General features: G+C 68.6%; 87 protein-coding genes, 1 tRNA gene and 1 pseudogene. 49 read left to right on the forward strand and 40 right to left on the reverse strand.

What is annotated here, in order from left to right:
- Positions 1 to 732 precede the first annotated feature (732 nt).
- The 3 genes from FBZ87_RS26265 to msrP form a co-directional block, all read right to left on the reverse strand.
- Positions 733 to 1,287, reverse strand: a complete 555-nt coding sequence (locus FBZ87_RS26265) for a hypothetical protein (protein WP_145613545.1) — start codon at positions 1,285 to 1,287, stop codon at positions 733 to 735.
- Complete coding sequence (locus FBZ87_RS26270) at positions 1,284 to 1,811, reverse strand: hypothetical protein (RefSeq protein ID WP_246134614.1); 528 nt, start codon at positions 1,809 to 1,811, stop codon at positions 1,284 to 1,286. The genes FBZ87_RS26265 and FBZ87_RS26270 overlap by 4 nt, the downstream gene beginning before the upstream one ends.
- Positions 1,812 to 1,989: 178 nt before the next feature.
- A complete protein-coding gene (gene msrP / locus FBZ87_RS26275; RefSeq protein ID WP_145613547.1) occupies positions 1,990 to 2,937 on the reverse strand; it encodes a protein-methionine-sulfoxide reductase catalytic subunit MsrP in 948 nt (315 codons plus the stop codon).
- 377 nt (positions 2,938 to 3,314) lie between these two features.
- Here msrP and FBZ87_RS26280 point away from each other — a divergent pair, with 377 nt between their 5' ends.
- Both FBZ87_RS26280 and FBZ87_RS26285 read left to right on the forward strand, forming a co-directional pair.
- Complete coding sequence (locus FBZ87_RS26280; protein WP_145613548.1) at positions 3,315 to 5,351, forward strand: elongation factor G; 2,037 nt, start codon at positions 3,315 to 3,317, stop codon at positions 5,349 to 5,351.
- 55 nt (positions 5,352 to 5,406) lie between these two features.
- Entirely contained in the window at positions 5,407 to 5,925 is a 519-nt protein-coding gene (locus tag FBZ87_RS26285; RefSeq protein WP_145613549.1) for an Mpo1 family 2-hydroxy fatty acid dioxygenase, read from the forward strand.
- A gap of 63 nt (positions 5,926 to 5,988) precedes the next feature.
- Here the strand turns inward: FBZ87_RS26285 and FBZ87_RS26290 are convergent, their stop codons facing one another.
- Positions 5,989 to 6,459, reverse strand: a complete 471-nt coding sequence (locus FBZ87_RS26290) for a Dps family protein (RefSeq protein WP_145613550.1) — start codon at positions 6,457 to 6,459, stop codon at positions 5,989 to 5,991.
- A gap of 263 nt (positions 6,460 to 6,722) precedes the next feature.
- Between FBZ87_RS26290 and FBZ87_RS26295 the strand changes: the two genes are divergently transcribed.
- From FBZ87_RS26295 to FBZ87_RS26305, 3 genes are read left to right on the forward strand one after another with little or no spacing between them, the layout of a single operon-like run.
- The gene (locus FBZ87_RS26295) at positions 6,723 to 7,430 is read left to right on the forward strand and encodes a cupredoxin domain-containing protein (protein WP_145613551.1); all 708 of its coding nucleotides are present in this window, start codon (positions 6,723 to 6,725) and stop codon (positions 7,428 to 7,430) included.
- 48 nt (positions 7,431 to 7,478) lie between these two features.
- Positions 7,479 to 9,878 (forward strand): putative bifunctional diguanylate cyclase/phosphodiesterase, encoded by a 2,400-nt coding sequence (locus FBZ87_RS26300; protein WP_145613552.1) that lies wholly within the window; start codon positions 7,479 to 7,481, stop codon positions 9,876 to 9,878.
- Complete coding sequence (locus FBZ87_RS26305; protein WP_145613553.1) at positions 9,875 to 11,134, forward strand: hypothetical protein; 1,260 nt, start codon at positions 9,875 to 9,877, stop codon at positions 11,132 to 11,134. The genes FBZ87_RS26300 and FBZ87_RS26305 overlap by 4 nt, the downstream gene beginning before the upstream one ends.
- A gap of 13 nt (positions 11,135 to 11,147) precedes the next feature.
- Here FBZ87_RS26305 and FBZ87_RS26310 read toward each other — a convergent pair whose 3' ends face one another.
- The 3 genes from FBZ87_RS26310 to FBZ87_RS26320 all read right to left on the reverse strand — a co-directional run bounded on the left by FBZ87_RS26310 (position 11,148) and on the right by FBZ87_RS26320 (position 14,784).
- Positions 11,148 to 11,732, reverse strand: a complete 585-nt coding sequence (locus FBZ87_RS26310; protein WP_145613554.1) for a DUF2239 family protein — start codon at positions 11,730 to 11,732, stop codon at positions 11,148 to 11,150.
- 78 nt (positions 11,733 to 11,810) lie between these two features.
- Positions 11,811 to 13,991: an excinuclease ABC subunit UvrB gene (gene uvrB, locus FBZ87_RS26315; RefSeq protein ID WP_425465745.1), complete on the reverse strand. Its 2,181-nt coding sequence runs from the start codon at positions 13,989 to 13,991 to the stop codon at positions 11,811 to 11,813.
- A gap of 49 nt (positions 13,992 to 14,040) precedes the next feature.
- A complete protein-coding gene (locus tag FBZ87_RS26320; RefSeq protein ID WP_145613556.1) occupies positions 14,041 to 14,784 on the reverse strand; it encodes an NERD domain-containing protein in 744 nt (247 codons plus the stop codon).
- A gap of 180 nt (positions 14,785 to 14,964) precedes the next feature.
- Here FBZ87_RS26320 and FBZ87_RS26325 point away from each other — a divergent pair, with 180 nt between their 5' ends.
- Entirely contained in the window at positions 14,965 to 16,167 is a 1,203-nt protein-coding gene (locus FBZ87_RS26325) for a pyridoxal phosphate-dependent aminotransferase (protein ID WP_145613557.1), read from the forward strand.
- Between the two features lie 95 nt (positions 16,168 to 16,262).
- Here FBZ87_RS26325 and FBZ87_RS26330 read toward each other — a convergent pair whose 3' ends face one another.
- A complete protein-coding gene (locus FBZ87_RS26330; RefSeq protein WP_145613558.1) occupies positions 16,263 to 16,817 on the reverse strand; it encodes a hypothetical protein in 555 nt (184 codons plus the stop codon).
- 618 nt (positions 16,818 to 17,435) lie between these two features.
- Between FBZ87_RS26330 and uvrC the strand changes: the two genes are divergently transcribed.
- The 5 genes from uvrC to FBZ87_RS26355 all read left to right on the forward strand — a co-directional run bounded on the left by uvrC (position 17,436) and on the right by FBZ87_RS26355 (position 22,400).
- Positions 17,436 to 19,436, forward strand: coding sequence for an excinuclease ABC subunit UvrC (uvrC, locus tag FBZ87_RS26335; RefSeq protein WP_425465742.1), 2,001 nt, complete (start codon positions 17,436 to 17,438; stop codon positions 19,434 to 19,436).
- Between the two features lie 58 nt (positions 19,437 to 19,494).
- Entirely contained in the window at positions 19,495 to 20,124 is a 630-nt protein-coding gene (gene pgsA, locus FBZ87_RS26340; protein WP_145613559.1) for a CDP-diacylglycerol--glycerol-3-phosphate 3-phosphatidyltransferase, read from the forward strand.
- 5 nt (positions 20,125 to 20,129) lie between these two features.
- A complete protein-coding gene (moaD, locus tag FBZ87_RS26345) occupies positions 20,130 to 20,381 on the forward strand; it encodes a molybdopterin converting factor subunit 1 (protein ID WP_145613560.1) in 252 nt (83 codons plus the stop codon).
- A gap of 1 nt (position 20,382) precedes the next feature.
- Complete coding sequence (locus FBZ87_RS26350) at positions 20,383 to 20,856, forward strand: molybdenum cofactor biosynthesis protein MoaE (protein ID WP_145613561.1); 474 nt, start codon at positions 20,383 to 20,385, stop codon at positions 20,854 to 20,856.
- 239 nt (positions 20,857 to 21,095) lie between these two features.
- Entirely contained in the window at positions 21,096 to 22,400 is a 1,305-nt protein-coding gene (locus FBZ87_RS26355) for an ATP-binding protein (RefSeq protein WP_145613562.1), read from the forward strand.
- 237 nt (positions 22,401 to 22,637) lie between these two features.
- On the opposite strand, the gene FBZ87_RS26360 is transcribed toward FBZ87_RS26355, so the two are convergent.
- From FBZ87_RS26360 to FBZ87_RS26395, 8 genes are all read right to left on the reverse strand, one after another.
- The gene (locus FBZ87_RS26360; protein ID WP_145613563.1) at positions 22,638 to 23,981 is read right to left on the reverse strand and encodes a DUF1329 domain-containing protein; all 1,344 of its coding nucleotides are present in this window, start codon (positions 23,979 to 23,981) and stop codon (positions 22,638 to 22,640) included.
- 233 nt (positions 23,982 to 24,214) lie between these two features.
- Positions 24,215 to 26,008: an acyl-CoA dehydrogenase C-terminal domain-containing protein gene (locus tag FBZ87_RS26365; protein WP_145613564.1), complete on the reverse strand. Its 1,794-nt coding sequence runs from the start codon at positions 26,006 to 26,008 to the stop codon at positions 24,215 to 24,217.
- Between the two features lie 67 nt (positions 26,009 to 26,075).
- The gene (locus tag FBZ87_RS26370) at positions 26,076 to 28,418 is read right to left on the reverse strand and encodes a 3-hydroxyacyl-CoA dehydrogenase/enoyl-CoA hydratase family protein (RefSeq protein ID WP_145613565.1); all 2,343 of its coding nucleotides are present in this window, start codon (positions 28,416 to 28,418) and stop codon (positions 26,076 to 26,078) included.
- 26 nt (positions 28,419 to 28,444) lie between these two features.
- Positions 28,445 to 29,581, reverse strand: coding sequence for a thiolase family protein (locus FBZ87_RS26375; protein ID WP_145613566.1), 1,137 nt, complete (start codon positions 29,579 to 29,581; stop codon positions 28,445 to 28,447).
- A 131-nt stretch (positions 29,582 to 29,712) separates the two neighbouring features.
- The gene (locus tag FBZ87_RS26380; protein WP_246134615.1) at positions 29,713 to 30,129 is read right to left on the reverse strand and encodes a MerR family transcriptional regulator; all 417 of its coding nucleotides are present in this window, start codon (positions 30,127 to 30,129) and stop codon (positions 29,713 to 29,715) included.
- A gap of 400 nt (positions 30,130 to 30,529) precedes the next feature.
- A complete protein-coding gene (locus FBZ87_RS30175) occupies positions 30,530 to 32,152 on the reverse strand; it encodes a tetratricopeptide repeat protein (protein WP_145613567.1) in 1,623 nt (540 codons plus the stop codon).
- Positions 32,153 to 32,316: 164 nt separating this feature from the next.
- Complete coding sequence (locus tag FBZ87_RS26390; protein ID WP_145613568.1) at positions 32,317 to 33,231, reverse strand: ribokinase; 915 nt, start codon at positions 33,229 to 33,231, stop codon at positions 32,317 to 32,319.
- Between the two features lie 226 nt (positions 33,232 to 33,457).
- Entirely contained in the window at positions 33,458 to 35,170 is a 1,713-nt protein-coding gene (locus FBZ87_RS26395) for a long-chain-fatty-acid--CoA ligase (RefSeq protein ID WP_145613569.1), read from the reverse strand.
- A 545-nt stretch (positions 35,171 to 35,715) separates the two neighbouring features.
- Here FBZ87_RS26395 and FBZ87_RS30150 point away from each other — a divergent pair.
- A complete protein-coding gene (locus tag FBZ87_RS30150) occupies positions 35,716 to 36,249 on the forward strand; it encodes a cold-shock protein (protein ID WP_050898646.1) in 534 nt (177 codons plus the stop codon).
- A 94-nt stretch (positions 36,250 to 36,343) separates the two neighbouring features.
- Here the strand turns inward: FBZ87_RS30150 and FBZ87_RS26405 are convergent, their stop codons facing one another.
- On the reverse strand, positions 36,344 to 41,335 hold the full coding sequence (locus FBZ87_RS26405) for an alpha-2-macroglobulin family protein (protein WP_186454998.1): 4,992 nt from the start codon (positions 41,333 to 41,335) through the stop codon (positions 36,344 to 36,346).
- Between the two features lie 355 nt (positions 41,336 to 41,690).
- Here FBZ87_RS26405 and FBZ87_RS26415 point away from each other — a divergent pair, with 355 nt between their 5' ends.
- On the forward strand, positions 41,691 to 42,335 hold the full coding sequence (locus FBZ87_RS26415; RefSeq protein ID WP_145613572.1) for a DUF1345 domain-containing protein: 645 nt from the start codon (positions 41,691 to 41,693) through the stop codon (positions 42,333 to 42,335).
- 62 nt (positions 42,336 to 42,397) lie between these two features.
- Here FBZ87_RS26415 and FBZ87_RS26420 read toward each other — a convergent pair whose 3' ends face one another.
- Both FBZ87_RS26420 and FBZ87_RS26425 read right to left on the reverse strand, forming a co-directional pair.
- Positions 42,398 to 45,523, reverse strand: a complete 3,126-nt coding sequence (locus FBZ87_RS26420; RefSeq protein WP_246134616.1) for an efflux RND transporter permease subunit — start codon at positions 45,521 to 45,523, stop codon at positions 42,398 to 42,400.
- Positions 45,524 to 45,545: 22 nt separating this feature from the next.
- Entirely contained in the window at positions 45,546 to 46,793 is a 1,248-nt protein-coding gene (locus tag FBZ87_RS26425) for an efflux RND transporter periplasmic adaptor subunit (RefSeq protein WP_145613573.1), read from the reverse strand.
- A gap of 625 nt (positions 46,794 to 47,418) precedes the next feature.
- On the opposite strand from FBZ87_RS26425, the gene FBZ87_RS26430 reads away from it, so the two are divergent.
- Positions 47,419 to 51,351 (forward strand): Pls/PosA family non-ribosomal peptide synthetase, encoded by a 3,933-nt coding sequence (locus FBZ87_RS26430; RefSeq protein WP_145613574.1) that lies wholly within the window; start codon positions 47,419 to 47,421, stop codon positions 51,349 to 51,351.
- Positions 51,352 to 51,453: 102 nt separating this feature from the next.
- On the opposite strand, the gene FBZ87_RS26435 is transcribed toward FBZ87_RS26430, so the two are convergent.
- The gene (locus tag FBZ87_RS26435; protein ID WP_145613575.1) at positions 51,454 to 52,068 is read right to left on the reverse strand and encodes a carbonic anhydrase; all 615 of its coding nucleotides are present in this window, start codon (positions 52,066 to 52,068) and stop codon (positions 51,454 to 51,456) included.
- Between the two features lie 265 nt (positions 52,069 to 52,333).
- On the opposite strand from FBZ87_RS26435, the gene FBZ87_RS26440 reads away from it, so the two are divergent.
- The 6 genes from FBZ87_RS26440 to FBZ87_RS26465 all read left to right on the forward strand — a co-directional run bounded on the left by FBZ87_RS26440 (position 52,334) and on the right by FBZ87_RS26465 (position 61,266).
- On the forward strand, positions 52,334 to 52,792 hold the full coding sequence (locus tag FBZ87_RS26440; protein ID WP_145613576.1) for a hypothetical protein: 459 nt from the start codon (positions 52,334 to 52,336) through the stop codon (positions 52,790 to 52,792).
- Between the two features lie 163 nt (positions 52,793 to 52,955).
- Complete coding sequence (locus FBZ87_RS26445) at positions 52,956 to 54,251, forward strand: DUF445 domain-containing protein (protein ID WP_186454999.1); 1,296 nt, start codon at positions 52,956 to 52,958, stop codon at positions 54,249 to 54,251.
- A 250-nt stretch (positions 54,252 to 54,501) separates the two neighbouring features.
- Positions 54,502 to 55,749 carry a tetratricopeptide repeat protein gene (locus FBZ87_RS26450; RefSeq protein WP_145613578.1) on the forward strand — a complete coding sequence of 416 codons (1,248 nt, stop codon included), beginning with the start codon at positions 54,502 to 54,504 and terminating at the stop codon, positions 55,747 to 55,749.
- 383 nt (positions 55,750 to 56,132) lie between these two features.
- The gene (locus FBZ87_RS26455; RefSeq protein ID WP_145613579.1) at positions 56,133 to 58,160 is read left to right on the forward strand and encodes an OPT family oligopeptide transporter; all 2,028 of its coding nucleotides are present in this window, start codon (positions 56,133 to 56,135) and stop codon (positions 58,158 to 58,160) included.
- A 174-nt stretch (positions 58,161 to 58,334) separates the two neighbouring features.
- Positions 58,335 to 59,936 carry a DUF1800 domain-containing protein gene (locus FBZ87_RS26460; RefSeq protein WP_145613580.1) on the forward strand — a complete coding sequence of 534 codons (1,602 nt, stop codon included), beginning with the start codon at positions 58,335 to 58,337 and terminating at the stop codon, positions 59,934 to 59,936.
- Positions 59,937 to 59,955: 19 nt separating this feature from the next.
- The gene (locus FBZ87_RS26465) at positions 59,956 to 61,266 is read left to right on the forward strand and encodes a DUF1501 domain-containing protein (RefSeq protein WP_145613581.1); all 1,311 of its coding nucleotides are present in this window, start codon (positions 59,956 to 59,958) and stop codon (positions 61,264 to 61,266) included.
- Positions 61,267 to 61,321: 55 nt separating this feature from the next.
- On the opposite strand, the gene FBZ87_RS26470 is transcribed toward FBZ87_RS26465, so the two are convergent.
- From FBZ87_RS26470 to FBZ87_RS26480, 4 genes are all read right to left on the reverse strand, one after another.
- On the reverse strand, positions 61,322 to 62,806 hold the full coding sequence (locus FBZ87_RS26470; RefSeq protein WP_211107223.1) for a methyl-accepting chemotaxis protein: 1,485 nt from the start codon (positions 62,804 to 62,806) through the stop codon (positions 61,322 to 61,324).
- Positions 62,807 to 63,006: 200 nt separating this feature from the next.
- Positions 63,007 to 63,636 (reverse strand): DUF1826 domain-containing protein, encoded by a 630-nt coding sequence (locus FBZ87_RS26475; RefSeq protein ID WP_186455000.1) that lies wholly within the window; start codon positions 63,634 to 63,636, stop codon positions 63,007 to 63,009.
- A complete protein-coding gene (locus FBZ87_RS29385; protein ID WP_186455001.1) occupies positions 63,633 to 63,908 on the reverse strand; it encodes a hypothetical protein in 276 nt (91 codons plus the stop codon). Before FBZ87_RS29385 ends, FBZ87_RS26475 begins: the two co-directional genes overlap by 4 nt.
- A gap of 53 nt (positions 63,909 to 63,961) precedes the next feature.
- The gene (locus tag FBZ87_RS26480) at positions 63,962 to 65,422 is read right to left on the reverse strand and encodes an MFS transporter (RefSeq protein WP_246134617.1); all 1,461 of its coding nucleotides are present in this window, start codon (positions 65,420 to 65,422) and stop codon (positions 63,962 to 63,964) included.
- A 65-nt stretch (positions 65,423 to 65,487) separates the two neighbouring features.
- Here FBZ87_RS26480 and FBZ87_RS26485 point away from each other — a divergent pair, with 65 nt between their 5' ends.
- Positions 65,488 to 66,480 (forward strand): LysR family transcriptional regulator, encoded by a 993-nt coding sequence (locus tag FBZ87_RS26485; RefSeq protein ID WP_425465743.1) that lies wholly within the window; start codon positions 65,488 to 65,490, stop codon positions 66,478 to 66,480.
- On the opposite strand, the gene FBZ87_RS26490 is transcribed toward FBZ87_RS26485, so the two are convergent.
- Positions 66,464 to 68,416: a potassium transporter Kup gene (locus FBZ87_RS26490; RefSeq protein ID WP_211107225.1), complete on the reverse strand. Its 1,953-nt coding sequence runs from the start codon at positions 68,414 to 68,416 to the stop codon at positions 66,464 to 66,466. The genes FBZ87_RS26485 and FBZ87_RS26490 overlap by 17 nt on opposite strands.
- Before the next feature lie 149 nt (positions 68,417 to 68,565).
- Complete coding sequence (locus tag FBZ87_RS26495) at positions 68,566 to 69,810, reverse strand: ABC transporter substrate-binding protein (RefSeq protein ID WP_425465744.1); 1,245 nt, start codon at positions 69,808 to 69,810, stop codon at positions 68,566 to 68,568.
- Positions 69,811 to 70,005: 195 nt separating this feature from the next.
- Here FBZ87_RS26495 and FBZ87_RS26500 point away from each other — a divergent pair, with 195 nt between their 5' ends.
- From FBZ87_RS26500 to FBZ87_RS26515, 4 genes are read left to right on the forward strand one after another with little or no spacing between them, the layout of a single operon-like run.
- On the forward strand, positions 70,006 to 70,812 hold the full coding sequence (locus tag FBZ87_RS26500) for an ABC transporter ATP-binding protein (protein WP_246134618.1): 807 nt from the start codon (positions 70,006 to 70,008) through the stop codon (positions 70,810 to 70,812).
- A complete protein-coding gene (locus FBZ87_RS26505; RefSeq protein WP_145613584.1) occupies positions 70,805 to 71,509 on the forward strand; it encodes an ABC transporter ATP-binding protein in 705 nt (234 codons plus the stop codon). Before FBZ87_RS26500 ends, FBZ87_RS26505 begins: the two co-directional genes overlap by 8 nt.
- A 1-nt stretch (position 71,510) precedes the next feature.
- Positions 71,511 to 72,380: a branched-chain amino acid ABC transporter permease gene (locus tag FBZ87_RS26510; RefSeq protein WP_145613585.1), complete on the forward strand. Its 870-nt coding sequence runs from the start codon at positions 71,511 to 71,513 to the stop codon at positions 72,378 to 72,380.
- Entirely contained in the window at positions 72,380 to 73,306 is a 927-nt protein-coding gene (locus FBZ87_RS26515; protein WP_145613586.1) for a branched-chain amino acid ABC transporter permease, read from the forward strand. Before FBZ87_RS26510 ends, FBZ87_RS26515 begins: the two co-directional genes overlap by 1 nt.
- Here FBZ87_RS26515 and FBZ87_RS26520 read toward each other — a convergent pair.
- Complete coding sequence (locus FBZ87_RS26520; protein ID WP_145613587.1) at positions 73,296 to 74,087, reverse strand: NAD(P)H-dependent oxidoreductase; 792 nt, start codon at positions 74,085 to 74,087, stop codon at positions 73,296 to 73,298. The two genes, FBZ87_RS26515 and FBZ87_RS26520, sit on opposite strands and share 11 nt — an antisense overlap.
- 96 nt (positions 74,088 to 74,183) lie before the next feature.
- On the opposite strand from FBZ87_RS26520, the gene FBZ87_RS26525 reads away from it, so the two are divergent.
- Entirely contained in the window at positions 74,184 to 75,101 is a 918-nt protein-coding gene (locus FBZ87_RS26525; RefSeq protein ID WP_145613588.1) for a LysR family transcriptional regulator, read from the forward strand.
- Here FBZ87_RS26525 and FBZ87_RS26530 read toward each other — a convergent pair.
- From FBZ87_RS26530 to FBZ87_RS26550, 5 genes are all read right to left on the reverse strand, one after another.
- Positions 75,098 to 77,119, reverse strand: coding sequence for a beta-N-acetylhexosaminidase (locus FBZ87_RS26530; RefSeq protein WP_145613589.1), 2,022 nt, complete (start codon positions 77,117 to 77,119; stop codon positions 75,098 to 75,100). The genes FBZ87_RS26525 and FBZ87_RS26530 overlap by 4 nt on opposite strands.
- Positions 77,120 to 77,166: 47 nt before the next feature.
- The gene (gene nagE, locus FBZ87_RS26535; RefSeq protein ID WP_145613590.1) at positions 77,167 to 78,924 is read right to left on the reverse strand and encodes an N-acetylglucosamine-specific PTS transporter subunit IIBC; all 1,758 of its coding nucleotides are present in this window, start codon (positions 78,922 to 78,924) and stop codon (positions 77,167 to 77,169) included.
- The gene (gene ptsP / locus FBZ87_RS26540; RefSeq protein ID WP_186455002.1) at positions 78,924 to 81,515 is read right to left on the reverse strand and encodes a phosphoenolpyruvate--protein phosphotransferase; all 2,592 of its coding nucleotides are present in this window, start codon (positions 81,513 to 81,515) and stop codon (positions 78,924 to 78,926) included. The genes nagE and ptsP overlap by 1 nt, the downstream gene beginning before the upstream one ends.
- Before the next feature lie 364 nt (positions 81,516 to 81,879).
- Positions 81,880 to 84,558, reverse strand: coding sequence for a TonB-dependent receptor (locus FBZ87_RS26545; RefSeq protein WP_145613591.1), 2,679 nt, complete (start codon positions 84,556 to 84,558; stop codon positions 81,880 to 81,882).
- Between the two features lie 305 nt (positions 84,559 to 84,863).
- Positions 84,864 to 86,366, reverse strand: a complete 1,503-nt coding sequence (locus FBZ87_RS26550) for a hypothetical protein (protein WP_145613592.1) — start codon at positions 86,364 to 86,366, stop codon at positions 84,864 to 84,866.
- A 291-nt stretch (positions 86,367 to 86,657) separates the two neighbouring features.
- Here FBZ87_RS26550 and FBZ87_RS26555 point away from each other — a divergent pair, with 291 nt between their 5' ends.
- The 12 genes from FBZ87_RS26555 (at position 86,658) to eat (ending at position 99,308) form a co-directional block, all read left to right on the forward strand.
- Complete coding sequence (locus FBZ87_RS26555; protein ID WP_145613593.1) at positions 86,658 to 87,710, forward strand: glycoside hydrolase family 3 N-terminal domain-containing protein; 1,053 nt, start codon at positions 86,658 to 86,660, stop codon at positions 87,708 to 87,710.
- A gap of 145 nt (positions 87,711 to 87,855) precedes the next feature.
- On the forward strand, positions 87,856 to 89,601 hold the full coding sequence (locus FBZ87_RS26560; RefSeq protein ID WP_246134619.1) for an ABC transporter substrate-binding protein: 1,746 nt from the start codon (positions 87,856 to 87,858) through the stop codon (positions 89,599 to 89,601).
- A gap of 76 nt (positions 89,602 to 89,677) precedes the next feature.
- Positions 89,678 to 90,655 (forward strand): ABC transporter permease, encoded by a 978-nt coding sequence (locus tag FBZ87_RS26565; RefSeq protein ID WP_145613594.1) that lies wholly within the window; start codon positions 89,678 to 89,680, stop codon positions 90,653 to 90,655.
- A gap of 5 nt (positions 90,656 to 90,660) precedes the next feature.
- Positions 90,661 to 91,524 carry an ABC transporter permease gene (locus tag FBZ87_RS26570; RefSeq protein WP_145613595.1) on the forward strand — a complete coding sequence of 288 codons (864 nt, stop codon included), beginning with the start codon at positions 90,661 to 90,663 and terminating at the stop codon, positions 91,522 to 91,524.
- Positions 91,521 to 92,363 (forward strand): ABC transporter ATP-binding protein, encoded by an 843-nt coding sequence (locus tag FBZ87_RS26575; protein WP_145613596.1) that lies wholly within the window; start codon positions 91,521 to 91,523, stop codon positions 92,361 to 92,363. Before FBZ87_RS26570 ends, FBZ87_RS26575 begins: the two co-directional genes overlap by 4 nt.
- Before the next feature lie 32 nt (positions 92,364 to 92,395).
- Positions 92,396 to 93,262: an ABC transporter ATP-binding protein gene (locus FBZ87_RS26580; protein WP_211107227.1), complete on the forward strand. Its 867-nt coding sequence runs from the start codon at positions 92,396 to 92,398 to the stop codon at positions 93,260 to 93,262.
- The gene (locus FBZ87_RS26585) at positions 93,259 to 94,149 is read left to right on the forward strand and encodes an N-acetylmuramic acid 6-phosphate etherase (RefSeq protein ID WP_145613598.1); all 891 of its coding nucleotides are present in this window, start codon (positions 93,259 to 93,261) and stop codon (positions 94,147 to 94,149) included. The genes FBZ87_RS26580 and FBZ87_RS26585 overlap by 4 nt, the downstream gene beginning before the upstream one ends.
- A gap of 228 nt (positions 94,150 to 94,377) precedes the next feature.
- Complete coding sequence (locus FBZ87_RS26590) at positions 94,378 to 95,271, forward strand: glucosamine kinase nucleotide-binding domain-containing protein (RefSeq protein ID WP_145613599.1); 894 nt, start codon at positions 94,378 to 94,380, stop codon at positions 95,269 to 95,271.
- A gap of 79 nt (positions 95,272 to 95,350) precedes the next feature.
- The gene (locus FBZ87_RS26595) at positions 95,351 to 96,361 is read left to right on the forward strand and encodes an SIS domain-containing protein (protein WP_246134620.1); all 1,011 of its coding nucleotides are present in this window, start codon (positions 95,351 to 95,353) and stop codon (positions 96,359 to 96,361) included.
- A complete protein-coding gene (gene nagA / locus FBZ87_RS26600; protein ID WP_246134621.1) occupies positions 96,361 to 97,503 on the forward strand; it encodes an N-acetylglucosamine-6-phosphate deacetylase in 1,143 nt (380 codons plus the stop codon). Before FBZ87_RS26595 ends, nagA begins: the two co-directional genes overlap by 1 nt.
- Before the next feature lie 41 nt (positions 97,504 to 97,544).
- Entirely contained in the window at positions 97,545 to 97,829 is a 285-nt protein-coding gene (locus FBZ87_RS26605) for a transposase (RefSeq protein ID WP_145613602.1), read from the forward strand.
- A 78-nt stretch (positions 97,830 to 97,907) separates the two neighbouring features.
- On the forward strand, positions 97,908 to 99,308 hold the full coding sequence (gene eat, locus FBZ87_RS26610; protein WP_145613603.1) for an ethanolamine permease: 1,401 nt from the start codon (positions 97,908 to 97,910) through the stop codon (positions 99,306 to 99,308).
- A gap of 67 nt (positions 99,309 to 99,375) precedes the next feature.
- Here eat and FBZ87_RS26615 read toward each other — a convergent pair whose 3' ends face one another.
- Positions 99,376 to 99,615 carry a hypothetical protein gene (locus FBZ87_RS26615; protein WP_040846647.1) on the reverse strand — a complete coding sequence of 80 codons (240 nt, stop codon included), beginning with the start codon at positions 99,613 to 99,615 and terminating at the stop codon, positions 99,376 to 99,378.
- Positions 99,616 to 99,920: 305 nt separating this feature from the next.
- On the opposite strand from FBZ87_RS26615, the gene FBZ87_RS26620 reads away from it, so the two are divergent.
- Positions 99,921 to 100,550, forward strand: coding sequence for a YitT family protein (locus tag FBZ87_RS26620; protein ID WP_145613604.1), 630 nt, complete (start codon positions 99,921 to 99,923; stop codon positions 100,548 to 100,550).
- 87 nt (positions 100,551 to 100,637) lie between these two features.
- Here FBZ87_RS26620 and FBZ87_RS26625 read toward each other — a convergent pair whose 3' ends face one another.
- From FBZ87_RS26625 to FBZ87_RS26640, 4 genes are all read right to left on the reverse strand, one after another.
- Positions 100,638 to 100,874, reverse strand: a complete 237-nt coding sequence (locus FBZ87_RS26625) for a hypothetical protein (protein ID WP_145613605.1) — start codon at positions 100,872 to 100,874, stop codon at positions 100,638 to 100,640.
- Between the two features lie 147 nt (positions 100,875 to 101,021).
- On the reverse strand, positions 101,022 to 102,668 hold the full coding sequence (locus tag FBZ87_RS26630) for an EAL domain-containing protein (RefSeq protein WP_145613606.1): 1,647 nt from the start codon (positions 102,666 to 102,668) through the stop codon (positions 101,022 to 101,024).
- Positions 102,669 to 102,845: 177 nt separating this feature from the next.
- Complete coding sequence (locus tag FBZ87_RS26635) at positions 102,846 to 103,784, reverse strand: S1/P1 nuclease (protein WP_145613607.1); 939 nt, start codon at positions 103,782 to 103,784, stop codon at positions 102,846 to 102,848.
- A 148-nt stretch (positions 103,785 to 103,932) separates the two neighbouring features.
- A tRNA-Leu gene (locus tag FBZ87_RS26640) sits at positions 103,933 to 104,018 on the reverse strand.
- Positions 104,019 to 104,239: 221 nt separating this feature from the next.
- Between FBZ87_RS26640 and FBZ87_RS26645 the strand changes: the two genes are divergently transcribed.
- Genes FBZ87_RS26645 through FBZ87_RS26655 form a run of 3 tightly spaced genes read left to right on the forward strand, consistent with a single transcriptional unit; the run spans position 104,240 to position 105,974 of the window.
- Positions 104,240 to 104,824: a YqaA family protein gene (locus tag FBZ87_RS26645; RefSeq protein WP_145613608.1), complete on the forward strand. Its 585-nt coding sequence runs from the start codon at positions 104,240 to 104,242 to the stop codon at positions 104,822 to 104,824.
- Between the two features lie 30 nt (positions 104,825 to 104,854).
- A complete protein-coding gene (locus tag FBZ87_RS26650; protein ID WP_145613609.1) occupies positions 104,855 to 105,376 on the forward strand; it encodes a disulfide bond formation protein B in 522 nt (173 codons plus the stop codon).
- A 10-nt stretch (positions 105,377 to 105,386) separates the two neighbouring features.
- Complete coding sequence (locus tag FBZ87_RS26655; protein ID WP_145613610.1) at positions 105,387 to 105,974, forward strand: demethoxyubiquinone hydroxylase family protein; 588 nt, start codon at positions 105,387 to 105,389, stop codon at positions 105,972 to 105,974.
- Here the strand turns inward: FBZ87_RS26655 and FBZ87_RS26660 are convergent, their stop codons facing one another.
- The gene (locus tag FBZ87_RS26660; RefSeq protein WP_145613611.1) at positions 105,975 to 108,089 is read right to left on the reverse strand and encodes a TonB-dependent receptor; all 2,115 of its coding nucleotides are present in this window, start codon (positions 108,087 to 108,089) and stop codon (positions 105,975 to 105,977) included. It lies immediately after the preceding gene.
- Between the two features lie 255 nt (positions 108,090 to 108,344).
- Here FBZ87_RS26660 and FBZ87_RS26665 point away from each other — a divergent pair, with 255 nt between their 5' ends.
- A complete protein-coding gene (locus FBZ87_RS26665) occupies positions 108,345 to 109,220 on the forward strand; it encodes a LysR family transcriptional regulator (RefSeq protein ID WP_145613612.1) in 876 nt (291 codons plus the stop codon).
- Positions 109,221 to 109,225: 5 nt separating this feature from the next.
- Here FBZ87_RS26665 and FBZ87_RS26670 read toward each other — a convergent pair whose 3' ends face one another.
- Entirely contained in the window at positions 109,226 to 109,795 is a 570-nt protein-coding gene (locus FBZ87_RS26670) for an HNH endonuclease (protein WP_411861176.1), read from the reverse strand.
- 277 nt (positions 109,796 to 110,072) lie between these two features.
- Between FBZ87_RS26670 and gluQRS the strand changes: the two genes are divergently transcribed.
- Both gluQRS and FBZ87_RS26680 read left to right on the forward strand, forming a co-directional pair.
- The gene (gluQRS, locus tag FBZ87_RS26675; protein ID WP_145613613.1) at positions 110,073 to 110,921 is read left to right on the forward strand and encodes a tRNA glutamyl-Q(34) synthetase GluQRS; all 849 of its coding nucleotides are present in this window, start codon (positions 110,073 to 110,075) and stop codon (positions 110,919 to 110,921) included.
- Between the two features lie 114 nt (positions 110,922 to 111,035).
- Positions 111,036 to 111,515: a hypothetical protein gene (locus tag FBZ87_RS26680; protein WP_145613614.1), complete on the forward strand. Its 480-nt coding sequence runs from the start codon at positions 111,036 to 111,038 to the stop codon at positions 111,513 to 111,515.
- A 111-nt stretch (positions 111,516 to 111,626) separates the two neighbouring features.
- Here the strand turns inward: FBZ87_RS26680 and FBZ87_RS26685 are convergent, their stop codons facing one another.
- A complete protein-coding gene (locus FBZ87_RS26685) occupies positions 111,627 to 112,487 on the reverse strand; it encodes a DUF4743 domain-containing protein (RefSeq protein WP_145613615.1) in 861 nt (286 codons plus the stop codon).
- A gap of 207 nt (positions 112,488 to 112,694) precedes the next feature.
- Between FBZ87_RS26685 and FBZ87_RS26690 the strand changes: the two genes are divergently transcribed.
- From FBZ87_RS26690 to FBZ87_RS29975, 4 genes and pseudogenes are all read left to right on the forward strand, one after another.
- Positions 112,695 to 114,065 (forward strand): globin-coupled sensor protein, encoded by a 1,371-nt coding sequence (locus tag FBZ87_RS26690; RefSeq protein WP_186455004.1) that lies wholly within the window; start codon positions 112,695 to 112,697, stop codon positions 114,063 to 114,065.
- A gap of 67 nt (positions 114,066 to 114,132) precedes the next feature.
- Positions 114,133 to 114,336, forward strand: a complete 204-nt coding sequence (locus tag FBZ87_RS26695) for a twin transmembrane helix small protein (protein ID WP_050898461.1) — start codon at positions 114,133 to 114,135, stop codon at positions 114,334 to 114,336.
- Positions 114,337 to 114,352: 16 nt separating this feature from the next.
- Entirely contained in the window at positions 114,353 to 114,928 is a 576-nt protein-coding gene (locus tag FBZ87_RS26700; protein ID WP_145613617.1) for a cob(I)yrinic acid a,c-diamide adenosyltransferase, read from the forward strand.
- Positions 114,929 to 115,122: 194 nt separating this feature from the next.
- Positions 115,123 to 115,227, forward strand: a pseudogene (locus tag FBZ87_RS29975) (electron transfer flavoprotein subunit beta/FixA family protein); the annotation flags it as partial.

Consider the following 115,227-nt stretch of genomic DNA (forward strand, 5'->3'; position numbering starts at 1 on the left):
TCGACGGAAACCAACCTCAGTCGGCACCTCAAACCCAAGTCCGTTCCTGTTCCCCTCATCGCTGAAGGGACATTTTCAGAGCATGTTCTTAAGATACGTGGACGAAGCTGATTGCCTTTGTTGCGATCCAGATCGCAATGTCGGCACCGCCGCCCGCGTATCCCTTCTCGAATTCCGTTCACTTGTTCAAGAGCCTGGCGCCGCTCACGGCGCCGGACGACCAATCCGGCGTCAACCGGCGCTTCGTCGTCGCTTCATCGTGCGGCGTTCACCGCGTCGATGACCAAACATCTAGTCGCTCATCGCATCGCCGTCAAGTATCTTTTTTCATCGTCGTTCATTTTTTCAAATCAACGTCGACGCCACAGATACCAACCAAGCCATCATGTGGCTATTCGAGGAAACTCAACAAACTAAATGCGACCCATTTTGGCCATCTTCAGATCATTGTGTTCGCGACGAAGCCATCGTTACTGGCCGATGCAGCGTTAGATGTTTTCACTTTTCAGAGAACCATGTCGCCTTTACTGGCGACACCCAACCCGCCGTTCGATTGCTGGGCAACCGTCCTGGGGTCAGGGCGGCGGGTTATAGGGGAAGGTCCGGGGGCTGTAAAGCGCTTTCTTCACCCTTTTCGCTCCTCGGCCACTGAAGGCTGCCTTGAGCGAATTCGGCATGTCGCCGGCTTGAATTAGCTGGGCGGCCGCCAGGGGCATAAACTGGTGGCCCGCCTCACGCGCTCTGCTTCTTGGCGCCGAAGGTCGGGTTTTCCGACAGGTCGCCCTCATGCGGCACCACATCCAGGATTTCATAGCCCTGGGCGGCGGGGAAACGCAGCTGCGCCTTACGCCGAGCCCGCGTGAGGTCGCTGGCGAAGAAGAAGAAGTAGCGCCCCTCCTCCCACAGCTTCACCACCCGGGTGGGCTCCATGGGCAGGCCCTCGGTGCGGCGGATCAGGACGATCCAGCCGGTTTCCTGCAGGCCGCGCCGCTCATCCGTCACCAGAATGCGGCGGTCCACCGATTCCAGGCTGTTGACCTGGTCGGTCAGCCCTTTCACATGGCTGGTCAGTTCGGCCGACTCCACGTCATCGGCAGCGCTGGTCAGGCGCTGGGACAGGCTCTCCCGTGCCAGGGTCCGCACCTGCTGGCTCAGCACGAAGCGCCGGCGCTGCAGATCCTTGATGTTGCGGCGGGTGCGCTTGATCTGGCGCTGCGCCTTCTGGAAGGCGGGCTTCACGCCGATCAGGACGATCATCACGCCCAGGACGATGCCGAACCAGTTCACGGCGCCGCCTCCAGCGCCATGGTGGCCGGGTCGGTCAGCGCCACATCGGTGGGCAGGGACTGCGCATGGGTGATCTTGAAACCCAAGGTCCGGGGAAAGGCGCGCTCAAACTCCGCGCGCGCCTCTTCCATATTGGTGGCCCAGACATGGACCGGCACCGGCCGCGCCCAGCTGCTGTCGAAAAAGGCGTGCCGCTCCCCCCGTTTGACCTGGTGGGAGACGGAGCTGTTCATGACCAGGAATTCGAAGGGGCGGTTGGGCAGCAACTCATGCCCCAGGATGCGCACGAAACGGTGGGGCGACGCCTCCAGCTCCCGCACCTTTTTCTTGAGCTGGGCTTCCTGGCGCTGGGTGGAAAACAGGACGGTGGCGGCCCCGGCCGCCGTGGACTTGCGCGCCTCCACCCGGTCCGACAGCCCGCTGGCGATCCGCGCGTAGCGGGCAAGGCGTTGGCGCAGGCCGCTGACGTCGGCGGTATGCTCCAGCACCATGCTATAGACATGGGCGACCAGGGACACGACCACGCTTATTCCGGCGGTGGCCAGAAAAACGAAAAGCCCGAACTCCAATATGGCGATAACGCCCTCGCCCACCCCAACGCCCCCTGGCGATGTTCTCAACCCCCAATACTGTAAATTATCCGGCGGCGGCAGCAAGCGATTATTTGAACCGGCCACTATAGTTAATGGCCGGTTCACGCGACTACATGAACAACGCTTCCTTTTCCAATCCCTTGTATAGTCCGGCCACCTGGGCACCATAGCCGTTGAATATCTGCGTAGGCACCGACTCATTGCTGCCCAGCAAACGCTCATGCGCCTGGGACCAGCGGGGATGGGGCACGGCCGGATTGACGTTGGCCCAGAAGCCGTATTCATCGGCATTCAACAGGGCCCAGAAGGTCTTGGGCTTCTTGTCGGTGAAGGTGATCCGCACGATGGACTTCACCGACTTGAAGCCATACTTCCACGGCAGGGTGAGGCGCAGCGGCGCGCCGTTCTGACCCTGCAAGGGCTTGCCGTAGAGGCCGGTGGAAATGAAGGCCAGGTCGTTCGTCGCCTCCGCCATCGTCAGGCCCTCGACATAGGGCCACGGATAGAAGGGTTGGCGCAGGCCGGGTGCGGCGTAGGTGTCGCGGCCAAAGGTCTGCAGCTCCACATAGGTCGCCGAGGACAGCGGCTTGGCGAAAGCCACCAGCTTGGCCAGCGGGAAGCCCATCCACGGCACCGCCATGGCCCAGGCCTCGACGCAACGGTGCCGGTAAAGGCGCTCCTCCACCGGCATGGCCTTCAGCAGATCATCGACGCCCAGGGTCAGGGGCTTTTCCACCATGCCGTCGATGCGCAGGGTCCAGGGACGTAGCGGCATCTTCTGCGCCGCCGTCACCACGTCCTTCGACGTGCCGAACTCATAGAAGTTGTTGTAGCTGGTGGCGGCGGCCTCCGGCGTCACCGGCCGATCCAGCGTATAGGCGGGGTTGCGCACCGGGGCGGCCACCGGGACATCCGCCGCCCGGGCGGTGCCCCCTAGGGCCAAGCCGCCGGCGATAGCGCCGGCGCCGGCCATGAGCGCGCGGCGGTTGATGTAGACCGATTCCGGCGTCGCCGCCGACTCCGGCAATTCCCAGTCACGCTTGGTCCTGATCAGCATGATGCCGTTCCCTTGTTTCCGTCGCACTGGCCGATGTCAGCCCATTCCCGGCGCCCCTTATAAAGAGGGAACGGCCGCGTCCATATCAAGGACCCAGCCGGCTATGGAATCGATAGACGGGTCCGCCGTGCCGCCGAATAGGCCCCGGACGCGCTTTTCACTCGACAGCCGGGCGGGGCGGGTGTGTCATCATGCCTCGGGAGGAAGCGGGTGCCCGGACTGGTTCCGGCCGCCGTTCCCCGGGCGCCAACAACGTTCCTGTCAGCAGCGTTTCCACCGCCAGCATCTCGTCAGTGCCCCTTTGCGTACCACGGCGCCCCCGGCCCGGCATGACCGCCCAGCACCAGGCCCCGGACAACGAGATCCGGAGGCTAAGGATGAGCAACGGCACAAGAACGGCGCCGCGGTGCGCGGCCCTGGTGGGGCCCTACCTCAGCGGCAAGACCACCCTGTTGGAAAGCCTGTTGATGGCCACGGGCCAGATCGCCCGCAAGGGCAGCGTGCAGGACGGCACCAGCGCCGGCGACGCCAGCGCCGAGGCCCGGGCGCGCCACATGAGCACGGAAGTGAGCGTCCACACCTGCGCGTACCTGGGCGACCCCTGGCACATCCTGGACTGTCCGGGTTCCATTGAGCTGGCGGGCGACGCCGCCCGCGCCCTGATGGTGGCCGACGTGGCCGTGGTGGTGTGCGAGCCGGTGCCGGACAAGGCCGCCATGCTGGCCCCCCTGCTGCGCTTCCTCGATGAGAACGCCATCCCCCACCTGCTGTTCGTGAACAAGGTGGACCAGATGGGCGGCGGCGACGTGCGCGTGGCCGATCTGATGACGGCGCTGGAAGGCGTGTCGCAGCGGCCCCTGGTGCTGCGCCAGGTGCCCATTCGCCAGGGACGGGCCGTCACCGGCTATGTCGACCTGGTGAGCGAGCGCGCCTACCGCTATTGCGCCGGCGCCAAGTCCGAGACGGTGCCCATGCCCGACGCCGTACTGTCGCGGGAGCGGGCCGCCCGCCAGGATTTGCTGGAGGCCCTGGCCGATTTCGACGACGCCCTGCTGGAGCAGTTGCTGGACGACGTGTCGCCGCCGCCAGCCGACGTGTACCGCCAGTTGAGCCGCGACTTGGCCGACGATCTGATCGTCCCTGTTTTCCTGGGCTCCGCCCAGAACGACCATGGCGTGCGCCGCCTGCTGAAGGCTCTGCGGCATGAGGCGCCGCCGGTGGGCATGACCGCCCGGCGGCTGGGGCTGGAGGGAAACGGGGTCCTGGTGCAACCGTTCCGCATCCACCACGCCCCGCACAGCGGCCGCCTGGCCTATTGCCGCGTCTGGCAGGGAGAGGTGACGGACGGCCAAACCCTGGGCCCCGACCGGGTGGGCGGCATCTTCGCCCTGGGCAGCGCCACCCCCGCCAGGATCACCGGCGCCGGACCGGGGGCGGTGGTGGCGCTGGCCAAGCTGGAGCATGCCCAGCCCGGCGCCCTGCTGTCCGCCAGGGGTGAGGCGGGCACGCCCCCGTCCTGGCCGGCGACGACGGAACCGGTGCACGCCCTGGCCGTGCGGGCGGAACAGCGGGCCGATGAGGTCAAGCTGACCGGTGCCCTGGCCAAGCTGCTGGACGAGGATCCGGATTTGCGCCTGGAGATGGAGGGCGGGGAGATGGTGCTGTCCGGCCAGGGCACGGTGCATCTGGGCATCGCGCTGGACCGGCTGCGCGGCCGTTTTGGCCTGGGCGTCACCGGCCGGCCGCCGGCCGTGCCCTATCGCGAGAGCATCCGGCGCATGGTGGCGGAGCATGCCCGCTTCAAACGCCAGTCCGGCGGCCATGGCCAGTTCGCCGACGTGCAGCTGACGGTGACGCCGCTGGACCGCGGCGAAGGCTTCCGCTTCGAGGACAAGGTGGTGGGCGGCGCCATCCCCCGGTCCTTCATCCCAGCGGTGGAGGATGGCGCGCGCGAGGCCCTGGCCTGCGGCCCCCTGGGCTTCCCCGTGGTGGATGTGTCGGTCACCCTGACCGGCGGCCAGTTCCATGCCGTGGACAGCAGCGAGCAGGCCTTCCGCACCGCCGGCCGCATGGCCGTGCAGGAGGCTCTGACCAAGGCCGAACCGGTGTTGCTGGAACCCGTTCTGCTGGTCACGGTGGTCACACCCACCGAATTCACGGCCAAGGCGCAACGGCTGCTGAGCGGCCGGCGCGGGCAGATCCTGGGCTTCGACGTGCGCCCGGGCTGGTCCGGCTGGGACCAGGTGACGACCTACGTTCCCCAGGCGGACATGGGTGACTTTATCGTCGACCTGCGGTCCCTGACCCTGGGCCTGGGCGGCTATACTGCCCGCTTCGACCACCTGACGGAACTGATGGGCCGCCTGGCCGACCGCGTGGTGGAAGGGCACCAGGCCGGATATGCCGCGCAATGAGGAAAGATTGGCGTTATAGTTAGCGATCGATAACTTGAACGACAGGGAGGGGCCGGTGGCGGACACAGTGTTCGAGCGCCAGATGGCCATGTACACGACCTACCATCGCGACAGCCGCAACAAGGCCACCCACGCCGTGGGCATTCCGGTGATCGTCTTTTCCGTGGTGCTGGCCTGTAGCCTGGTGCGCCTGGGCGCGGTGGCAGGCCTGGGAACGGTGACCTTGGGCCTTGCCCTGTCGGCCGTGGTCTGGGCGCTGTGGATCGCCCTGAACCGCCCCGTGGGCCTGGCGCTGGGCCTGCTGGTGGTGCCGTCGGTGCTGCTATCGGCCTGGCTGGTGGAACGGCTGTCCGTCGGCGCCGTGCAAGGTCTGGCCGGCGTCCTTTTCGTCGGCGGCTGGGCGCTGCAGCTGCTGGGCCATGTCTATGAGGGCCGAAAGCCGGCCCTGGTGGACAACCTGTTCCAGGCCCTGATCGGCCCTATGTTCGTGGCGACTGAGGCCCTGGTCGCCCTGGGCCTGGCCCCCGCCGGCCTGCACGAACGCATCGAACGGCAGGCGGCGCTGAGGTCCTGACCTTGAAACGAAAGGCGGCCCGGGCGGGGACCGCCTTTCGCATAAGTACCGTTGATCGGCCGGTCAGCCTTCCAGCATGGCGCGCAGCATCCACGCGGTCTTCTCATGCACCTGCAGGCGCTGGGTCAGCAGGTCGCAGGTCGGCTCGTCGCTGGCGCTCTCGGCCACCGGGAAGATGGAGCGGGCGGTGCGGGCCACCGCCTCCTGGCCCTCGACCAGCTGCTGGATCATCTCTTCCGCCTTGGGCACGCCCCGCTCTTCCCGGATGACGGTCAGCTCGGCGAACTGAGCATAGGAACCCGGGGCCGGAAAGCCCAGGGCGCGGATGCGTTCCGCGATGTCATCCACCGCCACCGACAGCTCGGTGTACTGGGTCATGAACATGGTGTGCAGGGTGTTGAACATCGGCCCGGTAACGTTCCAATGGAAGTTATGGGTCTTCAGGTACAGCGTGTAGGTATCGGCCAGCAGGCGGCTGAGCCCCTCGGCGATGGCCTTGCGGTCCTGTTCGGAGATGCCGATGTCGATAGCCATTCTTGTTTCCTTCCGTTCTGGTCTGCCGGTCAAGGTAACCCCTTGGACAGTGGCGGGCAAGATAATTTAGAATTATTCTAAAATCCGCCGCCGCATCATTCCGCCCCCCGCTTCGTCTCCCGGGGTACCGGAATGCCGAGGCGGTTTGTCACCCCCGATGGACTTTTCCGGCACCTATGCTTAGGGAAAATGTCCACGGATCGGCGCGCGGATTGTGGCACACTTGCGCGTTGAAAAAACAACCTGCCTTCGAGGGGCGCTTTATGGGTTTCGCCGGCGGCACCGATCACGGTCGCGCGATAATGAAGACCGGCCGGCGGGCCGGCACCGCCCTGGGTTTCTGCTTAGTGGCTTGCCTGGCGCTGGCCCCCATGGTGCGCGCTGCCGCCGCCGACCTGACGGTCATGGTGGTCGACGGCGCCGGCCATCCCGTCGCCGACGCCGTGGTCACCGCCACACCGGACGGCCCCGCCCTGCCGCCCGCCACCCCGCCGTCGCCGCTGATCGTGGACCAGATCGACGAAACCTTCGTGCCCTATGTCATGGTGGTGCCCAGGGGCGGCACGGTCACCTTCCGCAACAGCGACCTGACCCGCCACCACGTCTATTCCTATTCCGAAGCCGCGAAGTTCGAGTTCGTGCTGTCGCCAGGACAGATCGGTCAGCGCAAGTTCGACCAGACCGGCATCGTGGCGCTGGGCTGCAACATCCATGACCATATGATCGCCCATCTGTATGTGACGGCCGCCCCCTTCGCCGCCGTCACGGGCAAGGATGGCAAGGCCGTGCTGGCCGGGCTGCCCGCGGCAGGCGTCGCCGTGGCCGCCTGGCAGCCGCGCCTGAAGCCCGGCGGCACGCCGCCGCAGCAGACCGTTGCCGCTTCGGCGCTGGGCACGCCGGTCACCTTGACCCTGCCCGCCCTGCTGCCCGACACCCGGCAGGGCGTCGACCCTGAACGCGGCGGTTACTAAGAAACGACAGGACGCGCCCCCGTGGCTCTCGGCTTTAGAAATCGACTGGTGTTGTTCCTGGTCGCCAGCCTGGCCGTCGTGCAGCTGGGCACCATGGTCATCCTGTACGGCGTGGCGCGCTCGGCCCTGATCGACACCGGCAAGCAGCAGCTGGTGACCAGCGCCCAGTCCTTCTCGCGCCATCTGGACACCTTGGCCGGCCATCTGGCGGAAGATGCCAAGATCATGTCGCTGGACTACGCCCTGCGCCAATCCATCGCCGTGCACGACAGCGGGACGGCCATCAGCGCGTTGCGCAACTTCGGCCGGCGCGTGGGCGCCAGCCGGATGCTGCTGATCGATCTGGACGGCACCATCGCCGCCGACACCGCCCGCCCGCGGGAACTGACCGGCCTGGGCCGTTTTGCCTTCCCCGACCTGCTGCCGCTGGCGGGCGAGTCCGGCCGGGCGGCGGCGTCCGGCGTCGTGGACGGCGTGCCCTACCGCCTGGTGGTGGTGCCTGTGCTGCTGCCTGACCCCATCGCCTGGATCTGCATCATGGTGCGGGTGGACGACCGCTTCGCGGAGGAGCTGCGCGCCCTTTCCCCCCTGCGCAAGGACATTGCACTGGCCGGCCAAACGGCGCCCGAGGCGCCCTGGTCCGTGGTGGCCGCCGCCGGCGAGCCCATGGATCCGCTGGCGGGAATCGCCGCGCCCGGCCAGATGGCCGCCACCGAACCGCAGCTGCTGACCAAGCACGGCGCCGAATACCTGGTGCTGACCACGCCCATTCCCACCGCCCCGGGCAGCCTGCCCATGATGGCCGTGCTGCAATACCCGCTGGACGAGGCGCTGGCCCCCTATCGCAAGATCATGCTGTACATGGGCGCGCTGATGGCCGGCGGCCTGGTGGCGGCGCTGATCGGCATCGGTCTGATCGCGCGCGGCGTCACCCGCCCGGTGACGGCCCTGGCCGCCGTGGCCCGGCGCATCGCCGATGGCGACTACACCCCCCTGCCGCCCGTGCGCACCAGCGATGAGATCGGGCAGCTGACCACGGCCCTGGACGACATGGCCCAGGCCATCGCCGACCGTGAGGAGCATATTCGCCACCAGTCGCTGCATGACGCCATCACCGGCCTGCCCAACCGCCTGAATTTGGAGGAACAGGTGGACCAGGCCATCGACCAGGGCCACGGCGTGGCCCTGCTGCTGGTGGGCTTGGACCGCTTGCGCGAGGTGACCAACACCCTGGGCCACGACCTGGCGGACCGCGTCGCCCGTGACGCCGGCGACCGCCTGGCCCGCACCCTGGCCGTCAACGGCGCCGGCGACGCGGTGATCGCCCGGGTGTCGGAACACGGCTTCGCCATCCTGCTGGTGGATCGCGACGCCGCGGCCGCCCAGGCGCTGGCCCCCACCCTGGTGGCCGCCTTCGATGCGCCCTACAGCGAGGCGCCCTATGGCGAGGCGGAGGTGACCGTGGACCTGGCGGCCGGCGTGGGCATCGCCGTCTACCCCGACCCCACCCCCGGCGCACCGCCATCCGACACCGCCAGCATTCTGCTGCGCCACGCCGACGTGGCGATGCTGAATGCCCGCGCGGCCGAGCCTTATGTCCGCCTCTATGACCATGCCGCTGATCCGCATCGGCCGGAGCGGCTGTCGCTGATGGGCGATCTGAAGGTCGCTATTGAGCAGGACGCCCTGGAACTGGCCTATCAGCCCAAGCTGGAGCCGCAGACCGGCCGCGTGGTGGGGGCGGAGGCGCTGGTGCGCTGGACGCATCCCCGCCGCGGCTTCGTCCCGCCTGACAGCTTCATCCCCCTGGCGGAAGAGACGGGCGCCATCCGCCACCTGACCCGCTGGGGCTTGCGCCGCGCCCTGCGCCAGTCCGCCGCCTGGGCGGCGGCGGGCCAGGATCTGCGCATGTCCGTCAACCTGTCGGTCCGCGACCTGGGTGACGCCAGCCTGCCGGATCGCATCGACGCGCTGCTGGCGGAGACCGGCCTGAACGCGGACCGCCTGATGCTGGAGATCACCGAAAGCGCCATCATGGGTGAGCCGGAGGCCGCCATCGCGATGCTGCGCCGCCTGGCCGACCGGGGGGTGGAGCTGTCCATCGACGATTTCGGTGTGGGCCAGTCATCCTTCGCCTATCTGCGCCGCCTGCCGGTGCGGGAGATCAAGATCGACCGCTCCTTCGTCAAGGCGCTGGATGAGACGGCGGAGGACCAGGCCATCGTCCGCTCCATCATCGAACTTGGTCACAACCTGGGCTACAAGGTCACGGCGGAGGGCGTGGAGAACGGCGCCAGCCTGAACCTGCTGGCGGAGATGGGGTGCGACCTGGCCCAGGGCTATTACATCGCCCGCCCCCTCATGCCCGGCGCCTTTGCCGACTTCCTGGCCAGCCACGCGGCCGGCGAGATCCCCTGGCAGGCCACCCTGCGGGAGGCGCACGCATGAGCCAGCGCATCGGCGTACGGCCTTTCCTTCTGGCCGCCGGTGCGATGCTGCTGGCCGCGCCTCCCACCCAAGCGGCGGACGGCTTTCCGGATATCGAGTTCCACGGCCTGCTGGATGCGCGGGTGGCGCGGACCCCCGATGACCGCAGCACCTTCGACGGCGGCCTGGGCAAGCTGCGCACCGGTGGCGACCCGGGAGCGCGCACCACAACGCTGGAAGAGGCGTCGCTGATGGCGACCGCCCACCTGATCCCTGGCCTTGACGTCTACACCCATGTTCGGGCGGAGGGGGAGCAGCGCACGGCGGTGGACATCATCGAGGCCTTCGTCCGCTGGCGCCCCGCGCCCACCGGGCCCTTGTCCTGGCAGCTGAAGGCCGGCGCCTTCTTCCCGCCCATCTCCCTGGAAAACGACGGCATCGCCTGGACCAGCCGCTACACCCTGACGCCTAGCGCCATCAACAGCTGGGTAGGGGAGGAACTGCGCACCGAAGGGTCGGAGGTCACGCTCACCTGGCGGCCGGACGGACCGGGCGGCAGCCGTTTCGACCTGATCGGCGCCGTCTTCGCCGGCAATGACGGCACGGGCGAGATGCTGGACTATCGCGGCTGGGCCTTGATCGAGCGGCCGGCCGGCCTGCTGGACAAGTTGCGCCTGCCGGACGAGGTGCCCAAGCACCAGCACCGCAGCCCGCCCGCCAGCTTCCAGCCCTTCGCGGAGATCGACCACCAGCCGGGCTTTTATGTCGGCGGGCGTTGGACTGACCCGCTGGGGGGCGAGCTGTCCTACCTGCACTGGGACAACCGGGGCGACCCCAGCGTCACCAACGGCAAGGGCTACGCCTGGGACACCGACTTCGACAGTGTCGGCTACAGGATCACGCCGGCACAGGGCCTGACCCTGCTGGCCCAGGCCATGCGCGGTGGCACCAGCATCTACCCCACCGCCGCCAGTGAGAGCGATGGCCACTTCCAGGCGCTTTACCTGCTGGCCAGCCAGGAATGGGGCCGATTCCGCCTCAGCGGGCGCTTCGACGCCTTCGGCACGCACGAGGATACGCCCGTCACCACCCGCCCCCATTTCGATGAGCACGGCAAAGCCTACACCGCCGCCATGTCGTACCGCCCCCTGGCCTGGATGCGCTGGACCTTGGAATGGGTGCATGTCGATAGCCGCCGGCAGCAGCGCCTGAACGTCGACCTGCCCATCGAGGCGCACGAAAACCAGGCGCAGCTAGGCGTCCGGCTGTTCTTCTGAGGACACCCCTGCATCAGACAGCGAAAGCCGGCTCCGCCAAGCGCAGGGCGTGGACACGCACGTCGGCCGGCCAGCCCCGGCTGTGGGCCTCCAGCCCCAGGCGATCGCCGGCGAACAGGGCGCGCGCCGCCTCCTCAAAGCCGGTGCGGTCGCCGGCCATGGTGGACATGAAGCGGTAGGCGGCCTCTTGCGCCTGGCGCACACGGTCGGCGCCTTCGTTGGCGTGGCGGGCGGCGTCCACCAGCTTGCGCAGGGCGACGGAGGCCCCGCCCGGCTGGCTGTTCAGCCATTCCCAATGGCGGGGCAGCAGCGTGACCTCGCGCGCCACCACGCCCAGCTTGGGACGGCCCGGCCGGGCGGGTGCCGGTGCCAGGTCAGCCGGGAACACCGGCGCCAGGCGGCCGCGCACCGCCTCCACAGGCCCGCGCAAATCCACATCCACGGCCCGGCCCGTCGCCTCGTTGAAGATGAAGATCAGGCCGTCGTCGCCCGCGTCCTGCGCCGCCTTGGCCGCCAGCGCCGCCTCCACCAGCGTGCCGGTGGCAAGAAAGCGGGTACCCGCGAAAGCGGTGCAGCGCATGTGCGGATCCAGGCCCATCACGTCCTCCATTCCCATGAACGACGCGATACCTAGGCCCGAAGGATATGAAAGTCAATAATACCCGGGTAAAATAAGTTACGGACCTTTACGCCGCCGTCCACCAGGCTTGCTGCCGGCCGGGCGGCCGGCAGGGATGGGCGCCTTGATGTTGGACCTCTCGCCCACCGTGCTGGCGCGACCCTTTTCACCCATGGCGCTGGCCCGCAGGGGAGTGGCGCCGGGATCCAGACCCAGGTCGATCGCCTCCAGCCGGCGGATCTCGTCGCGGATGCGGGCGGCCTCCTCGAACTCCAGGTCGGCGGCGGCGGTGCGCATCTTCTTTTCCAGGTCGGCGATGGCGGCCTTGAGGTTGTGGCCCACCAGGCTGCCCTCTTCGGCGAAGCCGGTGTTCACGTTCACCCGGTCGCCGCGCTCGTAGACCGAATTCAGCACGTCGGCGATCTGCTTCTTCACCGATTCCGGGGTGATGCCGTGGGCCTCGTTATAGGCGCGCTGCTTCTCCCGGCGGCGGCTGGTTTCCTCCAGCGCCGCCGCCATGCTGGCCGTGGTCTTGTCGGCGTACAGGATGGCACGGCCATCGACGTTGCGCGCCGCGCGGCCGATGGTCTGGATCAGCGAGGTGCGGGAGCGCAGATAGCCTTCCTTGTCCGCGTCCAGGATGGCGACCAGGCCGCACTCGGGAATGTCCAGGCCTTCGCGCAGCAGGTTGATGCCGATCAGCACGTCGAAGGCGCCAAGGCGCAGGTCGCGGATGATCTCGATACGCTCTAACGTTTCGACGTCGGAATGAATGTAGCGGACCTTGATGCCCGCCTCGTGCATATAGTCGGTCAGTGCCTCCGCCATCTTCTTTGTCAGGGTGGTGACCAGGACGCGCTGGCCCTTGGCGATGCACTCGCGACACTCCGCCATCACATCGTCCACCTGGGTCTCGGTGGGCCGGATGATGACCTCGGGGTCGATCAGGCCGGTGGGCCGCACCACCTGTTCCACGAAGACGCCGCCCGTCCGCTCCATCTCCCAGGGGCCGGGGGTGGCGGAGACGAAGACGGACTGGGGCCGCATGGCGTCCCATTCCTCGAACTTCAGGGGGCGGTTGTCGATGCAGGCCGGCAGGCGGAAGCCATAGTCCGACAGCGTCGACTTGCGCATGTAGTCGCCCTTATACATGCCGCCCACCTGGGGCACCATGACGTGGCTCTCATCCACGATCAGCAGAGCATCCGGCGGCAGGTATTCGAACAGGGTGGGCGGCGGCTCCCCCGGCGCACGGCCCGACAGGTAGCGGGAATAGTTCTCGATGCCGGCGCACGAGCCGGTGGCCACCATCATCTCGATATCGAAGGTCGTGCGCTGCTCCAGCCGCTGGGCCTCCAGCAGCTTGCCTTGCGCCGAGAACTCCTCCAGCCGCAGCTTCAGGTCGCGCTTCATCTGCTCCACCGCCTGCAGCAGGGTGGGCTTGGGCGTGACGTAGTGGCTGTTGGCGTAGATGCGCACCTCCTTCAGGCTGGCGATCTTCTCGCCCGTCAGGGGGTCGATCTCCTGGATGGCCTCCAGCTCATCCCCGAACAGGGAGAAGCGCCAGGCGCGATCCTCCATGTGGGCGGGGAACAGCTCTATGGTATCGCCGCGCACGCGGAAGGAGCCGCGGCCGAAACCGACGTCGTTGCGCCGGTATTGCAGTTCCACCAGCCGCTGCAGGAAATGGGTGCGGTTCAGCACGTGCCCCACCTTCACCGGCAGGGTCATCTCCGAATAAGTCTCGACCGAGCCGATACCGTAGATGCACGACACCGAGGCCACGATGATGCAATCGCGCCGTTCCAGCAGCGACCGCGTGGCGGCATGGCGCATGCGGTCGATCTGCTCATTGATCGAGCTTTCCTTCTCGATATAGGTGTCGGTGCGGGGGACGTAGGCCTCGGGCTGGTAATAGTCGTAATAGCTGACGAAGTACTCCACCGCGTTGTCGGGGAAGAAGCTCTTCATCTCGCCATACAGCTGGGCCGCCAGCGTCTTGTTGGGCGCCAGGATCAGGGTGGGACGCTGCAGCCGTTCGATGACGTGCGCCATCGTGAAGGTCTTGCCGGAGCCGGTCACGCCCAGCAGCACCTGATCGCGTTCCCCCGTGTGGATGCCCTCCAGCAATTCCTTGATGGCCTGCGGCTGGTCGCCGGCCGGCTGGAATTCAGACTGGATGCGCAAGGGGACGCCGTCCATGGCCGGCGGCAGGGCGCTGCCCCGCGGCATGGTCATGGGCAACGGCAGGTTGGGTTCGATCGTGTGGGCATCGTGCGGCATGGCCTCAAGGTAGGCTGCGTCGTGCCACTTTTCCAGGCCGCTTGGCGGCTTTTGCGGGGGGCAGCCCTTTCGCGCCCCCCTCCTCGTCGCGCCCGGCGTTGCTGGCGTTGGCCCCGCTGCGCGCCAGCGCCTTGGACAGGGGCTCCCACGCCGCGGCCATGGCCTCGCTTTCCGTCCCGTCCTCGCGCGCCATGGACTTCAGCGTGGCCAGGAAGTCACTGGCCAGACAGGCGGTGTTGGGCACGCCGCTGGTGAACTCGGTTCCGTCAGGGAACACCACCAGCACGCGCAGGCGCACCATGGGGAAGCGCGCCTTCATGATGTGAATCAGCGGCTGGACCTGAACCACCGGGTTCACGAAGAAGCCGACCCGGCCGCTGGCCGCCAGGTAGCGCCACTGCCCCGCCTTGGTCTGGGCGCTGATGCGGCCACCCATGTCGGCCGGCGCGCTCATCACCATCAGCACGCTGGCCGGCAGGCGGATCAGGTGGTCGACACGCAGCGCCTTGCCCTGCTTGTCCCGGATGTAGATGCCATGCACCACGGAATAGCCGGCGTCGTCCAGCGCCAGCTTGCGCCGGTAGGCCTCGGCGTTGTAGCGCCGGCGCGACAGGGTGCGGGTCTTGGGCCGCAGGGCCCACATCACCACCAGCATGAGCACGATGATGACGAGCGCCACCGTGCCGATGGTGACCATCTGGCTGACGCCCATGAGCTGGGGGGCCTGATCGCTGATATCTTGCGCCATGCCGGTTGATTACCCCATCCGCGCCCAACCTGTCATCCCGGGCGCTCGGCCAGCCGCGCATCTTAATGTCGCGGGTCCCCCGGCGGGGCAGGCGCGGCATGCGCGGGCTGCGGTTGTGCCCATTTTTTGCCGGGCGTAAGGTCCGCCGCGGATTTTCCTTTCCCAACAAGGGTAGCCGTCATGTCGATCGTTGCCGAGCGTCTCGCCCGGATTAAACCGTCCCAGACCATCGCCGTCACCGCCAAGGCCCGCGCGCTGAAGGCCGCCGGCCGCGATATCATCGGCCTGGGCGCCGGCGAACCGGATTTCGACACGCCCGACAACATCAAGCAGGCCGCCATCCGCGCCATTCAGCAGGGGCAGACCAAGTACACCGACGTCGACGGCACGCCGGAGCTGAAGCGCGCCGTCTGCCTGAAGTTCAAGCGCGAGAACGGCCTGGACTACAAGCCGGAGCAGGTGAGCGTCGGCACCGGCGGCAAGCAGGTGATCTTCAACGCCATGATGGCCACCCTGTCGCCCGGCGATGAGGTCATCATCCCCGCCCCCTACTGGGTCAGCTACCCGGACATCGTGCTGATGGCCGAGGGCACCCCGGTGTTCGTGGAGTGCGGCGCGGAGAGCGGCTTCAAGATGCGGGCCGATCAGCTGGAGCGCGCCATCACCCCGCGCACCAAGTGGGTCATGCTGAACAGCCCGTCCAACCCGTCGGGTGCCGCCTACACCTATGACGAGATGAAGGCCCTGACCGACGTGCTGGTGCGCCACCCGCACGTCTGGGTGTTCACCGACGACATGTACGAGCACTTGGTCTACGACGGCTTCACCTTCGTGACCCCGGCCCAGGTGGAACCGGCCCTGTACGACCGCACCCTGACGGTCAACGGCGTGTCCAAGGCCTATGCCATGACCGGCTGGCGCATCGGCTACGGCGCCGGCCCCGTCCAGCTGATCAAGGCCATGGCGAACGTGCAGAGCCAGTCCACCAGCAACCCGTCGTCCATCAGCCAGGCGGCGGCGGTGGAGGCCCTGGTGGGCCCGCAGGACTTCATCAAGGAACGCGCCGAGGTCTTCCGCCAGCGCCGCGACCTAGTGGTGTCGATGCTGAACCAGGCCGCCGGCATCCACTGCCCCCGGCCCGAGGGCGCCTTCTATGTCTATCCGTCCTGCGCCGGCACCCTGGGCAAGACCACGCCCGCCGGCGCCGTGCTGAACACGGACGAGGACTTCGTGACCTATCTGCTGGAATCGGAAGGTGTGGCGGTGGTCCAGGGCAGCGCCTTCGGCTTGGCCCCGCACTTCCGCATCAGCTATGCGACCTCGACCGAGGCGCTGGAGGAAGCCTGCCGCCGCATCCAACGGGCGACCGCCGCCCTGCGCTGAGCATCGGCTTCATAGCGAACGGCAACGGCCGCTCCAGCGATGGGGCGGCCGTTTCTATTTCCACCGGGCCCGGCTGGCAGGCCCGGCCCGCCGACCTATTTGGGACTCCAACGCGGGCTATCCGGCGATTCCGCCGGGGTGCGCAGGGGCTGGGCCAGGACGACCACCCAGATGTAGGCGTCGTTGGGGCCGTTGGGCGCGGGGTTGGCCACACGGGCCACGCCCACGTCGGTCATGCCCGGGGTGGCCAGGGCGCCAACGGTGGAGCCGGTGTCCTGCCAGATGGCCAGTGGCTGGCCGGGGTCCCCCGACGCCCGCGCCTCCAGCGCGATATCCTGCATGGGGACGTACAGCGAGTGGATCAGGCCCTGGCGCAGGTCCGGCGTCTGCGTCCCGCTGGCCAGCGCCATGGCCCGGGCGGCGGCGGCGTCATCCAGCACCGGCTGGCGGCTGAGCGCCGGCAGCCCGGCCTGGATGCGCGTCTTCTGCAGGAAGTCGACCAGCGTCTCCGCCGCCTGTCGGTCAGCGGCGTTCATCGTGACGGGCGTGCCGGCGGGGACGGCCGCCACCGCCTGGTTGAACAGAACATCCACCGCACCACCCGACGCCAGCAGGGCGGTCGTGAGCATCAGGGTCTTCAGGACGCGCATGGGGTACTCCATTCTTATTTGTCGTGTTGGGCGGCCCCACCGTCGGCGGGAATACCAGCCATCGCCGATCGCGATCTAAACCCAGCTTAGGATGTGAGTGTGGCGGAAAATCGACCATGGGTGGCAAGGCATACTTGCGTATGAGCTTGGTCCGCCTTGGTGATTCTTTCCCGGCGTTCAAGTCCGCCCCAGGGAATCCGTCGAAAACGGCGTGCGCGCCAAGTTTTACACAACGGCCGGACGCGGTCGGGGCCCAACCCTGTCAATCCCTTTTTTGCCTATAATGAACTATTTGTTAGATATTGACAGACCATGTTTCCATAAAAATCAATATGTTAGTGTTTTGTGCCTATTTTATAGGCAAAATCCTGAAAGCCTTGCGGCGCCTGCGTCGGCACACGCTATCAAAGGCTTTTCCGCAAACTTATCCACAGCTTCCGTGGACTACGGCAGCGTTTTCCCCACCCCCTCGGACGGGGGATGATTCGTTCCCCTTTACCCCGGAAGCGATAGGGGAGACCGGACGTTTTCCAGCCGGGCCGCCGCACAACCGGGGGAGCGCGAACGCGACGCGATGGCCATTGACCCGAGGCCGGCAATGGGCAGAGTGTCCGCCCCATGGCCATGACCGACACCACCCCCGACACACCTGTTGAAACGCCCGAGCCCGTCCCCGCCGAAGCGGTGCCGGCCGAGGCGGTGCCCTCAGGGGCCACACCACCTGAGGCCGCACCACCAGAGGCCACCCCAAAGGTGCGCCGCCGCACGGTGGCCGACCTGAACCGGGGCGTGGAGACCATCAAGGCCTACCTGCGCACCCTGCCGGTGACGCCCGGCGTCTACCGCATGATGAACGAGGGCGGCGACGTCCTGTATGTGGGCAAGGCGCGCAACCTGAAACGCCGAGTGGCCAACTACACCGTGCCGGCCAAGCTGCCGGTGCGGCTGCAGCGCATGGTGGCCGAGACGGTAACCATGGAGTTCGTCACGACCCATACCGAGGTCGAGGCGCTGCTGCTGGAATCCAACCTGATCAAGCGTCTCATGCCGCGGTACAACGTGCTGCTGCGCGATGACAAAACCTTCCCCCACATCATGATCACCCGGGATCATGACTACCCGGCCCTGATCAAGCACCGGGGCGCGCGGGACCGGGCCGGCGACTATTTCGGGCCCTTCGCCTCGGCCGGCGCGGTCAACCGCACCATCACCGCCCTGCAGCGCGCCTTCCTGCTGCGCAACTGCACCGACAGCGTCTTTTCCACCCGCACCCGCCCCTGCCTGCAGTTCCAGATCAAGCGCTGCACCGCCCCTTGCGTCGGCCGCGTCAACCGCGCGCAGTATGGCGAGCAGGTGGACGAGGCAGCGGCCTTCCTGGCGGGCAAGAGCCGCGACATCCAGACCCGCATGGCCACCGCCATGATGGAGGCGTCCGAGGCGCTGGACTTCGAGACCGCCGCCAAGATGCGCGACCGCATCCGGGCGCTGACCGCCATCCAGGCCCATCAGGACATCAATGTCGAGGGCATGGAGGACGCCGACATCATCGCCGCCTACCAGGACGGGGGCAGCACCTGCATCCAGGTGTTCTTCTTCCGCGGCGGGCGCAACAACGGCAACCGCGCCTACTTCCCCAGCCATGACAAGAACCAGGGCACAGCGGAGGTGCTGTCCGCCTTCATCGCCCAGTTCTACGACAACCGCGCCGCCCCCGGCCTGGTGCTGATCAGCGAAGACGCGGAGGAGCAGGAGCTGCTGGCCGAGGCCCTGACCTTGCGGGCCGGCCGCAAGGTGGAGCTGGCCGTGCCCAAGCGCGGCGACAAGAAGCGCCTGATGGACCACGCCCTGACCAACGCGCGCGAGGCCCACGGCCGCCGCCTGTCGGAAACGGGCAGCCAGGCCAAGCTGTTGGCCGGCGTGGCCGAGCTGTTCGGGCTAGAGGCGCCGCCCACCCGCATCGAGATCTACGACAACAGCCACATCCAGGGCGCCCACCCCATCGGTGGCATGGTGGTGGCGGGGCCCGACGGCTTCATCAAGAACGCCTACCGCAAGTTCAACATCCGCGACCCCAAGGCCGCGGGCGACGACTTCGCCATGATGCGCGAGGTGCTGACCCGCCGCTTCGAGCGCGCGCTGAAGGAAGATCCGGAGCGCACGGGCGACACTTGGCCGGACTTGCTGCTGATCGATGGCGGCGAGGGCCAGCTGGGCGTGGTGGTGGAGGTGCTGGCCGAGCTGGGCCTGTCCGACATCGCCCTGGTGGGCATCGCCAAGGGCCCCGACCGCGACGCGGGGCGCGAGCGTTTCTTCATGCCGGGCCGGGCGCCCTTCGGCATGGATCCGCGCGACCCCGTGCTCTATTTCCTGCAGCGCCTGCGCGACGAGGCCCACCGCTGGGCCATCGGCAGCCATCGCCAGCGTCGGGAAAAGGCCATCAGCGCCAGCCCGCTGGACGAGGTGGCGGGCATTGGACCCAAGCGCAAGAAGGCCCTGTTGCTGCATTTCGGCTCCGCCCAGGCCGTTTCGCGCGCAGGACTGGCCGACTTGCGCGCGGTGGACGGGATATCGGACGCCGTGGCCAAAATCATCTATGACCACTTCCATCCGGACGGCTAAACTCCACCTTCAAGAGACCGCCGCCCCGCCGTGCCGCCTGAAATCGCCGGACCGCTTCATGCTGACCAGCCTGCCCAACCTGTTGACCCTGTCGCGGATCGCGCTGATTCCCGTCATCCTGGCCCTGCTGTGGTTCCCGGCGACGTGGACGGCGTGGACTGCCGCCGGGCTGTTCGCCCTGGCCGGCATCACCGACTATTTTGACGGCTACCTGGCGCGGGCGTGGCACGAAGAATCCATCATCGGCCGCTTCCTGGACCCCATTGCCGACAAGCTGCTGGTGGCGGCGGTGCTGTTCCTGCTGGTGGCCGACCACAAAATCGCCGGCCATGCGGTGCTGCCAGCCGTCATCATCCTGCTGCGCGAGGTGATGGTGTCGGGCCTGCGGGAGTTCCTGGCCGGCCTGCGCGTGGGCGTTCCGGTCTCGCGCCTGGCCAAGTGGAAGACCGCTATCCAGCTGATGGCCATCGGCTGGCTGATCGTGGGCGACCATGGCCCCGACTGGCTGTATGTCCGCCCCATCGGGGAGGTCGGCCTGTGGGCCGCCGCAGTGCTGACCCTGATCACCGGCTGGGATTATCTGCGCGCCGGCCTGCGCCACATGCTAGCCCCGGTGGGCGCCCCCACCCAGGTGGAGCCGGCGGCGCCTAAGGCGCCGGCCGCCACCCCTGTGCGCACGGGGGCCTGACCGCCATGCGCATCCTCTATTTCGCCTGGCTGCGCGCCAAGATCGGCACCGCGGAGGAAGAGGTGGCGCCGCCCGCCGGTGTGGCCACCACCGGTGACCTGATCACCTGGCTGCAGTCGCGCGGGCCCCACTATGCCGACGCGCTGGCCAACCGCGCGGTGGTCAAGGTGGCGGTGAACCAGGATTATGTTGGCATGGACCACCCCCTGGCGCCGGGGGATGAGGTCGCCCTGTTCCCGCCCGTGACCGGGGGCTGACATGGCCATACGCGTCCAGGCGGAGGATTTCGACGTGGGCGCCGAACTGGCGGCCCTGAGCGACGGTAACCCGTCCATCGGCGGCGTGGCCAGCTTCGTCGGCCTGGTCCGCGACATGTCCAAAGGGGATGGGGGCGGCGACAGCGTCAGCGCCATGACCCTGGAGCACTATCCCGGCATGACGGAGCGGCAGCTGGCCGCCATCGAGGCGGAGGCGCGGGCCCGCTGGCCGCTGGACGGCGTGCTGATCATCCACCGCCATGGCCGCCTGCTGCCCGGCGACCGCATCGTGCTGGCCGCCTGCGCCAGCGCCCACCGCGCCGCCGCCTTCGAGGCCTGCTGGTTCCTGATGGATTGGCTGAAGACCAAGGCCCCCTTCTGGAAACAGGAGGAGACACCGGCCGGCGCCCGCTGGGTGGCGGCCAAGGAGGACGACGACCAGGCAGCGGAGCGTTGGTACAAACGCACGCCGTGATAGCAGTCACATCGTCCTAAGCACTTACAAAAACCCGGAAATATGGGGAAATTTTTAGGTAACGAGTCAACCGAGTCGTTTACGCCCGGTTCACATGCTGAATCTAATACCTCTTGCCTAGTCTCTGACTCGTTAACTAAACCTTTGGCCAAGACTTTGCTTTTAGTGCCGGCCACGCTCACGGCCTGGGACAAAGGTGCGGGAATCCTGTAAAGTGGGGGATCAGCTTTAGAGACCCCATGCCCGAACTATTCAAGACGCCGGCCAACCTTCTGGCCCAAGATCAACGTAATGCCACCGTCCTGCTGGTCGATGGCAACCAGGGATTGCTGATCTCCCTGGTGGATTTGTTGCGCCAAGGTGGATTCCGTTTCGTGCACTGCCGGCAAGACCTCATGGAACTGCCGCAGTACTGCCGTGACCTGTCGCCCGACGTGCTGGTGCTGAACCAGCCGGGCGACAGCCCCGCCGCCGTCAACACCCTGATGACCGCCCTGGGCACGCTGGCCCGGATGCCGGCGGGGGAGCGTCCCACCCTGCTGCTGCGCACCGGCGTGTTGGACGCCGCCGCGCGCGAGGAAGCGCGCCGGCGGGGCGTCAGCGATTTCATCGCCCACAATTGCGACCCGATGGAGGTGGTGACCCGCGTGGCCGGCGCCGCTCACCTGCAGTTCCTGAGCTGGCAGGTGGCGCAGCAGCAGCGGCAGGTGGACATCCAAGTCAAGGACCGAACCGCCCGCCTGCTGGAGTCGCTGGAAACGATGCAGGAGCGGGAGCGGACCCTGCTGGCGGCGCTTGAGCAGACCCGTACGGAGATCCGTCAGAAGTCGGAGTTCCTAGCCCATGCCACACATGAACTGCGCACGCCCCTGAACGCCATCCTGGGCTTCGCCGACCTGCTGCGGCGGGAGTTCCATGGACCGCTGGGCGACGCCCGTTACCTGGAATATGCCGAGGATGTGCACGCCGCGGCCAGCCACATGGCCGCCGTCGTCGATGACACGCTGGACCTCAGCCGCGCCGAGTCGGGCCAGGTGACCCTGGACATCCGCGACATCGACATCGGCCGCGCCGTGCAGGACAGCACCCGCATGCTGCGCACCCTGGCGGCCGATTGCGGCGTGGACCTGACGGTGAAGGTGCCGGAGCAGCCGCTGCGCCTGCGCACCGACCCGGAAAAGGTGCGCCAGATCATCCTGAACCTAGGCTCCAACGCCCTGAAGTTCACGCCGCGTGGCGGCCGGGTGACGGTGGAGGTGCAGGCCGACGACAAGGGCGGCGCGCTGATCCTGATCGTGCGCGACACCGGCGTGGGCATGGCCCCGCACGAGTTGCCCATCGCGCTCAAGCCCTTCGGCCAGGTGCGGGGCGCGCAGCAGCCAGGTGTGCGCGGCACCGGCCTGGGCCTGCCCCTGACCAAACGCTTTGTGGAAATGCTGGGCGGCAGCCTGGACATCGCCAGCGTTCCTGGCCGGGGCACCATCGTCACCGTGCGGCTGCCTGCGCCGGAGAACGACACCGGCAGCGCCCGCGCCACCGCCTGAGGCCGGGACCGGCCCTTCAGCGACCACCCCTTTACGTTTAGGGAAACTTGACCGGCACCATTTCCACCGGTGAAAAAGGAAAAGCCCGCGGGAGGTGCGTCCTTCCTCCCGCGGGCTTTACGCCTCCGGTGGACCTGAACCCGACCGGATGCGATCCCAGTGGTAGCCTGCCCGTGAGGGCCGGGTATCGGCGGCGGGGGTGTCTCCCCCCGCCGCCAACCCTTTCAACCTTATGCCTTAACGAACACCGGACCGGCGCAGGCTGTCCGGCGAGAAGTCGGCCGCCGTCAGGTTGACGTTGAAGTTGTAGGGCTTCTCCTGATTGGTGAAGCCGCTGGCGGTGTAACGGCCCGACTGCAGGTCGTACACGGCGAACAGGCCCGCCCAGAAGGTCTGGACATCGTAGAAGTTGATGCCGTGGGCCTCGGTCACGCGCCACAGCTGATCGCGGCTGTCGTACTGGTCGGCGACCAGGATGCCCCAGCTGTCCTCATCCACGTAGAAGGTGCGGCGGGGATAGATGTGGCTGGTGCCGGATTTCAGCTTGCCCTCGACCACCCACACCCGGTGCAGCTCATAACGGGCGTAGTCCTGGTTGATGTGCTTGGCCTTGATCAGCTGGTCGTAGGTCAGCTTGTCGCTCTGCAGCTGATAGGCGTTGTAGGGGACGTACATCTCCTTCTTGCCCACCAGCTTCCACTCGTACCGGTCGGGGGAGCCGTTGAAGACGTCCAACTGGTCGGAGGTGCGCAGGCCGTCCGAGGCGGTGCCGGGATTATCGTAGGCGACGTTGGGCGCGCGGCGCACGCGGCGCTGGCCGGGGTTGTAGGTCCAGGCGTTACGCGGCTCCTTCACTTGGTCCATCGTCTCATGCACCAGCAGGATTTCGCCCGCCAGGCGGGCCGGCGCCGTCACTTCCTGCTGGAAGTACAGCGAGGTCTGGCCCTCGGGACCCGTGTCGGAGTACAGGAACTTCGACTTCTCGTTGATGTTGATCATCGTGTACGAGCCGTCGGCCTGCGGATTGGCGGCGCCGTAGGTGCGCTCCAGCTGCTTGCCCTTCCAGCGCAGGATGTGGTTCCACACCACCTCCACACCCGTCTTGGGAACCGGGAAGGGCACGCCCACCTTGGCGCCCTCGACCCCGTTGCCGTCATCCACCAGCTTGGCGCGGGTGGCGTTGGCCAGCGTCTCGTCATAGACGCTCTTGGGCAGCGAGGCGCTGCGGTGCGTCGGATAGACGTTCATCTTGTAGTCGGGATACTGCTTCAGCAGGGCCTTCAGGCCTTCCGGCAGCTTGTCCGCGTACTGGGCCATGTTCTGGCCGGTGATGGTGAACAACGGCTTGTCGCTGGCGTAGGGATCGACGTAGACGCCGCCAGCCTTGTACCCCGCCGGCGGGGCGGTGATGCCGCCCGTCCATTCCGGGATGGTGCCGTCCTTGTTGCCCGCCTTCTCAGCGCCGTTCGGCGTCAGGGTCTTGCCCAGATCAGCCGCGGACTGCGCCATGGCGACGCCCGCCATGCCCCCCAGAAAGACGGCGAAGGCGCCGCCGACCAACGCGGTGTTGCTCCACTTCATCCTTTTTCCTCCCTTATGCGGCCGGCTGTCCGCCGACACGCGCGTCTCATTAGCCGAGTGGGTCTTGGTTTAAATGCACATTCCCAAACGCCCAATTCAAGGATCCCCCCACCTCTTGGACAACCGTCCCGGGATTGGCGTTTGATCCTCTCATTTCAATAGTTTGGTCGATGCCGGGACGGCGCGCAATGGCTGTCGAACCGGCATCGACGGAGAAAAAGCGGGTGTGGGGCTCAGAACAGGTCGGCCTCCAGGTCCATGACGGTCTTGGCCCCCGACATCAGGGCCTTGAAGCGGAAATCCACCTCCGGCAGCAGGCGCTGGACGAAGAAGCGGGCGGTCTTGATCTTGGCCTCATAGAAGCCGGACTTGCCGTTACCGCCTTCGGCCAGCTTGGCATTCGCCACCTTCACCATGCGCAGCCACATCCAGCCCAGGGCGACCAGGCCGAAGATGCGCAGGTAGTCGGTGGAGGCCGCACCAGCCTCGTCCGGGTTCTTCATCCCCTTCTGGGCGACGATGGCCGTGGCCTGCTGCAGCTTGCCGAAGGCCTTGGCCAGCGGGCCGGCGAATTCCAGCAGGTCGGTGTCTTCCATCGCCGACTCCAGCTCACCCGCCAGGGGGTGGAAGAAGCGGCGCAGCAGGCGGCCCATGTCCTGGCCCAGCTTGCGGCCCACCAGGTCCAGCGCCTGGATGCCGTTGGCACCCTCATAGATCATGGCGATGCGGGCATCGCGCACGAACTGCTCCATGCCCCATTCGCGGATGTAGCCGTGGCCGCCGTACATCTGCTGGGCCATGGTGGCGCACTCGTAGCCCATGTCGGTGAAGTAAGCCTTCACCACCGGCGTCAGCAGGGCCACGAACTCGTCCGCCTCGGCCCGGGCCTTGGGGTCCGGGTTGTGGTCGGCCTGGTCCAGCTGGATGCCCACCCAGTAGCCCAGGGCGCGGGCGCCCTCGGTGAAGGCCTTGATGGTCATCAGGTTCTTGCGCACGTCCGGATGGACGATCAGCGGGTCGGCCGCCTTCTCCGGCTCCTTGGCGCCGGTCAGCGACCGGCCCTGCAGGCGTTCCTTGGTATAGGTGAGCGCGTTCTGGTAGGCGACCGTGGCGATGCCCAAGCCCTGCATGCCCACGCCCAGGCGGGCGGCGTTCATCATGGTGAACATGGCGCGCATGCCCTTGTGAGGCTCACCCACCAGCCAGCCCTTGGCATCGTCGAAGTTCATGACGCAGGTGGCGTTGGCCATGATGCCCATCTTGTGCTCGATGGAGCCGCACATGACGCCGTTGCGCGGACCGGGCTGGTTGTCCTCAGTCGGCAGGAACTTGGGCACCAGGAACAGGCTGATGCCCTTCACGCCCGGGGGCGCGTCCGGCAGCTTGGCCAGCACCAGGTGGATGATGTTGCTGGTCAGGTCATGCTCACCGGCGGAGATGAAGATCTTGGTGCCGGTGATGCTGTAGCTGCCGTCGTCGTTGGGGACGGCCTTGGTCTTGATCAGGCCCAGGTCGGTGCCGCAGTGCGGCTCCGTCAGGCACATGGTGCCGGACCACTCGCCCGTGGTCATCTTGGGCAGGTAGGTGTCCTTCAGCTGATCGTTGGCGTGGGTGTGGATGGCATTCCACGCCCCCTGGGTCAGGCCGGGATACATGGCGAAGGCCATGTTGGCGGATATCAGCAACTCTTCCAGCACGAAGGTGATGGCATGGGGAAGGCCCTGGCCACCATACTTCGGATCCATGGACAGGCCCTGCCAGCCGCCGTCGACGTAGGCCTGGTAGGCTTCCTTGAAGCCCTTGGGCGTACGCACCACGCCGTTCTCGTAGTGGCAGCCTTCCTCATGGCCGGGGCGGTTCAGGGGCTGCAGCTCGTTCTCGCAGAGCTTGGCCGCCTCTTCCAGGATGCTGGAGACGAGGTCGCGGGTGGCGTCCTCGAAGCCCGGCAGCTTGGTCAGGTTCTCGGCCTGCAGCAGGTCGTTCAGGACGAAATCGATGTCTTCGAGCGGCGCCTTGTAGGTCGGCATCGGAGAATTCCTTGAGCGTTGGAAGACGCCGGGGCAGTTCCCCGCCCCGGCTTCCAAGAGGACAACGTCAGTTGCGCAGCGGCTTGCCGGTGGACAGCATGTGGTCGATGCGGTCGATGGTGCCGGGCGTGCGCACCAGGCGCATGAAGGCCTCGCGTTCCAGGTCCAGCAGGTCGTCCTCGGTCAGCACCGTGGTGATGTCGGTGTCGCCACCGCTCAGCACCCAGGCCAGTTCGCCGGACACCACCACGTCGTGGTCGGTGGCCTTGCCCTGGCTGTGGAAACCGTCCACCGCCATTTCCAGCGCCGTGCGGGCGCCGGGACCGGGCAGGCGGATCTCCAGGGGCTCCGGCGCCTTGTAGTCCTTGGCCAATTCCAGGGCCTTGGCCTTGGCATCGGCCAGCAGCCGGTCGCGGTTCATGGTGATGCCATCAGTCGGGCGCAGGATCAGCATCTCCTTCGCCTCGAACGCCGACTTCGCCACCTTGGCCGTGCTGATCATCTCGAAGGCCTTGGCGATGGGGGGCATGGGGCCGCCCGGGCGCTTCTTGTTGTAGGTGTGGCGGAACAGCATTTCCTTGCAGCCGCCCCAGCCGGGCACCAGGCCCACGCCCACCTCGACCAGGCCGATGTAGCTTTCGGCGTGCGCCTGCACCGCGTCGCAATGCAGCAGGATCTCGCAGCCGCCGCCCAGCGCCATGCCCGAGGGCGCGCCCACCACCGGGAAGGGCGCGTACTTCAGCGCCTTGTAGGTCTGCTGGCCCTCGGCGGTCGCCTGCTCGATCTGGGGCCACAGGGCGATGTTCAGCGCGAACAGGGCCAGGCCCAGGTTGGCGCCGACGGAGAAGTTGTCGCCCTCGTTATGGATGACCAGCGCCTTGTAGGGGCCGGACGTGCCGTCGCCGATGATGTCGATGGCCTTGCGGTAGAGCGCCATCACCTGGTCGTCCAGGGCGTTCATCTTGCCGGTGAATTCCAGGCACAGCACGCCGTCGCCGATATCCCACAGGGCCGCCGACGCCGTCTTGGCCACGGGCTTGGACGCCCGCTTGATGTCGGACAGCAGCAGCACGCCCTCGCCCCGCTCGACCACGGCGTATTCGCCCTTGGTGGTCAGGTAGTGCAGGCGGCCGTCCTCGACCTTGTAGAAGGGGCGGCCGGCGGCCAGGGTCACCAGCGCGGGAACCGGCAGGCCGGCCTCGGTCAGCTTCTCGGCGAACCAGGCCGTGCCCAGGGCGTCGATCATCTCGAACGGGCCCTGCTTCCAGTTGTAGCCGAGGCGCATGGCGGCATCGACGTCCAGGATGGTGTCGGCGATCTCCGGCACCAGGCTGGCGGCGTAGGCCAGCGCCTGGCTCAGCACTTTCCAGGCGTACTGGCCGCCCTTGTCGCTATGGGTCACCAGGCCCTTCAGGCTGCGCTCCTTGGCCGACGCCAGCTCGGCCTTCACGGTCGGGCGGTAGGCGCCGGTCTTGAGATCAATGGTCTCGCGCACCCGCTTGCCGTCCGGCGTCTTGGTCTGGCGGTAGAAGCCGCCCTTGCCCTTACGGCCGGTGTAGCCCTCGGCGATCATCTTCGCCTGCAGCGGATTCTCGCGATAAACGCGGCGGTAGTCGTCCTGCGCCGGCAGGGTGGACAGGAGGCTCTTGGCGATGTGCGGCCCCAGGTCGATGCCGACCAGGTCCAGCAGGCCGAAGGTGCCGGTCTTGGGCAGGCCCATGGGCTTGCCGGTGATCAGGTCGGTCTCCTCCACCGTCAGGCCCAGATCCTCGGCCGCGTTCACCGCCGCCTGGAACCAGTAGGTGCCGATGCGGTTGGCGATGAAGCCGGGGGTGTCCTTGCAGTGCACGACGCCCTTGCCCAGGCGCACGTCGCACACCTGGCGGATGGTGTCGACCGCATCCTTGCGCGTCTTCGGCCCGGCCACGATCTCCAGCAGGCGCATGTAGCGCGGCGGGTTGAAGAAGTGGGTGATCATGAAGTCGGCGGCGAACTGGTCGCTGGCGCCTTCCAGCAGGATCTCCAGCGGGATGGTGGAGGTGTTGGAGCTGACGACCGAGCCCGGCTTGCGCACCGCGTCCAGGCGGCGGTACAGGGCGTGCTTGATGTCCTTGTTCTCGATCACCGCCTCGATGATCCAGTCGACGTCCTTCAGCTTCTCCAGGTCGTCTTCCGTGTTGCCCGGGGTCACCAGGCGGGCTGCGTCCTTGTGCATGAAGGCGGCGGGCTCGCCCTTCAGCAGCTTTTCGACCGCCCCCTTGGCGACGACGCTGCGGTCACCGCCGCTGTCCTTCACGGCCTGGGGAACAATGTCCAGCAGGAAGACGGGAATGCCCGCGTTGGCGATGTGGGCGGCGATGCCGCTGCCCATCACCCCGGCGCCGATGACGGCGGCGCTTTTGATTTCCATGGGGTCTCTCCTCAACCGGGGGCCGATCAGACCGCTTCCAGGACGGTGGCGATGCCCTGGCCGCCGCCGATGCACTGCGTGGCCAGCGCGAACTGCTTGCCTTCGCGCTTCAGCAGGCTGGCGGCCTTGCCGGTGATGCGGGCGCCGGTGGCACCCAGGGGGTGGCCCAGGGCGATGGCGCCGCCGTCCAGGTTCACCTTGGCGGGGTCGAAGCCCAGTTCGCGCGCCACGGTCATGGACTGCACGGCGAAGGCCTCGTTGCTCTCGACAATGTCGATGTCCTTCACCGTCAGGCCGGCGCGCTCCAGCGCCTTGCGCGAGGCCGGCACCGGGCCGTAGCCCATGATGGTGGCGTCGCAGCCGGACACGGCGATGGAGCGGATGCGGGCCAGGATGGGCAGGCCGTGGGCCTTGGCGTATTCCTCGCTGGTCACCAGGGTGGCGGAGGCGCCGTCGGTCAGCGGGCTGGAGGTGCCGGCGGTGACGGTGCCTTCCTGGTCGAAGGCCAGCTTCAGGCCGGCCAGGCCCTCGGCGGTGGTTTCCGGACGGATGCAGCCGTCCTTGTCCACCAGCTTGCCCTTCACATCGATGCCGACGATCTCATCGGCCAGACGGCCAGCGGCTTGTGCTGCAGCGGCCTTCTGGTGCGAAGTGACGGCGTAGGCCTCCTGGTCGGCGCGGCTGAAGCCGAACTTCTTGGCCAGGTTCTCGGCCGTGATGCCCATGGCCATGTAGGCGCCCGGGTTGGCGGCGTGCAGGGCCGCGTTGGGCATGGGGTTGAAGCCGCCCATGGGGATGCGGGTCATGCTCTCGACACCGGCGGCAATGAAGGCCTTGCCGGCGCCCAGGGCGATGGCGCCCGCCGCCATGTGGATGGACTGCATGGAGGAACCGCAGAAGCGGTTGACCGTGGTGCCCGCCACACCCTGGGGCAGGCCGGCGATCATGCCGATCAGCTTGGCGACGTTGAAGCCCTGCTCCCCTTCCGGGAAGGCGCAGCCGACGATCAGATCTTCCAGATCGGCGGTGTTCACGCCCGTGCGCTCGACCAGCGCCTTGATCACCGTCGCGGCCAGATCGTCGGGACGGACCTTCACCAGGTCGCCCTTGTTGGCCAGCGTGAACGGGGACCGGGCGTAACCGGCGATAACGGCTTTAGTCATTGGTGTATTCCTCGCCTTGGCAAACGGGGCGGCGCCTCATTTGGCGGGCGCCGGATGGGGGATGACGCGGGAAAGGCCGGACCGGGATGCGTCCCCGGCACAGCGAAAAAGCGGGTGCGGGCGGGGCGCCGTCAGGCGTCCAGCGCGCCCTTGCGGGCCAGGTGATCGACCACCAAGCCCTCGATCTCCTTCAGGTCGACCAGGGTCTGCTGCACGTCGCGCAGCTGCTGTTCCAGGATGGCGATACGGTCGCGGGCGCTGTTCAGCAAAAAGCGCATCTGCGGCACCTGGGCGTCGCCCACCTCATAGAGGTCAAGGAAGTCCTTGATGCCGGCGATGGTGAAGCCCAGGCGCTTGCCGCGCATGATCAGCTTCAGGCGCGCCCAGTCGCGGTGGGTATAGACCCGCTGCTGCCCTTCGCGGCGCGGGGCCAGCAGGCCTTCGTCCTCATAATAGCGGATGGTGCGGGGCGTCAGCTCGAACGCCTCGGCCAGTTGACTGATGGTGTAGGTCTCTTCCACCGCCGTCACGGGCGCTCCGTCGGGCATGGGTCCTCTCCCTGGGCTGGCCGAACCCCTCTCATTCAGCGGAGGGTCGGCGCCTTACGTTTACGTAAACGTAAGGTCAGGGACGTCCAATGTCAATTGCCTGAATCAACTTTCAACTTCACCCGTTCGGGGTAATGGTTGGGTTGGTAAATCGTGCCCTCAGGCGCCGGGCGGCCACATCCTTGGCCTTGGCTTGTCCTCAGTTTCCAGTCCGCTCCCCGGAAACTTCCGGCGGACGCACTCGCGTCCTAGGAAAAAAAGGCGCAAAAGACCCTGTTCCGCTCGGAACTGGGTTAGGACGCGACCGCGTCCGCCGCAGCGAGCACCGCCCAGTTAGTGTAAAGGGGGCGCAGCGAGGAAGGCAAGCGGCCGGATGGCCGCGCCCGCCGCCTGAGGGAACTTAGATGAAAAAGTGTATCTGCGTGCGGTCGTAGCCGGTGCCCAGCAGCATGGGCTGGCCCTGGGTCACGGGGAAGTCGTGGCCGAAGAAGTAGACGGCCTGCTTCCAGTGGTTGGTGCGGGCGGCGGAGCGGGAGCTGTAGACCACCTCTTCATCCATGTGCAGGTCGAACCAGAAGGCCACACCCTGGACCAGGCCGGGCCGGGTCGCCTGGATGGTCAGGCTTTTCAGGTCGCTGTCCGGCATGCTGACGCGGAAGTCGAAAAACCAGGCCGGGAACGGATCGGACAGCATCTGGTGGGTGTCGGCCGCCAGGTCGATCTGCTGGTAGCCCGGAGCGCGGAACTGGTCGAACCGGCTCATGTCGAAACCGCTGACGCTGCGAATCGGGCTGACGTTGCGCAGGTCGTCGGCCTGGATCAGCTGGGCCCAGACGGTGGCGGCGGCGGGGATGACGCGGGCGCCGGGGCGGGCCAGGTTGCGGCGGGCGTGGTCCAGGATGGCCAGCATGTCGGGCGCCAGCATGCCGACGTTGACGATGTCGGACACCAGCACATCGGCCGGACGCGGCAGGTCCACGCCCAGCTTCAGATCCTGGGGCTTCTTGGCCACGATGGTGATGCGGTCGGCGTAGCCGTTCAGGGCCACGGTCTCGCGCGCCACAGTGGCCAGTGCCGCCAGGGGTTCGGAGGCGATCACGCGGGCGGCACCGGCGCGGGCGGCCATCATGCTGACCAGGGCTGAACCAGCGCCCAGCTCCAGCACCAGATCGCCCGGCCGGATGGCGCGCAGCAGCGCCGCCTCATAGGCGTCGTTGCGCTCGTGATCGTTCAGCCGGGGAATATGCCAGGCCGGCACCTGGGTGCTGCGCAGCAGCTGCAGGGCGTACTGCACCGCCTGGTTTTCCGGCAGGCGGGTCTGCACGCCCGTCAGCAGGGCGACGGCGTCCTCCGTGCGGTCCTGGCCCTGGAACACCTGCGCCAGGCAGATCGCGGCCTCGTACCGGCTGCTGTCGGCAGCCAGGACCTGGGCGAACAGGCCGCCGGCTTCGTCCAGCCGGCCGGTGTAGAGCAGCAGGGTGCCGAGGTTGTACAGGGCGTCGAGGTTGTCGGGCAGCAGGCCCAGGGAGTGGCGCAGGCAGAACTCCGCCTCCTCCAGGTTGCCCAGCTCCCGCAGGGTGTTGCCCAGGTTGTTATGCGCCTCGGCATATCGGGGGTTGATCTCCACCGCCTCGCGGAAGCGGGCCTCCGCCTCGGCCAGGCGGCCAAGGGCGCGCAAGGCGTTGCCCAGGTTGTTCTGGCTGATGGCGTCATCGGGGTTGAGGGTGACGGCCGTGCGGAAGCAGGCCTCCGCCATCTCGAACTGGCGGCAGCCGTAGAGCAGGACGCCACGGCTGTTGTGGTATTGGAAGTTCTCGCCATCCAGCGCGATGGCCCGTTCGAACAGGTCGTTGGCCTCGATCGGCCGGTTGGCCTTCAGCGCGATGACGCCCAGGAGGTGGGTGGCCTCGGCATGGACGGGCTCCGTCGCCAGCGCGGTGCGGCAGCTCATCTCCGCTTCCGCCAGAAAGCCGGCCATCAGGTGCTGGCGGGACAGGTCCACACAATCCTGGACGAAGGACATCCACTCCTCCTCGGGGGCTAGGTCGCGTCTTTGCGCGAGGAGGAGAGCAAGGGGTATGCCACTTGGGGCTGCCCCTGAAAGGCTTGGATTCCCTACACGATTGCAAGAAACTGGCGGCCCGGCGGTGGCACGGAACCGCCGCCGGGCAAAGCTTGCCGGGCAGTTTAGATCAGGATCGCCAGCACTTCGTCAGCGGTGGGCATGGCGTCGCCGGCGCCCACCCGGGTCACGGCGATGCTGGCCGCGCCGTTGGCGTGGCGCATGGCCTGGGGCAGCGTATCTCCCAGGGCCAGCCGGGCGGCCAGGGAGCCCACGAAGCAATCCCCGGCGCCGGTGGTGTCCACCGCCTTGACCTTGCGGCCAGGCACGCTGACCTGGTCATCCGCCGTGACCGCCAGGGCGCCGCGCACACCCAGGGTGGCCACCACGGTCTGGCCCGGGCGCCGCATCAGGCGGCGGGCGGCCGCGGCGACGGCGTCCTCCGCCGCGTCGCCCGGCACCTCGACACCGGCGAAGTGGCCAAGCTCCGTCTCGTTCACCACCAGGATGTCGACGTCGGCCCACAGGCTGTCGGGCGCGTCATCCAGGGCCGGGGCGGCGTTCAGCACGGTGAGGCCGCCGGCGGCGCGGCCCCGGCGGAAGAAGGCGGCGATGGTGGCGCGGGGGATTTCGAACTGGCTGACCAGGATGTCGCCCGCCGCGATGGTGACGGCCTCCAGGTCGGCCGGCGACACCTCGCCATTGGCGGCGGGGATGACGACGATGCTGTTCTCGGCGCTGGCGTCCACCATGACGATGGCGGTGCCGGTGGCGGTGTCGGTCCGGGCGATGCCCTTGGTGCCCACGCCGTTGGCCTGGAAGAACGCCAGCGCCTGGTCGCCGAAGGCGTCGCGCCCCACACGGCCGACGAACTCCACCGCCACGCCCTGGCGGGCAGCGGCGATGGCCTGGTTCAGGCCCTTGCCGCCCCGGCCGAAGGCCACGGTCTCACCGCTGACCGTCTCCCCCGGGCGCGGCGCCCGCCGCATGGTGGTGAGGACATCGGTGTTGATGCTGCCGGCGACGACGACTTTGGGCATGGGAACCTTCGGAACAGGGCGGATGGATCAAAAGAGAACGGCGGCGATGCCTGGGCACCGCCGCCGCGCTTCAGTCTAATATCAGCTGCATGAGATTTGAATCTCATGCAGCTACAGGATGCGACCGCATCCGCCGGACCTTTGCGGGGAGCGGAGCGGACTGCAAAGGGAGGAAGCCAAGCCGCCGGATGGCCGCGCCCGGCGCCTGAGGGCGGCTTAGCTAAACTCAGGAGGCCTTCTTCTGCGCCTCCAGCTCATCCAGCAGGGCCTTGCGCGACAGCTTGCCGATCATGGTTTTCGGCAGCTCGGTACGGAATTCCACCTGCTTGGGCAGCTCGATGGCCGACAGCTTGTCGCGCAGGAAGTCGCACAGCTCCGCCTGCGTCAGGGTGTGGCCCTCGGTCAGCTTGATGTAGGCCTTCACCGTCTGGCCGCGATAGGGATCGGGCACGCCCAGCACGATGCATTCGTTCACCGCCGGATGCAGGTAGATCGCCTCCTCCACGTTGCGGGGATAGACGTTGTAGCCGCCGGCCAGGATCATGTCCTTGATGCGGTCGACGATGTAGATGTAGCCGTCCTCATCCATGTAGCCGACGTCGCCGGTGTGCAGGCGGCCGTTGCGCAGGGTCTGCGCCGTCTCATCCGGGCGCTTCCAGTAGCCCTTCATGACCTGCGGGCCGCTGATGCAGACCTCACCCCGCTGGCCCTGGGCCACCGGGGTCTTGCCGTCCTCCACATCAATGATCTCGATGACGGTGCCGGGCACGGGCAGGCCGATGGAGCCCACCTTGACCTTGCCACCCACCGGGCCGTCGATGGGGTTGACGGTGGCGACGGGCGACGACTCGGACAGGCCGTAGCCCTCCACCAGCTTGCAGCCGGTGTGGCCCTCGAAGGTCTGGCAGACATCCAGCGGCAGCGGCGCGCCGCCGGAGATGCTGAAGGCCAGCGAGGACAGGTCGTACTTGGCCCGGTCCTTGTAGTTGTTGATGGCGGTGTAGATGGTGGGCACCGCCGGGAACTGGGTCGGCTTCTTCTTGTCGATGGTGTCCAGCACCTGCTCGATCTCGAACCGGGGCAGCAGGATCATCTCCGCGCCCAGGTAGATCGACAGGTTCATGACGCCCGTCATGGCGAAGACATGGAACAGGGGCAGCACGCCCAGCATGCGCTCCTGCCCCGGCCGGCCCTGGTAGAACCACAGCGCCGACTGCACCGTGTTGGCGGTCAGGTTGGCGTGGGTCAGCATGGCACCCTTGGGCACGCCGGTGGTGCCGCCGGTGTACTGCAGCACGGCCACGTCCTCGACCGCGTTGATGGTCACGGGGGCATAGCGCCCGTCGTTGGCCGTCAGGGCGCGGAAGCTGAGGTTATGGCCATCAGACGGCGGGTGGGCGATGTCCTTCCGCTTCACCAGCGGGTACAGCAGGCTTTTCGGGAAGGGCAGGATGTCGGCCATGCGGCCGGTGACGATGGTCTTGAGGCAAGTCTGGCCCAGCATCAGGACCAGCTTGTCGTAGCACTGCGGCACGTCGACCGTGATCATGATCTCCACCTCGGAGTCATTGATCTGCTTGACGAGTTCGCGCTCCGCGTACAGCGGATTGAAGTTCACCACCGTGGCGCCGGTCTTCAGGATGCCGTAGTAGCAGAAGACGGAATAGGGGGTGTTGGGCAGGAACAGGCCCACGTTGCTGCCCCGGCCGACACCCAGCGCCTGCAGCCCCTTCGCCACCCGGTCCACCATGTCGGCGCCCTGGCGATAGGTGTAGCGTTTTCCCAGGAAATCGATGAAGGGCCGGTCTGCGAAGCGCGCCGCGGAGCTGTCGAACAGGTCCGTCAGGGGCTTCACCGGTATGGGCGCGTTCCAGTCCACGCCCGTCGGATAGCTATGTTCCCAAATGTGCGCCGCACTCACGGCCGGGTCGGCCATCATACGTTTTCTCCCCAGGGGCGGCCCTCCACTCAGGTATGGGGTGCCACCGCTCCAATTCGTGATTTGAAGCTCAGGGTGCCGACCTGGCGACGAGGGACGCATACCCGGCGGTCGTATCGGCAACCGATATGCCGGGGCATCCATCCCCGGTCTAGGGCGGTAACGTGCCTGCATCGGGGACGCTACTCAAGCGTTTCATGCAGCGGACGGGTGCGGGGGCCCGGCCGCAGGCCCGGCAGCCGGCAACCCCAAGTTGCCGCCGGTGTTTGGGCGCCGCCATGAAACCGGCCCCGGCCGGGTGCCCAAGCCCTGTGGATGAAAGGAACGAAGCCCCTGCCGCAGCGCAACATTTCCCCACACATTACAGTAGCGGTCCCCAGGAGTTTATGTTTACCATTAAGACGGGTTAAGCTGCCGCATTGGAAGAAAACCAGGGACAGTTCCGGACGCACCGGACGCACCCGGAACGGCGGTTGTTGGGAGGTGAGATCATCGGGCCGGCGCCCGTTCGGGCGAACCCGGCGCAATCGGGAAGGTACTGCCTCGTGCCACGCTTCGGATCGTATGACGCCTTCAGCCAGGAGGAGGGTCTCCCGGCCAAGGCCCAGGTTAAATGGTTCAATACCTCAAAGGGATTCGGCTTCGTCGCCCTGGAGGATGGAACGCCTGACGCCTTCCTGCACATCTCGGTGATCAGCCGCGCCGGCCTGGCCGACATCACCGAGGGAACGGAACTGCTGTGCACCATCGGTGCGGGCCCCAAGGGCCCCCAGGTGCTGCGCATCGTGGAAGTGACGGGCACCGCGGCACCGCCGGAGCGCAGCGGCGGCCCCGCCCCCCGCACCCGCGACCGGGTACCCACGGGGTCGGAGATCGAGATCGACGGCACCGTCAAATGGTTCAAGGCCGACAAGGGCTTCGGCTTCGTCCTGGCCGACGACGGCGGCAAGGACGTCTTCGTGCACAAGAGCGTCCTGCGCCGCTGCGGCATGGACCACCTGGACGAAGGCCAGCGGGTGCAGATGCGCATCGCTGACGCGCCCAAGGGCCGTGAAGCGGTCTGGGTGGCCCTGGCCTGAGGCCGCGCCTCTCTCCCCTGCCCCGGAAAGATCACAGCCCCGGAAGCCATCGCCTCCGGGGCTGTTTCTTTACCGCAATCGCCTATGGGCCCGGCTACGGCAAGATACTAATGCTGCCGGCGGTGCCGATGGCCTGGTGGTTGGGGGAGGTCCATTCCTCCACCTGCGACGGCGCCAGGGAGTAGGTGCCGGGCAGGACGGCCCGCACCAGGTAGACCAGGCGGAATTCGCGGCGGTCGCCGGCCAGATCCACGGCGGCGACGTAGCGGTCCTCCCGCGCTTCCACATGGGTGGCGTCGCTGAGGTCGCCCACGGCGCCTGCCAGCTCGGGCGGCAGGCCGCCCCGGGCGATGCGCACCGTCTCGATGGCGAGGCCAGCGGCCACCGGGTCGCTGACCAGCACCTGGGTGGGCGCCGTGCCCTCCACCTTGCCGGACAGCACCACGGCCAGCAGATCGTTCTGGTGGATGCGCGCCAGGTCCACCGGATGCCCCTTCAGGTCCAGCAGGCGTCGTTCAATGGTATAGCCCTGGCCGTTCCCGGCGGGGGTCGCCGTGGCCGGGCCTTCCGCCAGGGGAATGCCGGCAACAGCAACCGTGCGTTGTATCGGCGCTTGGCCGCCATTGTGGACGGCCAGGGGGCGGCCGCCGATCTCCAGCCGGCGGACCAGCGGCCGGGTCTCGGCCGCCGCCTGGCCGGCCAAGCCCAGCGTCATGGAACCGGAGCGCTGCATCAGGCCACGGCTAGCCACCAGCAGCCAGGCGCGTTCCTGGCTGCTGATCAGCGCCGGCTCACGCAGCAGACCCTGCACTTCCCTGGCCTGGGCGGTCACGCGGTCCAGCGGGGCGTTCCCCTCGGCCAGCAGCGCCAGGCTGGCAGCCCGGTCCCGCAGGTCGGAACCGAAGTCGCGCATGCCCGGCAGCGTGATGCGCAGGCCATCCACGCGGTTATAGGCGTCCTGGGCCTGGGGCAGGCCCACGGCGGCCAGGGCGGCCGCGACATGGGCGCGGGCCAGGCGGGTGGGCAGCTTATCCCAGAACGTTTCATAGAAATAACGGACCGGCGTGGCGTCCACCGCCTTGGCCTTGGCAACCACGGCCAGACCATAGGCGCGGGCCGGCAGGTCCGCCGGCTCCACCCAGCTGTTGCCGATGCTGCGCACAAGCCAGTCCAGGCCCTTGCGGTAGGGCGCGTCCGGCACGGCATGCCCGGCGTCGCGCGCCCGGGTCAGAAAGTCCATGACATAGGCGGACAGCCAGGGCTCCGCCGCGCCGTCGGCCGACCATAGGGCGAAGCCGCCATCCGCCCGTTCCAGGGTCAGCAGCTTGTCGATGGCGCGGTCGATGCGTTCCCGCAAGGTGGCGTCGGTGTAGAGCCCCAACGCCTTGCCGGCGTCGCCCAGATAGAGCAATGGCAGGGCACGGCTGGCGATCTGTTCCGACGAGCCGTAAGGGTTGCGGTCCAGGGTCATCAGCAGGCCGGGCACGTCCAGCTCCGGCAGGGGGCTGAGCGCCAGGCCCGATACCGCGGTTTCCGGGCGCAGGCCTTGGGCCGACTCGGCCGAAACCTGGACGGTCGTGGCGGGGCGGATATCCACCGTCTGGTGCCGGGTGACCACGGGCAGGTTGCCCCGCACCGGCACGGCGAACTCGCGGGTCAGGACCACGCCCTCCGGCCCCTTTACCGTCATCAGCAGGCGCCCGGAGCCCACGGCCACCCCCTTCACCACGCGATTCAGGGTGACCTTGCCGCCCTTGGCCAGGCCGTGGAAGACGACGACGATCTCGCGCGGTTCCGGCCGCACCACGTCCTTGCCCTTGCGCTTCTTGGCGCCCACGCCACGGTTGGCGGTGTCGACGGGGAAGGACAGCGGGCCCTCGGCCTGCAGGGTGACGGTGTAGCTGCCGCGCGTGCCGCTGACATTGTTCAAGGTCAGGGCCAGGCGGGCCGTGTCGTCCGGCGCCAGGAAGCGGGGCAGCGCCATGTCGGCCTGCACCGGGTCACGCACCGACAGCACCCGGTCGGCGTGGCCCACCGCGCCGGCGGACCAGACGGTGGCCATCAGGCGCAGACGGCCCTGGAAGTCCGGCAGGGCCAGCGGCACCTGCACCTTGCCGTCATTGCCCACGGGCAGGATGCCGGAATAGAGCGCCACCACCGGGGCGCCGCGCGGCGGCACGGCGTCAGAGGTCGGGACCGGCGCCGGCGGCGCGGCCCCGGCGGCACCATGGGGCGCCGTCAGGCGGCCGTAGACGTCATGGATGTCCACGCCCAGCTGGCGCTGGCCGAAGAACCAGGCCTCGGGGTCGGGCGTTTTGTAGCCCGTAAGGTCCAGCACGCCCTGGTCGACGGCGGCCAGCACCAGGTGCACGCCCTGGCCCGCTGCCACGCCCGGCACCTGGATGGGAATGTGGACGGTCTGGCGTGGCTTGGCCTCCGCCGGGCCGTCCACCTTGGGCGTCAGCGTGTGGCCGGCCATGGCCACCGGCAGATAGTCCACACCCACGGCGCGGCGCGGCAGCGAGCGGCGGCCGGCCTCCACCGGGGCGAAGGCGTTGGCAATGACGTAGGCGCCGCCACCGATGTCCGCATCGACCGGGATTTCCACCAGGGCGCCCTCAGCCCCGATCTCACGAGTCAGGGTCTGGCGCACGGCGCGGTCGGCCAGGGTGATCAGCACGGTGCTGCGGTAGGGCGGGCGCACGAAGACGGCGGCCTTGCCCCCGGGCGCCAGCGGGCCCCCGCCCACGGCCCCCTTCACCGTCACCTCCACCGCGTCCGGCGTCTCACCCAACCGCGCACTGACCCAGGAACCGGCGGCGAAGCGCACGCTGCCCGCCACACCGGTGGCCGGGTCGTATACCTCCAGCCGGTAGCGGCCGGAGGACACGGGCACCTCGACACCCGCCGGCGCCTTGGCGCTGGCCGCCAGCGTGCCGCCCGTCACCTTCTGGTCGTGCACCTGGGGCTTGTAGTCCCAGCTACCGTTGGCCTCGAACCAGACGTAATCCAGGCGTTCCTCATAGAGGTCGTAGGACAATTGGCCCTTGTCCAAGGGCTTGCCGTCCGGCGACACGGCGATGACGTCGAAGGCGGCGGTCGCCCCCTCCGGCACGGCGTCGTCGTTGAAACGGGGACGGATGCCGATGGTGTAGGGGTGGCGTTCCACCGGCACCACCAGGTCGTGGCCCGTCGTGCCGCCGCCCACGTCGAACAGCGCGGCGTGGACCACAGCCTCCAGCGGGCGGGAGCCGTCCAGCTTGCCCTTCAGCGACACGGCCACGCTGGCCACGCCATTGGCGTCGGTGGCGAAGCCGGGCAGCGTCTCCTGCCGCGGGACCGCATCCTCCTGCGCCAGGCCGTAGCGATAGCCCTGGAACTGCGGGCCCTTGAGCTCGGGGAAAGGATCCGCCGCCGGACGCAGGGTCACCGACAGGGTGCCGGCCAGGTTGGCCGCCGGGGCGCCGCTGGGCGTACGGCCGGTGATGTCCAGCGTCAGCGCGCCGTCCGGTCCCACACGGGACTGGTCGGCGGTCAGGTCCAGGTTCACGCGCGGCGGCACGAAGTCGGCCACCTGGAAGCGCAAGGTGCCCACGGCCGGGCCGTCGGGGTCGGCGTGGGCGGTCACGGTCCAGGTGCCGGTGGCGGCGTTGCCCGGCAGGTCTACGGTGGCGGCGTACCCCCCCATGCCCCGGTCGGCCAAGCTGAAGCGCTCAATCTCCAGCCCGTCGGGCCGCTGCACCTTCAGGGTCAGCGGACGGCCCGCCACCGCCAGGCCGGCGGCATCACGCAGCAGGGTGGTGACGTGCACCACCTCGCCCGGGCGGTAGATGCCCCGCTCGGCGAAGACGTAGGCGTCCAGCGCCCCGGGGGAGGGCCGGCCGGCGGCACCGCGCGCGGCAAGGTCTAGGCCGGACGCAGACAGGTCCAGGAAGCTGAAGTCGCCGTCCTTGGTGCTCGCGAACAGGGCCTGCCCCTTGGCCGCACCGGAAGCCGGGTCGAAGCGGGCGGCGCCGTCGGCACCGGTCAGCACCTTGCCCAGTTCCTTGTTGTCGCGGGCGGCCACGCGCACCTCCACCCCCGCCAGCGGTGTCGCCGTGCGCAGGGAATGGACGTAGACCAGCAGGCCGTTGCTGCCCGACAGGGTGGTCAGGCCCAGGTCGGAGACGATGAACCACTGGGTGGCGCGGCCTTCCCAGCCGGCGGTCTTGGCGCCGGCATCCTCCGCCACCGCCACGTAGACGCCCGGCTTCAGCTGGCCCAGGACGGCATCGATGGGGAAAGGCGTCACCTGCGCCTGATTGCGCTTGGCGCCAACGGCCATCTCACCGCGCCACACCAGCTCCCCGTTCTTTTCCACCAGGGAGCCGACGTCCAGGTCATTCAGCGTCTGGTTCAGGCGGCCGTAATAAATCTGCTCCACCAAGGAACGGTCCTTGATGTGCAGCACCTGCAGGCGGGCGCGGTCCACGTTGATGGTGCGCAGGGGCAGGCCGTCGCGGCCGATGCGCGGCAGGATGTAGCCGCCGCTGCGGAAGGACAGCACCGGCCGGCGGTTCAGTACCTCGATCTCGCGCGACTGCGGGGCGGACAGGGTCTCCGCCCCGCCGGCCGCGGGCAGGCCGGCCTTCAGGGTCACGGTGTAGTGGTGGCCGTGCTCCAGCTTCTGGACGCACAGGGTGCGGTCGCGCACCACCACCGGCTTCTGTATGGGCGTGCCAGGGTCGGTCCCGGCGGCGGGGCCGGCGTTCTTGGCCAGCACCTCGACCTTGCCGGCGTAGGGGTCCTGCAGGCCGGCGCGCGCCTTGGCCAGGGGCCGGTTGAAGGTGAAGCAGGCCTCGGGATCGTCCCGCTCGGCGTTCACCTCCAGCCCCGTCAGGCCGAAGGGGCCCGTATCGGCCGGCGCCTGAGTCGCCCCCGCAGGGGGCGTGCCCGCGGGCACACCAGGAGGCGTGCCAAGGCCGGGCTTCGCCGGCTGGGCCGGGGCGGTCGGCGGCGGCGCCGGCGCGCGCTCTTGGGGGGAAGCTGTGGCGGCGGCGGGCAGGAAGACAGCCAAAGCGAGGGCCGCGGCGAAGCTACGCACCATGGGCAGCGGGGCCTCCACCCCGATAGATAATAACGGCAAGAAACCAGGAGGACCGGCGCCCGTATAGATGGACATCCGGCCAGTCAGGGCGCCAGAGGACGATGTTTTGGACGGTATTGCAACAGGCGCGTTGTCGGTACGGCCCGCCATTCGACCTTGCCCCGGTAGGCCAAAGGCCATAGCGGGTGGTGAAACGGGGTGAAATGGCGATAAGGCGCCCCCGCACCGCCTTTCACCCGCGGCTTATTCCCTCGGTCGAAACGCCGGGCCGGCCTTTCCTCTTGTCCTCTTGCCCCGCGTGGGCCAGCGGCTTAACGCTGGACTTCCCTTCCCCAGATCGCCGGGGCCGTCGTCCATGGCCGTTTTCAATCCGCTGCAGCCCTTCCGCCACCACCCCAGCCTGTACATCGGCCTGGCGTTCAGCGTCGCCGTGGGCCTGGCCGCGTCGCGCGCGACGGCGCCCGTCAGCGCCGTGCTGATCGGCTGGTGCGCCGGCATCATCCTCTATATCGCCCTGGTGCTGATCCATTTCGGCCGCGCCAACCTGGACAGCATCCGCGCCCGCGCCCGCGAGCTGGAATCAGGCAAGTGGGTGATCCTGCTGGTCACCAGCACGGCGGCGCTGGCGTCCCTGGCCGCCATCGTCATGGAGGTGGCGGACGCCAAGGGCACGGCCCATGCGGCGGCCAGCGCCGCCCTGGGTGGCGCCACCGTCTTCTGCTCGTGGAGCTTCGTCCATGTCATCTTCGCCCAGCACTACGCCCATTCCTATTGGCTGGAGGGCAAGGGCATCGACTTCCCCGGCTGCAAGCAGCCCGATTATTGGGAATTCCTGTACTTCGCCTTCACCATCGGCATGACGGCCCAGGTGTCGGACGTGACGACGCAAGGGCCCGCCATCCGCCGCGCCGTGCTGGCCCACAGCCTGCTGTCCTTCATCTTCAACACCGCCATCCTCGCCCTGGGCGTCAACCTGGGGGCGGGTCTGCTGGGCAACTGACCAAAAACAGACGGGCGGGCCCCCGAAGGGACCCGCCCGCATATCGCTTGAACGGCCGGCGCTTACTCGGCGCTCTTCACCACCGGATGCAGGGGGACGGCCTGGGCGGGCCCTTCCTTCGGGGTGATGAAGCGGCCGAACTTGGGCGTCAGCCACTTGTTGATGTCGTCCACGATGGTGAACACCGCCGGCACGAACACCAGGGACAGCAGGGTCGAGGTGATCAGGCCGCCGATCACGGCCGTCGCCATCGGCTGCTGGAAGGAGCTGTCGTTGCCCACGCCGATGGCGATGGGAACCATGCCCGCCACCATGGCGATGGTGGTCATGATGATGGGGCGGGCGCGCTTGGCGCCGGCGTCCAGCAGGGCCTCGCGCCGGCTCATGCCCCGGTCGCGCATCGAGACGATGGCGTATTCCACCAGCAGGATGGAGTTCTTCGTCACGATGCCCATCAGCATCAGGATGCCGATGAGGGCCGGCAGGGAGAGCGACATGTGGCCGATCAGCAGGGCCGCGAAGGCGCCGCCGAAGCTGAGCGGAAGGGCGGTCATGATGGTCAGCGGCTGGAAGAAGTTGCGGAACAGCAGGACCAGCACCGCCAGGATCAGCAGGAAGGCGGTGGCCAGCGCGATGGCGAAGCCGATCATCATGTTCTGCATCTCCTGCGTCTGCCCATAGGCGGGCTTGGAGATGCCGGGCGGCATGTGGGCCATGGAGGGAAGCTCATTGATCTTCTTCATGGCCTCGCCCACCTCGATGCCGCGCAGGTCGGCCTCGACCGCGATCTTGCGGGCCCGGTCGAAGCGTTCGATCTCCACGGCACCGGCGCCCATGCCGATGCTGGCGACGGCGCGCAGCGGCAGCAGGTCACCGGCGGAGGTGCGGACGCGCAGGTTCTCCACCACGTCCATGTCGGCGCGGTACTTGGGATCGATCTGCACCCGGATGGGCACCTGGCGGTCACCCAGGTTGAACTTGGCCACGCTGGTGTCCAGGTCGCCCAGGGTGGCGATCTTGGCCACCTGGCCGATGGCGGCCACGGACACCCCCTGCTCCGCCGCGCGGTCGAAGAAGGGACGGATCTGGATTTCAGGACGCAACAGGGCCGCAGTGGAGGTGACGTTGGCCAGGAAGGGCTGCTGCCGCATCTCGTCCAGCACCTGGTTGGAGAAGCGTTCCAACGCCGGGCCGTCGTTGCTGGTCAGCAGGACGCTGATGTCCTTGGCGCCCCAGCCGATGGACGAGTTGAAGCCGATGTGGGCACCCGGCACGCGGTTCAGTTCCGGCGTCACGGCTGCCTCGAAGTCCTGCTTGCTCATGCGCTCGGACTTGGGCTTCAGGATGGCGGTGACGGCACCGTTGCGCAGCTGGTTGTTGCGGCCGGCACGGGTCCAGACGTGCAGCACCTCGGGCCGCTTGGCCAGGATGTTGCCCACCATCTGGGTGGTGGCGTCGGTCTCGGCCAGGGTGGCGCCCGGGGGCAGGATGACCTGCACCGTGGACAGGCCGTTGTCGCTGGGCGGCACGAAGCCGGAGGGCAGCATGGCGGCCATGAACAGCGACACCGCGAAGATGCCGATGCCGGCCAGCACGGTCAGCCAGCGGTGGTTCATGCTCCACCCCAGAAGCCGGCTGTACTGCCGCATCCACCGGCCGCCCTCGTTATGGTGGTCGGGCTGCGCCGGCTTCAGCATGTAGGCGGCCATCAAGGGCGTGATCAGACGGGCCACCAGCAGCGAGAACAGCACGGCCACGGCCACGGTCACGCCGAAGGACTTGAAGTACTGGCCGACGATGCCGGACATGAAGGACACGGGCAGGAACACGACGACGATGGTCATGGTGGTGGCGACCACCGCCAGGCCGATCTCGTCCGCCGCCTCCAGGGCCGCCTGGAAGGGGCGTTTGCCCATGCGGATGTGTCGGACGATGTTCTCGATCTCCACGATCGCATCGTCGACCAGGATGCCAACCACCAGCGACAGGGCCAGCAGGGTGATGCCGTTGAGCGAGAACCCGAACCACTTCATGGCCAGGAAGGTCGGGATGGTCGACAGCGGCATGGCCACGGCCGAGATGAAGGTCGCGCGGCCGTCACGCAGGAACCACCACACCACCAGCACCGCCAGGAAGGAGCCCAGGACCAGGGCCTCCACCGAACCGGCGAAGCTCTGCTTGGTGTACTTGACGTTGTCGAAGATCAGGTTGAAGTGGACGTCGGGATACTGCTTGCTGAGCCGGTCGATTTCCTCGTCCACGCCCTTGGCGATGGTTACTTCCGAGGAGTGGGGGGCGCGGCGGATGCTGAAACCCACCGTGGGATGGCCGTCATAGCGGGAGATGTAGCGCATCTCCGACGTGCCGTCGGTCACGGTGCCCAGGTCGCTCAGGCGGACCTTGGCGGCGGAGCCGGCGAAGGTCCCGAAGTAGACCGGGATGGTGATCTCGGTGTTGGCCAGATCCTCCACCGTCCGGGCGGAGCCCAGGGTGCGGATGGACTGTTCCTTGGTCCCGACGGCACCACGCCCGCCCGGCAGGTCGACGTTCAGCGCCCGCAGCTGGGAATTGACCTCGTCCGCCGTGATGCCCCGCGCCATCAGGCGGTTGGGATCCAGGTTGATGCGGATTTCGCGGTCCAGGCCGCCGAAGCGATCCGTCGCGCCCACGCCGGAGACATGGGTGATGGCGCGGCTGATGTCGTTATCGATCAGCCATGACAGCTCTTCCACCGACCGGGTGTCGGAGGAGACGGCGTAGGTCAGGATTTCGTCGCCCGTAACGTCCTGGCGTTCCACCTGCGGCTCATAGATGTCGGACGGCAGGTTGGCGCGGATGCGGGCCACGGCGTTGCGCACGTCGTTCACGGCGCGATCGGTGTCATAGCCGATCTTGAATTCCAGCACCGTGTTGGACAGGCCGTCGGTGATGTCGGACGACACGTGGTCCAGGCCCACAATGTTGGACACCGCATCCTCGACCAGCTTGGTCACCTGGACTTCCATCTCCGATGGCGCGGCACCCGGACGGCTGACCGTCACGGTGACCACGGGGAAATCGAGATCCGGGCTGCCGGTCACGTCCAGACTGAAATAGGCGACGATGCCGGCGATGATCAGGACGATGAACAGGACGATGGGCGGGATGGGATGGCGGATGGCGACCGCGGAGATATTGCCGCTGCTCATGATGGGGCCCCCTTTTCCCGGTTTACTGCTGCACCGGCAGCGGCTTGACCGCGCCTTCCACAGCCTTGTCGACCACGGTGACCACGTCGCCGTCCTTCAGATAGCCGGCCCCGGACAGCACCACCTTCTCGCCCGCCTTCACGCCGGACACGATGGCGATGTTGCCATCCTGCCGGGCGCCGGTGGTCACGCTGCGGGCGGTGACCTTGTTTTCCTGGTCCACCACGAACACGACCGGCCGCACCTCGCGATAGACGATGGCGGCTTCCGGCACCACCAGGCCGTCGGCCTGGCCCACGGCCACGCGGCCGGTGACGAACATGCCGGGGCGCAGGTCGGGGTTCCGTTCCAGGTCGATGCGCAGGCGGCCCAGGCGGGTCTTGTTGTCCACCGTCGGCTCCACCACGCGGATGGTGCCGACGTAGTGGTGGGACATGTTGTCGCCATCGATGGTGACGTTCACCGTCTGACCGGCCTTGGCCACCATCATGTCGTTCTCGGGCACCTCGGCCACCAGCTCCACGCGGTTCTCGCGGATCATGCGGAACAGCTCGGTCCCGCCGGCGGACAGCACCGCGCCGATGCGGGCGGTGCGGGCGGTGATGGTGCCGTCGGCAGGTGCGCGCACCTCGGACTGCTTCAGCCGGGCGATCGACAGGTCGCGGTTGGCTTCGGCCACGCCGACGCGGGCGCGCATGCTGACGGCCAGGGCCCGGCGGTTGTCCAGGTCACGCGCACTCATGGCGCCGGTGCGCACCAGGTCCTGGGCGCGGGCGTAGTTAGCGTCGGCCTCGACCACGTTGCCCTTGGCCTCGGTCAGCAACGCCTCCTTCTCGGCCAGGTCGGCGCGCAGCACGCTGTCGTTGAAGCGGGCCAGCAGCTGGCCCTTCTTCACCGTGTCGCCGATGTCGACCAGCACCTCGGCCAGGGCCAGGCCCGACGTTTCCGTGCCGATGGGCAGGTCATCGAAGGCGGCCAGCGAACCGGTGACCAGCAGGGTGCGGGTAACGGGAGCCACGACGACCGGCGCCACCGTCACCGGCAGGGCGGACACCTTGGCGGGCGCGGCGGCCGGGGCCGCCGGCTTGGCGCCCGAGCGCATGAGGACGGCGGCCGCGATGGCGCCCAGGACGACGACACCCCCGGCCAGCAACCACCAGCGGTAGCGCTTGAGCCCCGACCGGCCCCGCAGGCGGCCAGGGGCCCCCGCCGGTGCATAAGCGCCCAGGTCGGTCCGGTCGGCCGGAAGTTCAGCGGAATGGATGGTCATCGTCTTTAGCCTTTTGTCCAGCCGGCACCCAAACCGCTGCCGCGTTGGGATGTCGGGATTGGCGGTGGCACGGACGATGGAAGCAAGGGCTCGTGCGGGCACGGACCAGCGCTTTTGGGGAAACCCAAAAGGGGCGTGCCTGCCAGCGAACCCACGGCCCCCGCGACCGTGGTGGCGGACAACGCCTGATTTACAGCGGAAGATCTGACCAAAAGCCTAATCTCCGCAGGTCCGCCTGTTTCGAGGCTGAACCTACAGAGGGTTGTGTTACGGGAAAAGCCGCTCTTTGTATCGTTTTGTAACGGAGCTTTACGTGGCGTTCCGGAAGGCCTGGACCGGTACCTCCAGGGAAGTAGGCTTTCCCCCTCGCCCCCCTTTATTTTGTATGCGACCCTGGGTCCAGAGGCCAACCGCTTGACATGGGGGGTCGATCAGCCATCTACAACAGGTGTGTATCGGATAGGTTCGGACCGGTACCGAGGTCCCCTGCGCTCACACGAATTCGGGGTGCCCATCCCTACGTAGGGGATGAAAACGGTCATGGGAATGTGGACCTTTACCGGCGTATACCGGGTTCCCCCGGGCGGGCGGCTCCTCGCCCCCGGGGCTCAAGGGTGGGACGTTGATGCTCAGCGGTTCGTTGATCGCCGAACGGATGGAGGCGGAGGGGCCCGGCCAGCAGCCGGGCGGCCCGCATCACGGCCTGGCCGGCGCCCAGACGCTGGCGGCGCTGTTCCTGGCGCGCGTCGCCGCCACGCCGGCCTTGCCAGCGGTGGAAACCGGCGACGGTTTCATGCTGACCTGGGGCGACATGGGCGAATGGGCTCGCCGTGTCGCCGCCACCCTGGCCGCCCGGGGCGTGGGCCCCGGCGCCCGAATCATGCTGCGCGGCCGTGGCACTGCGGAATTATACGCCTGCCTGTTCGGCATCCTGTTGCGCCGCGCCGCCTATATTCCCATCGACGCCAGCTGGCCCGCCGCTCGGGTGGCCAGCATCGCGGAACAATCCGATAGCGTGCTGATGGTCGATGCCGCCGGCGACTTCGCCGTGCCCGGCGTCGCCTCGGTGGCGCCGGAAGACCTGATCGGCACAGCCCTGCTGGACGACCCCATCGTCTCGGCCCATGGCTTGCCGGACGCGGTGTTGCCGGCCACGCCGGCCGACACCTGCTATCTCATCTTCACCTCCGGCACGACCGGCCTGCCCAAGGGTGTCGTGCTGTCGCACGGCGCCGTCATGACCTATGTGCGCGGCGCCTCGCAGGTCTATCAGCTGGCCGAGACGGACCGGGTATGGCAGGGCTTCTCGCTGGCCTTCGACGCCTCCGTGGAAGAGGTGTGGCTGGCCGTGGCCGCGGGCGCCTGCCTGCTGCCGGCCTCGGGCCTGGTGATGCGCGACCCGCAGCTGCTGGCCAGCGAGTTGCGCTGCCGCCGCGCCACCTTCTTCTCCACCGTCCCCACCCTGCTGGGCCTGATCGATGAGGATCTGCCCGATGTCCGCCTGCTGGTGGTGGGGGGTGAGACCTGTTCCGCCGCCCTGGTCGACCGTTGGGCGCCGGGCCGGCGCATGCTGAACACCTACGGGCCCACCGAGGCCTCGGTGGTGGCGACGGCCGATGAGGCCCGCGCCGGCCAGCCGGTGACCATCGGCCGGGGACTGCCCGGCTACCGGGTGCTGGTGCTGGGCCCGGACGGCCTGCCGGTGCCGGTGGGCGAGACGGGGGAGATCCATATCGGCGGCCCGGCCCTGGCCGACGGTTACCTGAACCGGCCGGAGGAAACGGCCAAGCGCTTCAAGGTGGACGCCGCCGGACAGCGGCTCTACGCCACCGGCGACCTGGGCCGGCCCCTGATCGATGGCCGCGTCGATTTCCTGGGCCGGGTGGACAACCAGGTGAAGCTGCGCGGCTTCCGCATCGAGCTGGGCGAGATCGAGGCCATCGCCGCCGGCTGCCCCGGCGTGCAGCTGGCCGCCGCCGCCGTGCGCCCCGTGGCCGGTGTCGACAGCATCGTCATCTGGTACGTCGGCACGGCGGACCGCAACACCATCGCCGCCCACGTCGCCGCGTCCGTCCCCGCCTACATGCGCCCCAGCTTCCTGGTGAAGGTGCCGGCCATGACCCGCACCGTGGGCGGCAAGATCGACCGGCGCGAACTGCCGGAACCCACGCCCCGCGACGTGCCGGAGGACATCGGCGACCCGCCCCAGGGCGAGGCGGAGGAAGAGGTGGCCGACGCCTTCGCCCAGGCGCTGGGCCGGCCCATCCGTGCCCGCGACGCCGACTTCTTCATGGACCTGGGCGGCCATTCGCTGGCCGCGGCCTCGGCCATCTCCCGCCTGCGTCAGCGTCACCCCGGCGCCACCGTTCGCGCCCTGTACCTGAACCCCACCGTGCGGAGCCTGGCCCAGGTCCTGGCGGCGCCGCCGACGCCCAAGATCACCAGCGAGACACGGCGCGCCAGCACCCGCCGCCACCTGGCCTTCGGCCTGGCCCAGGCGCTGACCCTGCCGCTGGTGACGGCGCTGGGCGGCCTGCCCATGCTGGTCATGCTGGGCGTGCTGGTCCACCACGGCATGACCGGGCGGCTGAGTCCGCTGTCCTTCGTCATCATGGCCGGGCTGTCCATCGCCGCCCTGCCGGTATCCTTCGCCCTGTCCATCGCCGCCAAATGGCTGTTGCTGGGCCGCGTGCGCCCCGGACGTCACCGCCTGTGGGGCCTGTGGCATTGGCGTTGGTGGACGGTCAGCCATATCGAGGCCGCCCTGCCCATGTCCTGGATCGCCGGCACGCCGCTCATGCGGCTGTACGCCCGCGCCATGGGCGGGCGTATTGGCCATGGCAGCTTCCTGGGATGCCACGGCGGCATGCTGTGGGACCTGATCACCATCGGCGACCACGCCACGGTGGGCGAGGACACGCTGCTGCTGACCCACCATGTGCGCGCCGGCCATATCGAGATCGGCACCGTGGCCATCGGCTCGAACGCCACGGTGGGCGCCGCGTCCATCGTCGGCCTGGGCAGCGCGCTGGAGGCCGGGGCCGGCCTGGACGCGCGCAGCTGCCTGATCGACGGGGCCGTGGTGCCGGCGGACGCGGTGTGGGCGGGCTCTCCCGCCGCGCCGTCGTCGCGGCCGGACTGGATGGTGGGCCGGGCGGATGGGCCCTTGCGTCCCCGCGCCGGCCGCTACCTGCTGGGCCTGGCCGGGCTCAGCCTGGTGCGCTTCCTGACCCTGCTGCCCCTGGCCGTCGCCTTCGCCCTGGTGCTGGGCACCGAGCTGCCCATCGCCCGCATGGGCCCGCTGTTGGTGCTGGCCGGCGTGGTCGGCGGGGCGGTGTGCATGCCCTGGACCGCCCTGGTGCTGCTGGGCGCCCGCCGCCTGGTGCCGCCGGTGGTGGGGCGCGCCAGCGTACGCCTGGACAGCATGGTGGAATGCCACCGCTGGTTCGCCGACCGCGTGCACCGCATGGCGGTGGAGCAGCTGTACACCGTCTATGGCAGCCTGTTTTCCGCCACCTGGCTGCGCCTGCTGGGCGCCAAGATCGGTCATGCCTGCGAGGTATCGACCGTGGCCCACGTGGTGCCGGAACAGCTGGAGGTGGGCGACCGCGCCTTCCTGGCCGACGCCTCGCTGGTGGGCAGCCCCGCCATCCACGGCGGGCTGGTGCGCTTCGCGCCCACCCGGGTGGGCCATGACACCTTCGTCGGCAATTCCGCCTTCCTGCCGGCCGGCGCCGATCTGCCGGACAATTGCCTGGTGGGCGTGCTGTCCACCGCCCCCTCGGACGCCGGCCGCCAGACGGACTGGCTGGGCCTGCCGCCGGTGCGCCTGCCCCGGCGCCAGAAGGTGGAAGGCATTTCCGAGGCCTACACCGTCGCCCCCACGTCGCGCCTGATCGCCACCCGCGCCGTCATCGAGGCGCTGCGCATCCTGGTGCAGGGCGCCATCACCGGCACCGCCACCGTGGGCGCCCTGTGGCTGGCGGCCCATGCCCTGGCCGTCTCCAGCCTGTGGCTGGCCCTGCTGTGGCTGGGCCTGGGCCCGCTGGTCATCTGCATCAGCGCCGCCCTGCTGCTGGCCTGCGTGAAGTGGGGGGTGATTGGCCGCTTCCGCCCCGGCATCCATCCGCTGTGGAGCACAGCCGTCTGGCGCATCGAGTTCGTGACCTCGCTGTATGACGCCCTCGCGGGCTGGGTCCTGGGCCCCTTCCTGGGCACGCCTTTCCTGCCGCTGTACATGCGCCTGCTGGGTGCGACGGTGGGCCGCCGCGTCTATCTGGAAACGGCCTATCTGTGCGAGTTGGACATGATCCACATCGGCGACGATGCCGCCATGGGCCCGGGCGTCACCCTGCAGACCCACCTGTTCGAGGACCGGGTCATGAAGCTGGGCCCCGTCACCATCGAGGCCGGCGCCCATGTCGGCGCCGGGTCCGTGGTGTTGTACGATTCCGTGCTGGGCCGGGGTTCCGAGCTGGGCCCCCTGTCCCTGGCCATGAAGGGCGAACACCTGCCGGCCGGCAGCCGGTTCATCGGCTGCCCGGCGCAGCCTGTTTAGGTGCCCCAACCGCCGGGCGGCTTTGCCCCCGCCCGTTGGCTCCAGGAATAAAAAAGGGCGCCCTGGCGAGGGGCGCCCTTTGTCGTTTCGGTCGCGTACCGGTTAGAGGGGAATACCCTCGATGCCCTCCTGCACCGACTTGAACTGGCCCGTGGCCTGGTTCAGCAGCAGCAGGTCGGCGTCGGCCACGTCGAACAGGCAGCCGTGCAGGCGCAGGCCGCCGGCCTCCACCGCCGCCTTGATCCAGGGGAAGGTAAGCAGGTTGGCGATGGTCAGGCGGATGACCTCGCGCTCGGCATCGGCGACGTCGTTCGCCTTGCCGCGCACGCTCTTGGCGATGGACATCCAATGGCCGATGAAGTCGCCGTCGGCCTCCCCCTCCGCCATCAGGGCCTTAACACCGCCGCAGTGGGTGTGGCCCATGACGATGATGTCGCCCACGCGCAGCTGGCGCACGGCGAATTCCAGCGCGGCGCTGGTGCCGTGGAAATCGCTGTTGGGCTGGTAGGGTGGGATCAGGTTGGCGACGTTGCGGATGATGAACAGGTCGCCAGGCCCCGCCGAAAAGATCATCTGCGGGTCCACCCGGCTGTCACAGCAGGCGACCACGGCCGCGCGCGGGTTCTGCCCGACCTCGGCCAGCCATTGGAAGCGGCGGGCATATTCGGGAAGGGCGCTAGCGCGGAAATTCAGAAATCCCTCGATGAGCTTCCGCATAAAAGGTGTCTCCCGAAGTGCTGGCCCGATGTCGTTGCCGGAACATCGGAGCCGCCCCGATTGGTGGCCGTCGGCCATTGGTCTACTGGCTGATGGCGGCAAAATCCAGTCCCGTCGGCGGAACGGGCCCGCGCGCCGGCGGCTACCGGTCTTCTCCACGGCCTGGTTAACCCGGTCGGCGGGTGCCACATAAAGAGATGGCCCGGCGGACCGAAAGCCCGCAAGCTAGTCCGCCAGGAAAAGTTGCAGCCCTGAACCCGACCGCATGAACCATCGCCAAATCCTGGACGCGGCCTTGCGTAGCCAGCCCGCCCCCCGCAGCCGCTACCTGAACCTGGTCGCCGACCGGGTGGAGCGCGACGGCCGCTTCGCCGACCGCACCCACCTGCTGTACCCCGTGCTGGCGCGCGCCGCCGGGACGGTGGAACCCATGCTGGAGCCCGTGGAATTCGTCGACCTGCTGGCGGAGTTCCTGGCCCACCACGGGGCGGCCATCGGCGCCGCGCTGTACGATCGCGCCTATCTCAAAGATCCGGACCGGGCGCTGGCCGGCCCCGCCAGCCTGCTGTCGGGCTGGATATCCGCCCGCATCCTGGACGGCCTGCAATCCGGCCGCTATAGCCCGCCGGCCGACCGCACCTATCGCTTCCATTCCGACAGCGGCGATATGGACGGCGCGCTGCGCGGCTTCCCCTTCCATGAAGAGGACGCCGCCGCCGACTGAGGCTGGCGGCCAATCGCCGCGACCCGCGGCTTTCAGGGAACCGACTGGCCGGCGCCGCGGTTTCGACGTCACGGGTGGTTCCGTCCCGTCGGGGCCATATGGTCCGGGACAGGGCCGCCGGGCGCCGTCATCATGAGGCCCGTCACACCCTCTCGGGATGCCCATGCCTGACCATTCCCTGCCCCTGCCCTTCGACCCCGCCACCGCCGGCGATCGCGCCGCCGCCCTGCGCCGCTGGCGGCGCATCGCCGGCCTCTACCTCGGCACCGTCGCCTGCCTGTGGCTGGCGGCCCGGCTGGTGCCGCGTCTGCTGCCCGACTATATCGGCTGGCCTTGGCCCGGGTTCTGGAGTCTGCTGCGGGCCGTGGGGGAAGCGGGACTGGTGGGCGGGCTGGCCGACTGGTTCGCCGTCACGGCCCTGTTCCGCCATCCGCTGGGCGTCCCGGTGCCGCATACCGCCCTGGTGCCGCAGAACCGCGACCGCATTGCTGACGGCATCGCAACCTATATCGACAGCGAATTCCTCGCCCCCGACCGGCTGCGCGGCCAGGTGCAGCGCCTCAACGCCGCCGACCAGCTTGCCCGCGCCCTGGCCGATCCCGCCAACCGCGCCCAGTTGGCGGACCTGGCGCTGGCCTCCCTTCCACGGCTGCTGTCGCGCGGACGGGAGGCGGCCCTGCGCGAGGCGCTGGCGCGGGCGGCGATGGAGGGTCTGCGCGCCATGGACCTGCGGCCCATGGTCGCCCGCCTGCTGCGCGACGCCATCAACAGTCCCCTGTTCGAAGCCCTGATCCAGGAGGTGTCGGATTACGGCGTGGTGCTGATCCACGGCAGCCGGCCACACATCCGCGACGCGGTCGCCACCCGGTCAAAATGGTGGATGCCGCGTACCCTGGACCGCAGCCTGGCCGACCAGGTGACGGATGCGCTGGCCGGTCACCTGTTCGACCTGCGCAGCCCCTACAGCGAGGCCGGTCACGCCCTGCGACAATGGCTGGCGGAAATCCCCGGCCGCATCCTGGACGGCGACCCGCTGGGGGACCGGCTGGCGTCGGTGCTGCGCAACGCCGTGGACATCAAAACCTTGCGGCTGCTGCTGCACCACCTCATCGGCCGGTTGAAGTCGGCGGCGCTGGAGGACGCGGCCAAGCCGAACGGCGTGCTGCGCGACGCGCTGGACGCCATGTTGTTGTCGCTGGCGCAGGAGTTGGAGCAACCGGCCACCCGCGCCCGGCTGGACGCTGCGGTCGAGGGGGCCTTCCTGGCCGCCATCCCGGGCTGGCGCGTGTCGATCCGCAGCTTCATCACCGACACCTTGAAGGCGCAGGACGCCGCCGATTTCGCCCGCCGCCTGGAAGAGGGCGTGGGCAAGGATCTACAGTTCATCCGCATCAACGGCACGGTGCTGGGCGCCCTGATCGGCGCCGCCCTGTACCTGTTGGACCTTACTTTCGGCTAAGCCGCCCGTGTCGCAGTTGGCCCTTTTGCGCCGCCTCGCTTTTGACAGAAGACGGGTGTAGGGGTTGACGAGCACCCGTTCCATCCCGCAGGGTCGCCCCGCCAGGGATTAACCCTATCCTTCCGTGGCAGCGGTGTCCCCATCGGGGATGGATCGCGGCGGCGGGGAGACGGTTGCCCGAAGTCGACCTTGGCCCCTTCGACGCGACGCCGGACCGGGCCATCACGTGATTGCCATCGACGAGGACCGAATGCGCGCCAAATTCTATCCCCTCATGCTGGGTGCCCTGCTGGCTGCCGGTATCGGGACCGCCCAGGCCAAGGACAAGGACAAGGCCGACGCCACGCCGCCGGAAAAGCAGATCAGCAAGGAGCTGACCCCGTCGCTGCAGGCCGCCCAGAAGGCGCTGGACGAGAAGAACTACCAGGCCATCATCGACGCCACCGCGCAGGCCGAGGCCGCCAAGGCCGACCGTACGCCGTACGAGAATTTCTTCATCGCCGAGATGCGCGTGCAGGCCTACCTGGGCCTGAACGACACGCCGCACCTGATCGACGCGCTGGAGGCCGAACTGGCCACCAACCAGCTGCCCGAAGCGGACGCAGCCAAGCGCGAGCGCACCCTGTCGCAGCTATATTACCAGAACAAGGACTACGCCAAGTTCCTGGCGAAGTCGGACGCCGTTATCCAGAAGGGCGGCGCCACGCCGGAGATGTACACCCTGCGCTGCCAGGCGTCCTGGTCGCTGAAGGACTGGGCCGCGACTGACACGAACTGCAAGCAGGCCATCGACGCTGATGAGAAGGCCGGCAAGCCGGCGCAGGAGCAGGTCTACCAGATGCTGGTGGACAGCGCCGCGCAGCGCAAGGATTACGGCAGCTACGTCGATTACATCGCCATTCTGCTGCAGCACTACCAGAAGCCGGACTACTGGGCCGACTACCTGGGCTTCCTGCCGCGCAAACTCGGCCCCGCCGCCTCCGATCGCCTGGCCCTGGACGTGTACCGCCTGAGCGCGCGCGTCGGCGCCATCAAGGGCAGCAACGAGTATCTGGAGTACGCCGACCTGGCCACCCGCGCCACCTTGCCGGGCGAAGCCAAGGCCATCCTGGAAAAGGGCCAGAGCCAGTTGGCCGGCAACCCGACCGCCAAGCAGATGTTGGCCGAGGCGACGAAGGCCGCGGCCGAGGACCAGAAGGGCATCGACAAGCAGGTCGCCGAAGTGTCCAAGGCCCCCACGGGCCTGCCGCTGGAGAAACTGGGCGAGGCCTATGCCAGCTACGGCAACTACACCAAGGCCATTGAGCTGATCCAGAAGGGCATCGACAAGGGCGGCCTGAAGAACCCCAACGACGCCAAGCTGCACCTGGCCGTCGCCTACCTGAACGCCGGCCAGAAGGACCAGGCCCAGAAGGCCTTCCAGGAATTGACCAGCGCGCCGGAAGGTGTCGGCGAACTGGCCAAGGCCTGGCTGCTGTACCTGAACCAGCCGGCTTGATGCCATCTCCCAGGCGCCCCTGACCACGCGTCTCATGCCGACAGCCAGCGACCGCTGGCTCCGCAGCGAGCACCGGAGGGCGGAGCGAGGATAGCCAAGCCGCCGGATGGCGGCGCCCGGCGCCTGAGGGAACCGCGCCAAAAGCGCAATAAAGTAAGGAACGGGGTCGGCCCAGTGCCGGCCCCGTTGCTTTTTGGCGGGAAAGCCCCGGATTCTGGCCTGGTCCGTCCGGCTGGCCTCGACGGGGCCGGGGGCGCCCGCTAAACTCCCGGCCCATCCAGCCCGGCGCCCGCTTGAAGGGGCTCACGAAAGCGGCCGGCGCCTACACGACGACGTCGATACGACGCAGATGGGGATTCCTCACATATGACGGATTTCATCCGATGACCCGGTTCGCGCGCAGCTCGATTAGGGAACTGACCCTGCGCGGCATCATCCTGGGTGCCCTGATCACCGTGGTGTTCACCGCCGCCAACGTCTACCTGGGCCTGAAGGTGGGCCTGACCTTCGCCTCCTCCATCCCGGCGGCGGTCATCTCCATGGCGGTGCTGCGCCTGGCCAAGGACAGCACCATCCAGGAAAACAACTTCGTGCAGACGCTGGCCTCATCCGCCGGCACCCTGTCGTCCGTCATCTTCGTGCTGCCCGGCCTGGTCATCGTCGGCTACTGGACCGGATTCCCCTTCTGGCAGTCCGCCGGCATCTGCGCCGTGGGCGGCATCCTGGGCGTCATGTACACCGTGCCCCTGCGCCGGGCCATGGTGGTGCAGGGCAACCTGCCCTACCCCGAGGGCGTGGCCGCAGCGGAAGTGCTGAAGGTCGGGTCCCCCGACACGGCCGGCGAGGCCGGCGCGGACGAGGCCGCCAAGGGTGCGGGCCTGCGCGACGTGATCGCCGGCACCCTCGTTTCCATCGGGTTCTTCCTGATGACGGCGATGCGCTTCTTCACCGAGCAGTTCCAGGGCTTCCTGCGCATCGGCAACGCCGTCACGGGCCTGGGCACCGGTCTGTCGATGGCCCTGCTGGGCGCCGGCTACCTGGTGGGCGCCACCGTGGGCTTCGCCATGTTCGTGGGCGTGGCCATCGCCTGGTTCGGCGCCGTGCCCATCCTGACCTGGCTGCACCCGCCGGTCGACGGCATGGACCTGATCAAGTACGCCAACAGCGTCGTGTGGCGCCAGCAGGTCCGCCTGATCGGTGCCGGCGCCATCGCCGCCGCCGCCATCTGGACCCTGATCGTCCTGGCCAAGCCGATGACGGACGGCATCCGCGCCTCGCTGAACGCCATGAAGACCGTGCGCGCCGGCAACGCCCACTCCGTCCCCCGGGTGGAGCAGGACATCCCCTTCCACTACGTCATGGCCATCGCCGCCGTGCTGCTGGTGCCGCTGGCGGGCCTGTTCATCTCCTTCATCCTGGGCACGCCGCTGTCCACCCACCTGGTGGTGCTGGTCTTGGCCGGCGTCGTCTTCGCCGCCGTCATGGGCTTCATCGTCGCCGCCGCTTCGGGCTACATGGCGGGCCTGATCGGCAGTTCCAACAGCCCCATTTCCAGCATCGGCATCCTGGCGGCCATCGCCTCGTCCCTGCTGCTGGTCTGCCTGCTGGGCAAGGACGGGGTGGCCGATCCGGTCATCCGCGGCGCCGCCGTGGCGCTGGCGCTGTTCACCACCTCGGTGGTGCTGACCATCGCCACCATCGCCAACGACAACCTGCAGGACCTGAAGACCGGCCAGCTGGTGGGTGCCACGCCCTGGCGCCAGCAGGTGGCCTTGGTGCTGGGCTGCATCGTCGGCGCCGCCGTCATCCCGCCGGTGCTGAACCTGCTGCAGCACGCCTACGGCTTCGCCGGAGCGCCGCTGGACCCGGGCATGGACCCGGCCAAGACCCTGGGCGCCCCGCAGGCGACGCTGATGGCCACCCTGGCCACCGGCATCCTCAGCGGCAAGCTGGACTGGTCCATGCTGGGCATCGGCGCCGTGGTCGGCATCTGCCTGGTGGTGGTGGACGAGGTGCTGAAGGCCACCACCCGCCGCTTCCGCCTGCCGCCGCTGGCCGTGGCCCTGGGCATCTACCTGCCCATGACCGTCACCGTGCCCGTCAGCCTGGGCGCCCTGCTGGCCTATATCGTCGACCGCGTGCTGGCCCAGCGGGCCAAGGCGGCCGGTGTACCCTTCGCGAAGTTCGCCGACGTGCCTCAGCGCCGCGCCATGCTGCTGGCCTCGGGCATGATCGTGGGTGAAAGCTTGTTCGGCGTGGCCCAGGCGGCCATCATCTCGCTGACCGGCAACCAGGAACCGCTGGCGGTCATGGGCGACGGCTTCGCTGGGGCGGCCGAATGGCTGGGCGGCGCCGTCTTCCTGGTGGCCTGCCTGTGGAGCGTCCGCTGGGTGCTGGCCGAACGGAAGTAACCGGCACCCAATATCAAGTGGGGCGAAAAGCCTCATCCCGAAAGGGTTAGAAAGGGGGTCCCATTGGGGCCCCCTTTTTCTATCCATAGTTCCTACCGCTACTGGCGGACGCCGGGTTCGGACCGGAAATAGAGTAGCATGGGGGTCGGATCGATTGATCAAGGAGGGCCGGGAATGGTCGTCCCCACCCCAGTTGCGGCCGTTGGCGCCGCCCCGTCGCAGGAATGGATATTCCTGAACCGCTTCGCTTACGGCCCCCGGCCCGGCGACGCCCAGGCCCTGAAGCAGCAGGGCATTTCCCACTGGCTGGATGAGCAGTTGCGCCTGGCCGCCGCCGGCACCGGCCCGGGGCCGGAATGCCAGCAGAAGCTGGACAGCGCGGTCATGCGCATCAAGTACGACGCCGGCGAAGGATGGGCCGCGCTGGATGAGATGCGCCCGCTGCGCACCCTGGACCAGCCGGTGGACGCGCTGTGGTCGCTGAACCAGCCGGATCGCAAGCTGCCTTATCAGGAACGGGTGCGTCCGCGTCTGGATTTGGCGGCGGCCACCGTCATCCGCGCCGTCTACGACCCGGCCCAGCTGCGTCAGGTCATGACGCTGTTCTGGCATGACCATTTCTCCGTCAACGCGGCCGATAGCTACACAGCCCCGGCGCTGCCCGCCTACGACGCGGCCCTCCGCGCCCACGCCCTGGGCAATTTCCGCGATCTGCTTGAGGCGGTGGCGACCAGCCCCGCCATGCTGATCTACCTGAACAACCGGTCCTCGCGCGGCGGGGCGGCCAACGAGAACTACGCCCGCGAGCTGTTCGAGCTGCATACCTTGGGGCGCGACGCCTACCTGAACACCCAGTATGACCGCTGGCGCGATGTGCCCGGCGCGCTGAAGGGCGCGCCGGAAGGCTATATCGACCAGGACGTCTATGAGGCCAGCCGCGCCTTCACCGGGTGGAGCATCCAGAGCGGCCAGGATCTGGGCGGCTACAAGGCGCCCAACGACGGTCGCTTCACCTACATCGAATCCTGGCACGACAATTACCAGAAGCGTGTGCTGGCAGCGGAATTCGACAGCTACCAGCCGCCGCAGAACGACGGGCACAAGGTGCTGGATCTGGTGGCCAACCATCCCGCCACCGCCCAGTTCATCTGCACTAAGATGGTGCGGTCCCTGCTGGGCGGGGAACCGTCGCCGGAGCTGGTCAGGGCCGCCGCCGCGACCTGGCTGGACAACCGCCAGCGCCCCGACCAGATCGCTCGGGTGGTGCGGCTGATCGCCCTGTCGCCCCAGGCCACGGCCAATTGGGGCGCCCGGCCCAAGCGGCCGCTGGAGCTGGTGGCCAGCTTCGCGCGCGCCACCGGCATCCCCGTCACCGCCAGCGAGCCGCTGGTGGGCACCATGGATAGCGCCGGGCAGAAGCTGTACGCCTGGCCCAGCCCCGACGGGCATCCCGTGGCGGACGATTATTGGCTGGGCGCGCAGAACATGCGGGCGCGCTGGAACCTGGCGCTGGGCCTGGCGGAGGGGTGGTGGATGCCCCCCGGCCTGTCCGCCACGGCCCAGATGGGGCCGGCCGCCGCCCACAGCGGCCAGGCGGTGGCCTTCTGGTCCGACCGTTTGCTGGGCAGCCCCACGGCCATCGATGCCGCAGCACTGCTGGGCGGCCTGTCCCTGACCGCCGACGCGCCGCCCATGGTGGACAATAAAACCGGCGAATTCGCCAACCGCCGCCTGGCCGCCTATGTGGCCATGAGCCCCGCGTTCCAGCTGCGCTGAGCGGGAGGAGGAGACCATCATGGCGTTCAATCGACGCGAGATATTGAAGACCCTGGCCGCCGCCGGCGCCCTCACCACCGTGCCCGGCCTGGGGCAGTTGGCCTTCGCCGCGCCCGGTGGCGCAACCAACGGCGCGCAAGGCGCGAACGGCAAAATCCTGGTCGTGCTGTTCTTCCGCGGCGGCATGGACGTGCTGAATTTCATCGGCCCGGCCAATGACGCGGTCTACATCGACGCGCGGCCGGCCGACCTGCGGCTGCTGGACAGCGGCGACAAGGCCGGCATCGCGATGGACAGCGACCTGGCGCAGGGTGTGGATTTCCGTCTGCATCCCGAAGCCGCCGCTCTGCATGAAATCTACCGCCAGGGCGACCTGGCCATCGTCCACGCCACCGGCCTGTCCAACGCCACCCGCAGCCATTTCGAGGCGCAGGAACTGATGGAGCGCGGCCTGGCGGAGGAGCCCAAGGGCAACGGCGTCCTGGGCACGGAGGGTGGCTGGGTCGCCCGCCTGCTGCGCCAGATGGGAAGCAATGGCGAGCTGGTGGCGGTCAGCACCGCCGGCGGCGTGCCCAAGCTGCTGCAAGGCTATCCCGAAGCCCTGTCCATTCCCGACCTGCGCGGCGGCTTCGGCCTGCCCGGGGGGCCAAGCACCCAGGCGGTGCTGGAGCGGTTATACCCGGCCGGCGGCCAAGCGGCGTCCTTCAATCCCAATGTCGCGCGCGGTGGCCGGGTGGCGCTGGACGCCGCCCTGCGCCTGAACGCCGCCCTACCCAAGGGGCCGGATGGCAAGGTCCTGGCCTACCAGCCGGAGCATGGCGGCGCCTTCGACGGCGACGTCGGCCGCTCGCTGGAGACGGTGGCCCGCCTGATCCGCATGGACGCCGGCCTGAAGGTCGCCTGCGTCGACATGGGCGGCTGGGACACGCATGAGGGCCAGGCCGGCCGATTCAAGAGCCTGGTCCATCAGCTGTCGGGCTCGCTGAGCACCTTCTGGAATGACCTGTCGGCCTATCACGACCGCATCACCCTGGTGACGGTCAGCGAGTTCGGCCGCCGCCTGCGGGCCAACCGCAGCGGCGGCACCGACCACGGCCATGGTTCGCTGATGATGGTGCTGGGCGGGGGCGTGGCGGGCGGCCGCCTGCTGGGCCGCTGGCCGGGCTTGCAGCCGCAGGACTTGGACGAGCGCGTGGACCTGGCCGTCACCACCGACTATCGCGACGTGCTGGCCAGCGTGCTGAAGCATCGCATGGGCGTTGGCCAGGTGGACGCCGTCTTCCCCGGCTTCCACCCGGGCAGCGGCGATCCGGCCCTGTTCCGGGCGTAGTTCGGGCCTACAGCGGCGTGGGCACCTTCTCACGCCGCTGGTACCCGGATTTCCATTACCGCGCCAGCACGTGCGCGGCCCGCTTGGTGGTGGTGACAGCCTCGCCAACGTGGCCGATGGCTGCGGCGATGCCGCCGAGGTTGTTGGTGACCGTCTCCACCGCCACCGCCGTGCGCTGCATGTTGGAGGACATGTCACGGGTCACGGCACTCTGCTCCTCCACAGCGCTGGCGGTGGAGGTCACATATTCCCGCACCGTGCCGATGGATTGGCGGATGGTGCTCAAGGCACCCACGACTTCACCGGAAACGGCCTGCATCCCCTCGATCTCATCGGAGATCTGCTGGGTGGCATTGGCGGACTGGGTGGCCAAGTTCTTCACTTCCGTCGCCACCACGGCAAAGCCCTTGCCGGCGTCGCCAGCTCGCGCGGCCTCGATGGTCGCGTTCAGGGCCAGCAGGTTGATCTGTCCGGCGATACCGCGGATGACCTCAACCACCCCTTCCATGGAGCGCGCCACTTCAGCCAACCGCTGGGTGGAGGCATCGGCCTTATCGGCCAAGTTGGCGGCGCTCTCGGCCGCCGTCCGCGATTGCGCCATGCTCTGCGAAATCTCGCGGATGGACGCCGCCAGTTCCTCGGCGCTGGACGCCATCATCTGAACGGCGCCAGAGGTTTCGCCAGCGGCGGTCAGGGCGTCACCCGACTGCCGCGTGGTCTGGTCCATGGCGTGGTCGATCTCCCCGAAGTTCTTGTCGATCAAGACCTTCAGGTCGGCCAGCATCTGCACCTGGCGGGTGATGTCGGTGGCGTACTTCACCACCTTGAACGGCCGGCCGTTCAGATCGAAGATGGGGTTGTACGACGCCTCGATCCAGACCTCGCGCCCGCCCTTGCCCAGGCGGCGGAACTGGGCCGCCTTGTATTCACCCCGGCGCAGCGCATCCCAGAAAGCGCGGTAATCGGCGCTGTCGCGGTAGGCGGTGTCCACGAACATGGCGTGCGGCTTGCCCTGCACCTCGGCCAGCGTATAGCCCAAGGTGCCCAGGAAACCGTCGTTGGCGGTCAGCACGGTGCCGTCCATGGTGAATTCGATCACCGCCTGCGACTTGCGAATGGCGTCCATCTGGCCCCGCAGGTCGGCGTATTCCATCTTTTGCGCCGTGACGTCGGTCGCGTACTTCACCACCTTCAGCGGCCGGCCCTTGGTGTCGAGAATGGGGTTGTAGGAGGCCTCGATCCAGACCTCCTTGCCACCCTTGCCGATGCGCTTGAACTGCGCCGCCTGGTATTCCCCGCGCCGCAGCGCCTCCCAAAAAGTCTTATAGGCGGCGCCGTTCCGCTCCGCCTCTTCCACGAACATGCCGTGGGATTTTCCCTGGATCTCCGCCAGGGTATAGCCCATGGCCTTCAGGAAGTTCCTGTTAGCGATCAGCACAGTGCCATCCATGGCGAACTCGATCACCGCCTGGGACCGGTCCAGGGCCGTCAGGGTGGCCGCCATCACGCGGAACTGCTTAAGGAAACCCGCCAACATCATTTCAACACTCCAAAAAAAGATCCAAGATTCCAGATCGGCCGCAATGGCGGATTCGCAATATTCCGAAAAGGCGCGGTTGCCGGAGCCAATGCCTGGAATGCGTCGAGGATTGGATATTTCATGAAGTATGACAAAAACCTTGCCGGCTTATTAATGTTCGCACACCGTTAACATCACCAACGGGATATATACGCGAAAGGTTAGGTGGACACCCAAGCCTTGGGCGACGCGGCGGAGGGTAGGTTCAGGCACAGGACCAGCCGTGCCTGGCCGGTGCCGGCGATGGGGGGAGAGCGGTGAACGACGCCCTCGCCACATGTTTCGCCACTGCCCTTGAACAGCGCCACGGCATGGCGTGGCATCTCATACAACGGCCCCCGGTATCGCCGCTGCTCCGCCAGCGCGCGGGCGGCATCGATGGGTGCCACCACCTGGGTGCCCGGGCCCCGATAGGTGGTGATCAGGCGCAGCCGCACATGGTCGCGGTGGAATTTCCAACAGGCGTCGCCCTCCACCACTTCCAGCCGCAGGTCCACCCACTCCCCGCCCGCCACGTCCAGGAAGCGGCGGCTGAGATCCACGATGTCGGCGGCCAGCCCCAACGGCGCACCGGTCCCGTCCAGCAGTGGCGCCAGGGCGGTATCCACGTCACCGAGGCGTGCCAGGAAACGGCCTCGGGGCAGGCGGCCCGCCGGCAGGGCGTCCAGCCAAGGGTCCAGCGCCGCGCCGGGGAACCGGTCCCGCCGCCACAGCGCCAATCCCACCGCCGGATCCGAGACACGGCCCAGCACGGCGGGGTTGGCATCTTCGACAATGCCGGCGCCGGTCATTGCCGCGTCCGCCCGGCCACCAGGTCGTCCCCCGCCACATCGCCGCCGACATGGGCCGCCAGGGTGGCCAGCACATCGGCCACCCCTTCCGCCCCATAGACGGCGATCAGCCGGGGCAGCAGTTCCACCAGGCCGGCGGCCAAGGCGCTGTGCGCCGGGATGCCCGCCGCCTCGCATCGCGATAGCGCGCCCTGGAAGGTAAGTAGGGCTTCGGCGAAGCGGGGCGGCACCACGCCGGGGGGCAGTCCAAGGGCGGCGGTGAGGGTGGACATCGGGCTCGGGCTCCGGCATTGGAAGGGATATTTAGAAATGTAACGTTATAACATTACATTTCAAAGGAAGAATGCCGTCGCCCCTTGGCCGTCACCAGCAGGGCCAGGGCCACCAGGCCGCCCGCCACCAGGAAGGTGACGCGCATGCCGGCGGCGGCTGCGTCCGCCGGGGCGGTGGTAATGTCGGGCACGCCGGAGGCCACGGCGAACACCGCCCCCAGGGCCGAGGCGCCGGTGATCAGGCCCAGGTTGCGGGCCAGGTTCAGGATGCCGGAGACGACACCCCGCCGGTCGGGTGGAACACCCGACATGACGGCGGTGTTGTTGGCCGCCTGGAACAGGGCATATCCGGCGGTCAGCACGGCGATGGACCCGACATAAGCGGCAACACCACAGGTGGGCCCCTGCGGACCCAGCCCCGCCAACGCCATCAGCACCGCCCCCGCCACCATGGCGGCCAAACCGGCGACACTCACGCGCGCCGCGCCGAAGCGATCGACCAGCCGGCCCGCCGGCACGCCGGCCAGGGCGGACATCAGGGGACCGGCCGACATCACCAGCCCTACCCCGGCGGGGCTCAGGCCCACGGCGCGGACCAGGTAGAACGGCCCCACCACGAAGGTGGTCGCCATCACCGTCGCCACGGCGCCACTGCCCGCCAGGCCGGGCCCCACCACCGGGTCGCGCAGCAGGCCCAGGCGCACCAGGGGCGAGGCCACTCGCGCCTCCACCAGCGCGAACAGCCCGGCGCCCGCGACCGCCGCCGCCAGCAGCGCCAGGTTCAGCACGCCCCAGTGCCCCCGTCCTAACGTCATGGCCAGAGCATACAGCGCCAGGGTGCCGCCCAGCAGCACCGTGCCGGCAGCATCGAAGCGGGGCCGGTCCGAAGATGATGACATCCTATCCGCCGGCTCTCTGTCCGCCGGCCCCCTATCCGCCGGCAGGGCCCGCCAGGCCAGCAGCAGGGCCAGACCACCCAGCGGCAGGTTGACCAGAAAGATGGCCCGCCAGCCCCAGGCGGCGATCAGCGCGCCGCCCAGGGACGGGCCCAGCGCGGTGCCCAGGGCCGACATGGTGCCCATCAAGCCCATGGCGCGGCCGATGCGATCCTTGGGTACCGTTCCGCCGACGAAGGCCAGGGCCAGCGCCGTCATGGCCGATGCACCCAGCCCCTGCGCCGCCCGGGCGGCGACCAGGACACCCAGGCCGGGCGCCAGCCCACAGAACGCCGAGGCGCCGGTGAACAGGGCCAGGCCGGCCAGCAACAGGCGGCGGCGACCCGTCAGGTCCCCTAGCCACCCGACGCTGACGATCAGAGTGGTCATGGCCAGCAGATAGGCCAGGACCACCCATTGCACCTGCTGGAAAGGCGCCCCCAGGGCCCGCGCCAGGGTGGGCAGGGCCACGTTGGCCACGCTGGTGCCCAGGGAAGACAACAGCACGCACAGCGACAGCGCGGCCAGGACCCACCGGGTCCCCACCGGCGCCACCGTCACTGGTTGATCCATACTCATTGAGGCCATGTCACCCTCCGCTCATTGGTTCGGGCGGACGGTAGCCGGCAGGGTGACATGGCGGAATGCGCACGGATTGCAGCATATTCGTGCACGCCACGCGCTATGTCGCGTCGCGCCGCATGTTAGGATACGTCATGGCCACCCTGCCCGACTTGAACCTGCTGATCACCCTGGACGTGCTGCTGAGCGAGGGCAGCGTGGCCAAGGCCGCGCGCCGCCTGCGGCTCAGCCCCTCGGCCATGAGCCGGGCGCTGGCCCGTCTGCGGGAGGTGACGGGCGATCCGCTGCTGGTGCGGGCGGGCCGGGGCCTGGTGCCGACGCCACATGCCCTGGACTTGCGCGAGCGGGTGGCCCCCCTGGTGCGGGAGGCGGAGGCCGTGCTGCGCCCGGCGGAGGGGCTGGATCTGGCGCGCCTCACCCGTACCTTCACCCTGCGCACACGGGAAGGATTCGTGGAAAGCTTCGGCGTCGCGCTCGTCACCCGGGTGGCGCGGGAGGCGCCGGGCGTGCGCCTGCGCTTCGCGCCCAAGCCGGACAAAGGCAGCACGCCGCTGCGCGACGGCGCCGTAGATCTGGAAACCGGGGTGGTGGGCGACGGCATGGGGCCGGAGGTCCGCGCACAGGCGCTGTTCCGCGACCGCTTCGTCGGCGTGGCGCGGGCCGGGCATCCCTTGAGCCTAGGTACCCTCACCCCCGTCCGCTTCGCCGCCGCCCGCCACATCGCCGTGGCCCGCCGCGACCATGACCCGGACCGCCGCCATGCCCCGGTGGACGCGGCGCTGGAACCGCTGGGCCTCGCCCGCGACGTGGCCGTCATCGTCGGTGACTTCTCCGCCGCATTGACCCTGGCCCGCGCCACCGACCTGGTGGCGACGGTGCCGGAGCGGCATACCCTGACCTTGCGCGAGGGCCTGTTCAGCTTCGCCCTGCCGGTCGATGTGCCGGAAATCACCGTGTCGTTGCTCTGGCACCCCCGCCTGGACGCCGACCCCGCCCACCGCTGGCTGCGCGGCTGCGTGCGCGAGGTCTGCGGGGAAACTAGACCTCCAACCTGAATCCCACTTCCATCACCTGTTCCGGCGGCAGGTGAAAGTAATCCGACGCCCGCAGGCCTAGGCGCTGCATCAGGTGATAGGCGGTCCAGATGGGGCCGGAGAGGGCGGGGTTCCGCTCGGCGCGGATCAGCCGCTCATGCGAGATGTAGTAGGTCACCTCCTCCCGGCAGAAGGCCAGGCCCAGGCGGGCCAAGCCGCGCATGACCGTGGGCACGTCGGGCTTCTGCATGAAGCCGATGCGCACCGTCACCCGCCAGAAGCCATTGCCCACCTGTTCCACCGACAGGCGCTCACCGGCCGGCACGCGGGGCCGCTTGGTCGGCACCAGGGTCAGCAGGATGACGTGCTCATGCAGCACCCGGTTGTGGGTGACGTGATGCACCAGCATGGGCGACACCCGGTCGGCCGTGCGGGTCACGAACACCGCCGTGCCGGGCAGGCGGTGCACCACCGTCTCCTCCACCTGGCGCATGAAGTCGGCGAAGGTGGTGCCGCCCTCGCTCAGCTTGATCTGCACGATGGCGGTGCCCTTGCGCCAGGCGACCATGAGGAAGGCGATGAAGCCGCCGATGGCCAGCGGCAGCCAGCCGCCCTCCAGCAGCTTGGTGCTGTTGGCCACCAGAAAGGCCAGGTCCACGGCGGCGAAGAAGCCCATCATCAGGTTGGTGGGGATGGCCGGCCAGTTCCACAGCTCGCGCATCACCCGGCGCAGCAGGATGGTGGTGATCAGCATGGTGGCCGACACGGCGATGCCGTAGGCGGCGGCCAGCGCCTCGGAATGGCGGAAGCCCAGCACGATCATCAGGGTCGCGATCATCAGCAGCCAGTTGACCACGCCGACGTAGATCTGGCCGTAGGACTTGCGCGAGGTGGGGGAGATGGACATGCGCGGCAGCAGGCGCAGGGTGATGGCCTGCCGCGTCATGGAGAAGACGCCGGAGATCAGCGCCTGGCTGGCGATGACCGTGGCCATGGTCGCCAGCATGACCAGGGGCACCAGCGCCCAGTCCGGCGCCAGGCGATAGAAGGGATTGTCCACCGCCTCGGGCTTGCCCAGCAGCAGGGCGCCCTGGCCCAGGTAATTCAGGATCAGGGCGGGGAAGACGACCACGAACCAGGCCCGGCGGATGGCGCCGGCGCCGAAGTGGCCCATGTCGGCGTACAAGGCCTCCGCCCCCGTCAGCGCCAGGAAGACGGCGCCGAACACGGCGAAGGCCACGCCCGGCGCATGCACCAGCAGGTGTTCGGCCGACAGCGGATTGAAGGCCATGAGGATGTCCGGCCGCTGCACGACATGGCTGAGGCCGGCCAGGGCCAGCACGCCGAACCATAGCGCCATGATGGGACCGAACAGGCGGCCGATGGCGCCGGTGCCGCGGTACTGGATGGCGAACAGGGCCACCAGCACTGCCACGGTCAGGGGCAGGACGAAAGCGCCCAGGTGGCTGTCGGCCACGACCAGTCCTTCCATGGCCGACAGGACGGAAATGGCGGGGGTGATGGCGCCGTCGCCGAACAGCAGGGCCGCGCCGCAGATGCCCAGGAACACCACCATCGGCACCATCTCCCTGGCGCTGGGCGGATGTACCAGGGACAGGAGCGAGAGGATGCCGCCCTCGCCGTCATTGTCGGCGCGCAGCACCAGGGCCACGTACTTCACCGCCACGATCAGGATCAGCGCCCAGATGATCAGGCTGACCACCCCCAACACATCGCCCTCGCTGGGCAGGCGGCCGTGATGGGTGACGGCGCCCAGCGCCGTTTGCATGGCATAGAGGGGGGAGGTGCCGATGTCGCCGAAAACCACGCCCAGCGCCCCCAGCATCAGCATGCCACGGCTGCCGTGGACATGGCCGTGGCCGTGCTGTTCATGCAGGCCATCGGTCGCTGGGGCGGCCGCGCCCTCATCCTTCGCCATCGATTCCGCGTTGCTCATCCGTCCGGTCCCCGCCCCAATCCCCGCAAAGGGTCGCCTACCCTAGATAAGCCGCCCTGCCCGACCTTCTACCGTTGGGGCGGTCGGGGCGGCAATGCGGCGAATGGGGCTTCAAAAACCGGACGCCGGATCAGGATGCCTTCCTGGCCTCAATGGGCTTTAATCAGGGGGCAGGCCCCCTTGTCCTGGGCCTGGTAGGCCTCCTCCCCCGGAATGGTGCGCAGCAGCTTGTAATAATTCCAGGGCTTCTTGCTCTCCTCGGGCTTCTTCACCTCGAACAGGTACATGTCGTGCACCATGGTGCCGTCTTCGCGCACCGTGCCCTTGGCGAACATGTCGTCCACCGGCAGTTCCCGCATCTTGGCCGCCACCGCCTTGGCGTCGGTGGTGCCCGCCGCCTTGACCGCCTTCAGGTAATGCAGGACCGAGGAATAGGTTCCGGCCTGGATCATGTTGGGCATGCGCTTGGTCTTTTGGAAATAGCGCTCCGCCCATTGCCGGCTGGCATCGTCACGATCCCAGTAGAAGGCCTCGGTCAGCACCAGGCCCTGCGCCGTCTTCAGGCCCAGGGCGTGCACGTCGCTGAGGGTGAACAGCAGGCCGGCCAGCTTCTGCCCGCCCTTGGTGATGCCGAATTCCGCCGCCTGCTTGATGGCGTTGGTGGTGTCGGTGCCGGCGTTGGCCAGGCCGATGACCTGGGCCTTGGACGCCTGCGCCTGCAACAGGAAGGACGAGAAGTCGCTGTTCTGGAAGGGCGCGTTGAGCGCCCCCACCACCGTGCCGCCCTTCGCCGTCACGAAGTCGGTGGTGTCCTTTTCCAGCTGGTGCCCGAAGGCGTAGTCGGCGGTGATGAAGAACCAGGACTTGCCCCCCGATTCCACCAGCGCCCCGCCCGTGCCGCGCGCCAGGGCATAGGTGTCGTAGGCCCAATGGAAGCCGGTGGGCGAGCAGGCCTCATTGGTGAGCTTGGAGGTCGCCGCCCCCACCACAATGTCGATCTTGCCCTTGGCCTTGGCCAGGTCCTGCACCGCCAGGGCGACGGAAGAGGTGGTGAGCTCGCCGATCATGTCGACGGCATCGGCATCGAACCACTGGCGGGCGATGGCGACGCCGGTGTCCGGCTTGTTCTGATGGTCGGCGCTGAGCAGCACGATCTTGCGCCCCAGCACGCTGCCGCCGAAATCGTCGATGGCCATTTGCGCCGCCACGACCGAACCGCGCCCGCCGAAATCGGCATAGGTGCCGGACTGGTCGTTCAGGATGCCGATGCGCACCGGCTTTGTCGTGTCCGCCTCGGCGGCCGCCCGCGCCGCGCCCAGCGGCATCAGGCTCAACGCCGCCCCGAGCATCGCGCCGAGGATCACGGGGCCGCGCCGTGTCAGAGTTCCGCTCATCCGCTTCCTCCCGATATCGTTATGGTCGACGCCCGACCCTGCCGATCCCGGCGCCGCTGCCCACCACTATGCCGCATCCCGGACGATCCGGGAATGCAACACCTTGAAATATCTTGTTGCCCTGGGCCTAATGACCGCGGGAGACCAAAGACCCGGCGGACACTGCCGGCCAGGATGCGCGACAGGGCAGGCCCGATGACCGACCCCGCAATGACGGACCCCCCAGTGGTGGATCCGATACCGGACGTGGTCCTGGAGACACGGGGACTGACCAAGTCCTTCCAGGGTTTCACCGCCGTGCGCGACCTGGACTTCACCGTGCGCCGGGGGACCATCCATGCCCTGATCGGCCCCAACGGCGCCGGCAAGACCACCGTGTTCAACCTGCTGACCAAGTTCCTGGCGCCGACATCCGGCCACATCCTGCATGACGGCGCGGACATCACCGGCGCCAGCCCGGCCGCCATCGCCCGGCGGGGCATAGGCCGCTCCTTCCAGATCTCCGCCACCTTCCCCCACCTGTCGGCGCTGGAGAACGTGCGCGTGGCGCTGCAGCGGCGCACGCCCGGCCGTTTCCATTTCTGGCGGACGGAATCCACACTGGCCGCGCTGAACGACCAGGCAGTGTCCCTGCTGGCCGAGGTCGGGCTGGAAGCGCGCGCCCAAGAACCGGCCGGCACCCTGCCCTACGGCGCCAAGAAGGCGCTGGAGATCGCCACCACGCTGGCGCTGGACCCCGACGTGCTGCTGCTGGACGAGCCGCTGGCCGGCATGGGGCGGGAGGACGTGGACCGCACCGCCGCCCTGATCCGCCGCGCGGCGCAAAGGGAAAACGGCCAGCGGACGGTGGTGATGGTGGAACACAACCTGGGCGTGGTCGCCGACCTGTCGGATCGCATCACCGTGCTGCAGCGGGGGGAGATCCTGGCCGAGGGCAGCTACGCCGACATCGCCGCCGACCGCGCCGTGCGCGAGGCCTACATGGGGACCGGGCATGCCTGAGGCGGTGCTGTCGGTCAACGGCCTGGACGGCCATTACGGCGACAGCCATGTGTTGCACGGCGTGAACTTCAGCATCCGGGCGGGCGAGGTCGTGACCCTGGTCGGCCGCAATGGTGCGGGCAAGACCAGCACCCTGCGCGCCATCATGGGCCTGCTGCCCCGCCGTAGCGGCTCCATCGCATTGAGAGGTCGGCAGTTGATCGGCCTGCCGCCACACCGCATCGCCCGCGCCGGCATCGGCTACGTCCCCGACGACCGGGGCATCTTCGCCAGCCTGTCGGTGGCGGAGAACCTAGCCCTGCCACCGCGCGCGCAGGCGGGCGCCTTGAGCGATGGTGAGATCGACGCCCTGTTCCCCCGCCTGAAGGAGCGGCGCGCCAGCCCCGGCACCAAACTGTCGGGCGGGGAGCAGCAGATGCTGGCCATCGCCCGCGCCCTTCGCACCGGGGCCCGCCTGCTGCTGCTGGACGAACCGACGGAGGGCCTGGCCCCCGTCATTGTGCAGCAGATCGGCGCGATCCTTCGCGATCTGAAGAGCCGGGGATACACAGTGCTGCTGGTGGAGCAGAACGTGCATTTCGCGGCATCCGTGGCCGACCGCCACATCGTCATGGAAAACGGCCGGGTGGTGGACAGTCTTGACAACGCCGAGCTGGCCGCCGACCCCGGCCGGCTGGACCGCTTCCTGGGGGTGTGAGATGTCCGTTCAGGTTCTGTCGGGACAGCTGCTGCTGGGCCTCATCAACGGCGCCTTCTACGCCCTGCTGAGCCTGGGCCTGGCCGTCATCTTCGGCGTGCTGGGCATCATCAATTTCGCCCATGGCGCCTTCTACATGGTGGGCGCCTTCGCCGCCTGGGGCTTGGCGACCTACCTGGACGTCGGCTACTGGCCGGCCCTGGTGCTGGTGCCCCTGGCGATGGGGCTGCTGGGCATGGGGGTGGAGCGGCTGATGCTGAAGCGCCTGGCCGGCCTGGATCCGCTGTACGGCCTGCTGGCCACCTTCGGCCTGGCTCTGGTGCTGGAAGGCACCTTCCGGCAGGTCTACGGGTCCTCCGGTCAGCCTTATCCCGTGCCGGAGGCGCTGCAGGGGGGCGTCAACCTGGGCTTCATGTTCCTGCCGCTCTATCGCGGCTGGGTGGTCGCGGCCTCCATCGTCGTCTGCCTGGCCACCTGGCTGGCCATTGAGCGCACCGCCCTGGGCGCCCGCCTGCGCGCGGTCACGGAACGGCCGGACGTCGCCCAGGCCCTGGGCCTGAACGTACCGCTGCTGGTCACCGTCACCTTCGGCGTGGCGGTGGCGCTGGCGGCCTTCGCTGGGGTCATGGCCGCCCCCGTCTACCAGGCCAACCCCCTGATGGGCAGCAACCTGATCATCGTCGTCTTCGCCGTGGTGGTCATCGGCGGCATGGGGTCCCTGTCCGGCGCCATCCTCAGCGGCTATGGCCTGGGCCTGGCCGAGGGCATGACCAAGGTGTTCTATCCCCCTGCCGCCAACATCGTGGTGTTCGTCATCATGGCGGTGGTGCTGATGGTCCGCCCCGCCGGGCTGTTCGGGCGGGCCAGCTGATGCGCCTCCCTCCCCTCGCCCTCCTGGCCCTGGCCGCCCTGGCCCTGCTGTTGGCCGCCCCTTGGGTGATCTACCCCGCCTTCCTGATGAAGGCGCTGTGCTTCGCCCTATTCGCCGCCGCCTTCAACCTGCTGCTGGGCTACGCCGGCCTGCTGTCCTTCGGGCATGCCGCCTTCTTCGGCGGGGCGGCCTATGTCACCGCCCATGCCGCCAAGGTGTGGGGCTGGCCGCCGGAACTGGCCATCCTCGGTGGCACGCTGGCGGCCGCCCTGCTGGGCCTGGCCATGGGTGCGCTGGCCATCCGCCGCCAGGGCATCTATTTCGCCATGACCACGCTGGCGCTGGCGCAGATGCTGTTCTTCCTGTTCCTGCAAGCCCCCTTCACCGGCGGTGAGGACGGCATCCAGGGTGTCCCCCAGGGCCGCCTGTTGGGCCTGATCGACCTTGGCCAGCCCACCAGCGCCTATTACGCCGTGCTGGCCATCGCGGCCCTGGGCCACCTGGCGCTTTACCGCATCATTCATTCGCCCTTCGGCCAGGTGCTGAAGGCGGTGCGCGACAACGAGGCCCGCGCCCGGTCGCTGGGCTATGAGGTCGACCGCTACAAGCTGACGGCCTTCGTGCTGTCGGCCACGCTGGCGGGCCTGGCCGGCGGCACCAAGGCCCTGGTCTTCCAGATCGCCACGCTGGCCGACGTACAGTGGCAGATGTCGGGCGAGGTGGTGCTGATGACCCTGCTGGGCGGCATCGGCACCGTGGCCGGCCCCGCCGTGGGCGCCTTCCTGTCCGTGGGCCTGGAAAGCGCTCTGGCCACCAGCGGCCTGCCCGTCGCCGCCGTGATCGGCGCCGTCTTCATCGCCTGCGTGCTGGTCTTCCGCCGGGGCCTGGTGGGGGAGATCGGGGCGCGGCTGAAGATCAGGATTTGACCCCCTCTCGCAGATGCACCCCGAAGCCGGTTGCGCCCTCACTGAGCCCCTCCCGCAGTTCCATGCTGGGGATCCGGTAGTCCCCACCGTTCTGCTGCCGATAGGGGATGGGAGCCGTCTGCTCCAAGGTGCGCAGGCGTTCCCGCAGACGCTCGGCCTCGCGCTCGAAGCCCGCCGCGTCCAGCCGATCCGCCTGGTACAGGACGAAGGGCGGCAGGACGGCGTAGCCGGGGTAGTAGAGGATGCCATGGTGGATGGGGAACAGCAGGTCGTCGATGGGGCCGTTGATCCCGCGCGGGCCGTAGTGCGGTGCCCAGCCGCCGGCGGTGGTGATGACCATGGCGCGCCTGCCCTGGAAGACGCCCTCGCCATAGCGGTCGCCCCAGCGACGGTCGCTGTGTTCGCCCACGCCATAGGCGAAACCGTAGGCGAACACGCGATCAACCCAGCCCTTCAGGATGGCCGGCATGGTGAACCACCAGAGGGGGAACTGCAGGATCAGCATGTCGGCCCAGCGCAGCTTTTCCTGCTCCGCCAGCACGTCGGCCGTCAACCGGCCGGCGGCATAACCATCACGCGACGCCAGCACCGGCACCAGGCGATCCTCAGGCTTAAGGTCGGGGAAGTCGGCGTGGTCGACCACGGCCTTCCACCCCATGGCGTGGAGGTCGGATACCTGGACCGTGTGGCCCTGGGCCTCGAGTTCGGCCACCGCGACGTCACGCAACGCGCCGTTCAGGGATCGGGGATCGGGATGGGCGAAGACGATGAGGACGTTCATTTGGGTCAGTGCTCCGGATTAGCGAACCGACGCCTCAGGTAGACCTGATCCCATCCATGCGCTACAGATAGGCAATGCATAAGATCTTGCCGAATTATGGATAAGTCCGGCGTCACGCTAGAGCGCATGCGCACTTTCGTCCGCGTGGCGGAGCGGGGCAATTTGTCGGCCGTGGCCCGCGAACTGGGCGTGGGCCAGTCCACCGTCACCCGCCAGCTGCGCGAGCTGGAAGAGGCGGTGGGCGTGCCCCTCTTGAGCCGCACCACCCGGCGCGTCACACCGACGGAGGAAGGCGCGCGCTATCACGCCCAGTGCGCCCAGATCCTGCGACTGGTGGATCAGGCGTCGGATGAGGCGCGTGGTGGCCGGCAGGGCGCGGCCGGCACCATCCGCCTATCCTGCACGGCGGCCCTGGGCGTGCGCCATATCAGCCGCCTGCTGTTCGCCTTCCAGGATCGTCACCCGGACATCGGCATCGACCTGAACCTGACGGATGAGCGAGTAGATCTAGTGCGGGAAGGCGTGGACATCGCGCTGCGCCTCGGCCCACTGACCGACAGCACCCTGAAGCTGAAGCCCCTGGGCCGTTCACGCCGATCGCTGATGGCCTCGCCGGGCTATCTGGCGCGGCGGGGCCGGCCCACCCGGCCGCAGGACCTGGCAGGCCATGACATCGTCCGCATGTCCAACGTGTCCGGCAGCGATACCCTGGTGCTGCACGGACCCAATGGCGGCCTGACGGAGGTGCCGGCGGGCGGACGCTTCCGCGTCGACCATGGCCTGGGCGCGCGCGAGGCGCTGGCGGCCGGCCGGGGCATCGGCCCCACCCACCACTGGCTGGTGGATGACCTGCTGGCCGATGGCCGGGTGGAGATCGTCCTGCCCGGCCATAGTCCGCCGCCGGTGCCCTTCAACATGCTGATCGTGCCGGAACGGGCGGGCATCGCCCGCGTCCGCCTGCTGATCGACTTCCTGGCGGACGCCGTGCCGGGCATCCCGGGGATGGAGCATTAGCGCGCAGCCTTCACCAGCCTGGCCACCGCCGGCAGGATGGCGAACTCCAACTCGGCGCCAGGTTCAACCGCCTCCGCCAGCGCCTTGTCCGCCGCGGCGCGGTCGGCCAGGGGCTTGCCCGTGGCCACGGCATCGGCGGCGGCCAGCCCCGCCGCGGCCAGGCGGGTCAGCTTGGCCGCCGGCGCGGCCAGTTCCGCCAGCAACGGCGTAGCCTGGCGGTAGGGGGCCAGCAATGTCTCCGCCGTCTGCCACCGCTCCAGCAGGCCCCGCACCTGCGTCCGGGCGATGATGTCGCCGGGCTGGGCGATGAGACGGTCCACTGCCAGCCCAAACTCCCGCGCCACGGCGCTTTCCGCCGGGATCGCGTCCACCAGGCGGTTCAGGGGCGTGGACTGCACGGCGTCCGGCCGCTGGGTGGAGCGGTTATAGTCCTTCAGCGGCTCCACCGCCTGAGCCAGGGGCCACAGGGCGCCACCCCCCGCCGGCCCCGCCACCCGGGCCAGCATGGCCTCATTCGCCGCCCTGTGCCGCGAGCCGGCAAAGGCCAAGTCATCGGCCACACGGTCCAGACGCGCGTACATGGCCGGGACATCGGCCGTCATATCCTTGGGCGACCACAGCTTTTCCGCCACCACGGCGGCGCGGGGCCATAGGCGGATGTCCAGGTTCTCCGGTGACAGCCGCTCGCTCCAGGCGCAGGCCTCACCGCCCAGGATAAGGCCTTCCAACCCCGCCGGCAGGTTCTCCGGCATAGGATCGGCAGCGTAGTGGCGGCCGGCCGGCCAGCTCAAATCCAGATAATAGGGGGCGGACAGGATGCCGGCGTGGCCGGCCAGCGCCGCCTTCTTCAGCGATTCCGTATCCCGCCAGGACTGCACCACCACGTCCTTGGGCATGTCGCCGTCCATGATCTCATCCCAGCCGATGGCGTGTTTGCCGTGGCGGGCGACGATGGCCTGTACCTTGGTGGTGAACAGGGCCTGCAAGGCGGCGGTGTCCGTCAGGCCATGGGCCTTCATATAGGCCTGGACGGCAGGGCTGGCCTTCCACTGTTCGCCGTTCACCTCATCCCCGCCGATGTGGAAGTAAGGATCGGGGAACAACGCGGTCATTTCGCCAACGAGACGATCCAGGAACTGATAGGTGCTGTCGCGCGTCGGGTCCAGCGCGGGATCGAAGACGCCCCAGTGCCGCTCGATGGCGTAGGGGCCGGGCGCGCTGGCCAGTTCCGGATAACCCACCAGCCAGGCGGTGGTGTGCCCCGGCATGTCGAATTCCGGCACCACGCGGATGCCCCGGTCGGCGGCGTAGCGGATGACCTGGCGCACCTGGTCCTGGGTGTAGAAGTCGCCGTCCGACCCCAGCTGATGCAGCTTGGGGAAGACCTTGCTTTCCACGCGGAAGCCCTGGTTGTCGGCCAGATGCCAGTGCAGCACGTTCAGCTTCACCGCCTGCATCAGGTCGATGGTGCGTTCCACCGTGGCGATGGGCATGAAGTGGCGCGACACGTCCAACAGCAGGCCGCGCCAGGGGAAGCGCGGCTGGTCATGGATGGTGACCGCCGGTACGGCCCAGCCCTGGGGCCCGTTGGCCACCAGCTGGGCGAAGGTGGCGATGCCCCGGTTGATGCCGACGGATGTGGCGGCCGTGATGCTGGCGCCGGTTGGCGTCACCGTCAGGGTGTAGGCCTCATCCTCCTTGGGCGCCGGCACGGCGGCGCTGACGCCCGTGACGGTCAGCATCAGGGTCGCCTTCCCCCTCGCTGTCGGCGTGCCGGCCAGGAACTGCCCGGTCTTGGCGGCCAGGCGCTGGATCAGGGTGTGGGCCGCCGCGGTCAAGTGCGGATCGGCGGGCCCCGCCAACGCCACGGTGAAACCGCCATCCACCAGCAACTGCCCCGTGCCCGCGCTCATGGCCGCCGGCAGGGGCATGAGCGCCGCCGGCTGGGCGTACGCGGCGGAACCGACGCTGGCGGCCATCAGGGTCACGCCGGAGACAAGCAAGGCCTTCAATCGCATGGGTAAGCGTCCCTGAGGAAAGCGGAATCGTGGATGGGGGTGGGCCGTCAGCCCCGGGCCATGGCGTGGGTCAAGGCATCGGCCAGCGGGGCGGCGGGCCCCCCCAGCAGCAGGTGCAGGCGGCCGGAGCCGACCCGGGCCACACCGCGCAGGCCCAGGGACAGCAAGCGCCCCTCGTCCACGCCGGCGGCGTCGGCGACCCCCAGCAACAGGCGGGTGGCGCGGGCCTCCACCGCCTGGACGTTGCCCGTACCGCCCAGGGCCGCCAGCACGCCGGCGACATCCGGCAAGGGGGCCGGAGCGGTGGCCGGCGCCGGTTCCTCCACCGCAACGGCGACAGCAAGCGCGCCGCCCGCCGGCAGATGGGTCAGGGCCTTACGGATCTCGCCCGCCACCTGGTCGGCCACGGGGCCCAGCACCACCTGCAAGGCGGTGGCGTTGGGGCGGACCACGCCGCGGGAGCCCAGGGCCGTCAGCGCCGTCTCATCCACCGCGCGGTTGTCGGCCAGCACCAGGCGCAGGCGGGTGGTGCAGGCGTCCACGGTACGGATGTTGCCGGCGCCGCCAAGGGCCACGACAAAGCCCCCGCCCCGACCCTGCTCGGCCAGCGCTTGGGTGGACACGACCGCCACCGGCGCATCTTCCCGTCCCAAGGTCTTGAGGTCGAAGCGGCGGATGACGAAGGCGAAGGCGGCGTAATAGACGGCGAAGTAGGCGGCACCCACGGGCAGCAGCAGCAGGGGCCGCGTCGCCTTGCCGAAATTGACGACGTAGTCGACCAGCCCGGCGGAGAAGGTGAAGCCCAGCTTCACCCCCAGCACGTCCATCACCACCATGGCCAGGCCAGTCAGCACGGCGTGCAAGGCGTAGAGGGGCGGGGCCACGAACATGAAGGTGAACTCGATGGGCTCGGTCACGCCGGTCAGGAAGGCGGTCAGCGCCATGGACAGCAGCATGCCGCCGATGGCCGCCCGCCGTTCGGGCTTGGCCGCGCGGTACATGGCCAGGCAGGCCGCCGGCAGGCCGAACATCATGACGGGGAAATAGCCGGCCATGAAGCCGCCGGCCGTGGGGTCGCCGGCGAAGAAGCGTTTCAGGTCGCCGGTCGCGCCCTGGTAATCGCCCAGGATGAACCAGGCGACATTGTTCAGGATGTGGTGCAGGCCGGTGATGATCAGCACCCGGTTCAGCAGGCCGTAGAGGAACAGGCCGACATCGCCGGCCGACAGCACGGCGCGGCTGAGCCCGTCCAGCCCGGCCTCCAGAACCGGCCAGCCGAAGCCGAAGATGAGCGCCAAGCCCAGCCCGGCGAAGCCGGTGGCGATGGGCACGAAGCGCCGGCCGCCGAAGAAGGACAGGAACTCCGGCAGCTTCAATTCGCTGTAGCGGTTGTAAAGGCCGCCGGCCAGCAGGCCGGACAGGATGCCGGCCGGCACGCCGATCTTGGCTACCGCCTTGATCTTGTAGCTGGTGGCGGCAGCGTCCAGCGCCGTTCCGGTGAGGCCGGCCACCACCTCGGGCGGCACACGCACCAGGGCCTGCGCCCCCTGCGTCGCCACCAGGAAGCCCACCACACCAGCCAGGCCGGCGGCGCCGTTGTTCTCCCGCGCCAGGCCCACCGCCACGCCGATGGCGAAGACCAGGCCCAGGTTGGTGAAGATGGCCTCGCCGGCGGCGGCGATGAAGGGGATGCCCAGCAGGTCGGGCTGCCCCAGGCGCAGCAGCAGGCCGGCCACCGGCAACACGGCGATTGGCAGCATGAGGGCGCGGCCCAGCTGCTGTATCAGGGCGAAGCGGTCGCGCATCAGGCGGCTCCCTCGGTGATGGCGACGGCGAGACCGGCGCGGGCCAGCAGGCTGCGCACGGCGGCGGCGGACTCCTGCGCCAGGGCCTCGGTGGCCAGCGCCACGCAGGCGGCCTTGTCCAGCGGGCGCAGGGCGGCCTTAATGTCCGGGATGGTGGGCGGGGTGGCCGACAGCTCCGTCACGCCCAGGCCCACAAGCAGGGGGGCGGCGGCGGGGTCGGAGGCCAGGGCGCCGCACACGCCCACCCAGCGGCCGTGCTTGGCCGCCCCCTCCGCCGTCTGGCGGATGAGGCGCAGCACGGCGGGGTGCAGGGCGTCCAGGCGGGCGGCCAGGTCGGGGTTGCCCCGGTCCATGGCCAGCACATACTGCGTCAGGTCGTTGGTGCCGATGGACAGGAAGTCGGCCTCGGTGGCCAGCTGGTCGGCGGTCACCGCCGCCGCCGGCGTTTCCACCATGACGCCCAGCTGCACCGGCGGGGCGTGGCCCAGGGCCTCACGCTCGTGGTCCAGCATGTCGCGCACGGCCCGCACCTCATCCAGGGTGGCGACCATGGGCACCATGATGCGGCATTGGCCCACCGGGCGGACGCGCAGGATGGCGCGCAACTGGGTGCGCAAAATCTCCGGCCGGCGCAGGCCGATGCGCACGCCGCGCAGGCCCAGGATGGGGTTCTCTTCCCGCGGCAGGGGCAGGTAGGGCAAGGGCTTGTCGCCGCCCACGTCCAGGGTGCGGATGATCAGCGGCCGGCCGGCCAAGGCCGTCGCCACCGCCTGGTATTGGGTCGCCTGTTCATCCTCATCGGGCGCCGTCTGGCGGTCCAGGAACAGGAATTCGGTGCGTAGCAGGCCGCAGCCCTCCGCCCCCTTGGCCACCCCCTTCACCGCGTCGGCCACCTTGCCGACATTGGTGTAGACCTCGATGCGGGTGCCGTCGGCCATGACGCAGTCGGCGGCCGCCGCCTTCAGGTTGGCCTCGGCCAGCACCTTGCGCCGCGCCGTCTCGCGCTCCAGCTTGGCCAGGTCGTCGGCCGGCGGCTGCACATGCAGCAGGCCGCGGTCGGCGTCCAGGATCAGCGGGGCGTCATCGGGGATGCGCAGCACGGCGGCCCCGCCCGCCACCAGGGCCGGCACGCCCATGGAGGCCGCCAGGATGGCCACATGGCTGGTGGGACCGCCGCGCGCGGTGCAGAAGCCGGCCAGGCGGCCGGCGTCCAGGTTGCTGAGCTGGCTGGGCATCAGCTCTTCCGCCACCAGGATGGCGCCCTGGGGCAGGATCACCGGCTGCGGTTCCCGTCCGGCCAGGGCCAGCATGACCTGGCGGCGCAGGTCGATCAGGTCGGCGGCCCGCTCCGCCATGCGCGGATTGCCCAGGGCGCGCAGGGCAGCGGCGGACCGATCGGTGGCGGCGCGCCAAGCGGGGCCGGCGGCAACCCCGGCGGTGATGGCAGCGCGCGCCTCGTCCAACAGATCAGGGTCGTCCAGGATGGCCAGGTGCGCCTGGAAGATGTCGCGGCGCTGGGTCTGGCGCGTCTCTTCCGCGTGCGCCACAGCGGCGGCCAGGCGGGCGCGCACGCGATCCAAAGCGGCGGCCAGGGCCTGTTGCTCGGCCTCGGCGCCCAGGCCGCTGGCCGGTACCTCCACCTCCTCTTCCTGCAGGCGGAAGGCGCGGCCCAGCGCCAGGCCCGGGGCGGCGGTGACGGCGCGGATGACGGCCGTCTCGCCCGGGGCGAAGGGTGGCTGGGCCTCCAGCGCCGGCGGTTCATCGTGCGGCGGCACGGCGGCACTGGGCAATGAGGGTACGGGCAGCGCCTCGGCAAGGGGAACCGGTGTCTCGCCCAGGCCGGCGGAGATCGCGGCGGCGACGGCGGCGACGGCGGCGGCGGCGTCCTCGCCCTCCGCCAGCACGGTCAGGGCGTCGCCATGGCGCAGGCCCAGCGACATGGCGGCCACGGCACTCTTGGCATTGGCGCGGCGGCCTTGCGCCGCCAGGAAGACGGCGGCGGCGTAAGGCTTGGCGGCGGCGGCCAGCACGGCGGAGGGCCGGGCGTGCAGGCCGTGCACCAGGGGCAGCACCACCGACTGTTCCGCACTCTGGGTGCGTTCCCCGGTGGCGGCGCTGGCGGCGCCGTCGCCCTGCACCAGCAGGGTCAGCAGCACCTCGCCCGCGCGCACCGGCCCGCCGGTCCTGGCCTCCACCACCGTGGCGGCGGGGCCGCCGGCGATGATCAGCGGGGTCAGCAGGCTTTTGGCCTCCCGGGCCAGCAGGTCCATGTCGAAGTCGATCAGGGCGTCGCCGGCCCGCACCAAGGCACCCTCGGCCACATGGACGGTGAAGCCCCGGCCGCCCAGGGCCACGGTCTCCAGCCCCACATGCATCAGGATTTCCACGCCGCAATCGGCGCGCAAGGTCACGGCGTGGCACGCGCGATGGACGGTCAGCACCACGCCGTCGCAAGGGGCCCGCAGGGTGGCGCCCGTCGGGTCCAGCGCCAGCCCCTCCCCCATCATGCGCTGGGCGAAGACGGGATCGGGCACCTCATCCAGCGGGGTCGCCCATCCGTCCAGCGGGGCCAGCAAGGTGAGCCGCGTCACGTTGGCCGTTCCCGGCGTCGCACCGGCCGGCGCCCCATTTCCCACCATCGAACCGCCCACGCCTTTCCTCATTTCCCGGCACCCTGGGGCGCCGTTTCGGCATTCAACCCGACTAAAGCACGCCGCCCCCGGTAGCGGGCAAGCGGCGGGACGCCTTATCCCGCGAAACTCCAGCCCCGGGAAAAAGGGGCCCGGACGGACGCCCGGGCCCTTCCAAGTTCGGGGAGATCGAGAGCACAATCCAAAGAAAGTACGCCCTCACGGAAACAACCCGCCGTCCGTGACGAACCAGCCGACGGGGCACTGGCGGCGGCCGGGGGTCAGGGGAACGTCCCCTGGGCCGGCCGCCACACACTCATGAACCTCAGTACTTGAAGTGGGCGCCGAAGTAGTACTGACGGCCGTTGTCGTAGATGGCGCGCGGCTGGTCAGTGTTGTTGGCGTAGTACTTCATCAGCTCGTCCGTGATGTTCAGGGCCGAGAAGGTCAGGCTGAGGTAGTCATTGACCGGTATGTTGACCGAGGCGTCCAGGGTGCCGAAGTCATCCTGGTTTTCCAGGGTGCTGCGGTCCAGGCCCACCACGAAGTGCGAGCGGAAGGTGTAGGACAGGTGGGCGCTGATCCAGTCGTTCTCGTAATAACCCGTCAGGTTGTAGGTGTGACGGGAGTTGCCGATCATGGGCGCGCCACTCTCCTCGGTGCCGTAGGCGTAGGTGTAGTTGGCCTGGACGCCGAAGCCGCCGTAGATCGGCTGCTGGATCGCCAGTTCAAAGCCGCGGTTCTTGGCCGAGGTGTTGAACGGGTGGGTCACCTGGTAGGTGTGGTTAGCCTTGTAGAAGTCGGAATAGAAGGTCTGCGGCGTGACGCCGTAGGTAACGTACGAGTTCATGTCGTTGTAGAACACGGCGAACGACAGCAGGGACTGCGGGCCGTAGTACCATTCCAGCGACGCGTCGTAGTTGGTGGACTCGATAGGCTTCAGGTCGGGGTTGCCGCCCGAGCCGGAGGAGGCAACGTCGTTCAGGCTGACCGAACCGCCCAGCGCGCTGTAGTCGGGCCGCGCCATGGTCTTGGCCACCGCCAGGTGGGCCACCACATCGTCCGTCACTTCCAGCTTCAGGTTGGCGCTGGGCAGCACGTTGATATAGTCGTGGCTGATGTTGGTCGGCACGTAGGGGCCGAAGGCGGAGGTGTTGATGGCCCCCGGCGCCCCGGCGGTGGAGGCGAAATACACCAGGCTGGTCAGGTTGGTGTCGACGAAGCGGACGCCGAAGTTGCCCGACCAGCCGGCGCCGCCGACATTGGCCATGACATAGGCGGCGCTGTCGGTCTCCGACACCTTAAAGGAACCCGGCCAGTAATAGCGTGAGGTGCCATCGGCGCCGTTGATGGGATCAGCGTTGCCGATACCGTAGGAATTGAAGAAGGCGGCGATCTGGTCGTTCGACAGGGTCCAGATGTTGGTGAGGACCGGACCGCCCAGGTTGGAACCGAAGCCGGCGGGATAGGTGCCGCTGGACGAGGGCGTGGCCACGCCCCAGCCGCCGTTGGCGCAGCAGCCGCCGTCCACCTTGAACTGGGTGTTGCGCTGGTGGGCGCTGACGCGCACGCCGGCCTTCACCGAGTCCCAGATGCCGGACTTGACGTCATACTTGGCGTCCAGCTGGCCGTAATACTCCTGGTCCACGGCGGTCAGCACGTCGGTCCAGGCCCAGCCGGTGGCGTAATTGCCGTTCTGGGTGCCGGTGGGAATGCCGAAATTGACGGTGGCGGGGGCCGAAAGGCCGTTCAGGGCGTAGCTGGCGGACGAGGCGGCCACCGCCTCATACGCCGGCTCGCTGGGCGTGTCGCCCAGGCCGTAGGTGTAGCCGACCTTGCCGGAGAAGCTCAGGCGGTCGGTCGCCTGGTAGGTCACATCGGCGTCGATGTAGGACGTCTCGGCCGAAGCGCCGGGGCGCGAGATCTGGTCGTAGACAATGGCGTTGGTCACCGACGGCGTGGTGGCCGAGGTCAGTGTGTTGTTCTTGACGGTGTAGGCGGTGGGCACCGCCTGCTGCGTCGAGAAGATGCTGGAACCCCAGTACATGAAGTTGCGGTTGGAGTTGTCGGCGTCCATGTGCGAGTAGAAGCCGTTGATGTCCACCGTCAGCTTGTCGGTCGGCGTGAACTCCACATCGATGTCGCCGCCCATGCGCTTGCGCTTCTGCTGGAACAGGGCGGAACCGATCAGGGTGGGGTAGTAGACGCCGTTCAGCTCCGGGTGCGCCTTGACGGCGGCGTCGGTAGCGGCGAACTGCGAATAGCCCAGGACTTCCTGGCCCTCGCGCTGCACGTCGCGTTCCTCATAGAAGGCCTGCGCCAGGACGCCAAAGGTGTTGGACTTGTTCTTCCAGGAGACCAGGCCGTTGAACTGCGGCGACACCTTCTCGGCCATGTCGCCGTAGACGCCCTCGATATCGGCGGCGGCGGTGAAGTTGTCCTTAAAATCCAGCGGCTTGCGGGTGAGGATGTCGATGGAGCCGGCGACGCCGCCCTCGACCAGGTCGGCCTGCTGGCTCTTGTACACCAGGGTCTTGTCGACGATTTCCGACGGCAGCAGCGAGAAGCTGACCGAGCGGCCAACGGTGGAGAACTGGTCCAGCAGGAACCAGTCGCCGGTGGCCACGCCGTGGCCGTTGATCGTGGTGTTGGTCAGCGAGGGGCTGGAACCGCGAATGCTGACGCGGTCGGCCTCGTCGAAGCCGCCTTCGCCCGAGGCGGCGGACTGGATCATGACGCCGGGCACGCGCTGCAGCGCGTCGGCCACGTTCTTATCGGGCAGCTTGCCGATGTCTTCCGCGCTGACCACGTCGACCACGGCGGTCTTGTCGCGCTTGACGTCGATGCTGTCCTGGATCGACTTGCGGAAGCCCGTCACCACGATTTCATCAAGGCTGGAGTCCGCCGCCGGGGCGGGCGCGTCGGCCGCATAGGCCGTGGCCGACATGGCCAGCACCGCCACCACGCTGGCGGAACCGCGCAGCATCTTTCTCCCAAATCCCATCAAACCCTCCTCTGGCCCATCTTTTGTGTTTACCGGCGCGGCCAACCGTCAGACCCAACCGACGGCACCACGCCTGGAACCAGACACCGCCATCCCCCTCTTGCCCGAATGGGGAGCCCACCGGGGCAACCCGGGGTGACCGTGCGTTCCGGCATATCAGGCATGAGAGAGGGGCGGGGGCGAAAGGCTGGTTCCGGCAGAATGTCGAAAATGACGGCAAAATCGGGGATTTTGACTGTCGGGGCCGGTGAAACCTGTAACATTACAATGTATTACTTATGGACTGGGCGGCGGATTGGGCGACGCTATATGCGCTCGGCATGCCGCAGGTGCTGTTTCAGCCGGCCCAGGGCCTCACGCACCCCTTCACGCTCGGCCCCCGCGTCGGGGCAATGCCGCAGCACGAATTCCGCCGTGCGCACCACATCGCGCCAGCGGGGGTTGCGGGGCAGCGTTTCCACCAGCAGGTATTTGTCCAGCGTGCGGGTCTGCAGCGAGCTGCGATCCATATAGACGCGCCACAGCCCGCTTTCCTCCGCCAGCTCGATCTTCCCCTTGCGCTTGGCGTGGTGCCAGAAGTCCAGCGCCAGGGTCATGACATCGACGATGCAGCGGCGGAATTCCTCATTGGCGTCCAGGTCGTTGGCCGGCTCAACCTCCAGCACCGCGGCGGGCGCCGGCATTGCCGCCTCCAGCACCGGTTCGGGGACCGGCATGACGGCGGCGATCACCGGCGGCGGGGTGACCGGGGCTGGCACCACGACGGGCGGCGCCACGGGAACCGGGGCCTCGGCCACCGCAGGGACCTTGGGCGCGGCGTGGCGGGACTGGCGCCAGGTCCAGCCGCCGGCCGCCGCGCTGGCCAGGGTCAAGCCCCAGGTCCACCAGCCCAGCCAGCCCGACAGGGCCCAGCCGCTGGACAGCACCTGGAACTGCCACGGCGATCCGGGCACGCCGTACACGCCATAAGGAGACAGGCCACGGGCCGACGCCGGCTGGTCCGCCGGGTGACCGCCGGCATCGATCAGCGTGAAGCCGACACCCTGGCGTGCCAGGGTGCCCAGGCGGCGATCCACCGTGGCCAGCGGCAGGCGGAAGGCCACGACACCCTCCACCGAGCCATGGCGCACCACCGGCCGGGCCACCAGCATGCCTATTCCCTCCGGCCCATCGCTGGCGGTGGCGCCATCCAGATCCTTGGGCGGGGTGACCACCAGCACCTGGGTGGGGTCGTCCACCTTCTGCAGCCGGGCCATGATCTCGCGGAACACCTCGCCCAGCGGGGTGTCGCGGGCGCGGGCGTCGTTCAGGTCCTGGCCGAACGCACCGTCCTTGCGCAGGCTGTAGACCACGCGGCCCAGGCGATCGATGAGGTAGAGGTCGCTGAAAACGGAAGAGCCGATCATGTCCACGAAGCTGGCGTGGAAGCGATCGTGCACAGCCATATAGGGGGCGAGCGCGGAAGAGGCGCCCTGCTGCTGCGCGTCGCCCGCCGCGAAGGCGGTGCGCAGCAGGGCGGCGGCCCGCTCGGGATTGGGGGAAATCTGCGCGAAGGCGGAGGCGAAGCCGTAATAACGGCCCACGCTGTAGCCGATGAAGCTGGTGCTGGAGAAGGCGGCGCTCTGGTCGCGCGCGGATTCGTACAGGATGCCGAGATCATGGGCGGCCATGTCGCGGGCAGTGGCCACGGCCGTGTCGGTGCGATCCATGACGGCGTACAGCGCCGTCATCAGCGACAGGCAGAGCAGCACCGCAAGCGTGACGAGGCTGGCCGGCGCCTTGATAGCCCACCTCTCAAACCCGACCACCCCGATCACCCCCTGTTTTTTGCTGGGGACAGGAATACATCCAAATCCACCGACATCACTGTTTTTAAATCGGCTTTACCGGCGCACGGCTGCGAGCATACCGTCAATTTCGTCAATCCGCAAAGCGGGCCTTGATCGCCAGGGCCTACCCGGGCTCCCCTGCCGGGGACCGCGACCGGCCCGCCGAAGCGCGGATTTCCTCGATATTCCGCCCCCCACCGCTTCCGGCGCACCGCCCGCGCCGCGGGGCCTAGCCGCGCCCGCGCACGGCATCAGAAAAGGTGACGTCCCATGACCGTAAGCACCCGCCAACCGCCGCTCGCCGTCGTCTTCGGGGTGCCGGGGCTGGAGATGACGGCCGACCAGAAGGCCTTCTTCCGCGACGCCGACCCGCTGGGCCTGATCCTGTTCAAGCGCAACTGCGGTACACCCGATCAGCTGCGCCGCCTGTGCGATGATTTCCGCGACGCCGTGGGCCGTGCGGACGCCCCCATCCTGATCGACCATGAGGGGGGACAGCACCAGCGCATGGACCCGCCGGTGTGGCCGGCCTTCCCCCCGCCCGCCCGTATCGGCGCCCTGTATCGCCGCGACCGCGCGGCCGGGCTGGCGGCGGCCCATCTGGATGGCGCGGCCATCGGCAGCCTGCTCCGCCAGCATGGCATTTCCGTCGATTGCGCCCCCCTGGCCGACGTGCCAGTGCCGGGCAGCCATGAGGTCATCGGCGACCGCGCCTTCAGCGACAAGCCGGGCGAGGTGGCGGAACTGGCCGGCGCCTTCATGGCCGGCATGATCGCCGCCGGCGTCACCCCCATCATCAAGCACATTCCCGGCCACGGTCGCGCCATGGTGGACAGCCATGAGCGCCTGCCGGTGGTGGACACCGACCTGGACACCCTGGCCGACAGCGACTTCCTGCCCTTCCGCCGGCTGGCCCAAGGGGCGATACAGGGTCCGGGCCCATGGGCCATGGTGGCGCACATCGTGTTCAGCGCGGTGGACACCGCCCGCCCCGCCTCCATCTCCCCTTTGGTGGTGGAGCAGGTGATCCGCGGCCGCATCGGCTTCGGCGGCGTGCTGATTTCCGACTGCATCTATATGGAGGCGCTGGCCGGCACCCTGGCCCAACGCTGCGCCGCCGTGCTGGCCTCGGGCATCGACATCTGCCTGTCCAGCCATGGCGATGTGGATGAGTGGCGGCCCATCGCGGCCGCCGCCCGCCCCCTGACGCCCGACAGCCTGGCGCGCCTGACCCACACGGCCGTGCCCGCCCATGGCGCCCCCGGCGGCCTGATCGACGACGTGGCCGCGGCCGCCCGGGACCTGGCGGCCCAGCTGGCGTAAACGGTGCTCTGACGAAACTGACGAGTTTGCGCCCTGGCCTGGGGCGGCCCGGGCGGCGACAGTGAAAGGCGGGACGGGGCGCCAGAGACCGATTAGAGTCCAGCGGCGCTCCAGTCCGGGAGCTTCAGTACCTTTGGGGACGGCCTTGATCCGACGTTTCGTTTCCATCACGGGTGTTGCCCTGACCCTGGCCGCCACGGCGCTGGCGGCCCCGACAGCGACCGCGCCCACCGCGGCGCCGGAAGGCCAGGCTGCCCCGGCGACGCTGACGGTGCTGGCTGCCATGTCCAGCGGCTGGGTGCGCAACTTCAATCCGTTCAATGAGACCAGCCGCCTGCCCAGCGTGCGCGAGTTCATCTATGAGCCGCTGGTGGTTTTCAATTCCATGTACGGCGGGCGCCCCGAATACCGTCTGGCCACGGACTACGCCTTCTCCCCCGACCTGCTGAAGCTGACCTTCAAGCTGCGCGACGGGGTGCAATGGTCGGACGGCCAGCCCTTCACCGCCGCCGATGTCGCCTACACCTTCGACCTGCTGCGCCGGTTCCGGGCGCTGGACACGCTGGACATGGGCAACCGCGTCGCGGCGGTGGAGGCGGTCGACGCCCACACCGTGGTCTTCACCCTGAAGAAGGTGAACACCAGCATCGTGTTCGAGATCGTGCGCGTGCCGGTGGTGCCCCGCCATGTCTGGTCCAAGGTCGCGGACCCCGTGACCTTCACCAACGACACGCCGGTGGGCACCGGCCCGATGACAGAGGTGAAGCGCTTCACCCCCCAGGTCTACGTGCAGTGCCGCAATCCCAACTACTGGGACGGCGCCGACCTGAAGGTCGACTGCATGAGCTTCCCCCAGGTGCGCAACAACGAGCAGCTGCTGACCGCCGCCGCCGAGGGGCGGCTGGACTGGTTCGGCGCCTTCCTGCCGGATATCGAGCGCACCTACGTGGCAGCCGATCCCAAGCACCACCGCTACTGGTTCCCGCCGGGCGGCACGGTTGCCATCGACATCAATTTGAACAGCCCCTCGCGCGGCAACCGCGCCGCCTTCCGCAATGTCAATTTCCGCCGTGCCGTCAGCATGGCGGTGGACCGGCGCGCCATCGTGGACATCGCCGGCTACGGCTATCCCGAGGTCAACGAGTATGCCAGCGGCATCGGCCGCACCTATCAGGACTGGGTGAACTCCGAAGCCGAGCGCCGGTATGGCCGCTACGCCCATTTCGACAAGAACGGCGCCCAGGCCCTGCTGGCGGAGAGCGGTTTCCGCGACGTCAACGGCGACGGCTACATCGACAATGCCGACGGCAGCCCCATCGCCTTCGACATCCTGGTGCCCACCGGCTGGACCGACTGGGTCAATTCCACCCAGCTGGTGGCGGAAAGCCTGAACGCCCTGGGCCTTAACGTCCGCGTCTCCACCGTGGAGCCCGCGTCCTGGGCGCAGAAGCTGATCAGCGGCGACTACGACATGGCCATCAACGGCCTGTTCCCGGGGGAGACGCCCTACCGCAGCTTCGACACCGGCTTTCATTCCCGCTACAGCGGCAAGACGCGCTTCGCCCCCACCCGCTTCACCGACCCCGACCTGGACAGCGCGCTGGACGCCTTCGTCGCCACCATCGACCCGACGGAGCAGCGCCGCGCCATGGACAAGGTGCAGATGATCGTGGCAGCCAACAGCCCCTACGTCCCGCTGTTCAGCAACCCCACCTGGTACGAATACAACACCCGCCGCTTCAAGGGCTGGTTCAACGCCGACAACCCCGTGGCCCGGCCCGACGTCTTCGACGGCACACCCGAACGCCTGCTGCACCTGCTGGCGCTGGAACCGGTGAAGGGCCAGGCCGCGGCGGCGGCGCCGCCAATCCCCTCCGCCGGCGGCGGGTGATCCCGCCGCCCCTCGTCAGATGACTGGACGCTTTCGGGCGGTCCCTCAGACACCTAAAGGCCAAGGCTGATATCCTATGTCCTTCCTGCTTCGCCGGGCCGGGTTCTACGTCGTCGCCTTCGTCGTGGCCGCGATCTTCAACTTCCTGCTGCCGAGGCTGATGCCCGGCAACCCGGTCGACATCATGTTCGCCCAGGCGGGCACCGTACTGCCGCCGGAAAGCCTGGAGGCGCTGAAGGCCACCTTCGGCTTCGTCGACGGGCCCTGGCCGGTGCAGTTCGGCCGGTATCTGGCCAGCGTCTTCACCTTCGACCTGGGCCTGTCGGTGCGCTTCCACCCGCTGACGGTCAACGCCGTGCTGATGCAGGCCCTGCCCTGGACCCTGCTGCTGGTTCTGACCTCCTCCCTCATCGCCTTCCTGCTGGGCTCGGCTCTGGGCATCCGCGCCGCCTGGCGCCGGGGCGGGGCCTTCGACAGCTTCGGCGCGCCGGCCGCCCTGATGATCCAGGCGGTGCCGCCGCTGGTGACCTCGCTGGTCGCGCTGTTCGTGCTGAGCATCCGGCTGAAGTGGCTGCCCACCGGCTACGCCTGGGCGCCGGAGCTGGACCCCGGCTTCACCCTGGCCTTCGTCGGCAGCGTGCTGGTGCACGCGGCCCTGCCCATCCTGACCCTGGTGGTGGCGCAGATCGGCGGCTACGTGGTTACCATGCGCAACAGCATGATCAACCTGCTGGGCGAGGACTACATCACCCTGGCCACGGCCAAGGGCCTGTCGGACGGGCGCGTGCGCTACGCCTATGCCGCGCGCAACGCCCTGCTGCCCACCGTCACCAGTTTCGCCATGACCCTGGGCGCCACCTTCGGCGGGGCGCTGATCACCGAAATCGTCTTCAACTATCCGGGCCTGGGCTACACCCTGTACCAGGGCATCACCGCGCGCGACTATCCCCTGATCCAGGGCCAGCTCATGCTCATGACGCTGGCCATGCTGACGGCGAACTTCGCGGCGGATCTGCTGTGCCTGGCCCTGGATCCCCGCCTGCGGAGGGCCTGAGCGCCATGCGCGCCTTCTTCACCTCGCTTCTCGCCAACCGCAAGGCCAGCATCGGCGCCGGCATCGTGGCGTTCTTCCTGGCGCTGGCGGTGTTCGGGCCGCTGGTGGCGCCCGCCGGCCCCAACCAGCGCGTGGGCCGCCCGCACGAGGCGCCCAGCGCCGCCCACCTTATGGGCACCACCCGCATGGGCCGCGACGTGCTGGCCCAGACCATCCATGGCACCCGCACCTCGCTGCTGGTGGGCCTGTCGGCCGGCCTGATGATCACCGCCATCGGCACCGCCGTGGGTGTCACCGCCGGGTACCTGGGCGGCCGGGTGGATGAGTCCCTGAACCTGATCACCAACGTGGTGCTGGTCATCCCCAACCTGCCCCTGATGCTGGTGCTGGCCGCCTTCATCGGCGCGGCCAGCCCGGCCACCATCGCCCTGATCATCGCCGGCACCGCCTGGGGCTGGGGCGCGCGCGTCACCCGCGCCCAAACCCAGAGCCTGCGCAGCCGCGACTACATCCACGCCGCCGAGCTGCTGGGTGAGCCCACCTGGCGCATTCTGGCCTGCGAGCTGCTGCCCAACCTGGTCTCCATCATCGGCTTCAACTTCATCGGCAGCGTGCTCTACGCCGTGGTGACGGAGGCGACCCTGGAGTTCCTGGGGTTGGGGGACGCGCTGAAAGTCTCGTGGGGCACCCTGCTGTACAACGCCCAGACCACGTCGGCCCTGCAGGTGGGTGCGTGGTGGGAAGTCGCCTGCCCCTGCCTGGCCCTGGTGCTGTTCGGCAGCGGCCTGTCGCTGATCAACTTCGCCATGGATGAGGTCGCCAACCCCCGCCTGCGCACCCTGCGCCTGAAGCTGAGGGCACCGGCATGATCGCGCCCCTGCTTCAGGTTCGCGGCTTGACGGTCGATTACGCGACACCGCAAGGCGCCACCCGTGCCGTGGACGGCGTGTCCTTCGACCTGGACGCTGGCGAGGTCATGGGCCTGGCCGGCGAGTCCGGATCGGGCAAGAGCACGCTGGCCTTCGCCATCGCCCGCCTGCACCGTCCGCCGGCCCACGTCACCGGCGGCAGCGTCACCCTGGCCGGCACCGACGTGCTGGCCCTCGGGCCCAAAGACCTGCGCCAATGGCGCTGGCGCGAGGTCAGCGTGGTGCTGCAGAGCGCCATGAACGCGCTGAACCCCGTGCTGCGCGTGTCCGACCAGTTCCGCGACATGTTCCGCGCCCACGGCATCACCAACAAGGCCGAGGTGGCGGAACGCAGCGCCGGCCTGTTGGGCCTGGTGGGTATCTCCCCCGACCGGCTGCGCGATTATCCCCACCAATTCTCCGGCGGCATGCGCCAGCGCCTGGTGATCGCCCTGGCCCTGGCCCTGAAGCCCAAGCTGGTCATCATGGATGAGCCGACGACCGCCCTGGACGTGGTGGTGCAGCGGGAGGTCCTGGAACAGGTGGCCGACCTGCGCCGCCGCCTGGGCTTCTCCGTCCTGTTCATCACCCATGACCTGGCGCTGATGAGCCAGTTCTGCGACCGGGTGGGCGTGATGCTGCAGGGTCGGCTGGTGGAACTGACCACGCCCGCCGCCATCGCGACCGGAGAAGGGAAAGGGGGTGCGAACCATCCCTATACCCGCCGCCTGTGGGACAGCATTCCGCCGCTGCACTCGTCCGAACCCGTCCGCGCCCAGCCCGACCTGGTGATGCCATGACAGCGCCCGTCCTTGAGACCGAAAAGCTTTCCATGGTTTTCGCCAACGGGAACAAAGCCCTGGATGGCGTGGATCTGACTCTGCAGCCCGGCCGCGCGCTGGCCCTGGTGGGCGAGTCCGGATCGGGCAAGAGCACCTGCGCCAAGCTGCTGACCCACATGCTGCGGCCCACGTCCGGCCGCATCCTGTTCCAGGGCCGCGACGTCACCGGCCTGTCCGGCCGTCGGGAACTGCTGGAATACCGCCGCATCGTGCAGATGGTGTTCCAGGACCCCTTCGCCGCCCTGAACCCCGCTCACACCGTAGCCTATCATCTGGCCCGGCCCCTGGCCCTGCACCGGCCGGACCTGGACCGTGCCGGCCGGGACGCCGAGGTGCGCGCCCTGCTGACCCAGGTGGAACTGGACGCGGGCTCCCTGCTGCATCGCTTCCCGCATGAGCTGTCCGGCGGGCAACGCCAGCGGGTGAGCCTGGCCCGTGCCCTGGCGGTGAACCCGGCCGTCATCATCGCCGATGAGCCCACCAGCATGCTGGACGTCTCGATCCGCCTCAGCGTGCTGGACACCTTGCAGCGCCTGAAGGCCGAACGGGGCATCGCCCTGCTGTACATCACCCACGACATCGCCACCGCCCGCTATGTGGCGGAGGAGACGGCGGTGCTGTTCCGGGGCCGTGTCGTGGAATCCGGCCCCACCGCCGCGGTGATCGATGGACCCCGGCATCCTTACACCCGGCTGCTGCTATCGGCCGTGCCCGATGCCGGCCGGCCATTCGACGCAGGAGGGTCGCTGATCAGCCGCGCCGACGCCGTGCGGCGCCTGAGCGAAGGGCCGGGAGACTTGGTTTATGTGGGACCGGGGCACAAGGCCCGGACCGTGGATGAAAGGGTTGCCGCATGAATGCCGCGACGGAAGGCGTGGGCCAGCGTTTCAAGGGCCTGGACACCTGGAGCACCCAGGACGTGCTGGAGGCGCTATGGACCGGGCAGAGCCGGGCCGTGGCCGCCTGCCTGTCCGCCCTGCCCACCCTGGCAGCAGCGGTGGAGGAGGCCCTGGCCCGGCTGGAGGGCGGGGGCACGCTGATCTATGTCGGGGCCGGCACCTCCGCCGTGCTGGCGGCCCTGGATGGGCTGGAGTTGGGTCCCACCTTCGGTTGGCCGCGCGATCGCCTGCGTCTGGTGCTGGCCGGCATCTCAGACCTGACCGTCGGCTTCGACGGCACGGTGGAGGATGATCCGGATGAGGGCGCCCGGCGCTTGGCCGCAACCGGCTGCGGCCCCCGCGACGTGGTCATCGCCGTGTCGGCCGGCGGGCGCAGCGCCTTCGTGGTCGAGGCCCTGGCCGAGGCGGCCCGGCGCGGCGCCCTGACCATCGCCGTCGCCTGCACCACCACCGCCCCGCTGTTCGATCCCGCCCGCCACCGCGTGGCCGTGGTGACGGGGGATGAGGTGGTGGCGGGTTCCACCCGCCTGGGTGCCGCCACGGCGCAGAAGGCCATCCTGAACCTGTTCAGCACCACGCTGATGGTGCGGCTGGGCGCCACCTACGACAATCTGATGGTCAATGTCCGCATCGACAATGTGAAGTTGCGCCAGCGCGCGGCGGACATGCTGGTGCGCATCACCGGCGCGGCGGAAGACGCGGCCCTGGCCGCCCTGGACCGTGCCGCCGGCGACATCAAGACCGCCGCCCTGCTGCTGGCCGGGCATACGCCGGAGGGCGCCGCAGCCGCCCTTACGCAATCCGGCGGCCGGCTGCGCGCCGCTCTTTCGGCGGCGACGTCCTGATGTGGTCTTTTCCTGGCCTTATAAAGCCGAGTCTCGCGGCTCGACAAATGGCCATCGGGACGGTCTGCGTTAGTGCATTGTTTTTTATGGTTTCAGAACGCCATTTTTGACGGTTTCAGCGTTATTTTGCGGATGAGATCAGGCAGCTGAATGCGGATGTCGAAAGCTCGATCTTCTGATCTGGTCCACATCTGGTATCATACCATCAGCAAACGAACGGGTCTGGGCATGGGCGACTTTCTCTACATGGGCGTGGATGGCGGCGGCACGGGTTGCCGCGCGCGTCTGACCAACGCCGCCGGCGACCGGCTGGGCGAGGGCCGGGGCGGCCCCGCCAACATCCGGCTGGGCCTGGGCGTCAGCTGGGCCGCCATCCTGGCCGCGTGCGACCAGGCGCTGGCCCAGGCCGGCCTGGACCGTGACGCCCTGTCCCGCACCCATGTCGGCCTGGGCCTGGCCGGCATCTGCCGGGTGGAGGATGAACGCGCGGTCGAGGCTGGCGCGCCCGTCCGCTGCGCCGGCGTGACCGCCCGCAACGATGCCCACACCGCCTGCCTGGGCGCCTTCGACGGAGCGGACGGCGCCATCCTGATCGCCGGCACCGGCAGCATCGGCTACGCCCTGGTGGACGGCGTCGGCCGGCCGGTGGGCGGCTGGGGCTTTGAGGTGTCGGATGAGGGCAGCGGCGCCCATCTGGGGCGGGAGGCGGCGCGCGCCGCCCTGCGCGGCCATGACGGCCTGGGCCCCCACACGCCCTTCACCCTGCATGTGCTGACCCGGCTGGGGGGTGATCCCGCCGCCGTGGTCGCCTGGGCCGGCACGGCCAAGCCCGCCGACTATGGCACCCTGGCGCCCTTGACCCTGGATTTCGCCGCTGCCGGCGATCCCGTAGCCACCCAGCTGGTGGAGGCCGCCGCCGGCCAGCTGACCGCCCATGTCCGCCGCCTGATAGACCTGGGCGCCCCCAAGGTCTGCCTGATGGGCGGCCTGGCGCCGGTGATCGAGCCGTGGATGGCCCCCTGGGCCCGGCGCCTGCTGGTGCCGGCGCGGGGCGACGCCCTGGATGGCGGCCTGCACCTGGCCCGTATCGCCGCCCGACACCCGGCGGAGCGCGCCGCATGACGACACACCCCGATATCGCCACACAGGAACCATCATGACCGCCGCCGCCAAGCCCCCTAAACACCCAATGGCCCCATTGATGGCCATCGAGGCCGCCGAGTCCGGTGCCGCCAGCGCCCGCCAGATCGACCGTGCCAGCCCCCTGTTCCGCGACCTGGGCGCCCGCCTGCGCGCGCTGAAGCCCAAGGTGGTCATCACCTGCGCCCGGGGCAGCAGCGACCACGCCGCCGCCTACGGCAAGTACCTGATCGAAACGCGGGTGGGCGTGCCGGTCGCCTCGGTCGGGCCGTCCGTCATCTCGCTCTACAACGCGCCGCTGCAGATGGAGGGCGCGCTGTTCGTGGCGGTGTCCCAGTCCGGCCGCAGCCCCGACCTGCTGCGCCTGGCGGAGGCGGCCAAGGCCGGTGGCGCCCTGGTGGTGGGCTTCGTGAATGACGAGACCTCCCCCCTGGCCGAGCTGGCCGACGTCTTCATCCCGCTGTGCGCCGGGCCGGAGAAGAGTGTCGCCGCCACCAAATCCTACCTGACCGCCTGCGTCGCCTTCCTGCAGCTGGTGGCCCATTGGCGGGAGGATGCCGGCCTGATGGATACCGTGGCCAAGGTCCCCGGCTGGCTGGACGCCGCCGTGGCCCTGGACTGGTATCCGGCCTTGCGCCGGCTAGAGCTGGCCACCGGCCTCTACGTTCTGGGCCGGGGCGTCGGCAGCGGTGCGGCGGCCGAGATCGCCCTGAAGTGCAAGGAGACCTCGCGCCTGCATGCCGAGGCCTTCAGCGCCGCCGAGGTGGTGCACGGCCCCTTCGCCCTGGTGGGGCCCGGCTTCCCCATCCTGGCGCTGACCCAGGACGACGTGACGGCGGAGGTGACGCGCGGCACCCTGGCCAAGGCGGCCGGCCTGGGCGCCCCCATCCTGGCCACCGAGACCGGCATCGACGGTGTCGAGGCGCTGCCCGTGGTGCCGGGCCTGCCGGCCGAGGTCGGCCCCCTGGCGGCGGTCGCCAGCTTCTACATGGCCATCCACAAGGTGGCGCGCGCCCGGGGCCTGGACCCGGACGTGCCGCCCAACCTGCGCAAGGTGACGGAGACGGTGTGATGCGGACTTTCTTCCACGGGTGCCCGGTTTTCACCGGCGACCAGACACTGGAGGGCATCGGCGTCCTGGTGGAGGACGGCCGCGTGCTGGACCTGCTGCCCCAGCCACCGGCGTCCGTGGAAGAGGTGGCGCTGGAGCCCGACAGCCTGCTGGCGCCGGGCTTCGTCGACACCCAGGTGAACGGTGGCGGCGGCGTGCTGTTCAATGAGACGCCGACGGTCGAGGCCGCCCTGGCCATCGCCAGCGCCCACCGCCGCTTCGGCACCACATCGCTGCTGCCCACCTTCATCACGGATGCCGCCGGCAAGTGGCGTCTGGCGGTGGATGCGGCCGCCGAGGCCGCCCAGGTTCCCGGTGGCGGTGTGGTCGGCATCCACCTGGAAGGCCCCTTCCTGAACATGGAGCGCCGGGGCGTGCACGAGGCCGCCTATGTCCGCGCGCCCACCGACGAGGACATCGATTTCCTGCTGAGCCTGCCGACGCGCTTCCCCCAGGGCCGCGTGCTGCTGACCCTGGCCCCAGAGGTGGTCAGCGACGGGACCCTGGCACAGCTGGCGGAAGCCGGCCTCATCCTGGCCGGCGGCCACTCCGCCGCCACCTACGCCCGCACCGGCAGCGCCCTGGACCATGGCCTGACCGGGTTCACCCACCTGTTCAACGCCATGCCGCCCCTGATGAACCGGGAGCCGGGCATCGCCGGCGCCGCCCTGTCCAGCCCGCGCGGCTGGTGCGGCATCATCGCCGATGGCGTGCATGTCCACGGCGCCATGCTGCGCCTGGCCCTGGCGGCCAAGGGACCCGACCGGCTGTTCCTGGTGACGGACGCCATGCCGCCCACCGGCACCGATGTCGACAGCTTCGAACTCTACGGCCACACCATCTACCGCCGCGACGGCCGCCTGGTGACGGCGGAGGGCGTGCTGGCCGGGGCCGATATCGACATGGCGGCGGCCGTGCGCGGGGCCGTGCGCCTGATGGGCGTATCGCCGGAAACAGCGCTGGCCATGGCGGCGCGCGTGCCGGCCACCTTCCTGGGGCTGGACGAACTGGGCCGCATCAAGCCGGGCGCGCGGGCGGACTTCGTGGAGCTGTCGCAGGCCCTGACCGTGCGGCGGGTGTGGAGCGCCGGCACGGAACGGTAACGCTTGAGAGGACGAGCAGGGCCAAGAGCGGGAGAGGGGCAATGAAACGGAATCATTCCGCCGAGGAGATCGCGCAGTGCCTGGCCAAGGCCGATGGCCTGCTGGAACAAGGCGTGAAGGTGGTGGACGTGGCGCGCATCCTGGGCGTCAGCCGCATGACCTATTATCGCTGGCGCCGCGACCAGGCCGGCGCGCCCGGTGACGCCGACCTGCGCCGCCGCCTGACGCGGCTGCAGGAGGAGAACGCCGCCCTGCGGCGGCAGCTGGCGCAACTGACGGCGGGCACCACCGACGCCCAATCATTGGGCATTCCCGCCTTCGCCTAAAACAAGGGCAAATCCCCCTCCCCCATACCGCTGTTTCCTGGGCATACTGGTCCGGAAAACGACATGGGGGCGCGGGGCATGGCAGTGGACGGGGCTGGGGACGGGGCTGGGAACGGGGCCGGGCTGAGCAAGAGCCTGGGCGGGTGGCATCTCTGGGGCATCGCCGTCGGGCTGGTGATCTCCGGCGAGTATTTCGGATGGAGCTATGGCTGGGCCCAAGCTGGCACGCTGGGCTTCCTGGTCACCACCATCCTGGTGGCGGTGCTGTACACCACCTTCATCTTCAGCTTCACCGAGCTGACCACCGCCATCCCGCATGCTGGCGGTCCCTTCGCCTACAGCCACCGCGCCTTCGGCCCGCTGGGCGGCTTCATCGCCGGCTACGCCACGCTGATCGAGTTCGTCTTCGCCCCGCCTGCCATCGCACTCGCCATCGGCGCCTACCTCAATGTCCAGTTCCCCGACCTCAGCCCCAAGCTGGCGGCCGTGGGCGCATATGGCGTCTTCGCCGCGCTGAACATCGCCGGCGTCACCATCGCCGCCACGTTCGAGTTGTGCGTCACCCTGCTGGCCATCGCCGAACTGCTGGTGTTCATGGGCGTGGTGTCGCCGGGCTTCACCTGGGGCAACTTCGCCGCCCACGGCTGGTCGGGTGAGACCGGTCCCCTGTCGGCCACGGCCCTGGGTGGCATCTTCGCCGCCATCCCTTTCGCCATCTGGTTCTTCCTGGCCATCGAGGGCGCGGCCATGGCGGCGGAGGAGGCCAAAGACCCCGCCCGTACCATCCCCCGCGCCTATATCGCCGGCATCCTGACCCTGGTGGCCCTGGCCTTCGGTACCATGGTGCTGGCGGGCGGGGTGGGCGACTGGCGCGACCTGGCCAACATCAACGACCCCCTGCCCCAGGCCATGAAGGCGGTGGTGGGGGCGGACAGCGGCTGGTTGCACATGCTGGTATGGATCGGCCTGTTCGGTCTGGTGGCCAGCTTCCACGGCATCATCATGGGCTATTCCCGCCAGATCTTCGCGCTGGCCCGGGCGGGCTTCCTGCCGGCGGGTTTGAGCCGCCTGCACCCCATGCGGCGCACGCCGCACTGGGCCATTCTGGCGGGCGCCGTGGTGGGCATCGCCGCCATCTTTTCCGATGAGGTGCTGGCCTTCGGCGGCCAGCCGCTGACGGCCAACATCGTCACCCTGTCGGTATTCGGCGCCATCGTCATGTACATCATCAGCATGGCCAGCCTGTTTCGCCTGCGCCGCACCGAGGCGGACATGCAGCGGCCCTTCCGGGCACCGGGATATCCCCTGGCGCCGGCCGTGGCGCTGGGCCTGGCCTGCCTGTGCCTGGCGGCCATGGTCTATTACAACCTGCTGCTGTTTGGGGTCTTCGTGGCCCTGCTGGCCTTGGGCTGGCTGTACTGCCGCCTGACAGTCTTGCGCCGCCCGGCCGGCGGGGCGCTGCCGGAGGCGGGCCTGTAGGTAGGCAAACGGCCCGGGCGAAGGCGTCCGGGCCGTTTCCTCGTGCCAGACGACACGGTGATGGCGGTCAGCGCGCCAGCATGCTGTTGGTGATGCCCGGGGTGGGCACCTCCAGGTCCGGGCGGCCCAGGCGACCGGCCATCTCGGCGCGCACCACCTTCAGCCGTTCCAGATATTCCTCGGCCTCGTCACCGGCGGTGTCGGTCAGGATCAGGCTGTCACTGCTCCACCGTTCGATCAGGGGATCCAGGTCGGCGATGCGCTCCTGCAGGATGCGGGCGTACGCGGCGCTCTGGTTCGTGCTCATGGCTTTCCTCCTGCTGTGATGCGTATCCCAAGCCTTTCAAACGCCGGAAAGATCGGCAACGGGGCAATGGTTCAAGGCCCCTACGCCGAAAGCCCGTAACATCCCCCGGTCCCTATGCGGTCCGACTAGGTGCGGCCGGCTACGTCCGGCGGACGATATTGGCCAGGGGAGCGATGACCTATGGCGGCAACCCGCGCCCCTGGCGATCCCTCCCAGCCAAATGACCTGCCGTGTAATTATTGAAGAGCATCCCCCAGGTCATTTCAATATAATTTATGAAATACACAGTGTTCGTCGGTTGATAAATGATGAATCCGATCAATCAACACCACCACAAATCTTATGAGGACCTGGCGGCGCTGGGTATCGGCACACTGCTCGTCTCGCTGGGCACGGTGCTATATGCCAAGGCGACGCTGCTGGTGGGCAGCATCGCCGGCTTGGCCCTGCTGTTGCATTACGTGACCGACCAGGGATTCTGGCTGTTCTTCTTCGTGCTGAACCTGCCCTTCTACATCCTGGCCTGGCGGCGCATGGGCTGGCGCTTCACGGCGCGCACCTTCGCCGCCGTCTGCCTGGTGACGGTGGAAACGCGGCTGACGCCGGGCTGGGTGGATTTCGCCGTGCTGAACCCGGTCTATGCCGCATTGGCCGGCGGCGGGCTAATCGGCACGGGGCTGCTGATCCTGTTCCGCCACCGCATCGGGCTGGGCGGCATCAACATCCTGGCGCTGTACCTGCAGGAACGGTTCGGCATCCGCGCCGGCTATCTCCAACTGGGCTTGGACGCGGCCATCCTGGCGGCCGCCTGCTTCGTGTTGACGCCCCAGCGCCTGGCCCTGTCGGTCATGGGCGCGATTGTCGCCAACATGATCGTAGCCATGAACCACCGCGCAGACCGCTACTTGGGCCTGACAGCCGACCCGGCGCGCTGAAGATCGGACACCATGCGGCACAAAACCACCCGCCCCCGCGTCCGCCGCCGGGGCGGATCGCGGGTGAGGGAAATTCCTGAGCCGCCGCTAGCGCACCGTCATGCCGTCGGCGACCTGGGAGGTCATGCGGCCGTCCAGATCCGGCCGGCTCATGCGGCTGACCAGTTCGGCCCGCAAATCCTTGAGACGATCCACGAATTCCTCGGCCTCGTCATGGGCGGCGCCGGTCAGCCGGAAATGCCCGCTGGTCCACCGGTCGATGAGGGGGTCGAGATCCGCGATGTGCTCCCTCAAGACGAGGGAATAGGTGCTGTACTGGGTCATGGGACACCTCCACCTTTGTGCTTCCATGAAAATCCTGCGCAGGCTCCTTCGCAACTGTTCTCTCGTATTGGTCTCCCTATTTGACGCACATCAAGTAATCGGCGCGAATATTATCTGATAAAGCAGATCGATCGCCAAACCATGGCCTCAGCCGCCGGCGTCGATCACCGTGGGCCGCCAGCCTGAGGGGCGGCTCAGGGGCCGCAAGTCCACATCCGTCCGCTGCGGCCGCTCCAACGCCTTGGAGAACAGCCAGCCTTGGCCCAGGGCGCACCCCAGGCCGCGCAGGCGCATCATCTGTTCCGGGGTTTCCACATGCTCGGCGATGGCGGTGACGCCCAAGCCCCGGCACAGGGCCAGCATGCCGGTCACGATGGCCTCTTCCCGCTTGTTCACGCACATTTTGGCGATGAAGCTGCCATCCAGCTTCACATGGTCGAAGTCCAGCGCGCGAATGTAGGTGAACGATGCCATGCCCACGCCGAAATCATCCAGGCAGAGGGGATGGCCCAAGCGGCGCACGGCGCCCAGGACGTTCCGCGCCCTTTCCAGATCCCCCAGATTGCCGGTCTCCGTCACCTCGAACATCAGGCGGCCGGACAGGCCGGGCTGGGCCTTCAGCTGCGCCAGCAGCGATTGCATGAACAGGTCCGAGCCGACGGACACGGCGGACAGGTTCACCGCCAGGATGATGTCCGGGGGAGCCGTCTCCAGCTCACGCATCGCCAGGCTGCACACCAGCATGTCCACGTCGTTGATGACGCCCAGCTCTTCCGCCAGGGTGATGACGGAACCCGGGCGGTCGCCATTGAAGCGGCTCAGCACCTCCAGATGGTGCATGCGCCCGGTCTTCAGGTCGACGATGGGTTCGAACACCAGGGACAGGCGGTTGCCGCCCAGATCGTCACGCAGGCGCGCCAGGCAGCCCACAGCGTCCTTCACGAAGCCGGCGGCGGCCGACTGGCCCGACAGCATGTCCACCGCGCCCGCGCCCGCCTCGGCGAAGCGGCGCAGGGCGTGCAGCAGCAGGCGCGACCGGTCGGCGCGGCTGAGACCGAAGCTGTTGCTGTCCAGGGTGCGGGCATCGACTTCCAACGGCTGGTCCAGGCCCAAATCGGCGGCGACGCGGGCGATGTCGCGGGTGATCTGTTCCGCCAGGCTGGCGGGGGCCATGACGCCAAAGCGGTTGTCGGCCACGCGGCCGGCCACCGCTCCGCCATGCTGGCGGAAAACGGCGCCGATCTCGGTCATCAGCTGGCCGTCCGCCTCCGCCGTCAGCCGGCTGCGGATGTCGGCCAGGTTGTTCATCTCCAGCAGGGTCAAGGCGCCACAGGCCGGCGGCTCCACGCCGCCGGGGGCGAAGTTGACGGCCGCCGCCTGGGCGAAGGCGGCCGGGGTCAGCAACTCGGTCGCGGCATCCACATCATGGGGCGCCGGCAATGCCGCCACGCCGGCGACCAGCTGGCAGAAGGTGACGCTCAACAGGGGGCTGCCCTGCATGCGGTAGGCGGCCAGGACGCAGACCACCACGCGGCCGTCCCGCCGTCGCAGGCGTACCGGCCGGGGGCTGCTGCGGCCGTTGTCGCCCAGGGCGTCCAGCACCCGGCGCACCAGGGCGCGGTCGGCCGGCACCAGCAGGTCCGCCAGCGCGCGGCCCGCCAGTTCGGCGTCGCTGTAGCCGGTCAGCGCCAGGGCGGCGCCGGCGGCGAAGTGCAAAGCGCCGTCGCCATCCACCTCCATCAGCAGGTCGGCATTGGCGAACGCGAATCCCAGATACCGCTGAACCGGCTTCATTCTGACTGCTTCTTCCGGGCGAACGGCCGCGACGGCGGCCCCATGCCCGGCATCCTCGTCCCGGCATGCTTAACATCGCGTGAAGGGCGGCAACGGCAATCCATCCCGAGGCAGCGCCCACCTGGCGCAGCCGCGTGGAACCGTCGCTCCCGCGTCAGGTGCGGATGCCCCGTGGGTTCAGTGCCCGACCGCCTGGTTCACCACCCAGGCCAGGCGTACACCGGCCATTTCCAGGCGCATGCGGACCAGCGGCCAGGCGGCGGTCTCATAACCCTGGGCCAGGCGCTCGACCCCATCGGATTCCGGCGCCTGCAGCAGGCCGTAGACGACGTCGCGGGCTAGGCCATGGCTTTCCTCGCCCCAGGCCTGCACCGCCTTGTCCAGGCCGGCACCCTTGAACGGGGGTTTGGTGGACGGCGTCTTGGGCGTCCAGGCCTTGACGTCATAGGCGGTGATGCCGGGTTCCAGCGTGGCGGCCGCCGACTTGGCCTTGGCCAAGTCGATGGAATAGTCCTTGTTCACCGACAGGCCCAGCTCGCGGTCGACGATGGAGCCGTCCCAGACCGAATGCAGGTTCAGGTGGCCGTTCCGGTCCTCATCGAAATAGCGGACCTTGACGTCGTTGCCGCCCTTGTCGTGGTTGCGCTCGGCGGCGTGCAGGGGCTGGTGCAGGTCGCCCACCAGGTGCACCACCCACTTCAGTGCGGCCAGCCGCGCCTCCGGCGCCGCCTTGGTGTCGGCCAGGATCCGGGCCTGCTCCGGCAGGCGGGCGAGGACACAGTTGTCGTCGGCGCAGTCCCGCGCCGGATCATAGGCCAGCTGGTCGGTGGGCACGTCGACATAGTGCCACGGCAGCGTGTCGGGCAGACCGCCCTTGTCCTTGGGCAGATGGCCCACCGTGTCCGGCCAGCTCGCTACCTCATCCAGGGTGTGATGCCCTTCCAGCGACAGCAGCTGGTCCACCACCGCCTTGGCCTTGGGCGTCAGCCGGTCCTGCGCGATGTCGCCGACGATGGCGTGCCCGTTGGGGCCCCAGGCCAGCGCCGGCCCGGCGGTGAGGGCGAGGGCGGCGGTGGACATAACGGCGGCGATGGCGAGGCAGCGAAAGGCGGTCATGGAGAGTCCCAATCTGGAGAAGGCCGCCAAATTAACCGCTTAACATTGCGCTGTCATGTCGGGGGCGGCATTGGAGCGCAGGACCCGGACATAAAAAATGGCCCGGGAAGGGCCATCTTTGGCAGTCAGCGATTTCAAAGGATGGAAGTGGTGCCCCCGGTCGGACTCGAACCAACACGACCTTGCGGCCAACAGATTTTGAGTCTGCCGCGTCTACCATTTCGCCACGGAGGCACCGGGCGCTTTCAAGCGTGCGGCGGATCATAGCGATAGAAAGCCGGGGGTCAAGCGCCGCATAGCACCGCCGGGTCAGGGGCGGGTCATGGGGTTGCGCCACGGGGTTGACACGCGGCGGGGCGGGGGCGGCGGTTGCAGGCGCGGGACGCACCTGATAGACGGGTAGCGCCCGGCTCGCCCCTTATCCCAAAGGGCGGCCCCGCTGTCGGAGATGCCCGTTGCTGCGTAGCCTTTATGACCGCACCCTCGCCCTCGCCGGCCACCGCCATGCCGTCTGGGCCCTGGCGGGTATTTCCTTCATCGAAAGCTCGGTCTTTCCCATTCCCCCGGATCTGCTGCTGATCCCGCTGATCCTGGCCGACCGGCGCCGCGCCTTCTTCCTGGCCACGGTCTGCACCGTCGCCTCGGTCCTGGGCGGCTTCCTGGGCTACGCCATCGGCTATTATTTCTGGGACACCATCGGCCATCGCGTCATCGAGGCCTACGGCCTGATGGGTAAGTACATGGAGTTCAAGCAGGGATTCGACGAGAAGGGCGCCTGGATCATCATCCTGAAGGGGATGACGCCCATCCCCTATAAGCTGGTGACCATCGCCAGCGGCGCCTTCCAGTTCGACCTGGCCACCTTCGCCGGCGCCTCGCTCATCTCCCGCGCCCTGCGCTTCTTCCTTGTCGCCGCACTCCTCTGGAAATTCGGTGAACCGATCCGCACATTCGTGGAAAAGCGCCTGACGCTGGTCACTACCGCGGCCCTGGTCCTGATCATCAGCGGCTTCATTCTGGTGAAGTACCTGCATCTCTAGAGCCCCACCGCCCCATCCGGAAACCACCCCATGACCGCTTACGCGCCCAGCCCGACCGCCGCCCCGTCCCCGCTGGCCCACCCCCGCCTGCCGCAGGCGGCGCTAGTCCTGGCATCGGTCGGAGCGCTGGGCACGGCGCTGCTGTCGCAGTATGTGGGCGGCCTGCACCCGTGCGAGTTCTGCATCTGGCAGCGCTGGGCCTATGTCGCCGCCATCGTGGCGCTGCTGCCCGGCTTGGCGAACCCGCGGTTCCGTACCGCCTCGCTGGTCCTGGGCGGGCTTGCCTTCCTGGCGGGTGCCGCCATCGCCGGCTTCCATGCGGGCGTGGAGCAGCATTGGTGGGAAGGCTTCACCACCTGCAGCAGCAGCATGCCCAAGAACCTGACGCTGGATCAGTTGCGCGAGCGCCTGCTGTCCGCCCCGCTGGTGCGCTGTGATGAGGCGCAGTGGACCTTCCACGGTATCTCCATGGCCGCCTTCAACTTCCCGGCCTCGCTGATCCTGGGCCTGGTGGCCTGGGCTGCCGCCCGCGCCGGCGCCAAGCGGGCCTGAGGATATGGTCATGACCGACACCGCCCCCGCTGACACCTCTAAGCAGGCTGAACGCCTGGCCCGGCGCCCCTTGCCGGGCGATTTGGGCACCGAGGCGCAAATCGCCCGCATCATCCGCGTGGACCAGGCGGGCGAGTACGGCGCCGCCCGCATCTATGCCGGCCAGCTGTCGGTGCTGGGCAAGAGTCCGGTGGGCGCCACCATCCGCCATATGGAGGAGCAGGAGCGCGTCCACCTCGACACCTTCAACCAGATGATGGTCAAGCGCCGGGTGCGCCCCACCGCCCTGCAGCCGCTGTGGAAGGTGGCCGGCTACGCTCTGGGTGCCGCCACCGCCCTGATGGGCGAACGAGCGGCCATGGCCTGCACCGTGGCGGTGGAGGAGGCCATCGACGCCCACTATGCCGAGCAGGCAGAACGCCTGGGCCCGGGCGAGGCGGAGCTGAAGGCCACCATCGAGAAATTCCGGGCCGAGGAGCTGGAGCACCGCGACATCGGCATCGCCCACGATGCCGAGCTGACCACCGGCTATCCCGTGCTGTACACCCTGATCAAGGCGGGCACCCGCGCCGTCATCTGGGTGGCGGAACGGGTCTGATCATGGCGCGGCGCCCTCCGCCTTGTTCTCGTCGCCACCCAGCCTGTACGTCAGCCTGAAATAGACGATCTGCCCCGGCACGGCCAATTCGGACCGTTCCCGATACTGCGGCGTGTCGATCCATGTCACGCGCCGCACGCTGTTGAACACGTCGTTGGCGGTGACAATCAATTTCAGCCGGGACGTCACGTCATGGCCATAGGACAGGGTCACCGACTGATAGCCGGACCGCGTGCCGCCCGCCTCCAGCGACCGGCCATGCAGTTGCGCCTGGAGTTGCAGGCGGTCGCCCTCCGCCGGCGTCCAGGTCAGGTTGACCTTGGTCAGGTGCGTGAACAGGGCGCCGTTATAGTTGCCACCGCTAACTGGGATGGATTCCCGGACGTGGGACAGGTCGGAACTGAGGCCGACCGCCCAGTCCGGCCCCAGATGGAAATCCACCGCCAGATCCAGGCCGGCCGACGTGCCGCTGCCCGCGTTTTCCACCGTGGAGACCAGGGCCGTGTCGCCCGGTGCCGCAGCATAGCGATAGTCCACGATATCGTCGCTCAGACGGCGCGCATACAGGGTGCCGCTGGCCGTCACCTGCGCCGCCGTGTAGGTGTAGCCAGCCGCCACCGAGTCCGTCCGGCTGGGCCGCAAGCCGGTGTTGCCCAGAATGGTGGTCGCGCCCACGATGGTCTGAAGCGGGTTCAGCTGTTCGGTCGTCGGCCGGTCGATACGCCGGGTGTAGCTGAACGTCAGGCGGCTTTCGGGGCTGAGGTCCCGGCCCAGGGATAGACTGGGCAACCAGCGCAGGTCGTTCGAGTCCGGCATGCCATCCGCCGCCGCCAGGAACCGGGTCGCCATCGACTCCACCCGCAGCCCGCCCTTGACCAGCCAGGGGCCCAACAGGCGCTGGTAACTGGCGTAACCGGCGCTGAGGGTGCGGTTGAGACCGAAGCGCGCGGCGGGGGAGGCGCCGAACCCGCCATCACCCGAACCGCCCACGGCCCCCGCCTGGTAGGCCGACTGCACCCGGCCCGACTCGATCTCGAAGCCCAGCTTGAGCTGCCCCTCCCGGGGTAGCGGCAGGACGTAGTCGCCGCTGACCGTATCGATCAGCTCACGTTCGGTGTGCCGCTGGCGATAGATGTCCTCCACGAAGGCCGGAACCTGGAAGAGCTGGTCGTCGGTCTGGTCGCGCAGCGTCTCATGATCCTCGTGGCTGGCCTTCACGGTCAGCGTGTCGCCGCCGACCACCCCCTTGTGGACGTAATCGCCGGTCAGGGAGGCGTGGTCGAAGTGCTGCGGAGCGCGATCCTGAGTCACGCTGCGGCTGGTCGGCCCGCCATCGGAACCATAGACGTCCAGATCATCCCGGTATTGGCGCGGCCGGTGGCGCAGGGCCCCCTCCCCGCCGAGGCTGACGGTGTCGTGGGCCGAAGCGGCATAAGAGACCCCTAGGGTGCCGGTGGTGTTGGTGTAGGGCACGAAGGTGGAGCGATGCTCCACCAGGCGGCCGGCGGCTGATCCGTCCGCGTTCTTGGCCGTCCGGTCGATGTCCAGCAGGTCGTAGCGGATGTCGTCCCGCACGTCGGCAGAGCCGCTGAACGTCCAGGCCCCCACCCCGAAGGAGCCAGCGGCGGAGCCGCTGCGCCGCCCCTGCGAACCGATCCCCGCCCCCAGGTCCGCCTTGGCCGCGGGGCCGCGCGGCTTGCGCGTGACCAGGTTGATGATGATGCCAGCATCCCCCCGGAACTCCGGCCCCGGGTCGGTGATGACCTCGATCTTGGCGATGGTGTTGGCCGGCATGGATTGCAGGGCCGTCGCCAAGGGCATGCCGCGCAAGGCCGCCGACGGCTTGCCATCGATCATGACCGTGACGGCGGCGCCATGCACGCGGACCTTGCCCGCCGGGTCGACACTGACCGCGGGCAGGGCGGTCAGGACGTCGGCGACACTGCCGCCCCCCTTGGCCTGGAGGTTGTTCGCTAGGTCGTAGACCGTGCGATCGTCCAGATGCATGGCTTCCGGCGGGGTGGCCGTGACGGTGATTTCCGTCTGCGCCAGCGCCGATGGCGCGGTGAGGGCAAGGCCGGCGATGACCGTGTTGCGAAAGCCTCTGACCTTCACCCTATTCCCCCTTCATACGGTCTTGGCGCGGGCACATGGGCGCATACTCCCGACAGCAGGGGCCGGGAGGTCGCAAGGCACGGGCGCGTAGTGGAAACGAGGGGAACGGCCCTTGGGAAAAGCGGGACATTCCCAACGCTTTTCTCAGATCGTCGCGCCCCCGTCAGTCGGTAATGCCTTAAAATTCCAGCATTTGATTGCCGGCGCAAACGACGATACCTTGGCGCGATCCTGAATTTTTCTAAGGACGGGACCATGCCGCTCAGCGCCATTTCCTTGAACGCGCTGCGGGCCTTCGAGGCCGCGGCACGGCACCTGAGCCTGACCCGCGCGGCGGCGGAGCTGCACGTCACGCAATCGGCGGTCAGCCATCAGGTGCGCGGGCTGGAGGAGCAACTGGGCGTCAGCCTGTTCCGCCGCAGCACCCGGGGCCTGATCCTGACCGATGAGGGGCAGGCCCTGGCGCCCACGATCCTGGAGGCGTTCGCCATGATGGAGCGGACGCTGGACGCCGTCAGCGCGACGGGCCCGGCGGAGATCGTCAATTTGGGCGTGGTCGGCACCTTCGCGGTGGGCTTCCTGTTCGAACGCCTGGCCGCGTTCCGGGCCCACCATCCGCGCGTCGACCTGCGTATCATGACCAACAACAACAAGGTCGACCTGTGGACGGAAAGCCTGGACCTGGCCATCCGCTTCGGCGACGGCGCCTGGCATGGCGTGGAAGCGCACCGCCTGATGGACGCGCCCATGACGCCGCTGTGCGCGCCGTCCCTGGCCGCCGTCCTGAAAACGCCGGCCGACCTGGCCGGGCACCCGCTGCTGCGGTCCTACCGGTCCCAGGATTGGCCGGCTTGGCTGAAAGCCGCCGGCGTGCCCGGCATCCCGGCGCGGGGGCCCCTGTTCGACGCCTCCACCCTCATGATCCAGGCGGCCATGGTGGGGGAAGGCGTCGCCCTGGCGCCACCCGCCATGTTCCGGCGGGAATTGGCGGAAGGCCGGCTGGTGCAGCCGTTCCAGGTGTCGGTGGACAGCGGGTGCTATTGGCTGACCCGCTTGTTTTCCAAGCCGCTGACGCCGGGCGTGAGGGCGTTCCAGGACTGGATCCTGGCCTGCACCGCCCCCCACCGCTGAAACCGTCAGAACGGATCCAGCTCGGTGTCCCAGTAGAGGAAGTCGCGCCAGCTCTCGTGCAGGAAGTTGGGCGGGAAGGCCCGGCCGTTTTCCTGCAGCTGAAAGACCGTGGGCTGGAAGGGGGGGCTCAAGGGGATCATGCCGCACACGTGGGGCAACCGGTTGCCCTTGGCCAGGTTGCAGGCGGAGCAGGAGGTGACGACGTTGTCCCAGGTGGTGCGTCCGCCGCGGGAGCGTGGGATGACGTGGTCGAAGGTCAGTTCCTGGGTGGGGAAAGGCTCACCGCAATACTGACAACAGAAGTGATCGCGCAGGAAAACGTTGAAGCGGGTGAAGGCCGGCCTTCGCGTCGCCGGTATGTATTCCTTCAGGCTGATGACGCTGGGTATTCGGATTTCCGCGGTGGGCGACCGGACGACGCGGTCGTAGACGGAAATGATGTTGACCCTGTCCAGGAAGACCGCCTTGACGGTGTCCTGCCAGGACCAAAGGGACAAGGGGAAATAACTGAGCGGCCGAAAATCGGCGTTCAGCACCAAGGCCGGACAACTGTCTAGTGGTGGAGACAATACCACCCCCGCACCGTTCCCGAGGACGGCCGCGGGCCGAACCCACGGCCAGAAATCACCGTCTTATTAGCCTTTCCCGTCCCTCTCGGCAATCCTCGCCTTCGTGGGGACCCCGCTATTTCACGATAACGTCATACCGCTACCCACAAGATGTGGGGCCAATGGGCTCACCTAACCCTTTTTATAGGCCCGCCAGCATACGTCACCCGCGGGACTCGGTCGCATATGACTGAATTGACGGGGCGGGGTGGGCAGCGAGCGTCCGCCGATGGTATCAGGGGACATGGACCAGCCCGTCACCCGCTTTGCCCCCAGCCCCACCGGCCTGCCCCATCTGGGCCATGGCTATTCCGCCCTGTTCGGCTGGCACGCCGCGAGGAAGGCGGGCGGGACCTTCCTGCTGCGCTTCGAGGACATCGACCCCAACCGCTGCCGGCCCGAGTTCGAGGAGGCGTTTACCCGTGACCTCCGCTGGCTGGGCCTGAGTTGGCCGGAGCCGGTGCGCCGCCAGTCGGAGCATATGACGGACTACCGCGCCGCCCTGGACCGGCTGGCGGGCCTGGGCGTGCTGTACCCCTGCTTTTGCTCACGCAAGGACATCCAGGACGAGATCGCGCGGGCCGGGGCGGCGCCCCATGGGCCGGAGGGGCCGCTCTATCCCGGCACCTGCCGCCACATGGACCCGGGCCGGCGGGCCGACCTGCTGGCCGCCGGCACGCCGCACGCCCTGCGCCTGAATGTCGCGGCCGCCGCGCACCAGACCGGGCCGCTGGGCTGGACCGACCTTGATGCCGGCCCCCAGGTGGCCCAGCCGGGCATCCTGGGCGACGTGGTGCTGGCCCGCCGCGACGTCGCCACCAGCTATCACTTGGCGGTGACGGTGGACGACCATCTGCAAGGCGTCACCCTGGTGACCCGGGGGCGGGACCTGATGGAGGCGACGCACGTGCATCGCCTGTTGCAGGCCCTGCTGGACCTGGACGTGCCCACCTGGCACCACCACCGCCTGCTGATGAACGAGCGGGGCGAACGGCTGGCCAAGCGCGACGGTGCCGCCAGCCTGGCGGCCTTGCGTGACAGCGGCGCCACACCGGCCGAGGTGTGTCATCGCCTGGGCATGGAAACGCCTTGATCGGGAACCGACTTGATCAAGAATGGGTCGCGCTCATCTAGCCATGCGCACACGCTTCGCTTTTTAGCGAATTTTTCGCCACCCAGACGGAAGGCCCCGTGGTAAGAACGCGCCATGCCTGATGCCGATACCCTCGCCCACTACCGCACCCTCGTCAAAGACACGACGATAGACGGCAACACCCTGCTGTCGACGGACTACTTCAATCACTTCAACGAAGTGATCATGCTGTTGTCCATGCTGGGCGACATGCCGGACATGCTGGACGAGATTCGGGCCTGGCAGCCCAAGACCTACAAGCAGCATTTCGAGGGCAGCGGCCTGGGCTTCGCCTCCCTGGCCATCGACGCCTACGACCATGTGCCGCCCGAGTATCGCCAGCCCTTCGATCGCGTCATCGCGGAGCTGGAGGCGACCATCGCCGAGGCGGTGGTGGTGCTGGAGGCGGAACTGGGCTCCCCCGAGGTGCTAGGCTTCATGGCGTCGGATTACTGGCAGCGCCTGCAGAAGCTGGTGGACCGGGGCAGCGCCATCGTCCACGGCGCCACGGAACAGGCCACGCTGGACCAGGACGCGATCGACGCGCTTTTTTAGGCGCCTCAGGCGCCGGCGGGGCATCCGCCCCTTGGCTGATCCTCGCTGCGCCCTGCGGTGCTCGCTCCGGCGGACGCCGTCGCGTCCTAGGAACAAAAAGAGCGTCGGGCGTCAGTCGGTGGCCCTGAGGCCAGTCACAAGATCCATGTAATTCGGCTCGTGATCCGGGTTGAGCTGGCCGTGGCGGATCAGGAAGTCGATCACCACCAGGTTGACGTTGAACTTCCAGTCGTCGGTGGTGCGCACGCTGTCGGCCACGCGGGCCAAGGGCCAGAGCTCGAAGGCCTCGACCTCGCCGTCCGTGTTGCGCGGGATGACATCGCGGCTGAGCGCCAGGTCATAGCAGAACAGGGTGTCGCGGCGCAGGCCGGCCACCGTGTCGAAGACATAGGTGATGGCGCCCACCGGCACGGCGGCACGGGCCAGGCCGGGATCCAGCCCCGCCTCCTCATGCGCCTCCTTCGCCAGGTTTTCCGCCAGGCTGAGGCCGGCCGGCTGGCCGCCCGCCACCATGTTGTCCAGCTTGCCCGGGGCCACGCCACGGTCACGGGCGCGGCGTCCCACCCACATCTCGATGCGCCCATCCGGGCCGGGCACATAGCCGTTCACGTGCAGGCCGAAGCCGCGCACGCCGAAACCGGGAACGGCGGCCCGGTCGATTTTCAGCAGTTCCGGCTGGCCCCACTGCGCCAGCACCGGGAAATCCTCTCCCCGCAAGGGGGGCACCATCCCCTCCGCCGCCAGCACCGCCACCACCTCGGCCACCGCCTGGCTGCGACGCGCGGGATCGGGGGGCAGCAGATCCAGCAGGGGCGCCGCCCCGCCCGTCAGGCGGAACGCGTCGCTGAGGCTGGCCACCCGGTCGGCGAAGGCGGGACGCACGTACCCCACCGGCCGGCCATTGACCGCGAAAGGCAGGAAGGCGGCCGCGTCGTGGGTGTTGCACGCCTGAATGTGTCGGATGAAGGCCATGCCCCGGTTTAGCCCGGTCACGGCGCGGATGCAATGTCGCCCGTCGCGGCACACAGGCTCCGGTTGATCTACATCAATTACTATTACCAAAAGGTTAGGGTCGCGCTGGGTGCCCAGTTGTCTTTACGGATGATTCATCAACCCGGCATGATTTTGACCTGGCCGCACGCTGTTCGCCAGCGCCGCATAGACGACCAGGAGAAAATCATGACCGCCGGTGACGACTCCATGCAGCGCCAGTTCCAGGAACGCCTGGCCTTCCTGGAAATCGACGCTTTGACCCGGGACGCCTTGCGCAGCCTGCGCCCACATGTCGAACGCGAGTTGCCCGCCATTCTGGATCGGTTCTACGCCAAGCTGCGGACCCAGCCGGAGATCTTCAAACTCTTCGGCGGCGACAAGCACCTGTCGCACGTGAAGGACATGCAGATGCGCCACTGGGCAGCCATCGTCACCGGCACCTTCGACGCCACCTACCTGGACAGCGTCATCCGCGTCGGCCGCGCCCACAACCGCCTGGGACTGGAGCCGCGCTGGTACATCGGCGGCTATGCCTTCATCACCGGCGAACTGCTGACCATGGTGACGCGCATGGACCGGCGGGGGCCCTTCGCCTGGCTGCGGCCGCGCCTGGACGTGGCCCGCCTGCAACAGGCCCTGCTGCGCGCCGTCATGCTGGACATGGATCTGGCCATCTCCGTCTACATCGAGGAAGGGCGCCGCGACCGGCAGCGGGTGCTGGAAGGCCTGGCCCAGAATTTCACCGACACCATGGCCGGCGTCATCGACGGCATCAGCGGCGCCGTGGGCGGACTGCGCCAGGACGCCAGCCTGCTGACGCAAGCCGCCGACCAGTCGCTGGCGGAAAGCACACAGGCCGACACGGCCGCCGGCAGTGCCGCCAGCAACGTCCAGTCGGTGGCCAGCGCCACTGAGGAACTGTCGGCCTCCATCACCGAGATCAGCGCCCGCGTCGTGCAATCCAACAAGATTTCGGCGCAAGCCATGGAAACGACCCGGCGCACCGACGGCGCGGTGCGCGGCCTGGTGGCCGCCGCCGCCCGCATCGGCGACGTGCTGAGCCTGATCAACACCATCGCCAGCCAAACCAACCTGCTGGCGCTGAACGCCACCATCGAGGCGGCCCGGGCGGGTGAGGCCGGCAAGGGCTTCGCCGTCGTGGCGGGCGAGGTCAAGGCGCTGGCCACCCAGACCGCCAAGGCAACGGAGGAGATTTCCGCCCAGGTGAGCGCCATCCGCCACGTGTCGGAAGAGGCGGTCTCGGCGATCAGCCAGATCGGCAGCGTCATCGCCGGCATGGATGAGATCGCGACCTCCATCGCCAGCGCGGTGGAGGAACAAAGCACTGCCACCCGGGAAATCGCCCGAAGCATCGCCCAGGCGGCCACGGGCACCGCCAGCGTCTCGGCCAACATCAGCCACGTGGCCGACGCCGCCCGCCAGACGGGGGCGGCGGCCGGCCGCCTGAGCCAGTCGTCCGGCGATCTGGGGCTTCAGGCCCAGCGCCTGCGCGAGGGGGCGCAAACCTTCGCCACCCGCTTGCGGGAAAGCGCGTGATCCCCTGAGGAGGGACGCCCCCCCAAGCCGATGGGCAAGCGCGCCAGCGCACGCTATAATCGCGGCCATGGGCACATTCCTCTTCTTCTGCCTGGGCGCCACCATGCTGGCCGTGCTGGGCGTCCTGATCCTGGGCCTGTTCACCATGGCCCGGGGCGGCGACAAGGCCGGCACCACGGGTAACCGCCTGATGTGGTGGCGCATCCGCCTGCAGATCCTGGCGGTGGTGCTGTTCATCCTGACGGCGCTGGCCCTGAGTCACCACGCATGACGGCGCGCGGGGCGGCATGGTCACACTGACCCGCATCTACACACGGGGCGGCGACACGGGCCAGACCTCGCTGGGGGATGGCCGCCGCGTGGTCAAGCATGACCTGCGGGTCGAGGCCTACGGCACGGTGGACGAAGCCAACGCCGCCATCGGCCTGGCGCGCCTGCACACCGCCGGAACCCCGGCGGACGCTTATTTGTCCCGTATTCAAAACGACCTGTTCGACCTGGGCGCCGACCTGTGCACCCCGGAACAGGAAAACCCCAAATACCCCCCCCTGCGCATCGTCGGTGCCCAGGTCGACCGGTTGGAGCGGGAGATTGACGCGCTGAACGCCGACCTGGCGCCGCTGTCTTCCTTCATCCTGCCGGGCGGTACCCCCGCCGCCGCCTTTTTGCATCAGGCCCGTACCGTCACCCGCCGGGCGGAGCGGCTGGTGGCCAGCCTGGCGGAGCGGGAGCCGGTGAACCCGGCTGCCTTCAAGTACCTGAACAGGCTTTCAGATTTTCTGTTCGTGCTGTCGCGCCATGTCAATGACAGGGGCGCCGGCGACGTCCTATGGGTGCCCGGCGCCAACCGCGAGGGACGTTAAACCCTTGGGTTTAGGCCATATTGCAGTGCAACAGGGCAGCGTTGACAGCTTTGTGGGACAATCCTATTTTTGCCGACCACGTCCGTATGGCTCGATCCGCCGGACGGGGAAAATAACCAGAACCCGCCAGATCGAGGGTGGAGCGTCACACCGGGCGGGCGCCCTCCAAGAAGTGCCAAAGGATGGCTTGAGACATGAAGATACTGGTCGCGGTCAAGCGGGTCGTTGACTACAACGTGAAGGTTCGCGTGAAGGCGGACGGCACGGGTGTGGAGACGGCCAACGTCAAGATGTCGATG

Source organism: Nitrospirillum amazonense, from assembly GCF_007828035.1.
Classification (GTDB): Bacteria; Pseudomonadota; Alphaproteobacteria; order Azospirillales; family Azospirillaceae; genus Nitrospirillum; species Nitrospirillum amazonense.

Bases quoted from the DNA above. Each gene is read 5' to 3' on its own strand.
- FBZ87_RS26370 (WP_145613565.1), bottom strand. From the start codon at position 28,418: ATGGAAATCAAAAGCGCCGCCGTCATCGGCGCCGGGGTGATGGGCAGC.
- FBZ87_RS26460 (WP_145613580.1), top strand. From the start codon at position 58,335: ATGGTCGTCCCCACCCCAGTTGCGGCCGTTGGCGCCGCCCCGTCGCAG.
- FBZ87_RS26305 (WP_145613553.1), top strand. From the start codon at position 9,875: ATGAGCCAGCGCATCGGCGTACGGCCTTTCCTTCTGGCCGCCGGTGCG.
- FBZ87_RS26570 (WP_145613595.1), top strand. From the start codon at position 90,661: ATGCGCGCCTTCTTCACCTCGCTTCTCGCCAACCGCAAGGCCAGCATC.
- FBZ87_RS26620 (WP_145613604.1), top strand. From the start codon at position 99,921: ATGATGAATCCGATCAATCAACACCACCACAAATCTTATGAGGACCTG.
- FBZ87_RS26310 (WP_145613554.1), bottom strand. From the start codon at position 11,732: ATGGGCCTGGATCCGCACATGCGCTGCACCGCTTTCGCGGGTACCCGC.
- FBZ87_RS26605 (WP_145613602.1), top strand. From the start codon at position 97,545: ATGAAACGGAATCATTCCGCCGAGGAGATCGCGCAGTGCCTGGCCAAG.
- FBZ87_RS26365 (WP_145613564.1), bottom strand. From the start codon at position 26,008: ATGCCGACCTACAAGGCGCCGCTCGAAGACATCGATTTCGTCCTGAAC.
- uvrC (WP_425465742.1), top strand. From the start codon at position 17,436: ATGGCCATGACCGACACCACCCCCGACACACCTGTTGAAACGCCCGAG.
- FBZ87_RS26430 (WP_145613574.1), top strand. From the start codon at position 47,419: ATGCTCAGCGGTTCGTTGATCGCCGAACGGATGGAGGCGGAGGGGCCC.
- FBZ87_RS26360 (WP_145613563.1), bottom strand. From the start codon at position 23,981: ATGAAGTGGAGCAACACCGCGTTGGTCGGCGGCGCCTTCGCCGTCTTT.
- FBZ87_RS26590 (WP_145613599.1), top strand. From the start codon at position 94,378: ATGGGCGACTTTCTCTACATGGGCGTGGATGGCGGCGGCACGGGTTGC.
- FBZ87_RS26680 (WP_145613614.1), top strand. From the start codon at position 111,036: ATGCCTGATGCCGATACCCTCGCCCACTACCGCACCCTCGTCAAAGAC.
- FBZ87_RS26690 (WP_186455004.1), top strand. From the start codon at position 112,695: ATGACCGCCGGTGACGACTCCATGCAGCGCCAGTTCCAGGAACGCCTG.
- FBZ87_RS26350 (WP_145613561.1), top strand. From the start codon at position 20,383: ATGGCCATACGCGTCCAGGCGGAGGATTTCGACGTGGGCGCCGAACTG.
- FBZ87_RS26575 (WP_145613596.1), top strand. From the start codon at position 91,521: ATGATCGCGCCCCTGCTTCAGGTTCGCGGCTTGACGGTCGATTACGCG.
- FBZ87_RS26295 (WP_145613551.1), top strand. From the start codon at position 6,723: ATGGGTTTCGCCGGCGGCACCGATCACGGTCGCGCGATAATGAAGACC.
- FBZ87_RS26415 (WP_145613572.1), top strand. From the start codon at position 41,691: ATGGCCGTTTTCAATCCGCTGCAGCCCTTCCGCCACCACCCCAGCCTG.
- FBZ87_RS26280 (WP_145613548.1), top strand. From the start codon at position 3,315: ATGAGCAACGGCACAAGAACGGCGCCGCGGTGCGCGGCCCTGGTGGGG.
- FBZ87_RS26490 (WP_211107225.1), bottom strand. From the start codon at position 68,416: ATGAGCAACGCGGAATCGATGGCGAAGGATGAGGGCGCGGCCGCCCCA.
- FBZ87_RS26635 (WP_145613607.1), bottom strand. From the start codon at position 103,784: ATGACCGCCTTTCGCTGCCTCGCCATCGCCGCCGTTATGTCCACCGCC.
- FBZ87_RS26615 (WP_040846647.1), bottom strand. From the start codon at position 99,615: ATGAGCACGAACCAGAGCGCCGCGTACGCCCGCATCCTGCAGGAGCGC.
- FBZ87_RS26440 (WP_145613576.1), top strand. From the start codon at position 52,334: ATGAACCATCGCCAAATCCTGGACGCGGCCTTGCGTAGCCAGCCCGCC.
- nagE (WP_145613590.1), bottom strand. From the start codon at position 78,924: ATGCGCGACCGCTTCGCCCTGATACAGCAGCTGGGCCGCGCCCTCATG.
- FBZ87_RS26425 (WP_145613573.1), bottom strand. From the start codon at position 46,793: ATGACCATCCATTCCGCTGAACTTCCGGCCGACCGGACCGACCTGGGC.
- FBZ87_RS26495 (WP_425465744.1), bottom strand. From the start codon at position 69,810: ATGAGCGGAACTCTGACACGGCGCGGCCCCGTGATCCTCGGCGCGATG.
- moaD (WP_145613560.1), top strand. From the start codon at position 20,130: ATGCGCATCCTCTATTTCGCCTGGCTGCGCGCCAAGATCGGCACCGCG.
- nagA (WP_246134621.1), top strand. From the start codon at position 96,361: ATGCGGACTTTCTTCCACGGGTGCCCGGTTTTCACCGGCGACCAGACA.
- FBZ87_RS26505 (WP_145613584.1), top strand. From the start codon at position 70,805: ATGCCTGAGGCGGTGCTGTCGGTCAACGGCCTGGACGGCCATTACGGC.
- FBZ87_RS26390 (WP_145613568.1), bottom strand. From the start codon at position 33,231: ATGCCCAAAGTCGTCGTCGCCGGCAGCATCAACACCGATGTCCTCACC.
- FBZ87_RS26320 (WP_145613556.1), bottom strand. From the start codon at position 14,784: ATGGCGCAAGATATCAGCGATCAGGCCCCCCAGCTCATGGGCGTCAGC.
- FBZ87_RS26595 (WP_246134620.1), top strand. From the start codon at position 95,351: ATGGCCATCGAGGCCGCCGAGTCCGGTGCCGCCAGCGCCCGCCAGATC.
- uvrB (WP_425465745.1), bottom strand. From the start codon at position 13,991: ATGACCATGCCGCGGGGCAGCGCCCTGCCGCCGGCCATGGACGGCGTC.
- FBZ87_RS26545 (WP_145613591.1), bottom strand. From the start codon at position 84,558: ATGGGATTTGGGAGAAAGATGCTGCGCGGTTCCGCCAGCGTGGTGGCG.
- FBZ87_RS26580 (WP_211107227.1), top strand. From the start codon at position 92,396: ATGGTTTTCGCCAACGGGAACAAAGCCCTGGATGGCGTGGATCTGACT.
- FBZ87_RS26395 (WP_145613569.1), bottom strand. From the start codon at position 35,170: ATGATGGCCGACCCGGCCGTGAGTGCGGCGCACATTTGGGAACATAGC.
- FBZ87_RS26435 (WP_145613575.1), bottom strand. From the start codon at position 52,068: ATGCGGAAGCTCATCGAGGGATTTCTGAATTTCCGCGCTAGCGCCCTT.
- FBZ87_RS26630 (WP_145613606.1), bottom strand. From the start codon at position 102,668: ATGAAGCCGGTTCAGCGGTATCTGGGATTCGCGTTCGCCAATGCCGAC.
- FBZ87_RS26510 (WP_145613585.1), top strand. From the start codon at position 71,511: ATGTCCGTTCAGGTTCTGTCGGGACAGCTGCTGCTGGGCCTCATCAAC.
- FBZ87_RS26455 (WP_145613579.1), top strand. From the start codon at position 56,133: ATGACCCGGTTCGCGCGCAGCTCGATTAGGGAACTGACCCTGCGCGGC.
- FBZ87_RS26475 (WP_186455000.1), bottom strand. From the start codon at position 63,636: ATGACCGGCGCCGGCATTGTCGAAGATGCCAACCCCGCCGTGCTGGGC.
- FBZ87_RS26515 (WP_145613586.1), top strand. From the start codon at position 72,380: ATGCGCCTCCCTCCCCTCGCCCTCCTGGCCCTGGCCGCCCTGGCCCTG.
- FBZ87_RS26625 (WP_145613605.1), bottom strand. From the start codon at position 100,874: ATGACCCAGTACAGCACCTATTCCCTCGTCTTGAGGGAGCACATCGCG.
- FBZ87_RS26665 (WP_145613612.1), top strand. From the start codon at position 108,345: ATGCCGCTCAGCGCCATTTCCTTGAACGCGCTGCGGGCCTTCGAGGCC.
- FBZ87_RS29385 (WP_186455001.1), bottom strand. From the start codon at position 63,908: ATGTCCACCCTCACCGCCGCCCTTGGACTGCCCCCCGGCGTGGTGCCG.
- FBZ87_RS26445 (WP_186454999.1), top strand. From the start codon at position 52,956: ATGCCTGACCATTCCCTGCCCCTGCCCTTCGACCCCGCCACCGCCGGC.
- pgsA (WP_145613559.1), top strand. From the start codon at position 19,495: ATGCTGACCAGCCTGCCCAACCTGTTGACCCTGTCGCGGATCGCGCTG.
- FBZ87_RS26655 (WP_145613610.1), top strand. From the start codon at position 105,387: ATGACCGACACCGCCCCCGCTGACACCTCTAAGCAGGCTGAACGCCTG.
- FBZ87_RS26685 (WP_145613615.1), bottom strand. From the start codon at position 112,487: ATGGCCTTCATCCGACACATTCAGGCGTGCAACACCCACGACGCGGCC.
- FBZ87_RS26695 (WP_050898461.1), top strand. From the start codon at position 114,133: ATGGGCACATTCCTCTTCTTCTGCCTGGGCGCCACCATGCTGGCCGTG.
- FBZ87_RS26405 (WP_186454998.1), bottom strand. From the start codon at position 41,335: ATGGTGCGTAGCTTCGCCGCGGCCCTCGCTTTGGCTGTCTTCCTGCCC.
- FBZ87_RS26470 (WP_211107223.1), bottom strand. From the start codon at position 62,806: ATGATGTTGGCGGGTTTCCTTAAGCAGTTCCGCGTGATGGCGGCCACC.
- FBZ87_RS26480 (WP_246134617.1), bottom strand. From the start codon at position 65,422: ATGAGTATGGATCAACCAGTGACGGTGGCGCCGGTGGGGACCCGGTGG.
- FBZ87_RS26380 (WP_246134615.1), bottom strand. From the start codon at position 30,129: ATGCCCGACGGAGCGCCCGTGACGGCGGTGGAAGAGACCTACACCATC.
- FBZ87_RS26450 (WP_145613578.1), top strand. From the start codon at position 54,502: ATGCGCGCCAAATTCTATCCCCTCATGCTGGGTGCCCTGCTGGCTGCC.
- FBZ87_RS26520 (WP_145613587.1), bottom strand. From the start codon at position 74,087: ATGAACGTCCTCATCGTCTTCGCCCATCCCGATCCCCGATCCCTGAAC.
- FBZ87_RS26325 (WP_145613557.1), top strand. From the start codon at position 14,965: ATGTCGATCGTTGCCGAGCGTCTCGCCCGGATTAAACCGTCCCAGACC.
- FBZ87_RS26330 (WP_145613558.1), bottom strand. From the start codon at position 16,817: ATGCGCGTCCTGAAGACCCTGATGCTCACGACCGCCCTGCTGGCGTCG.
- FBZ87_RS26650 (WP_145613609.1), top strand. From the start codon at position 104,855: ATGACCGCTTACGCGCCCAGCCCGACCGCCGCCCCGTCCCCGCTGGCC.
- FBZ87_RS26485 (WP_425465743.1), top strand. From the start codon at position 65,488: ATGCGCACGGATTGCAGCATATTCGTGCACGCCACGCGCTATGTCGCG.
- FBZ87_RS26700 (WP_145613617.1), top strand. From the start codon at position 114,353: ATGGTCACACTGACCCGCATCTACACACGGGGCGGCGACACGGGCCAG.
- FBZ87_RS26465 (WP_145613581.1), top strand. From the start codon at position 59,956: ATGGCGTTCAATCGACGCGAGATATTGAAGACCCTGGCCGCCGCCGGC.
- FBZ87_RS26565 (WP_145613594.1), top strand. From the start codon at position 89,678: ATGTCCTTCCTGCTTCGCCGGGCCGGGTTCTACGTCGTCGCCTTCGTC.
- FBZ87_RS26555 (WP_145613593.1), top strand. From the start codon at position 86,658: ATGACCGTAAGCACCCGCCAACCGCCGCTCGCCGTCGTCTTCGGGGTG.
- FBZ87_RS26355 (WP_145613562.1), top strand. From the start codon at position 21,096: ATGCCCGAACTATTCAAGACGCCGGCCAACCTTCTGGCCCAAGATCAA.
- msrP (WP_145613547.1), bottom strand. From the start codon at position 2,937: ATGCTGATCAGGACCAAGCGTGACTGGGAATTGCCGGAGTCGGCGGCG.
- FBZ87_RS26420 (WP_246134616.1), bottom strand. From the start codon at position 45,523: ATGAGCAGCGGCAATATCTCCGCGGTCGCCATCCGCCATCCCATCCCG.
- FBZ87_RS26530 (WP_145613589.1), bottom strand. From the start codon at position 77,119: ATGCGATTGAAGGCCTTGCTTGTCTCCGGCGTGACCCTGATGGCCGCC.
- eat (WP_145613603.1), top strand. From the start codon at position 97,908: ATGGCAGTGGACGGGGCTGGGGACGGGGCTGGGAACGGGGCCGGGCTG.
- FBZ87_RS26525 (WP_145613588.1), top strand. From the start codon at position 74,184: ATGGATAAGTCCGGCGTCACGCTAGAGCGCATGCGCACTTTCGTCCGC.
- gluQRS (WP_145613613.1), top strand. From the start codon at position 110,073: ATGGACCAGCCCGTCACCCGCTTTGCCCCCAGCCCCACCGGCCTGCCC.
- FBZ87_RS26375 (WP_145613566.1), bottom strand. From the start codon at position 29,581: ATGACTAAAGCCGTTATCGCCGGTTACGCCCGGTCCCCGTTCACGCTG.
- FBZ87_RS26290 (WP_145613550.1), bottom strand. From the start codon at position 6,459: ATGGCTATCGACATCGGCATCTCCGAACAGGACCGCAAGGCCATCGCC.
- FBZ87_RS26585 (WP_145613598.1), top strand. From the start codon at position 93,259: ATGAATGCCGCGACGGAAGGCGTGGGCCAGCGTTTCAAGGGCCTGGAC.
- FBZ87_RS26500 (WP_246134618.1), top strand. From the start codon at position 70,006: ATGACCGACCCCGCAATGACGGACCCCCCAGTGGTGGATCCGATACCG.
- FBZ87_RS30175 (WP_145613567.1), bottom strand. From the start codon at position 32,152: ATGTCCTTCGTCCAGGATTGTGTGGACCTGTCCCGCCAGCACCTGATG.